Annotated in this window: 96 protein-coding genes and 10 pseudogenes (1 of these 106 running past the window's edge); 51 read left to right on the forward strand and 55 right to left on the reverse strand. The window is 60.9% G+C overall.

Translation table 11 applies throughout. The annotated features are described in order from the left end of the window. On the reverse strand, positions 1-1,035 hold a 1,035-nt coding region (locus GHK62_RS14015), incomplete at its 3' end, for an IS110 family RNA-guided transposase (RefSeq protein WP_153439716.1). A gap of 505 nt (positions 1,036-1,540) precedes the next feature. On the opposite strand from GHK62_RS14015, the gene GHK62_RS14020 reads away from it, so the two are divergent. Both GHK62_RS14020 and GHK62_RS14025 read left to right on the forward strand, forming a co-directional pair. Further along, positions 1,541-2,191 (forward strand): pyridoxamine 5'-phosphate oxidase family protein, encoded by a 651-nt coding sequence (locus GHK62_RS14020; RefSeq protein ID WP_153439780.1) that lies wholly within the window; start codon positions 1,541-1,543, stop codon positions 2,189-2,191. 732 nt (positions 2,192-2,923) lie between these two features. Next, positions 2,924-4,177 carry a hypothetical protein gene (locus tag GHK62_RS14025; RefSeq protein ID WP_210253345.1) on the forward strand — a complete coding sequence of 418 codons (1,254 nt, stop codon included), beginning with the start codon at positions 2,924-2,926 and terminating at the stop codon, positions 4,175-4,177. Between the two features lie 424 nt (positions 4,178-4,601). Here GHK62_RS14025 and GHK62_RS14030 read toward each other — a convergent pair whose 3' ends face one another. After that, a complete protein-coding gene (locus GHK62_RS14030; protein ID WP_153439782.1) occupies positions 4,602-5,444 on the reverse strand; it encodes an SDR family NAD(P)-dependent oxidoreductase in 843 nt (280 codons plus the stop codon). A 327-nt stretch (positions 5,445-5,771) separates the two neighbouring features. Here GHK62_RS14030 and GHK62_RS14035 point away from each other — a divergent pair, with 327 nt between their 5' ends. Together GHK62_RS14035 and GHK62_RS14040 are read left to right on the forward strand one after the other, a co-directional pair. Next, positions 5,772-6,446 carry a DJ-1/PfpI family protein gene (locus GHK62_RS14035; RefSeq protein WP_153439783.1) on the forward strand — a complete coding sequence of 225 codons (675 nt, stop codon included), beginning with the start codon at positions 5,772-5,774 and terminating at the stop codon, positions 6,444-6,446. A gap of 158 nt (positions 6,447-6,604) precedes the next feature. Further along, a pseudogene (locus tag GHK62_RS14040) lies at positions 6,605-6,814 on the forward strand (asparaginase); the annotation flags it as partial. A gap of 241 nt (positions 6,815-7,055) precedes the next feature. Here GHK62_RS14040 and GHK62_RS14045 read toward each other — a convergent pair. Next, complete coding sequence (locus GHK62_RS14045; RefSeq protein ID WP_167528248.1) at positions 7,056-7,850, reverse strand: class I SAM-dependent methyltransferase; 795 nt, start codon at positions 7,848-7,850, stop codon at positions 7,056-7,058. Between the two features lie 435 nt (positions 7,851-8,285). Between GHK62_RS14045 and GHK62_RS14050 the strand changes: the two are divergent. Continuing rightward, positions 8,286-8,865: pseudogene (locus GHK62_RS14050) on the forward strand (tyrosine-type recombinase/integrase). 356 nt (positions 8,866-9,221) lie between these two features. Further along, positions 9,222-11,117, forward strand: a complete 1,896-nt coding sequence (locus GHK62_RS14055; RefSeq protein WP_153439785.1) for a potassium transporter Kup — start codon at positions 9,222-9,224, stop codon at positions 11,115-11,117. Positions 11,118-11,212: 95 nt separating this feature from the next. Here GHK62_RS14055 and GHK62_RS14060 read toward each other — a convergent pair whose 3' ends face one another. The 14 genes and pseudogenes from GHK62_RS14060 to GHK62_RS14125 form a co-directional block, all read right to left on the reverse strand. Beyond that, entirely contained in the window at positions 11,213-11,992 is a 780-nt protein-coding gene (locus tag GHK62_RS14060) for a DUF4118 domain-containing protein (protein ID WP_153439786.1), read from the reverse strand. A 354-nt stretch (positions 11,993-12,346) separates the two neighbouring features. Next, positions 12,347-12,799, reverse strand: a complete 453-nt coding sequence (locus tag GHK62_RS14065) for a PTS sugar transporter subunit IIA (RefSeq protein WP_153439787.1) — start codon at positions 12,797-12,799, stop codon at positions 12,347-12,349. Between the two features lie 38 nt (positions 12,800-12,837). Continuing rightward, positions 12,838-13,536, reverse strand: a complete 699-nt coding sequence (locus tag GHK62_RS14070; protein ID WP_153439788.1) for a response regulator transcription factor — start codon at positions 13,534-13,536, stop codon at positions 12,838-12,840. Beyond that, positions 13,533-16,238, reverse strand: a complete 2,706-nt coding sequence (locus GHK62_RS14075) for a sensor histidine kinase (protein ID WP_153439789.1) — start codon at positions 16,236-16,238, stop codon at positions 13,533-13,535. The genes GHK62_RS14070 and GHK62_RS14075 overlap by 4 nt, the downstream gene beginning before the upstream one ends. A gap of 51 nt (positions 16,239-16,289) precedes the next feature. Further along, on the reverse strand, positions 16,290-16,859 hold the full coding sequence (gene kdpC, locus GHK62_RS14080; protein WP_153439790.1) for a potassium-transporting ATPase subunit KdpC: 570 nt from the start codon (positions 16,857-16,859) through the stop codon (positions 16,290-16,292). An 11-nt stretch (positions 16,860-16,870) separates the two neighbouring features. After that, positions 16,871-18,958, reverse strand: a complete 2,088-nt coding sequence (gene kdpB / locus GHK62_RS14085; protein ID WP_153439791.1) for a potassium-transporting ATPase subunit KdpB — start codon at positions 18,956-18,958, stop codon at positions 16,871-16,873. 40 nt (positions 18,959-18,998) lie between these two features. Continuing rightward, positions 18,999-19,166 carry a hypothetical protein gene (locus tag GHK62_RS14090; RefSeq protein ID WP_153439792.1) on the reverse strand — a complete coding sequence of 56 codons (168 nt, stop codon included), beginning with the start codon at positions 19,164-19,166 and terminating at the stop codon, positions 18,999-19,001. 9 nt (positions 19,167-19,175) lie between these two features. After that, a complete protein-coding gene (gene kdpA, locus GHK62_RS14095) occupies positions 19,176-20,879 on the reverse strand; it encodes a potassium-transporting ATPase subunit KdpA (protein WP_153439793.1) in 1,704 nt (567 codons plus the stop codon). A 32-nt stretch (positions 20,880-20,911) separates the two neighbouring features. Further along, the gene (locus tag GHK62_RS14100; RefSeq protein ID WP_153439794.1) at positions 20,912-21,001 is read right to left on the reverse strand and encodes a K(+)-transporting ATPase subunit F; all 90 of its coding nucleotides are present in this window, start codon (positions 20,999-21,001) and stop codon (positions 20,912-20,914) included. Between the two features lie 427 nt (positions 21,002-21,428). Beyond that, positions 21,429-21,593 carry a hypothetical protein gene (locus GHK62_RS14105; protein WP_153439795.1) on the reverse strand — a complete coding sequence of 55 codons (165 nt, stop codon included), beginning with the start codon at positions 21,591-21,593 and terminating at the stop codon, positions 21,429-21,431. Between the two features lie 1,341 nt (positions 21,594-22,934). Next, a pseudogene (locus tag GHK62_RS34275) lies at positions 22,935-23,063 on the reverse strand (DedA family protein); the annotation flags it as partial. 19 nt (positions 23,064-23,082) lie between these two features. After that, entirely contained in the window at positions 23,083-23,499 is a 417-nt protein-coding gene (locus tag GHK62_RS14115) for an MDR/zinc-dependent alcohol dehydrogenase-like family protein (RefSeq protein ID WP_153439796.1), read from the reverse strand. A 249-nt stretch (positions 23,500-23,748) separates the two neighbouring features. Then, positions 23,749-24,531: an SDR family oxidoreductase gene (locus GHK62_RS14120; protein ID WP_153439797.1), complete on the reverse strand. Its 783-nt coding sequence runs from the start codon at positions 24,529-24,531 to the stop codon at positions 23,749-23,751. Continuing rightward, positions 24,531-24,854, reverse strand: a complete 324-nt coding sequence (locus tag GHK62_RS14125) for a nuclear transport factor 2 family protein (RefSeq protein ID WP_153439798.1) — start codon at positions 24,852-24,854, stop codon at positions 24,531-24,533. Before GHK62_RS14125 ends, GHK62_RS14120 begins: the two co-directional genes overlap by 1 nt. A 97-nt stretch (positions 24,855-24,951) precedes the next feature. On the opposite strand from GHK62_RS14125, the gene GHK62_RS14130 reads away from it, so the two are divergent. Continuing rightward, positions 24,952-25,365, forward strand: coding sequence for a winged helix-turn-helix transcriptional regulator (locus GHK62_RS14130; RefSeq protein WP_234886897.1), 414 nt, complete (start codon positions 24,952-24,954; stop codon positions 25,363-25,365). A 46-nt stretch (positions 25,366-25,411) separates the two neighbouring features. On the opposite strand, the pseudogene GHK62_RS14135 reads toward GHK62_RS14130, so the two are convergent. Next, positions 25,412-26,322, reverse strand: a pseudogene (locus tag GHK62_RS14135) (transposase); the annotation flags it as partial. A gap of 224 nt (positions 26,323-26,546) precedes the next feature. Between GHK62_RS14135 and GHK62_RS35220 the strand changes: the two are divergent. Further along, positions 26,547-26,706 (forward strand): annotated as a pseudogene (locus GHK62_RS35220) (IS66 family transposase); the annotation flags it as partial. On the opposite strand, the gene GHK62_RS14140 reads toward GHK62_RS35220, so the two are convergent. The 8 genes and pseudogenes from GHK62_RS14140 to GHK62_RS34280 all read right to left on the reverse strand — a co-directional run. Further along, positions 26,682-27,800 (reverse strand): ABC transporter ATP-binding protein, encoded by a 1,119-nt coding sequence (locus GHK62_RS14140; protein WP_153439799.1) that lies wholly within the window; start codon positions 27,798-27,800, stop codon positions 26,682-26,684. The pseudogene GHK62_RS35220 and the gene GHK62_RS14140 overlap by 25 nt on opposite strands. Position 27,801: 1 nt before the next feature. Continuing rightward, a complete protein-coding gene (locus tag GHK62_RS14145; protein ID WP_153439800.1) occupies positions 27,802-28,848 on the reverse strand; it encodes an NAD(P)-dependent alcohol dehydrogenase in 1,047 nt (348 codons plus the stop codon). A gap of 14 nt (positions 28,849-28,862) precedes the next feature. After that, entirely contained in the window at positions 28,863-29,684 is an 822-nt protein-coding gene (locus tag GHK62_RS14150) for a carbohydrate ABC transporter permease (protein WP_153439801.1), read from the reverse strand. Further along, complete coding sequence (locus GHK62_RS14155; RefSeq protein ID WP_153439802.1) at positions 29,681-30,544, reverse strand: carbohydrate ABC transporter permease; 864 nt, start codon at positions 30,542-30,544, stop codon at positions 29,681-29,683. Before GHK62_RS14155 ends, GHK62_RS14150 begins: the two co-directional genes overlap by 4 nt. Before the next feature lie 97 nt (positions 30,545-30,641). Next, positions 30,642-31,919, reverse strand: a complete 1,278-nt coding sequence (locus GHK62_RS14160; RefSeq protein WP_153439803.1) for an ABC transporter substrate-binding protein — start codon at positions 31,917-31,919, stop codon at positions 30,642-30,644. 149 nt (positions 31,920-32,068) lie between these two features. After that, positions 32,069-33,040 (reverse strand): AraC family transcriptional regulator, encoded by a 972-nt coding sequence (locus GHK62_RS14165; protein ID WP_234886898.1) that lies wholly within the window; start codon positions 33,038-33,040, stop codon positions 32,069-32,071. Between the two features lie 298 nt (positions 33,041-33,338). Continuing rightward, positions 33,339-34,598 (reverse strand): DUF763 domain-containing protein, encoded by a 1,260-nt coding sequence (locus GHK62_RS14170; protein WP_153439804.1) that lies wholly within the window; start codon positions 34,596-34,598, stop codon positions 33,339-33,341. Positions 34,599-34,745: 147 nt separating this feature from the next. Continuing rightward, positions 34,746-34,934 (reverse strand): annotated as a pseudogene (locus GHK62_RS34280) (hypothetical protein); the annotation flags it as partial. Between GHK62_RS34280 and GHK62_RS14175 the strand changes: the two are divergent. From GHK62_RS14175 to GHK62_RS14215, 10 genes and pseudogenes are all read left to right on the forward strand, one after another. Beyond that, positions 34,935-35,087, forward strand: a pseudogene (locus tag GHK62_RS14175) (VOC family protein); the annotation flags it as partial. A gap of 232 nt (positions 35,088-35,319) precedes the next feature. Then, complete coding sequence (locus GHK62_RS14180) at positions 35,320-37,272, forward strand: AI-2E family transporter (RefSeq protein WP_153439805.1); 1,953 nt, start codon at positions 35,320-35,322, stop codon at positions 37,270-37,272. A 304-nt stretch (positions 37,273-37,576) separates the two neighbouring features. Then, positions 37,577-38,440, forward strand: a complete 864-nt coding sequence (locus tag GHK62_RS34845; RefSeq protein WP_268833776.1) for an amino acid permease — start codon at positions 37,577-37,579, stop codon at positions 38,438-38,440. Beyond that, positions 38,377-38,997 (forward strand): amino acid permease, encoded by a 621-nt coding sequence (locus GHK62_RS34850; protein WP_268833777.1) that lies wholly within the window; start codon positions 38,377-38,379, stop codon positions 38,995-38,997. The genes GHK62_RS34845 and GHK62_RS34850 overlap by 64 nt, the downstream gene beginning before the upstream one ends. Positions 38,998-39,290: 293 nt before the next feature. Beyond that, positions 39,291-40,724 (forward strand): basic amino acid/polyamine antiporter, encoded by a 1,434-nt coding sequence (locus tag GHK62_RS14190; RefSeq protein ID WP_153439806.1) that lies wholly within the window; start codon positions 39,291-39,293, stop codon positions 40,722-40,724. 15 nt (positions 40,725-40,739) lie between these two features. Continuing rightward, entirely contained in the window at positions 40,740-41,999 is a 1,260-nt protein-coding gene (gene arcA / locus GHK62_RS14195; protein ID WP_153439807.1) for an arginine deiminase, read from the forward strand. Between the two features lie 70 nt (positions 42,000-42,069). Beyond that, complete coding sequence (locus tag GHK62_RS14200; protein ID WP_234886899.1) at positions 42,070-42,642, forward strand: HdeD family acid-resistance protein; 573 nt, start codon at positions 42,070-42,072, stop codon at positions 42,640-42,642. A 151-nt stretch (positions 42,643-42,793) separates the two neighbouring features. Next, entirely contained in the window at positions 42,794-43,840 is a 1,047-nt protein-coding gene (locus GHK62_RS14205; RefSeq protein ID WP_234886900.1) for an efflux RND transporter periplasmic adaptor subunit, read from the forward strand. Beyond that, positions 43,837-46,980 (forward strand): efflux RND transporter permease subunit, encoded by a 3,144-nt coding sequence (locus GHK62_RS14210; RefSeq protein WP_153439809.1) that lies wholly within the window; start codon positions 43,837-43,839, stop codon positions 46,978-46,980. The genes GHK62_RS14205 and GHK62_RS14210 overlap by 4 nt, the downstream gene beginning before the upstream one ends. A 68-nt stretch (positions 46,981-47,048) precedes the next feature. Further along, positions 47,049-47,603 (forward strand): HdeD family acid-resistance protein, encoded by a 555-nt coding sequence (locus GHK62_RS14215; RefSeq protein WP_153439810.1) that lies wholly within the window; start codon positions 47,049-47,051, stop codon positions 47,601-47,603. A 34-nt stretch (positions 47,604-47,637) separates the two neighbouring features. Here GHK62_RS14215 and gltS read toward each other — a convergent pair whose 3' ends face one another. Beyond that, on the reverse strand, positions 47,638-48,843 hold the full coding sequence (gltS, locus tag GHK62_RS14220) for a sodium/glutamate symporter (RefSeq protein WP_153439811.1): 1,206 nt from the start codon (positions 48,841-48,843) through the stop codon (positions 47,638-47,640). Positions 48,844-49,298: 455 nt separating this feature from the next. On the opposite strand from gltS, the gene GHK62_RS14225 reads away from it, so the two are divergent. Next, complete coding sequence (locus GHK62_RS14225; protein WP_153439812.1) at positions 49,299-49,589, forward strand: glycine zipper 2TM domain-containing protein; 291 nt, start codon at positions 49,299-49,301, stop codon at positions 49,587-49,589. Between the two features lie 241 nt (positions 49,590-49,830). Then, positions 49,831-50,502, forward strand: coding sequence for an HdeD family acid-resistance protein (locus GHK62_RS14230; RefSeq protein ID WP_380786710.1), 672 nt, complete (start codon positions 49,831-49,833; stop codon positions 50,500-50,502). Between the two features lie 378 nt (positions 50,503-50,880). On the opposite strand, the pseudogene GHK62_RS35225 reads toward GHK62_RS14230, so the two are convergent. Continuing rightward, positions 50,881-51,090, reverse strand: a pseudogene (locus GHK62_RS35225) (GSU2403 family nucleotidyltransferase fold protein); the annotation flags it as partial. 189 nt (positions 51,091-51,279) lie between these two features. On the opposite strand from GHK62_RS35225, the gene GHK62_RS14240 reads away from it, so the two are divergent. From GHK62_RS14240 to GHK62_RS34295, 3 genes and pseudogenes are all read left to right on the forward strand, one after another. Next, positions 51,280-51,528, forward strand: a complete 249-nt coding sequence (locus tag GHK62_RS14240) for a FitA-like ribbon-helix-helix domain-containing protein (RefSeq protein ID WP_081161415.1) — start codon at positions 51,280-51,282, stop codon at positions 51,526-51,528. Then, on the forward strand, positions 51,525-51,953 hold the full coding sequence (locus GHK62_RS14245; protein WP_184108595.1) for a type II toxin-antitoxin system VapC family toxin: 429 nt from the start codon (positions 51,525-51,527) through the stop codon (positions 51,951-51,953). The genes GHK62_RS14240 and GHK62_RS14245 overlap by 4 nt, the downstream gene beginning before the upstream one ends. A 280-nt stretch (positions 51,954-52,233) precedes the next feature. Next, positions 52,234-53,402, forward strand: a pseudogene (locus GHK62_RS34295) (tyrosine-type recombinase/integrase). Positions 53,403-53,882: 480 nt separating this feature from the next. On the opposite strand, the gene GHK62_RS14265 reads toward GHK62_RS34295, so the two are convergent. The 4 genes and pseudogenes from GHK62_RS14265 to GHK62_RS14280 all read right to left on the reverse strand — a co-directional run bounded on the left by GHK62_RS14265 (position 53,883) and on the right by GHK62_RS14280 (position 56,833). Beyond that, on the reverse strand, positions 53,883-54,401 hold the full coding sequence (locus tag GHK62_RS14265) for an RES family NAD+ phosphorylase (RefSeq protein ID WP_153439814.1): 519 nt from the start codon (positions 54,399-54,401) through the stop codon (positions 53,883-53,885). After that, positions 54,398-54,787 carry an antitoxin Xre/MbcA/ParS toxin-binding domain-containing protein gene (locus tag GHK62_RS14270; RefSeq protein WP_153439815.1) on the reverse strand — a complete coding sequence of 130 codons (390 nt, stop codon included), beginning with the start codon at positions 54,785-54,787 and terminating at the stop codon, positions 54,398-54,400. Before GHK62_RS14270 ends, GHK62_RS14265 begins: the two co-directional genes overlap by 4 nt. 168 nt (positions 54,788-54,955) lie before the next feature. Further along, positions 54,956-55,592 (reverse strand): annotated as a pseudogene (locus GHK62_RS14275) (hypothetical protein); the annotation flags it as partial. A 347-nt stretch (positions 55,593-55,939) separates the two neighbouring features. Next, positions 55,940-56,833 (reverse strand): GNAT family N-acetyltransferase, encoded by an 894-nt coding sequence (locus tag GHK62_RS14280; RefSeq protein ID WP_184108596.1) that lies wholly within the window; start codon positions 56,831-56,833, stop codon positions 55,940-55,942. Between the two features lie 329 nt (positions 56,834-57,162). Between GHK62_RS14280 and argE the strand changes: the two genes are divergently transcribed. The 5 genes from argE to GHK62_RS14305 all read left to right on the forward strand — a co-directional run bounded on the left by argE (position 57,163) and on the right by GHK62_RS14305 (position 61,578). Further along, positions 57,163-58,287: an acetylornithine deacetylase gene (argE, locus tag GHK62_RS14285; RefSeq protein WP_153439816.1), complete on the forward strand. Its 1,125-nt coding sequence runs from the start codon at positions 57,163-57,165 to the stop codon at positions 58,285-58,287. 22 nt (positions 58,288-58,309) lie between these two features. After that, a complete protein-coding gene (locus tag GHK62_RS14290; RefSeq protein ID WP_153439817.1) occupies positions 58,310-59,233 on the forward strand; it encodes a 2-hydroxyacid dehydrogenase in 924 nt (307 codons plus the stop codon). A gap of 122 nt (positions 59,234-59,355) precedes the next feature. Continuing rightward, positions 59,356-59,709 (forward strand): cupin domain-containing protein, encoded by a 354-nt coding sequence (locus GHK62_RS14295; protein ID WP_153439818.1) that lies wholly within the window; start codon positions 59,356-59,358, stop codon positions 59,707-59,709. A gap of 76 nt (positions 59,710-59,785) precedes the next feature. Next, entirely contained in the window at positions 59,786-61,285 is a 1,500-nt protein-coding gene (locus tag GHK62_RS35005; protein WP_327791019.1) for a complex I NDUFA9 subunit family protein, read from the forward strand. A 56-nt stretch (positions 61,286-61,341) separates the two neighbouring features. Continuing rightward, positions 61,342-61,578 (forward strand): hypothetical protein, encoded by a 237-nt coding sequence (locus tag GHK62_RS14305; RefSeq protein WP_153439819.1) that lies wholly within the window; start codon positions 61,342-61,344, stop codon positions 61,576-61,578. A gap of 11 nt (positions 61,579-61,589) precedes the next feature. On the opposite strand, the gene GHK62_RS14310 is transcribed toward GHK62_RS14305, so the two are convergent. Beyond that, positions 61,590-62,609 (reverse strand): Gfo/Idh/MocA family protein, encoded by a 1,020-nt coding sequence (locus GHK62_RS14310; protein ID WP_153439820.1) that lies wholly within the window; start codon positions 62,607-62,609, stop codon positions 61,590-61,592. Positions 62,610-63,026: 417 nt separating this feature from the next. On the opposite strand from GHK62_RS14310, the gene GHK62_RS14315 reads away from it, so the two are divergent. From GHK62_RS14315 to cueR, 10 genes are all read left to right on the forward strand, one after another. Further along, positions 63,027-64,004: a TRAP transporter substrate-binding protein gene (locus GHK62_RS14315; RefSeq protein WP_153439821.1), complete on the forward strand. Its 978-nt coding sequence runs from the start codon at positions 63,027-63,029 to the stop codon at positions 64,002-64,004. Between the two features lie 105 nt (positions 64,005-64,109). After that, positions 64,110-64,670, forward strand: a complete 561-nt coding sequence (locus GHK62_RS14320) for a TRAP transporter small permease (protein ID WP_327791020.1) — start codon at positions 64,110-64,112, stop codon at positions 64,668-64,670. Between the two features lie 4 nt (positions 64,671-64,674). Next, entirely contained in the window at positions 64,675-65,958 is a 1,284-nt protein-coding gene (locus GHK62_RS14325) for a TRAP transporter large permease (protein ID WP_153439823.1), read from the forward strand. A gap of 7 nt (positions 65,959-65,965) precedes the next feature. Then, complete coding sequence (locus GHK62_RS14330; RefSeq protein ID WP_167528249.1) at positions 65,966-66,727, forward strand: FadR/GntR family transcriptional regulator; 762 nt, start codon at positions 65,966-65,968, stop codon at positions 66,725-66,727. Positions 66,728-66,759: 32 nt separating this feature from the next. Next, the gene (gene kduI, locus GHK62_RS14335) at positions 66,760-67,608 is read left to right on the forward strand and encodes a 5-dehydro-4-deoxy-D-glucuronate isomerase (RefSeq protein ID WP_153439824.1); all 849 of its coding nucleotides are present in this window, start codon (positions 66,760-66,762) and stop codon (positions 67,606-67,608) included. Then, positions 67,605-68,369, forward strand: coding sequence for a 2-dehydro-3-deoxy-D-gluconate 5-dehydrogenase KduD (gene kduD / locus GHK62_RS14340; protein ID WP_153439825.1), 765 nt, complete (start codon positions 67,605-67,607; stop codon positions 68,367-68,369). The genes kduI and kduD overlap by 4 nt, the downstream gene beginning before the upstream one ends. A gap of 10 nt (positions 68,370-68,379) precedes the next feature. Beyond that, the gene (locus GHK62_RS14345; RefSeq protein WP_153439826.1) at positions 68,380-68,715 is read left to right on the forward strand and encodes a cupin domain-containing protein; all 336 of its coding nucleotides are present in this window, start codon (positions 68,380-68,382) and stop codon (positions 68,713-68,715) included. Positions 68,716-68,946: 231 nt separating this feature from the next. Next, on the forward strand, positions 68,947-69,144 hold the full coding sequence (locus tag GHK62_RS14350) for a heavy-metal-associated domain-containing protein (protein ID WP_153439827.1): 198 nt from the start codon (positions 68,947-68,949) through the stop codon (positions 69,142-69,144). Between the two features lie 196 nt (positions 69,145-69,340). Continuing rightward, positions 69,341-71,761 (forward strand): heavy metal translocating P-type ATPase, encoded by a 2,421-nt coding sequence (locus tag GHK62_RS14355; protein ID WP_234886907.1) that lies wholly within the window; start codon positions 69,341-69,343, stop codon positions 71,759-71,761. A 96-nt stretch (positions 71,762-71,857) separates the two neighbouring features. After that, the gene (cueR, locus tag GHK62_RS14360; protein WP_153439829.1) at positions 71,858-72,325 is read left to right on the forward strand and encodes a Cu(I)-responsive transcriptional regulator; all 468 of its coding nucleotides are present in this window, start codon (positions 71,858-71,860) and stop codon (positions 72,323-72,325) included. A gap of 17 nt (positions 72,326-72,342) precedes the next feature. On the opposite strand, the gene GHK62_RS14365 is transcribed toward cueR, so the two are convergent. The 3 genes from GHK62_RS14365 to GHK62_RS14375 form a co-directional block, all read right to left on the reverse strand. Further along, entirely contained in the window at positions 72,343-73,092 is a 750-nt protein-coding gene (locus GHK62_RS14365) for an FkbM family methyltransferase (RefSeq protein ID WP_153439830.1), read from the reverse strand. Positions 73,093-73,209: 117 nt separating this feature from the next. Further along, positions 73,210-73,674 carry a cyclic nucleotide-binding domain-containing protein gene (locus GHK62_RS14370; protein ID WP_153439831.1) on the reverse strand — a complete coding sequence of 155 codons (465 nt, stop codon included), beginning with the start codon at positions 73,672-73,674 and terminating at the stop codon, positions 73,210-73,212. Between the two features lie 92 nt (positions 73,675-73,766). Beyond that, on the reverse strand, positions 73,767-76,478 hold the full coding sequence (locus tag GHK62_RS14375; RefSeq protein WP_153439832.1) for an ABC transporter transmembrane domain-containing protein: 2,712 nt from the start codon (positions 76,476-76,478) through the stop codon (positions 73,767-73,769). A 312-nt stretch (positions 76,479-76,790) separates the two neighbouring features. On the opposite strand from GHK62_RS14375, the gene GHK62_RS14380 reads away from it, so the two are divergent. Next, entirely contained in the window at positions 76,791-77,459 is a 669-nt protein-coding gene (locus tag GHK62_RS14380; RefSeq protein WP_153439833.1) for a class I SAM-dependent methyltransferase, read from the forward strand. On the opposite strand, the gene GHK62_RS14385 is transcribed toward GHK62_RS14380, so the two are convergent. The 9 genes from GHK62_RS14385 to GHK62_RS14425 all read right to left on the reverse strand — a co-directional run bounded on the left by GHK62_RS14385 (position 77,437) and on the right by GHK62_RS14425 (position 89,677). Beyond that, positions 77,437-78,600: a glycosyltransferase family protein gene (locus GHK62_RS14385; RefSeq protein ID WP_153439834.1), complete on the reverse strand. Its 1,164-nt coding sequence runs from the start codon at positions 78,598-78,600 to the stop codon at positions 77,437-77,439. The two genes, GHK62_RS14380 and GHK62_RS14385, sit on opposite strands and share 23 nt — an antisense overlap. Beyond that, positions 78,597-79,844 carry a glycosyltransferase family 4 protein gene (locus GHK62_RS14390; protein WP_184108598.1) on the reverse strand — a complete coding sequence of 416 codons (1,248 nt, stop codon included), beginning with the start codon at positions 79,842-79,844 and terminating at the stop codon, positions 78,597-78,599. Before GHK62_RS14390 ends, GHK62_RS14385 begins: the two co-directional genes overlap by 4 nt. 4 nt (positions 79,845-79,848) lie before the next feature. Next, complete coding sequence (locus GHK62_RS14395; RefSeq protein ID WP_153439835.1) at positions 79,849-81,063, reverse strand: glycosyltransferase family protein; 1,215 nt, start codon at positions 81,061-81,063, stop codon at positions 79,849-79,851. A gap of 78 nt (positions 81,064-81,141) precedes the next feature. Then, complete coding sequence (locus GHK62_RS14400) at positions 81,142-82,317, reverse strand: ABC transporter permease (RefSeq protein WP_184108599.1); 1,176 nt, start codon at positions 82,315-82,317, stop codon at positions 81,142-81,144. Next, positions 82,314-83,312 (reverse strand): ABC transporter permease, encoded by a 999-nt coding sequence (locus GHK62_RS14405; protein WP_153439836.1) that lies wholly within the window; start codon positions 83,310-83,312, stop codon positions 82,314-82,316. The genes GHK62_RS14400 and GHK62_RS14405 overlap by 4 nt, the downstream gene beginning before the upstream one ends. A 1-nt stretch (position 83,313) precedes the next feature. Next, positions 83,314-85,215 (reverse strand): ABC transporter substrate-binding protein, encoded by a 1,902-nt coding sequence (locus GHK62_RS14410; protein ID WP_153439837.1) that lies wholly within the window; start codon positions 85,213-85,215, stop codon positions 83,314-83,316. Continuing rightward, a complete protein-coding gene (locus GHK62_RS14415; protein ID WP_153439838.1) occupies positions 85,212-87,104 on the reverse strand; it encodes an ABC transporter ATP-binding protein in 1,893 nt (630 codons plus the stop codon). The genes GHK62_RS14410 and GHK62_RS14415 overlap by 4 nt, the downstream gene beginning before the upstream one ends. Positions 87,105-87,328: 224 nt before the next feature. Then, entirely contained in the window at positions 87,329-88,297 is a 969-nt protein-coding gene (locus GHK62_RS14420) for a polysaccharide lyase family 20 protein (protein ID WP_153439839.1), read from the reverse strand. 27 nt (positions 88,298-88,324) lie between these two features. After that, complete coding sequence (locus tag GHK62_RS14425) at positions 88,325-89,677, reverse strand: adenylate/guanylate cyclase domain-containing protein (protein ID WP_153439840.1); 1,353 nt, start codon at positions 89,675-89,677, stop codon at positions 88,325-88,327. On the opposite strand from GHK62_RS14425, the gene GHK62_RS14430 reads away from it, so the two are divergent. Together GHK62_RS14430 and GHK62_RS14435 are read left to right on the forward strand one after the other, a co-directional pair. Then, positions 89,676-89,885, forward strand: a complete 210-nt coding sequence (locus tag GHK62_RS14430) for a hypothetical protein (RefSeq protein ID WP_153439841.1) — start codon at positions 89,676-89,678, stop codon at positions 89,883-89,885. The genes GHK62_RS14425 and GHK62_RS14430 overlap by 2 nt on opposite strands. 182 nt (positions 89,886-90,067) lie before the next feature. Beyond that, a complete protein-coding gene (locus tag GHK62_RS14435) occupies positions 90,068-91,405 on the forward strand; it encodes a nucleotide sugar dehydrogenase (RefSeq protein ID WP_153439842.1) in 1,338 nt (445 codons plus the stop codon). 70 nt (positions 91,406-91,475) lie between these two features. Here the strand turns inward: GHK62_RS14435 and GHK62_RS14440 are convergent, their stop codons facing one another. Then, positions 91,476-92,639, reverse strand: a complete 1,164-nt coding sequence (locus tag GHK62_RS14440; protein ID WP_153439843.1) for a DUF3095 domain-containing protein — start codon at positions 92,637-92,639, stop codon at positions 91,476-91,478. Between the two features lie 255 nt (positions 92,640-92,894). Here GHK62_RS14440 and GHK62_RS14445 point away from each other — a divergent pair, with 255 nt between their 5' ends. Beyond that, the gene (locus GHK62_RS14445) at positions 92,895-93,725 is read left to right on the forward strand and encodes an MBL fold metallo-hydrolase (protein WP_153439844.1); all 831 of its coding nucleotides are present in this window, start codon (positions 92,895-92,897) and stop codon (positions 93,723-93,725) included. Here the strand turns inward: GHK62_RS14445 and GHK62_RS14450 are convergent. The 3 genes from GHK62_RS14450 to GHK62_RS14460 all read right to left on the reverse strand — a co-directional run bounded on the left by GHK62_RS14450 (position 93,712) and on the right by GHK62_RS14460 (position 97,869). Beyond that, positions 93,712-94,524: a polysaccharide deacetylase family protein gene (locus tag GHK62_RS14450; protein ID WP_153439845.1), complete on the reverse strand. Its 813-nt coding sequence runs from the start codon at positions 94,522-94,524 to the stop codon at positions 93,712-93,714. The two genes, GHK62_RS14445 and GHK62_RS14450, sit on opposite strands and share 14 nt — an antisense overlap. Beyond that, positions 94,521-95,618 (reverse strand): glycosyltransferase family 4 protein, encoded by a 1,098-nt coding sequence (locus GHK62_RS14455; RefSeq protein WP_153439846.1) that lies wholly within the window; start codon positions 95,616-95,618, stop codon positions 94,521-94,523. Before GHK62_RS14455 ends, GHK62_RS14450 begins: the two co-directional genes overlap by 4 nt. A 133-nt stretch (positions 95,619-95,751) precedes the next feature. Beyond that, on the reverse strand, positions 95,752-97,869 hold the full coding sequence (locus tag GHK62_RS14460; RefSeq protein WP_153439847.1) for a mechanosensitive ion channel family protein: 2,118 nt from the start codon (positions 97,867-97,869) through the stop codon (positions 95,752-95,754). Positions 97,870-98,266: 397 nt separating this feature from the next. On the opposite strand from GHK62_RS14460, the gene GHK62_RS14465 reads away from it, so the two are divergent. Next, positions 98,267-98,959 carry a hypothetical protein gene (locus GHK62_RS14465; RefSeq protein WP_153439848.1) on the forward strand — a complete coding sequence of 231 codons (693 nt, stop codon included), beginning with the start codon at positions 98,267-98,269 and terminating at the stop codon, positions 98,957-98,959. Positions 98,960-99,128: 169 nt separating this feature from the next. Here the strand turns inward: GHK62_RS14465 and GHK62_RS14470 are convergent, their stop codons facing one another. After that, positions 99,129-100,307 carry a glycosyltransferase family 4 protein gene (locus GHK62_RS14470; RefSeq protein ID WP_153439849.1) on the reverse strand — a complete coding sequence of 393 codons (1,179 nt, stop codon included), beginning with the start codon at positions 100,305-100,307 and terminating at the stop codon, positions 99,129-99,131. Between the two features lie 508 nt (positions 100,308-100,815). Here GHK62_RS14470 and GHK62_RS14475 point away from each other — a divergent pair. Then, positions 100,816-101,658: a sulfotransferase domain-containing protein gene (locus tag GHK62_RS14475; RefSeq protein WP_153439850.1), complete on the forward strand. Its 843-nt coding sequence runs from the start codon at positions 100,816-100,818 to the stop codon at positions 101,656-101,658. 119 nt (positions 101,659-101,777) lie between these two features. Here GHK62_RS14475 and GHK62_RS14480 read toward each other — a convergent pair whose 3' ends face one another. The 4 genes from GHK62_RS14480 to GHK62_RS14495 all read right to left on the reverse strand — a co-directional run bounded on the left by GHK62_RS14480 (position 101,778) and on the right by GHK62_RS14495 (position 105,893). Next, the gene (locus GHK62_RS14480; RefSeq protein ID WP_153439851.1) at positions 101,778-102,971 is read right to left on the reverse strand and encodes a DegT/DnrJ/EryC1/StrS aminotransferase family protein; all 1,194 of its coding nucleotides are present in this window, start codon (positions 102,969-102,971) and stop codon (positions 101,778-101,780) included. A 98-nt stretch (positions 102,972-103,069) separates the two neighbouring features. Next, positions 103,070-103,756 carry a PIG-L deacetylase family protein gene (locus tag GHK62_RS14485; protein WP_153439852.1) on the reverse strand — a complete coding sequence of 229 codons (687 nt, stop codon included), beginning with the start codon at positions 103,754-103,756 and terminating at the stop codon, positions 103,070-103,072. Positions 103,757-103,894: 138 nt separating this feature from the next. Then, complete coding sequence (locus tag GHK62_RS14490) at positions 103,895-104,584, reverse strand: sugar transferase (RefSeq protein WP_153439853.1); 690 nt, start codon at positions 104,582-104,584, stop codon at positions 103,895-103,897. Positions 104,585-104,639: 55 nt separating this feature from the next. After that, positions 104,640-105,893 carry a polysaccharide biosynthesis/export family protein gene (locus GHK62_RS14495; RefSeq protein WP_153439854.1) on the reverse strand — a complete coding sequence of 418 codons (1,254 nt, stop codon included), beginning with the start codon at positions 105,891-105,893 and terminating at the stop codon, positions 104,640-104,642. A 304-nt stretch (positions 105,894-106,197) separates the two neighbouring features. On the opposite strand from GHK62_RS14495, the gene GHK62_RS14500 reads away from it, so the two are divergent. The 5 genes from GHK62_RS14500 (at position 106,198) to GHK62_RS14520 (ending at position 111,281) form a co-directional block, all read left to right on the forward strand. Beyond that, entirely contained in the window at positions 106,198-107,538 is a 1,341-nt protein-coding gene (locus GHK62_RS14500; RefSeq protein ID WP_153440038.1) for a lipopolysaccharide biosynthesis protein, read from the forward strand. A 172-nt stretch (positions 107,539-107,710) separates the two neighbouring features. Continuing rightward, on the forward strand, positions 107,711-107,914 hold the full coding sequence (locus tag GHK62_RS14505) for a hypothetical protein (protein WP_153439855.1): 204 nt from the start codon (positions 107,711-107,713) through the stop codon (positions 107,912-107,914). Positions 107,915-107,997: 83 nt separating this feature from the next. Then, positions 107,998-108,837: a sulfotransferase family protein gene (locus GHK62_RS14510; protein WP_153439856.1), complete on the forward strand. Its 840-nt coding sequence runs from the start codon at positions 107,998-108,000 to the stop codon at positions 108,835-108,837. 459 nt (positions 108,838-109,296) lie between these two features. Beyond that, a complete protein-coding gene (locus GHK62_RS14515) occupies positions 109,297-109,947 on the forward strand; it encodes a response regulator transcription factor (RefSeq protein WP_167528250.1) in 651 nt (216 codons plus the stop codon). A 188-nt stretch (positions 109,948-110,135) separates the two neighbouring features. Next, positions 110,136-111,281, forward strand: coding sequence for a glycosyltransferase family 4 protein (locus GHK62_RS14520; protein WP_167528251.1), 1,146 nt, complete (start codon positions 110,136-110,138; stop codon positions 111,279-111,281). A gap of 242 nt (positions 111,282-111,523) precedes the next feature. Here GHK62_RS14520 and GHK62_RS14525 read toward each other — a convergent pair whose 3' ends face one another. Next, on the reverse strand, positions 111,524-113,155 hold the full coding sequence (locus tag GHK62_RS14525; RefSeq protein WP_153439859.1) for a hypothetical protein: 1,632 nt from the start codon (positions 113,153-113,155) through the stop codon (positions 111,524-111,526). A gap of 563 nt (positions 113,156-113,718) precedes the next feature. Between GHK62_RS14525 and rfbF the strand changes: the two genes are divergently transcribed. Both rfbF and rfbG read left to right on the forward strand, forming a co-directional pair. Further along, entirely contained in the window at positions 113,719-114,540 is an 822-nt protein-coding gene (gene rfbF / locus GHK62_RS14530) for a glucose-1-phosphate cytidylyltransferase (protein WP_153439860.1), read from the forward strand. Between the two features lie 14 nt (positions 114,541-114,554). Beyond that, a protein-coding gene (gene rfbG / locus GHK62_RS14535; RefSeq protein ID WP_184108600.1) for a CDP-glucose 4,6-dehydratase crosses the window boundary here: on the forward strand, positions 114,555-115,343 show its 5' portion. The gene runs 300 nt beyond the window's last position; only the first 789 of its 1,089 coding nucleotides appear in the window; its start codon is at positions 114,555-114,557; the stop codon falls past the right edge of the window.

Here is a 115,343-nt window from a genome sequence, read left to right on the forward strand (position 1 = left end):
AGCCGCCACGGCTGGCGCTCCCTTATGAGCAATGAAGTTGGTTCTGTCCCTGAGCAGGCAATGCAACACCACCGCGAGCTTGCGGGCCAGCGCCACGCGCGCCTTTCTGGGACCGGCCCGTTTGGCGACCGCCAACGCCCAGCGCTTCAGATCGGAACCTTTGACCGGTCGCGTCAGGATGACGTTGGCCGCCTCGTAGAGCGCGGTGCGCACGCTCCCATCGCCGATCTTCGAGATGCGACCGCTATGATCGGTCTCGCCCGATTGATATTTCTTCGGCGTCAATCCGAAGTGCGGCCCCACCGCGCGTGATGAGCGGAAGCGCTCCGGCGCATCGACGGCCGCCACAAACGTCAGCGCCACCAGGACACCAACGCCTGGCGTCGTCATCAACCGCTGTGCGTTGTTATCCTGGCGGGCGATGGCGCGCAGCTGGCGCTCAAGCCCTGCAAACTCATGCACAAGCGCGTCGCGCACCTTCAGCAGCGAAGCGGCGATCGCTTCCAAGGTCGAATGGCCTGCAATCAGCTCGCGGATGCGCCCCGCGTAAGTGCGCCGCGTCGTCGGCCCGACCTTGAGGCCGAAGCCGCGCAGGATGCCCCGGATGCTCATCTCGATGTCGTGAAGCTTGCCTTGAATGAGCTTGCGGGCGGTCAGCAGCGCACGCACCTCCTGGGCCGCAAGAGATTTGCAGTGGACCGGCCTGAACCAGCCAAGCCGCATCAACTGCGCAATGCCCCGAGCGTCCTTCTTGTCGGTCTTTACCGGCATTGTCTTGAAGGCTGCACGCACGTGGCGCGTCTCGATCAGCTCGACCGAGAGACCGGCTTTCACCATCCCGGCATGGAGCCACTGCGACAAGGGCCCGGCCTCCAGACCAATTCGCTCCATCGCAACGCCGTGCGCGCCGAACCAGGCGATCAGCGCAGCGGGCTCGCTGAGGATCTTTGCTTCCCGCACAATGCGGCCATCCGCATCCACCACGCACACACTTGAGTATTCCAGGGATACGTCTATGCCGGCATACTCTTTCATGGTCGTCTCTCCGTGCTGCTATGGAGCAGGCCACTCCTGACTCCGCGACACCATCATTGTGAGGGACGACCACCGGCCCTTCAAACCTGCCGGGCCGGGTCGGCCCGTTACACCATCTTGTTGGCCAGAACGTGAACATCTTCGCAAGAAGCCGTGTACAGGGCTCGAGAGGAACGGCTCCCTTCGACCCACTGCGGAAATTGGCCGCTAGCGCCCAGAACATCCGAATTAGTTGCGCAAAGCAGACCCTTTGTATGGCTGAGTGTTCGGATGCGGGTTTATCCTGGCCTCCTCAAAATCTCGACCGGCCGCACTTTGGTCGTCGTTATAAACCACCGCACCTTATCGCCAAGAAGGCCCACAAACTACATTGATCCTGCAATCAAACTAAGGTACCAAGCTTGATGTACGTACCTCATATTCGCATAGAGGAAGCGGACAGTGAAGGTCTGAGGTGCGCGGATAATGACTAAGATACAAATGGGAGCAGCCTGGGAGGTGGATCATGGCGGCATTTCAGCTCAATCCCGATTTCGCGATCGAGGATGAACGGTCACTTCGGGGGCTGTTCGAACCGACACACTCCCTGGCTATACTGAAGTGTCAGAATTCGCTTGGTGAGCATGCGCGAGAGTTTATCAGGCGCTCGCCATTCTTGTGCATAGGTTCCCAGCATCTGGATGGAAAGGCCGATGTCAGTCCTCGTGGCGATCCTCCTGGCTTCGTGAAGATTCTTGATGAGCTTACCCTCGCGATCCCCGATCGGCCCGGCAATAATCGTCTTGATACCCTAAGCAACATAATCGCCAACCCGAACGTCGGACTGCTGTTCGTAATTCCCGGTTTCGAGGACACATTGCGCGTAAACGGGCGAGCCACTCTGACTCGTGACCCTGAACTCCTGAAGAGCATGGGGGTCGCTGGTCGCATCCCAAACCTTGCTATCATCGTAAGCGTGAGCGAAGTGTTCATGCACTGCGCCAAGGCATTCCGGCGCTCCCGTTTGTGGAGCGCAGATCATTTCCAGGACCGCACCGAGATGCCCTCGCTCATAAAGATGATTCTGGATGAGACTACAGGGGCCCCCACGGACAGGGATGAAATGCGAAAGATGGACGAAGGACTGGAGGAAGACTATCGAAGGACACTCTACTAAGGGCGTTCTGCGGTCAGCCGATAGCTTCTTGTTGGTGGCACGGGAAGCGATCAGTTGTACGGCGATGCCACCTTCACCGGCGGCGCCGACCAGTTCCTGTTCGCGTTGGGCAGCGGGCAAGACAGTAGGGCAACTCTCTCATCGTCGCCGCCATTTCTACGGCACTGGCTGTCACAGCCGGCGCGCTCGCTGCTTACGCACTGTCGCGGATCCAATTTCGACCGCGGCTATTGTTGATTGGCGTCTTTCTCCAAGTGATGTCTGCTGCCATCGTTGCGGTCGCCCATTCCGGCGCCGATTGGCGCATTGCTGCGGTATCGCTCTTCGTGCTTGCAGCGCCCGCGACCCGAAACCATCCATTCTGTTTGATCTCTACGTCCTAACCCGCGTATCAACACCACGGCATGCGCTGGCCGGTTCACGCACGGTAACTCGTTTGGGCGACGCTCCTAATCCTTGACTGCAACCTGTGCAATGAGCACCCTACGGCCTCTCGGTTGTAACACCTAAGGCGTAAACGGCAGTTAGACGATCGAGGGTGCAACGATGAGGTCGTTTCGCGGTGCTGCGTCGTTGATCGCGTTTTTCCTTGCGACTGTGCAGTCCGCACAAGCGCTCGACACGTTTCCGGGCGCTTCGGGCGCCGGCAGGGCCACGAGCGGCGGGCGCGGCGGCGCCGTCTTCATTGTTACGAACACGGCAGACAGCGGGACGGGCAGTCTTCGGGCCTGCATGCAGGCGACCGGGGCCCGCACCTGCGTGTTCAGGGTGAGCGGAACGATCCAGCTTGCGTCTCCGATCGTTGTAAGCAGTGGCGCCCTGACGGTGGCGGGTCAGACAAGCCCGGGCGGCATCCAGATCCGCCTGAAGTCCGGCATCGCTGCGACTGCCGCGAAGACCCCCATTCGCATCCTGGCCAGCAACGTGTTTCTGAGGCACCTGCGCGTGCGCCCGGGGAACGAGGCCGCATGGGCGAGCACACGGGGCAGTCGGAGCGGAATCGGCATCGAGAAGGCAGGCACAGTGGATCCGCAGAACATCTACCTCGACCACATGTCGGTCGGGTACGGTTCCGACCAAGCAATGTACTCGTTTCAGAGCGGTAAGAACATCACGATCGCATACAGCCTGTTCGCCTACCCGCTTTCCCCCTCACATCATGATTATGGTCCCCTCATCTGCTCAGATCAGCACCGGGGAGACTGCGGCAAGACCACTCTCTGGCGCAATATCATCAGCGCGCATCGGTGGCGCAATCCGGCGTTGAAATCGGTGGGATGCGGCACCGCGAACGAACGGGTGCATGACGTCATCAATAACTTGATCTCGAACCCGGGCGAGTTCGGCATCATGGTTGTCGACGATCACCCTGACGCGAACAACGTCGGCACCTGCGCGAATGTCGCAGCCAACATCATGGAGCGCGGTCCGAAATCGACGGGCCCGATCGCGCTCGTCAACCAAAGCAACGAGACGGCTGCCACGAACAGGTGGTATGCGCCGGTTGGGACGGGTACCGGCAACGACAACGTGCTCCTGGGTTCGCCGGCCATCCCCCAGTGCCGACTGACGCAGATCAGCCCGGTGGCGCCGTGCACCGAAACAAGCAGGGCTGCTCCCATCGGAGCGCTGAGTGCCCCGGCCAACAGCACGGCGACGCTCAAGAGTCACCTGACGCAACAAGTCGGGGCCTTTCCCCGCGATAGCCTGGACGCGAGGTGGATCGGCTTTGTCAGCAATGTGTCGACGGCCCCTGCCACCAACCCGATTTATACGACATCGGCCTCTTTCCCCGTGATCACCGGGGGGTCACCGCCGACCGATAGCGACAACGACGGAATGCCGAACAGCTTTGAGCAGGCAAACGGTCTCAGCACGACCAATGCAGCCGATCGAAACAATATCGTCCCATCGGGCACGTATGCCGGCTATACATGGCTTGAGCGATATCTCGACGAACGTCATCAAACGATTACGCCGCCCTGACATCTGCGCAGAGTAGGTGGTGCTGACTTGAACGGGGCAACACGAGGAGCCGCAGGCCCTTCGATTTGGCCGCCCCCTTTGGCACGCTGAGTAGGCACTCCGGACGCCGTTATTTCAGATGTCGATGCGAATGCATCGCCCGCAAGGACCGGGGCTGAAGGCATTCGCCGTCTGCTTCATCCGTCGTCGGACTTCGTCCGGAAACGCCCCCACTTCGGTCATAGAGGCCGGCACGCGCCTGCCTGAAAGCAGACATCGTCTTGCAAGCGGCATCACGTCTCCAAAGAGCGTGGCTCCATGCCACGGCAGACGGAGCCAGGAGAAAATTGACGTGCAAGATCGCCTCGGCGGAGCGCCAAGGTTTTCCACGAACTGTTTGAAAGATCAGCCGACTAACCGGGTCGTTGAAAAGACCGACACGAATTCAGCTTTTCACAAAGTCCGCCGGGCTGAGGGGAACAGGTCTGTAGCCGTCGACGTCGGCAATGTCATACTCCCGAGCCAGCTCTGCCGCGACCAGGACACGCCCGGATTTCGACATCAGCGCAGGGTCCCGCCAAAGTCCGGCGATGACATGGCCGATGAACCTCGGGGATTCGGAGTTGGACAAGTCGAAATATTCGGCGTTCTGCATGACGGCTTCGGTGCGTACCAGCCCGGGATAGAGTGCGACGGCGGCGACTTTATGTGGACGCAGTTCATGTGCGAAGTCCGCGGCCATCTTGTCGGCGGCGGCTTTGGCCATGCCGTAGATCGCGTTGCCGTCGTAGAATTGAGCTGCCCAGAACGAAATATTGACGATCAGACCGCGCTGCGTCGAGATCATCGTCGGCGCCACTGCGCGCGACATCATGAAAGCCGCCCTCAGCGCGGTGCCGATCATTGCGTCCCACCGCCAGACGGGCTGCTCCCAGAAAGGGCGCGGCCAAGTAAAATCGCCATCCTCGACCATGTTTTCATAGCCGGGCCATGCATTGTTCACCAGAATGTCCAGACTGTTGGCGGCCCTGATCTCTTCAGCCACGCGCTCGGTTTCGGCGTCGTTGCTGTGGTCGCAATGATGAACGACCAGTCGTCCGGGTAATGCCGCAGCCTCAAGCGCAAGCCCCTCCAGCGATCCCGCGCGCTTACCTCCCAGGCTTGCTTCCGCATCGGAACGGGACCTGCCGGTAACGTGGACCGTGGCTCCCTCGGCGAGCAGCGACAGCGCAATCCCGCGGCCGACACCGCGGCTTGCGCCCGTAACCAACGCGACGACATCTTTCATACTGGCTAGCCTCCCATACGATGGCTGTTGCAGGCAGGGGACATCGGAATTTTGCTGCAGGCAGAAAACGGATGCTTGCCGCATGAAACCTTGGGGAGCAGTCAAATACAATCTCGCTGCCCGATTAGGGCCGATGGGAGATCTTGGCAGCTTCGCGCCCCGAATCGGACGCAGAAATCAGCTTCGCTGCTGCCTGAATGCAGACCTTCCAGGCGATCACGCAGGAGGTCGTGGTTGCGCCGAAGCAGTCCTTACGATCTGTCTGAGCAGCCACCTGTGTGCTATATTTCCCCTCCCGGACCGCACGGCCGGAACAGGGGGAGCGAAATGACACGACGAGTCGCCGTTCTGTTGTTCGACAACGTAGAAGTGATGGACTTCGCAGGGCCTTTCGAAGTGTTTGGAGTAACGGGGCAACGGGAAGGCAAGCGCCTCTTCGACGTCTACACCGTGGCCCGGGAAAGCAAGCCTGTCCTGGCCCGGAACAACCTCAGCATCAATCCGGACTATAGCTTCCGCGACTGCCCCACCACGGACATCCTTGTGGTTCCAGGAGGTTTCGGAACGCGCCGGGAGAAGCACAATCCTTCAGTTCTGGATTTCGTTCGCCAGCATGCTGGCCAGGCTGAGCGGGTATTGTCGGTATGTTCTGGTGCGCTGCTGCTTGCCAAGGCCGGCTTGTTGGACGGATTGCATGCGACCACGCATCGTGGAGCCCTTGCGGAACTCCAGGTGGATGCTCCGACCGCGAATGTTCTTCCGGACGTGAGGGTTGTCGACAATGGAAAGGTTGTCCTCTCGGCTGGCATTTCCGCCGGGATCGACGCTGCACTCTACCTCGTCGCCGAACTGCATGGGCTTGAACAGGCAACTGAGACAGCAACGTACATGGAGTATGATTGGCGGTATCATCCGAACGCAGCCAACTCGGCCATTCGCATGGTGACGGCATCTTCGGACGACGCCGCACCGTCTCCCGGGTTGAATGTGACGACTCTATAAGTTCAGGCAGAATGTCTGCATTGCGGAAGAGGCGTGCAGTGGCGTCGTGGTGACACACGGCACCGACACAATAGAGGAAAGCGCATACCTGGCCGATCTGGTGGTCACTAACGACAAGCCTGTCGGTTGTTCGGCCCGAAGCGGTGCGAAGGCCGATCGTTCTCGAGGGGTTCGGCCGCGGAAACGCTACGCCAAGCGTCGCGGACGCCGTCGCCGATATAATCTCCGCAGGCTTGCCCATATTTATCGTGTCCCGATGCCAAGGCGGCCGCGTCGCGCCCATCTGCGGCAATGGCGGCGGCAAGGATCTAGAGAAGGCGGGATGCATCTTCGGGGGTGATCTGACCGGCCCGCAGCTTCGCGTCCTTGCTGCTGGGGCTAGGAATGACATCCGCTGAAATGGCGCTTGAAATAGCAGAGCTGGGAAGCTGACCTCGCCCCCGGTCACCCAGATCGGCGCTGACTGGAAGAATCGATCCTTTGCAGCGCTCGGTGACTAGCCATGTGAGTGGCTCGATTGAGCCCGAAGCGGACATCAAAATAAGACAGGCAAGACCGCTACTTTGCGCTCGATCTGGATGCCACGAATTCAGCTGCGCCGAACTACCGCTAAGTTGGAACCTCGCCGCGAACAGCCCAGAACGAGGTGGCAAAGGCGCGTGGACCGTCCACCATGCCACAAAGATAGGCTGTCTTGACGTGGCGCTCCAATTCGCTGCGTTGCGCGCCCTCAAGGTTCGTGACATAGCTGCCGGTCTTTCCCTGCCCCGTGAGAAAGCAGGACCAATAGTCTCCGAACGACTGGTACTCGAAGATCGCGCCGAGCGGTTCTTCCACCACATTCGCGAAACCGACCACACCGAACAGTCTTGCGAGCCCGCCAGGCCAACCCAGCGGCTTGGATACCATTTCATCGCGCATCGCTGCGCCGTCAGGATCGAGCACCGCCGCCGCGTCCCAAACTAAACTGAACGGCGTCCAGCCGCAGCGGAAGTTGTTGACGACTACTGCCACAGTGCCTCCTGGCCGCGTAACCCGACAGAATTCGCGTAGGCCTCGGGCCGCGTCGGGCAGCAAATCAAGAGCGAGCATGGACAGCGCGCGGTCAAAAACGCCATCTGAGTACGGCAGATCAAGGGCATCACCAATGTCAAAAACGACCTTCTCGTCGGCAGTCATACGTCGCGCGAAATCCACATATGACATTGACAGATCGATACCGGTTGCTCGCGCATTCGCTGCCGCGATTGCACGTGTCAAATGCCCCGTGCCACAGCCGACGTCTAGGACTCGCTCGTTGGCTGAAACACCGGCGAAGCGTACGAAGGCCGGGGCGAGACGCTGACTGCCTCGCCCAACATAAGCTTCATAGGCTTCGGGGTTTGTCGCCACGAACGTTGCCATGTCACAGTCCTCATCGGGAACGCACGATAATTTCACCGCCGCCTGCACGCCGTCAAGCAGCATCCAATGCGACAGGGCGAGCCGAAGAGCTTTGTGGTCATTGGCGTCAGTGGCAGGGGATGATCAGGTTCCACCCACTTGTGCCGCTGACGGCGACACCTGGAAGGACCGGATTGGGCTCGTTCGCGACCTCAATCCCAGCAGGTTGAACGTCTGCAATCGCCGTTGTGAACCCGGAAGCTGCCAGTCTGCAAACGGCCCCAAACACGTCATTCGGCAATCGGCTTTGCGATGACCGCTCAGTCCGCATCTCGGCCATTCGGGCTAACCACAGCAGACGACTGGTCACCACCCGAAAAATCCTTCTCGAAGTACGATCCGCCCGCTTGAAGGTTGAGCGCTGCGGTGTGGGGGGTGGCTTTTGGGAGGAAGGCTATGTCTAGCTGGAACTCGGGCCGTATCATCGGTCAGAAGCCCCCATTGAAGCCGAAGGAGGTCTGGGCCATCCCAACCCGCCTCCAGATGTTGGGTGCAGTGCGCGACCTGGCGCTGTTCAATCTCGCGATCGACAGCAAATTGCGCGCTTGTGATCTGGTCGCGATCTCAGTTGCTGATGTCGCGATTTGCGGACGGGTTCGCGACCGGGCAATCATCATTCAGAAGAAGACCGGCCGACCCGTGCAATTCGAATCACCGATCAAACGCGCGAGGCTGTCACTGCGTGGATCGAAAGTCGCAGGCGCGGGGAAAGGGATTACCTGTTTCCGAGCCGCGTGCACGCCAAGCCGCATCTGTCGACGCGGCAATACAGCAGGATCGTCGAAAGATGGGTGTCGAGCATCGGGCTTGATCCCAAGCGCTACGGCACGCATTCGATGAGGCGGACGAAGGCGGCGCACATTTACAAGAAGACCGGCAGCTCTTGCTCGGCCACAAAAAGCTGGAGAGCACCGTGCAGTACCTCGGGATCGAGGTCGACGACGCCCTGGCCATCTCTGAGCAGGTTGAGCTGTAGTACTCAATAGCGGCGCTTCGAACAGAAGCGCCGCTAGCTCGGCGCGCGGAAGGCCAAATTCGACCCGTGGCGGTCACTCGCCGACAACGATGGGAATTTCCGGTGCTGAGTGAAAGTGGACTCCGGAGCGGTGCAGGGAATTTTGCCGGAGACCGATCACTTACAGCACCTGCGAGGAAGCCGCCGAATGCCGCTTCGGATGAAGACAATAGGTGGAAGTTACCGCAGCCGCAGCGACATTGACTGCGGATTTTTCCGCAATATCTTCCCCGACCGGGAACCGGTATCCGTAGAGGCATGAATATCATCCATGCACGACGGGGTCGACATCCCTGGCAGTCCAATCCGAGGTCCTCATGACAGCAACACAAGCCGGCCATCCCGACAAAGCTCACGGCCGCTTCGCCGCGCTCCTGGTGGGCTCGATCGGGGTTGTCTATGGCGATATCGGCACCAGCCCGCTTTACGCCTTTCGCGAGGCGTTGCGGCCGTTCGCGCACGATGGCGTGCACGAAAACGAAGTCATCGGGTTGATTTCGTTGATGATCTGGACGTTGACGGTCATCGTGACGCTGAAATACGTGCTCTTCCTTCTTCGCGCTGACAATGACGGCGAAGGCGGGACTCTCTCTTTGCTCGCTCTCCTGATGAAGAAAGCACAAGGCAGCATCGCGCTGCTGTTTCTGGCGGGCCTGACGGGCGCGGCCCTCTTCATTGGCGATGCGATGATCACGCCGGCACTTTCCGTGCTTTCGGCCGTGGAGGGATTGAAGCTGGTCACGCCCGCTCTTTCGGACTACGTCCTGCCGATCTCCGTGACGATCCTGGCGGCGCTCTTTCTCGTGCAATCAAGGGGTACCGCCGCTGTATCCAAGTTCTTCGGCCCAATCACCCTCGTCTGGTTCGTCGCCATGGCGCTCGGCGGGATCGCCCACATCAGTGACGATTTCTCGATTCTCAATGCATTCAATCCAATCTACGCGCTCGATTTCATTACCCATGCGGGTTTGGTCGGTCTGGTCGTTCTCGGCGCGGTGTTTCTAACCGTCACCGGAGCGGAAGCCCTCTATGCCGACCTCGGCCACTTCGGGCGCACACCCATTCAGACGGCATGGTTTCTGGTGGTATTCCCGGCGCTTGCGCTCAACTATCTCGGACAGGGCGCACTCGTGCTCACCCAGCCGACGGCGATCGAGGACCCTTTCTTTCTGATGTTTCCGGAATGGGCGCTCCTGCCGATCGTGATCCTGGCTACACTTGCGACCATCATCGCCAGTCAGGCGGTCATAACCGGCGCCTTCTCGCTGGCCCGCCAGGCGATCCACCTCGGATTTCTGCCGCGCCTCGAGATACGCTTCACGTCTCAAACGACGACCGGCCAGATCTATGTGCCATCCGTCAACTCGCTGCTTTTCATGGGCGTACTGACGCTCGTCATCATCTTCGGAAGTTCGGAGGCGCTTGCCACCGCCTATGGAATCTCGGTCACAGGGGCGATGGTCGTGACCACGCTCTTGGCATTCCCGTTCCTGACATGGGTGTGGGGGTGGTCGATGATCTTTGCTCTAAGCGTACTCCTGCCCCTGTTCGTTCTCGAGTGCATCTTTCTCGCGGCCAACCTGCTGAAGGTCCACGACGGTGGCTACGTGCCCATCATGATCGCCGGCACGATTATGCTGATGATGTGGACATGGCAGAAGGGCACGCGCTTGGTAAAGGAGAAGATTGGCCGCAACGACATGTCGCTGGAAGCGTTCATACGACTGGTCGAGCGAAAATCTGAACACGCTCCCTCGGACGTCCCAGGGACGGCGGTCTTTTTGGCGAGCGTGCCGGACAAGGCCCCCGCGGTGCTGCTTCATAATCTCAAGCACAATCATGTGCTGCACGCGCAGAATATCGTCCTTCACGTTAGAACCCGTCGCGTTCCGTTCGTGCCTGAGACCGATCGGATCGAGCTAACGAGACTTTCGAATCGGTTCAGCAAGCTCACCATCAACTTTGGCTTCATGGACGAGCAGAACGTCTCACAGGCCTTCGCAATGTGCAGGAAAGCGGGGCTGAAATTCGAGATTATGTCGACGTCCTTCTTTGTTGGACGGCGCAAGCTCGTGTCAGACCCCGATACTGGCCTGCCCGGATGGCAGGACCGGCTGTTCATAGCGATGTCGCATGCGGCGATCGACCCTTCTGATTACTTCAGCCTGCCGCCCAACCGCGTTGTCGAGATCGGCGAGCAGGTGCTTGTCTGACCGACGGATCGATAGGCACGCTGCACGCCAGACACGCTCGGTTCGTTGGTGTTCGCCGCCGACGTCTCGGCCTAACAGTTCACGTGCGCAAGCCCTTAGCTTGCGATTTTTACCGTGACCATTCGCGGCTCAACATGCAGACCGAGCATCACGGCCATTCGGAGTATGCTGACGATCAAGTGCCAAGGCCAGAACACTCCGAACGATGTCGACGGAAGTTTCCGGTTCCGACATCGCTGCGGTTGAACGCCAGTCCAATGGCAGCGCACTGACCCGTCGACGTTTTTTACGGGCCAAAATTCAAATCGTGAGGCCGTAGCTGGGTAGGTTTCGGCACGAATGACAGTGCGCATCTCCAATGAGGAGCGCGCCGCTTCGAATTCGGCCTCCTGAAGCTCAATATCTCCCACTGCGTTGACGGAGACCACTTCACTCCCCGATACGGTCATCACGGCGACAGGAACTTGGAAAAGCGCTGCAAGGGTTTGGACGGTGGTTGAGACGATCGCCTCCATGCTGGCGGCCGCGACGACGGCACGGCCGTAGTCTTGCAACACCGCCGCTTGGGACCTCAACAGTGCCGCATCAGTCGCTCTGCGCCGAGAGGTATAGGCAACGCTACTGACGATAAGCCCAATGACAAAAAGCAGGCCTATTGCCCAGATGTTTGCCGGATCATCGACGAGCAGCGTGTAGCGCGGCTCGGTCAGAAAGAAGTTGTACGCGAGAGCGCCAAGCACGGCTGAGCAGAGCGATGGGCCCAAGCCGAAGCCTACGCCGGCGACGACCACCGGCACCACGAATATGAGAGAAATGTTCGGGATCGCCACGCCGCTGTCGATTCCAACGGCAATCAACGTGGCGATGGCGGTCATTGCTATGGATGCAAGTAACCGACCACCTCCGGAACCTCCAACGGTGCCGAGCTCAAACGCAGATCGGCTGCCACGCGTGGCGTGATGTCCTGTTGTAGCTTCGATTTACCACCGGCCATTGGTGCGATTCCTTCTAAAAAGCACTCGTCGTGCCGCGATATACGTACCAATTATACTCCCATTGCGTGTTCGCGGTCCGCCAGAGATGCGGCTTACAAGGCACTTTGCCTCGTATCGGTTCACACCGTTCGTTTCCGGCACTCACTGTGAAGACAGTGAGTGCATGTTGCCCAAGAGGGTGCAGCGGTCTGCGTCAACGATATGCACAAAACAAAGACCTAAAGCGTTGAAGCGTCAGACACTCTCGTCCAACAGCGACAGGTATACCTCCTCCGGTTCTGAGCCCTCTCGTATCGCGCTCAGGGTCTCCGATGAGCGAAGCTTTCGCGCGAGCAAGGCAAGGACGTTCAAATGGGTGGCACTGCCTTGCATAGGGGTGAGCAGAAGACAGACTATGTCCACGGGGACATCATCGATGGACTCGAAATCAATGGGTTGCTTGAGCCGTACGACGAGAGCAAACGGCGCCTGAAGGCCAGCAATGGGAGTATGCGGAATCGCAATCCCTTGGCCAATTCCCGTGGAACCAAGATTTTCGCGGTTGTTTATTGCGCGAAATATTTCATCCTCGTCGATGCCGACTGCCTGGCTCGCCTTCTCCGCAAGGAAATGGATGAGCATGACCTTTGAAGGAGCATGGACATTGATGACAACATGCTCCGGCTTGAGAATCTCATATATATTCATGTCACAATCCGCTTCCCGAACAATCTCGAACGGGAGCCTCAATTCTGTTCTGCTTCGCGGAGGCGATAACCGACGCCTGTTTCCGTGGTGATATATTGCGGTTGATCCGGGCTGCACTCGATCTTCTGGCGAAGCTGGCGCACGTAGACCCTGAGATATTGAACGTCAGTCGGTCCGCCCCAGATCTGGTTCAGCAGGTGCTGGTGCGTGATGACACGGCCCGCGTACTGCACGAGAATGCGCAGGATGTCGTATTCCTTGGGAGACAGTTTGACCTCCTTGTCGGCCACCTTGACGATCCGCTTCACCAGGTCGACGGAAAGATCGCCCGTCTTGAATATCGGCTTCTCGCCCCGCTGCTGCAGTCTGTGCCGAAGAGCGACGCGAATGCGGGCGGCAAGCTCCTTCATGCCGAAGGGCTTCGTGACGTAGTCGTCGGCACCGCCCTCGAGGGCCCTGACGATGCCCACCTCATCGGTGCGGCTGGAGAGAACGACGATCGGCTGCTCCAGGAAATCGCCGCGCCATTTCGCGAGCAGATCGTGGCCAGCTATGTCTGGCAGACCGAGGTCGAGAAGGATCAGGTCCGGCTGTTCTCTGGCAACAAGGCTCATCGCCTCCTTGGCGTTCATGGCTTCAATTACGGTATAACCCTCACTTGTCAGCCCGACTCGCAGCAGCTTTCGAATCGCAGGCTCGTCGTCGACGACGAGTATTTTCACCGTTAAGACTGTCATGTCAGACCTTCCACATTTCTCGCTTCGGTCGGGATCGGCATGGAAATCGTAAAGATCGCTCCCGACCGATCGGTTCTGTTTCCGGCACAGATTGTTCCGCCCATGGCTTCGACAAAGCCCTTGCAAATTGAAAGTCCGAGTCCGGTGCCCGCGCGCACGTGATCGGTCTTTTGAACACGATAAAAGCTGTCGAATATGCGCTCGAGATCACCGCCTGGGATGCCCGGGCCCTCATCGATGACCTGGAGAGTAACCGCTCCTCCGTCGATCCATGCTCGGATCATCACCGTTGAGCCTTGTGGAGCGTATTTGGCTGCGTTGTCGATGAGATTGAACAGCACTTGCTCGAACAGGACGGGGTCGAGCTTCAACATTGGCAAATCGGCCGGTATGTCGATCGCCGTCTTATGTCGTGCCAGGATCTTGCCCGCTCGGCGCAAGGCCGTGCCGACGATATCATCGATATAATGGAAGGATGCAGTCGGTGCGGTCGCGCCGGATTCGATGCGTGTCATGTCGAGCAGATTGGCGATGAAACGGTTGAGCCTCTCGGACTCATCCACGACTGTGGAGAGCAGGTCGGTGCGGTCGCCTTCAGGCATAGAGCCGGAATAGTCGCGCAACGTGCCGGCGGCTCCCATGATTGCGGCGAGCGGCGTCTTGAGATCATGGGAGATCGACGTCAACAGCGCGGAGCGCAGCCTGTCGGCCTCCGCTGCCAATCTCGCCCGATCGACGTCGGCCACGAGTTGGATCCGCTCGATGGCGAGCGCTGCCTGATCGGCCAGCGCATCGAAGAGCCGCTGCTGCTCGGGCGTCAGCAGCGGTCCCTGCTTGTCATTGTCGAGCCCAACCACGCCGATCGCCGTGCGGCCAGTCTTCAAGGGAAGATAGAGGCGCTTTGCACCCGGCAGCGTGTCGGCCCCGCGCCCGGCGGGCCGGTCATGTTCCCATGCCCAGCGGGCGGCGGCGATATCGGCATCGACCAGTGTGTCGTCCGGCGGATAACCTGCCTTGACCTCGATCGAATTTTCCTCCGGAAGGAGAATGACGACCCGCACCTTCAGCATGGAGGCGATCTGGTAGGCCGTGGCCCACAGCACGTCATCGAGCGTGCCGGTGCTGGCGAGCTTCTTGGAGAAGAGATAGAGGTCTTCAGTCGTTCTGGCGCGCTGGCGAGCCGCGGCGGCCTGACGTTGGACGCGCGCGGTCAGATTGCTTGCCGTCACGGCAACCACGAGAAAGAAGACCAGTGCCAGAACACTTTCCGGATCCTCGATCGTCAGCGTGTAACGCGGATCGAGAAAGAAGAAGTTGAAGGCCAATGCGCTGACGACGCAGGCATAGAGCGCTGGCCACAGTCCCGCGGTCAGCGCCGAAGTCAGCACCGCCATCAGGAAGACGAGCGCTATGTTCTGGACGTCCAGAACCTGGTCCAGCAGCGCGCCGAGCGCGAGTGCGGCGGAGATGTAGAGCGTACTCAACAAATAGGGTCGGAGCTTGACCTGCGCCGGAGGCGGCGCCGTCTTGATGCCGCGCTGCTCGGCTGCCGCTGCCGCCGCTCCCGAAATCACATGCACACTGATGTCGCCCGCCTGCCGGATCAGGTCATGGGAGACCGATCCTTCGACGAGCTCGCGCCAGCGGGACTTGCTGGGCTTGCCGATGATCACTTGGGTGACATTGTTCGCCGCCGCGTGGCGAAGGATTTCGCTTGCCACGTTCTGCCCGGGAATCGTCGTTGCCTCTCCGCCCAGTTGCTCAGCGAGGCGCAGATGCGCGGCAAGCCGGTCCTTATCGGCATCCGAGAGGTTGACCGAGCGCGACGTCTCGACGTGAAGCGCCGCCCAGGGAGCGCGCAAGCGGTCCGCCTGGCGCTTGGCGTAGCGCACGAGCGACGCGCCGCGCGGATGCTCGTCGACGCAGACGAGCACCCGGTCTCCCGCCGCCCAGGGGCCGGGAATGGCGTGCGCCTGCATATGGCTTACAAGCTGCTCGTCCACGCGCTGCGCCGTGCGGCGCAAAGCAAGTTCGCGCAGGGCCGTCAGGTTGCCGGGCGAAAAGTAGTTCTGGATCGCCCGCTTTGCCGTCTTCGGCAAATAGACCTTGCCCTCGTGCAAGCGCTTGATCAGGTCGTCCGGGGTGAGATCAATGATCTCGATGTCATCGGCGCGATCGATGATCGAGTCCGGCACGGTCTCGCGGACCCGGATGCGCGTGATCTGCGCGACGACGTCATTGAGGCTTTCGATGTGCTGGACGTTGAGGGTCGTATAGACGTCGATGCCTCGGGCCAGGATCTCCTCGACGTCGAGGTAGCGTTTCGCATGGCGGCTGCCGTCGACATTGGTGTGGGCAAGCTCGTCGACGAGAACCAGTTCCGGGTGGCGCGCGAGGATGGCGTCGAGGTCCATGTCGTCGAGGAGGTGTCCCTTGTAGTTGACCCTCTTGCGCGGGACCACTTCGAAGCCATCGACAAGCGCCTGGGTTTCCTTGCGACCATGGGTCTCAACGACACCGATGACGACATCGCCGCCTTCGGCCTTGCGCGCCCTTCCCGAAACCAGCATCTCGTAGGTCTTGCCGACGCCGGGCGCGGCACCGAGAAAGATCTTCAGGCGGCCGCGGGCCTCGCGTTGAGCGGCCTCGAGGAGCGCTTCCGGCGAGGGCCTGGTATCGATGTCGCGTCTTTCGTCAGGCATTGTGGCGCATTCCCTCGCGATCAAGGTCGGGGATGACCCCGGCCGCATTCGTCATTGGGCCCCAACACGATCAAGTGCAAGGTTCACGGCGAGAACATTCACCGCCAGTTCGCCCATGAACCCAAGTTCGCGCTGTTCGACATGGTCATCGACCAGCGTCTTGACTGCTGCTTCGTCGAGCCCGCGGGCTTTGGCGACGCGCGGAACCTGGAAGTAGGCGGCTTCCGGCGAAATATGCGGGTCGAGGCCACTGCCCGACGTCGTCGCGAGGTCCATCGGTACCGGCGCCAAGGGGTTTTCCGCCTTCAATGCCTCCGCTTCATTCTTCATTCGATCGATCAGCTTGGCATTGGTGGGACCAAGGTTTGAACCGCTGGAACTCGCGGCATTATACCCGTCGCCAGCAGCAGAGGGACGGCCATGGAAATAGCCCTCACCGCTGAAGGACTGACCGATCAGCTCCGAGCCGATCACCTTGCCGTCCTTTTCGATCAGGCTACCATTGGCCTGATACGGGAAGAGCGCCTGGGCGATCCCGGTCATGCCGAGCGGGTAGGCCAGTCCGGTTATGGCGGTCAATGCGATGATCATGACGATCGCGGGTCTGAGTTGTTTCAACATGGTCATGATCCTTAAACGAGGCAAAGCGCGGTTATGACGACGTCGATTGCCTTGATGCCGACGAAGGGCACAATGATGCCGCCGAGGCCATAAATCAGGAGATTTCGCGACAGCAGCGCACCGGCGCCGATCGGCCGGTATTTCACGCCCTTCAGCGAGAGCGGGATCAACGTGACGATGATCAGCGCGTTGAAGATGATCGCTGACAGGATGGCGCTTTGCGGTGTCGCGAGCCCCATGATGTTGAGCGCACCGAGCTGCGGATAGAACGCCAGGAACATCGCCGGTATAATCGCGAAGTATTTCGCGACGTCATTGGCGATGGAGAAGGTCGTCAAGGCGCCGCGCGTCATCAGCAACTGCTTGCCGATCTCGACGATCTCGATGAGCTTGGTCGGGTCGGAATCGAGATCGACCATGTTGCCGGCTTCGCGCGCCGCCACCGTGCCGGTGTTCATCGCGACGCCGACGTCGGCCTGGGCGAGAGCCGGAGCGTCGTTGGTGCCGTCGCCGCACATCGCCACCAGCTTGCCCTGGGCCTGCTCCTCGCGGATGAGGCTGAGCTTGTTTTCGGGCGTGGCTTGCGCAAGGAAATCGTCGACGCCGGCCTCCGCCGCGATCGCGGCGGCCGTCATCGGGTTGTCGCCGGTGATCATGACGGTGCGAATGCCCATGCGGCGCAGTTCGGCAAAGCGCTCCTTGATGCCGCCCTTGACGATGTCTTTCAGGTGTACGACGCCGAGCAACCGGCCGTCCTTGACGACGGCGAGCGGCGTGCCGCCGGACTTGGCGATCTCGTCGGCGATCGCCTGGAGCTCTCGCGCCGCCTGCGGATCACGCACGACGACGCTTGCCGTGCCGTTGATGTTCGCCACAGTCGTACGATCGGCGTGCTGGAGAACGGCATCGACCGCCCCCTTTCGGATGCTAGAGCCGTCGAAATCGACACCACTCATCCGGCTCTGGGCAGTGAACGGAACGAAGTGCGCATGCAGACTTCCCATGTCGCGGGCACGGATGCCGTATTTTTCCTTGGCAAGCACCACGATGGAGCGGCCCTCCGGCGTCTCGTCGGCCAGCGATGCAAGCTGCGCCGCATCTGCGAGTTCCTGATCGGAGACGCCGCGCACGGGCCTGAATTCGGTGGCCTGGCGGTTGCCAAGCGTGATCGTGCCGGTCTTGTCGAGCAGCAGCGTGTCGACGTCGCCGGCCGCCTCGACCGCACGGCCGGACATGGCAAGGACGTTGAAACGCACCAGGCGATCCATGCCCGCGATGCCGATCGCCGAGAGCAAGGCACCGATCGTCGTCGGGATCAGGGTGACGAAGAGTGCGACGAGAATGAGAACCGGGATATAGCCGCCAGCATAGGTGGCGAAGCTCGGAATCGTCGCCGTCGCTAGAACGAAGATCAGCGTCATGCCGGCAAGCAGGATGTTAAGCGCGATCTCGTTGGGGGTCTTCTGGCGTTCGGCGCCTTCGACGAGCGCGATCATGCGGTCGATGAACGTCGAACCAGCCGCGGCGGTGATCCGCACCCGGATCCAGTCCGACAGGACCTGGGTACCGCCGGTGACGGCGGACCGGTCGCCGCCGGACTCGCGGATGACAGGTGCGGATTCGCCGGTGATCGCTGCCTCGTTGACTGAGGCCACACCTTCGATCACCTCCCCGTCGGAGGGGATGATGTCGCCGGCTTCGACGAGGACGTTGTCGCCGACCTTCAGGCTTGTGCCGGGAACGAGCTTGAAGTTGTTGATATCGTCGCCCTTGAGCAGCTTCGCTTGCGTTTCCGTGCGTGTGCGCCGCAGCGACTCCGCCTGCGCCTTGCCGCGACCCTCAGCCACCGCTTCGGCAAAATTGGCAAACAGAACGGTGAACCAGAGCCAGATCACGATCTGGAAGGAAAAGCCGATGTTATCTCCGCCCGTGATCAGATCACGGACAAGCAAGACAGTGGTCAATGCGGAGACGACGGCGACGACGAACATCACCGGATTCCTGGAAAGTGTCTTCGGATTGAGCTTTCGAAAAGCATCGCCGATGGCGGGTATGAGAATGCGAGCGTCCATGATGCTCGCGGATTTGGACTGGCTCATAGGAGACTCCAGCTTGAAGGTCTAAGATCACCGCGATCCGTCAGACCGCCGTGAACAATGGAATGAGCGCCTCGACAAGGCGCGCGATCAGCACCACGACGCCCGTCATCAGGAGAAGGATGCTCGATACGCGCGGCGGCTCGACCGGTCCCCGCGCCGTGGCGCGGGGATCAAAGTGTTTGCGTGACTGCTGGAATCGCTGTTCCATGGCATCACCTCAGAAGGTCTGTCCGAGAAGCGTGGCGAGATGCTCGACGATCGGCCCGACGGCGAGCGCCGGGAAGAAGGTCAACCCGCCGACGACCAGGATGACGCCACCCAGGAGGCCAACGAACAGCGCGCCATCGGTCGGGAAGGTGCCGGCCGAGGCAGGCACGGTCTTCTTGGTCACGAGCGAGCCAGCGATCGCGAGCGCCGGGATGATCACCAGGAAACGTCCGATCAGCATCGAGAGACCGATGGTGATGTTATACCAGGGCGTATTCCCGGTCAGGCCGCCGAAGGCAGAGCCATTGTTGGCCGTACCCGACGTGTAGGCATAGAGGATCTCCGAAAAGCCGTGCGGGCCTGGATTGGCGATTGACGCTACCGCATTCGGTAAAACCGCTGCGATCGCCGTGAACCCGAGGACCGAAAGCGGGACGCAAAGGATGGCAAGAACCGCCATCTTGACCTCTTTCGCCTCGATTTTCTTGCCAAGGTATTCCGGCGTGCGGCCGACCATCAGCCCGGCGACGAAGATTGCCAGCACGACGAACAGAAGGATGCCGTAGAAGCCCGCGCCAACGCCGCCGATGATGATTTCGCCAAGCTGCATGTTGATCAACGGGATCAGGCCACCGAGCGCGGTGAAGCTGTCATGCATGGCGTTGACAGCCCCGCACGACGCCGCTGTGGTGATGGCGGCGAAGAGTGCCGACAAGGGAATGCCGAAACGCACTTCCTTGCCTTCCATGTTGCCACCCTCCAGGCCAAGCGCATGCACGAGCGGATTGCCTGCAGCCTCCGCCCAATAGCAAACGGCAACGCCCGCGAGGAAGAGAACGCCCATGGTGGCAAGAATGGCCCAGCCCTGCCGCTGGTTGCCGACCATGCGGCCGAAGACATTGGTGAGAGCCGCGCCGATCGCGAAGATCGAGACCATCTGGATCAAGTTCGAGATCGCGTCCGGGTTCTCGAACGGATGCGCCGCATTGGCGTTGAAGAAGCCGCCGCCATTGGTGCCCAGCATCTTGATGGCGATCTGCGAGGCGACAGGGCCGACCGCGATCGTCTGTTGCGCGCCTTCAAGCGTCGTCGCGTTGACGTAGGCGCCGAGGGTCTGAGGCACGCCGAGGTAGACATAGACGAGCGTCAGCAAGACACAGATCGGCAGCAGCACGTAGAGTGTGCTTCGGGTCATATCGACCCAGAAATTGCCGATCGACTTTACCGAAGCCCTGGCAAAGCCGCGGATCAGGGCCACCGCGATGGCAATGCCGGTTGCCGCCGAGACGAAGTTCTGCACCGTCAGTCCGGCCATCTGCACGAGATAGGACATCGTGCTTTCGCCGCCGTAGTTCTGCCAATTGGTGTTCGTCATGAAGCTCGCCGCCGTGTTGAAGGCAAGCTCTGGCGGGACGGCGCTCATGCCGGCCGGATTGAACGGCAAGGCGCCCTGTAGGCGTTGGAGGAAATAAAGAAGCAGGAAGCCGGCGAGATTGAAGAACAACAGCGCCGCAGCGTAGGCGGTCCAATGCTGTTCCTCGCGTTCGCTCGTTCCGGCAATCCGGTAAAGACCGCGCTCGATTGGACCGAAGAGGATCGAAAGAACCGTGCGCTCGCCGTCGAAGACGCGCGTCATGTAACCGCCAAGCGGCTTCACGAGCAAAATGATGATCCCGCAGAAGACGAGGATCTGTATCCATCCGTTGAGAGTCATAGGTATGGCTTTCCGAGCATTAGGCCTGGCGATCAGAACCGCTCCGGGCGAACGACGGCGTGGGTCAGGTAGACGAGAAGAAATACCGTCACCACACCACCGAGAGTGTAATCAATGAGCATCTTTGCGCTCCGCTATTAGAGGTTGCTGCACGCCCTGACGTAGACAAGCGATAGGGCGAAGAACACGATGCCCATGGCGAGAACGACAACGTCCATGTCGATAATTCCTGTGCGCTGTTTCGACTTACTGCGCTCCCCTGGAGGCGGTGAGAACCGATCGGCGGGCAGACGCAATGGCGTGGACATCCCACTCACCGCACGATCGAGGGGTGCGGCGCGCGATGTCAAATTTTGGCGAGAATATGGCTCCGAACCGCATAAAGATTCGAGAGAGGCGGGAAAGGAAAGAAATAGGAAACGTATAGGAATTTGGTGATCGGCTGCCTTGGCTCCCGTATCGCCGAAGAGCTGCATACGCGGTGCGAAGGTAACCCTGCTTGCCCGGCGCCGGCGCGTGCCGGCGACAAGCTGCCTTTCCTGGTCCGACCTATCTCGCCAAGTCCATGACGACGCCAAGGATGACGATAACGGCGAACATCGCGATCGTGACCGGAATGATGCCTTGCAGTTCCGTCGTCAATATCTCGACCGTTGTGGTCGATGGCCTTCGGGTCCGCGCATGCGAGGCCTGTCGGGGGTCTTTGTTCTCCATTTCGCCCGCCCCGCCCGATCAATGCGCGGCCCAGCTTAGAAGCGCTATCGCTATCGAGACAGTACCAATGACGATCCCGAGCCGCAGGAAAATTCACAAATCCTCCGGATAAGGGAGCGCCTCCGCACGCCTCTCATCGGTGACGGCTGGGCGCCGGGTCTGCCGCATATGCGGGGTGAAGTGATCCGTGCCGAGACGGGAATACATTTATCGTCGCTCCATCTGTTTTGCCGGATGCCACCCGATACAATCGAAACCTGATCGACCTCGGGCCATCCATGCCGACACGTTATTGGCGCCCCCATAACTTTTCGATTGCGGGCTCATGGAAAAGAAGTAGGAACTTCATTTGGATAGCCGGCGACTGCATGGGCGTCTTTCATATCGTCCACTCGCCAGATGGGTTGCTACGGGAAAGCCGGTGCAGCACGCGGCGGAGAACTTCGATTCCGGCGACCAATCTGGCGGATAGTCGACAGGCGGAAGATGCGTCGCTGCCGGTCGCGCAGCCCGGCTCAAGAACGCATGCGGGTGCCGTCTGCGCGCCAAGAATGAGTAAGTGGGATTCAACACCGTTAATCAGCAGCAGGTCTTGGATGCACCGCCGCCGGTGTTCAGAAGTTCCAGCGCGAAACGACCATCAGCTAGCTGGAGATATATCTTATAGGATCGGTGTCCCGCGCAGAGTTCCCGAGCGAAAACAACGGCCTCTCGTCGCGACGGATGTGCCACGTCGGAGCGCTCTCCTTCCTTCCGGACGCGCCAGTGTCGGTCGTAGTCCTGAAACACCCACAACACGACCCCAGACTCGGAGCCGTCGTTCGGTTGGCCAATCAGATCCCGAAATTTGAAATTCATCGGCGAAACTCCGGATGGAGAGGAATGATGAACCCGACTGCCATATGAAATCGAGAGGAGACGCCAAGCAACAGCATAAAGATTTCATATGTACGACCTGCTGCCCTCCTAGTGTTGTATCGCTCAGGCCCGGTTGATTGCCTGCACGGACACAACTGGACTACTGCCGGCTCTCAGGAAAGCCGCGATTTTCCCATACGTTCCATCGAAGCACCGGCGCCGACGAAGGCGCAGGTCGCTCGGCCAATTTCGCTTCCTTGAGATCAAAGAAGATTTCGGCTTCTTCACCAACCCCATCCGCCGAATGGAAGCTCACGTCCACCTGCGCCCGTTCAAATAGAGACATCCCGCGCGCAAGGAGATCGAGCAGATGAACGCGATCAAGGCGAGACTGGATGGCTCCTGCTGAATGAAGGCTGGTGCGCTACGACCCTCAAATCTTCTTCGCTCCGTGGTTGCGGACCGGCTGGTGCGAAAAATTCATCAAATGCCGAATGCCGATAGAGTTCCGAACGTCGCGACGGCGAGAACAAGATAGCGTCCCGTCTTCGCGATTGTTACCAGCAGCAGAAAGGACCACCACGGCTCCCGCATGACACCCGCAAACACAGTGGCACCACGTCACCGACACCTATCGAAACAGACGGCCGCCGCAGCGAGTTGGATCAGTGCCGTGGCCATGCCTCCCCGTGCGTCCTGTACCAGCCGGCGTTAGCCCGGCATGCTGCCCGCCCGCACGAAAAGGGCTCGATACGCCATAAGCCAGGCTGTGCAAAGAATGGAAGCGACCTCCATTGACATGCGCATTGCGTCGTGGAATGGCGATGTAATCGGCAAAGGTTCCTGGCAGAAATTCGCTGAAGATGTGCCAGTGGGGGTCCAGCGTCTCGTTGTCTCGCCAATCGTCCCTGCCGACCGTCGGATAGATGGCAACCGGTGTCCCGTCATTCAGCGTGCCGGCGCCGTCATTGCCCAGAATGATCGGGAACCAAAGAGGATCTGGGTGGTGCGTGATCCCCTGGAGGGTAAAGAGATCGTGCCGGTTCAAGCTCGCATGCGAGACTTTGACCTCGTAGCAAGTCATCCGGACCTATGGGGCAGGGCTGCTCGCCAATACAAAGCGCCCTCAGCGGATATTCCCTGCTGGGGTTCTCAACCTAGACGGCAAACATTCGACATGGCCTCTCATTGGAAGCTTGATCGGCTCGACAATAGCTTTGGGCAAGGCGCGTCCAAGTGTCGACGAACACCTACGCGGAATCCCCTGCCGCACTCCTTATTATCTGAACGAGTGGTTTTAAGCGGTAGGTACCATGCCACCGTCGATGACATATTCGGTGCCGGTGATCGCCCCCGCACGCGATGATGCAAGGAACGTTACAAGATCAGCAACCTCTTTCGGTTTCGTCGGCCGCCCGAGCGGTATACCGCCAAGCGCACCCATGATGATCTTTTTGCCACCCTCGTAGTCGGTACCCGCTTCCTTCGCGAGCCGTTCGGCAAGCGCCACGGCCGCATCGGTTTCGATCCAGCCCGGCGACACACGGACCACCCTGATCCCCTTTGGGGTCACTTCCTTTGAGAGGCTTTTGCTGTAGGTCGAGAGTGCGGCCTTGGCCGCGGCGTAGGCGGTCGTCGATTCCGGCAGCGGCAACTCGTGCTGTATCGACGTCACGTGAATGATAACACCAGATCCCCGCGCTATCATTGCCGGCAGAAGTGCCCGGTCGAGCCGAACCGCGGGCATCAGATTGTGGTTCAGTTCCTTCAGCCATTCCTCGTCGCTCAGCGCAGCAAAGCCACCGGCCGGCGCGCTGGACCCGCCAAGCACGTTGACGACGATGTCGATGCCGCCAAAATGGGCCAGCACCTCATCGGCGACCTTCGCACAGCCCTCGGCAGCCATGAGATCGGCAGCTATATAATGGGGACCCTCCGCCTTGGGTTCGGGCACGGTCCTGGCAGTTGTCGCGACCCGCGCGCCCGCGGCCAGCAAAGCCTGAACCACCGCCGCACCCGTACCCTTTGTGCCGCCCGTCACCAATGCACGCTGGCCCTCAAGACCTAGATCGAAGTTCATCAGGCGATCTCCAGGTGCGCGATCGCATCGCCCGCAAGTACGAAGGCGTAACGAAGGTCGACCGGGCTGCCGGGGAAGTTACCAGTCAGGTGCGCGGTGACGATGATCTTTCCCCCCTCCTCCTCGGCGGCAATCGGCTCGCAAGAGTACTCGTACTTGGTGGACGACTCCGCCTTCCATCGAGCAATGGCCTTGCGGCCTGTGTACGTCTGTCTTTCGTCGATCACCACAGCATCAGGGGTGAAGCGGTTGGCAACTGCCGAGCCGTCCTTTGCGTCGGCAGCGAAATAGTCGGCAACAGGTTTGGGAAGTTTAAGAGGCATAATCACTCTCCGGTGTTTACTTGCGTACGTATGGAAATTGCCTTAACTTCCACAAAGTTCAAGAACGCACGAATAAGTCAGGTACTTACGAAAACGTATGCCCCATCAATACACGCGGGAAACAGCGGCCGAAGGAGTTGAGGCCGCTCTGAAGCTGCTCGAAGGCCGCTGGAAGCTGGTGATCCTGTTTCACTTATTCGGTGGACGGGTGTTGCGCTTCTCGGACCTGGAACGTGCCATACCGGCAGTTTCCCAGAAGATGTTGATCCAACAGCTCCGGCAGTTGGAGAATGACGGGATTGTCCGCCGCATTGTTCATCATCAGGTGCCGCCGAAGGTTGAGTATTGCCTGACCGATTGGGGACAAGCGCTTTGCCCGGCTCTCGATGCCCTGCTTACATGGGCCGGCCAGCGTGGGGAGAGTCCGAATCCCGATAATTGTCCGCCAAGCGGGATGCAAATTGGACACCCTGATGACCGTAGCGACGCTGGGCCCCCCGCTGGCAGCTAGGCAATCGTCGTCCCAACAGCTACTCGACATTCTTAGTGTCGCTTCCTCAATTTGTGTGGCGCAGTCGCAGCATTCGTGCCCGCAGTAGTTCGGGACCTGCCCTGCCGTACATTGCGGGCTTGAGGGTTTTGAGGCGATTGATCTGGCCTTCGGCCTGTCCGTTGCTCCAGGGTAGCTCGATGGCGTTGTCGACGGCATCGATGTCTCTGCGCAAAACACATGCGAAAACGCATGATCGGAATGCGTTCTGAGTCGATCGCATCGTCGATCCACACGTCCAGTGCTTCCGATCTTTTGCTGCGAAGGATTCCGGTGAAGCGCGTCGCCAGGCCGCATCTCGGCGAATGCGGTAGATCCCTGCTTCAGGGCATCGACCTTTCTTGCCTGTCGAGGCGTCAAAAGGCCTCGTGGCTGGATGCACAGCGCCGCGGCAACAACTGGCGACATCGCGTGGCCGGTATCCGGATCTCGAACCGATCCCAAGCTGAGCGCGATGGAAGGACACCATCGACGGGCTCTTTTTCGGCACGCCGCCAAGCTCCCAGCAGGCGCTCCAGATTGGAGAAGCTGCCGGTGTAGCCGCGCTGCTTGACGTCATGATACTGATACCGCCCGCAACGGTTCCCTTCCTTCCAGATCGGGCAAGGAACGTTTCAAAGTACCATGGTGATGTCGGGTTCAATGCTGCTCGCCGCCTATCTGGCGGAGCCTTGAACTTGAGCCACTTCGCTACGCTGCGACGCTCATAGCCGGTCCGTCGCGCAATTTCGCTGTAAGACAGACCTGCTGGCGTAAGGCGTGGAGCATCTCGAATATCTCCTCGCGAGCCTGCCTGTGCGCGAGACGGGCTCGCCGGCGATGTGCCGCAGCCTCGACAATGGCGTCCTCGGACAGGATGGCTCTTCCTGAGGCACGGTCGCAAAGGTTCATCTGTTCCTCGATTGCCGTACGGAGATTCTAAATCCGGGACAGCATTTCCGCTAATCCCCGGACAGTCTTTCGGCGACAAAGAGATCGACTTTCGCACGCGCCGTTTTGCCATACTGGACATCGATTTGAACGAGGGGCTGATGAATGGCGAGAGGGAAGCAGGCGAGACTTACTGACGTGAAGGTCATTGTCTGCGACTACCCCGATGGTCGGCTCGAGATCACCCATGAGGCGACCTCCCTGCCCTACAACACAGCCGGTGCAAGTTCCTGGACTGCATGTCGCGGAAAGCTCGACGGTTGCAACGGCAACAGTCGAGCGGATGGCGAGGCTCTGGCAAGTCGAGGAGAGCGTCCGCGGCCAAGGCCTGATCGTCCCGCGACGCGTCAGGAGGCCTCTGCGACGATCGTTACCGGGGTAGGCCGACGCATAGACAAGCCCGTGCTGTCAAAAAGGTGCAGGCTCTCGCTTTTTACAGAGAAAGTTACCTGCATACCCGGAGTTGGCGCTGTTGCTGCAGGGACCAAGGCGCCGATTTCTGTTCCTGCGGCCTGAAAGGAGACCAGTGCATCGTCCCCGTGGAACTCAACGAGATCGATGGAGCCGGATAACAAGTTCTCGGCCCCGGCAACGTGGGGGCAGGAAACAAGTGCCGATGGACGTACACCTAGCGTCAGCTCTTGCCCCTCCCTCAGCTCAAAAACTTGGCGAGACGCGCGGAAACGGAAACCGTCGCCTTCAAGCCTCCACGACTCTCTATCGGAGTGCGCGGTGACATCGAGAAAGTTCATGTTCGGCGTACCTATAAACCCCGCTACGAAAAGCGTACGTGGACGTTCGTAGATTTCGGCGGGCGTGCCGATCTGTTCGATCGCGCCGCCCTTCATGAGGACGATGCGGTCGGCGAGCGTCATCGCCTCCAGTTGGTCATGCGTCACGTAGATCGTCGTCGTCTGCAGTTTCTGGTGCAGGCGGGCGATCTCGATGCGCATGTGGTTGCGCAGCTTGGCGTCGAGGTTCGACAGCGGTTCGTCGAACAGGAACACCTTGGGCGTCTTGATCATGGCGCGGGCGATTGCCACACGCTGCTGCTGGCCGCCGGATAGTTCTGTCGGCTTGCGTTCCAGGTACGGATCTAGGCCGAGCGTCGCCGAAACAGCGCGGATGCGCTGGTCGATCTCGGCCTTCGGCACCTTCATGCGCTTCAAGCCGAAGGCGATATTGTCGTAGATCGTCATGTGCGGGTAGAGCGCGTAATTCTGGAAAACCATGGCAACGCCGCGATCACGCGGTTCCAGCTCGTTGACGCGCGTTCCGCCGATCATGACGTCGCCGCCCGAGATCTCCTCGAGGCCGGCAATCATGCGCAGAAGCGTGGACTTGCCGCAGCCGGACGGTCCGAGGAAGACGATGAACTCGCGGTCGGCGACTTCGAGGTTAAAATCCTTGATGACGTTTATGGCGCCATAGTTCTTGTCGACGTGCGCGCAGACGATGTTCGACATCTCATTTACCTCCGCTTTCCATGAGGATCTGCAGCTTCACATCGGTGGGGATGGCAGAGGCGGCGCGCTCGAAGGCCTGGATGCTGTCTTTGAAGTCATAAGTGTCCGTGATCAGAGGCTTCAGGTCTACCTTGCCGGAGGCTATAAGCTGCAGGGCGCGCTCGAAGATGTTGGCGTAGCGGAACACGGTTTCGAGCCGCACTTCCTTGGCGATGGCGCCGGATACGTCGAAATTCACCTGCTCGACCGGCAGGCCGACCATCACCAAGGTGCCGCCCGGGCGCACGAGGTCGAAGATCCCGCTATAAGCCTTGGCGCTGCCGCTGGCCTCGAACACGAGGTCGGCGCCCCACATGTCGGTTTCTCGGGCGACGACGTCCTTCAGCGATTGCTCGCCGATATTGATTGGCGTGATGCCGGCATAGCCACCAGCGATCGCCAGCTTCTCGGCGCTGAAATCAGAGATGAACACGCGGCTGCAGCCACCGGCGAGCGCGGCCAGCGCCACCATGATGCCGATCGGTCCACAGCCGATGACGACCGCGACATCGCCCGGGGCGATACGCGCGCGCGCGGCCGCCTGCATGCCGATGGCGAAGGGTTCGACCATGGCGCCTTCGGCGAAGCTGACATTGTCGGGTAGCTTGTAGGTGAAGGCGGCGGGGTGAACCGCGTAGGGGGTCAGCACACCATGGATCGGCGGTGTTGCCCAGAAGCGTACGCTCGGATCGACGTTGTAGATGCCGAGCCTGGAGGCCCGCGAAGTGAGGTCGGGAATGCCAGGCTCCATGCAGACGCGGTCGCCCACGGCGAGACCCCGCACATTGCCGCCGACCTCGACGATCGTGCCTGCGGCCTCATGACCGAGCACCATGGGTTCGCGCAGGACGAAGGGACCGATGGCGCCATGCGTGTAATAATGCACGTCGCTGCCGCAAACACCGACGGTGTTGATCCTGATCTTCACGTCATCGGGGCCGAGTTCGACCGGCAAGTCGATGTCGCGCATCGAGAGGACGCCCTTTTGCTCAAGAACCAGAGCTTGCATCGAGAAATTCCTTTTTATGAAGACTTGCGCTTGAAGGCGCTGTTGAGCATTCCGCTGAGGACCCCGATGAAGAGCAGCGGAGGAATGGAGAGCAGCACGACCGAGGCGTTGAGGATGCCCCAGGGCACGTCCCGGCCGAGCTGGGTGAGTTCGGAGGCGACGATCGGCAGCGTTTTGGCGTCGGAGGTCGTCAGCATCAATGCGATCAGGAATTCGTTCCAGACGAGCACGAAGGCAAAGGCGACGGCGCCGATCAGCGAGCGCGAGGCGATCGGCAGTGCGATCAGGAAAAAGATCGCATAGGGGCCGTAGCCATCGACGCGGGCGGCTTCCTCTACCTCCTTCGGCACGCGGGCAAAGGCCGGGACCGAAAGCCAGACAACGGTTGCAAGCGTCAGCAGCGTATAGGTGATGATGAGCGACAGCCTCGTGTCGTAGAGCTCCAGCTGCAGCCAGATTACCATCAGCGGAATGGCGACGGCGACCGGCGGCAGGAAGCGCAGCGACAGCACGAAGAACTGAATGTCCTTCGACCAGCGGTTCGGATGGCGCGCGGTGGCATAGGCCGCAGGCAGACCAAGCACCGCGCCGATTAGCACGGCGGCGCCCGAGGTCACCAACGAATTGAACAGGCCGTCGAAGACGCTGTCGCGACCGAGCACGTAGGCGAAATTGTCGAGCGTCGGGGTGAAGATGAAAAGCGGCGTGGGCGTGACGATGTCCACGCGGTTCTTGAAGGCGTTGAGTGCAGTCCAGAACGCCGGGAACACGGCGGAGAACGCTGCGAGGAGGAGGATGGCGCGGCCAGCGAGGCGGCCGATCGAACGGCCGCTCATATCTTCGCCCTCTTCCAGATGACGGTGAAGGCAAGCGAGGTCGCGATCATCATCAGAACCGCCATGCCGGATGCATAGGAAATGCGGCCTGACTCGATGAATCCTTGCGAGAAGGCGTACATGTCGAGCGTCTCGGTGGAGATGCCGGGGCCGCCCCGGGTCATCACGTAGATCAGGTCGAAGGCGCGCAGCGATTCGATCATCTTGACGAAGGCGAGCGAGATGAGCGGCGCCTTCAGCATCGGCAGCGCCACATAGCCATAGACTTCCCACGTACGCGCATGGTCGAGCCGAGCCGCCTCGAACGGCTGCGGCGGCAGGGTCTCCAAAAGCTTCAGCACGATGACGGAGAAGAACAGGCCCCATTGCCAGACGTCGACGAGGGCGACCGTTCCGAGCGCGGTCAGCGGATTGGACAAGAGATCGAGCGGCTGGCCGGTGATCGCCTTGTAAGGATAGGTGGCGATGCCATAGAGCGGATGGAATGCGAACTTCCAAACGAAGGCGGCCGAGACGCGCGGCAGGATAACCGGCACGATGAACAGCAGCGCCAGAACATTGCGGGTGCGCCGCGAGACGCATTCGAACAGCAGGATGCCGAGGCCGACCGCGATCAGCATGGTGAAGCCAACTGTGATGACCTCCCAGCTCAGCGAAACCGTAATGGCGTTGACGAAGCGCCGGTCCGAAAACAGCGCGAGATAGTTGTCGAAGCCGACGAAATTTCCGTCAGGTCTGCTGAGTTCGCGATCCTCGAAGGATATGACGATCGCGCAGACGGTCGGCACCAGCGCCAAGACGGCGAGCACGACCATGGCAGGCGCAAGGAACACCCAGGGCAATGTATTCTTGTTCTTCATGAGTCCCTCCGACGACGCCGTGCGCGTCGCCTTGGATGGAAAGCCCCGACGCCGCCGAAGCCAGCGCCGGGACGGGAGGATATCTGTTCAGTCTGGATTACTGGCTGCGGCCGACGAGGTCGGTGGCAAAGCCGTTGAGCTCATCCAGGCCTTCCTTGATATCCGTGCGGGTGCCGGTGATCAGTTCTTCCAGGATGATGCCCCACCGGTCGCCCAGGTCCGGCCACGATGCGTTCTGCCAGAAGTTGACCGCCGTGACCTTGCCGGTGTCGGCGAGCGCTTGGCCGAGGTCGGGACCATAGAGTTCGGCGAACTTCGGACTGGTCATGACGCTGGTACGGTTGAGTTCGCTAAATTGGCCTTCTTCGAGACGGCGCTGTTCGTTTTCCTTCGACGTTGCCCAGGCGATGAACAGACCGGCGCACTGCTTGGCCTCTTCCGTCTTGTTCGCCTTGGTGCCGATGGCGAGGCCGTGGCCGTAGCCACCGCCGGTCAGCGGGGTCGGCGGCGGGAGGTAGCCGATCTTGTCGGCGACCTGCGACGACTTCGGATCGAGCGCCATCCCGACCAGCGGCGTGGATTCGATGAGGAGGGCGACCTGGCCGGAGGTGAAGGCGCCGACCGCCTCGTCCCAGCCGCCGGTCTGGCTGCCCGGTGCGGAATACTTGAAGATCTCGAGGTAGGTCTCGGTCGCCTTCAAGGCCGCGTCGCCATCGAAGACCGGCTTGTCCCCCTCGAACCAGTTACCGCCAAAGCCCTTGAAGTAAGGCATCCAGCGCCAGACGTTGGCGCCCGAGCCGCGCTGGCCGCGCAGGGCGGTGCCGTAGATGCCCTTGTCGGGCTGATGCAGGGCCTTCACGGCAGCGATGTATTCGTCGAGCGTGGTCGGCGGCTTGATGCCAGCGGCTTCAAGCAGATCCTTGCGGTAGACCATCAGGTCGCCGCCGCCGGTCAAAGGCGCAAACCAAACCTTGCCGTCATAGGTGGCGACCTTCTGGCGCCCTGGATCGAAATCGGCATAATCGTAATCAGCAGGATAGTAGTCGGTCAGCGGAGCGACCCAGCCGGACTTTGCGAAAAGTGCGACGTTGGCTTCGTCAATATAATACACATTGTACTTACCGATCGTCGACGCATCGGCCTTGGTCTTGGCGCGGCGATCGTTCTCGTTCAGATAGTCGATCTGGAAATCCGCACCGCCCGAGAGCTTGGCGAATTCATCCTTGTAGTTTTCAAGCAGCGTCAGGCCGTCGCGCGGCTGCGCGATAACCCGGATGGTCCCGGTGCATTGTGCAGCCTCAGCAATTGAAGACGCCGAGCTTGCGAGAGCGCAAGCGATAGTGATGCTCGAAACGAGCGCTTTCAGGTCTTTCATGTTTTGAACCTCCCCTAAAGGTCTGCAGAGCAGGCTTCAGAATCTCCCGATTCCGCTCGCCTGCTCCTCCCGTGCGAGCTTGCTCGCTGATGTGATCCTATGAAATACGGCGCGATGAACTAGCGCCCCTCATGCACGTAATCTATACTTTAATGCGCGTTGAAATGCTGCGCATCGATTGTCCGGACCGGTCGCCTCTGTCCTGTCAACCGCCGATAGGCGGAGGGTGTCATCTTGTGATGACGCAGAAATGTGCGGTTGAAATTGGAAATGTTGAGATAGCCTACCTCGAAGCAGATGTCGGTGATCGGCATCTCGCTTTCGGCGAGCAGCTTGCAGGCCTGCCAGATGCGCAGCTTGTTGACGTGATCGGTGAAGCTGTTGCCGGTGTTCTTCTTGAAGAAGCGGGAAAACGCGCTCTCGCTCATGCCGGCTAGCGCCGCCACGTCCGCGAGGTGAATATCGGTCGCGACATGCTCGAAAATATAGATGAGCACGCGCTGCAGCACATCGAGGGTCTCTGCGTCGAGCTTCGGTGCAAATTCCGGCGACGACAGGATTTCATACTCGTGGCTGCCAGACAGGAGATCCAGGAGCTCGGCGAACGCGGCGAAGCGGGAGAAACCGGAGTGGGCGCCCATGCTCTCCATGAGCTCCGCGCCGCGGTGGCGCGTTTCGCCGTGAAAGACGAGGCCTTGTTCGGCGAGCCGGAAGAAGGCGTCGAGCTGGGCAAATTCCGGTGCCAATTTGCTGAGTTCGCCGATCCGCTCCTGGTCGAACTGGATGACGATATCGCGGCCTTCGATGATCTCGCCCGGCTCAGTGGCCGTTACCCAATCATGCGGCAGGTTTCGGCCCACGACGGTGAGATAGCCGGGGCCGAATTCGCCGATGTAGTCGCCTACGAAGGCCATGCCTGCGGCATTGCGGATCAGGTGAATTTCAATCTCGGGATGGAAGTTCCAGACATTGCGCTCCCAGGGATAGTTGTCCTTGCGCCACAGAAAGGTCTCATTCACGCCGGTGACGATGTGCTCGAAGGTCGGCGGGTTGTTGGCCATCGCCGCCGTCTTGACACCAAGAGCCCTCCCGGCCTCCGTCCCTCTCGCATTCCTCAGCATTGTTCCTCGCAGCCTCCTTGCCGAGCGCGGATGTACCGCCATTTCGCAATGTCGATGTTGCGGCCAAAGTACTACGCCGTGCCATTTGACGTGATGAACGCAAGAGTCATAGACATGCAGATCATGGAATTCATGTTTAAAGCTGATTTATTTTGACAATTGGACTTTGCCATTCAGCCGCATCTTCACGCCTGCGTACTCATGTGGGCGAGCAAATCTCACGCACCGCAGCACCCGCCGCCTTCGTGAGAAAAGGCGCGAACGATGTCCTTTGTCTGCCCAACTCCGCCCGCGCTCGCTAGGAGCGTGCTTTCTCGTCGCACTGCTCAGGGTGAGCCTCCCAGCCAAAGATGCTGCGACCGCCCCATTCGGGGGACCGGCGGAACTCCCCGGCGACAATTTCTTTTAGATCCGGGCCGGTAACGTATTTCTCCAGCTGCCTCGCCTGATCGTCCAAACGTCTCAGCGCCTGTAGCTCCTCATCACGACCGAGCCGCGCTTTGGTCACAGCCGATTTCATTACGCGGATCGTCTGATCGTAGACTTGGAGTGGCACGGGAAACGGATGGCGATCCTTGCCGCCGTGCGCAAGCGAGAACCGCGCGGGATCGGCAAAACGGCAGGGCGCGCCATGCACCACTTCTGCCACCATCGCCAGCGCGTTGACCGTCCGCGCACCGACGCCTGGAACGAGCAGGAGTTGTTCGAAATCTTCAGGCCCGCGATCGACGGCCGCAGCAAGCGTTGCGTGCAACCGCCTCATGTTGATGTTTTCTTCTCGCACCTCGTGATGTGCCGGCATTACAAGGTGCGGCAGCAGGGGTTGCACGAGTTCTTTCGTTTGGACCTTCGAATCAATCCGGACTATCTCGCGCACAATTCGGTCCGGCCCGAGAGAGGTTAGAAGGTCAAGCTGACCCTTTCGCGATGCTGCGGCACGCCTATCGGCGAGATTGACGATTTCGCCCTGGCGCTTTCCTTCTATCGCTGCATGGGGGGAATCGACGAAACTGGAAACGCCTTCTGATAGCCAGTGGTAGCGCCTAGCCTGTCGCTTGTCACCATTCATGCCCTGCTGCACGACCACCCATTTGCCGTCGTCGGCCACGATGAAGCCGTGCAGGTAAAGGTCGAATCCATCTTGAACCGCTGCGCTGTCAACCTTTGCGACGAGCCGGCTGGTGGCTGCGAGACGGCCGCCGTCGATGCCGACACGATTCCCGATGTCGATCAATTCGGCTGGCGTCTGCCTCGAATTTCGCCCACGTCCTCCGCAGACATGAACACCTAGTTCCCGCGAAAGGGGTGCGAGGCCGCGCTTCAAAGCGCCAATGACACTTGTTGTGATTCCGGAGGAGTGCCAATCCATACCCATGACGCAGCCAAAGGACTGGAACCAGAAGGGGTGCGCCAAACGCCGGAGAAACTCGTCGCGGCCATATTCAATCACGATTGCTTCGGTGATGACCGCGCCAAGCTTCGTCATGCGTTCGCCCAGCCACCGGGGAACCTTGCCACCATGAAGCGGGAGATCTGCACTGCCTGCTCTTTGAACCATCCGATCCTTATAAACCGGCCGTCGAAGTTATGACAGGGAGAAGTTCCTAAAATGTTCTGTTTTGCGCGTATCCTTTGGGCGCTTGACATCCAAGTACACACCTTGGGCAGAATCAAACGGTGCACCCGATGCTCTGTCGGGGTGTAGTCACAGGCAACCACGCTCAAAAGCGGGTTGGGCTGCCGGCAGGTCCGGCTGCGGCCATTGCTGCAGCGCTCTCCGACCAACGTCGGTCAAGCCACAGACGCCACTCTGGAGGCGCTCAAACCAGCCATAGAGGTGCAAAATGTTCCCGGCATCCGGTATCCTGGATCTGATTTCACGCACGCACATCGGTGGTGCAAGGACAAGTGGGGGATTTCCTCGCAGATCACGCCGCGTGTGCTGACTGATGCGCTGGCCGCCGGCGGCGCTGAGGCAAAGCGCGCGTTCGATGCCATGATGGACATGGGGAGAATCGACGTCGCCGCGATCGAGACGGCGCGGCGGACGCTTCGTCGCGGCTTACAGCCAAGTTGCTCTCGGAGGGTGCTGCGCGCACTTTCGTGCGCCACACACCCTCCGCCCCGACTCCAGTTCGACACGCGTGATCCACCCGCTCATGCGGGTTGCGTGGCCCCTCGGCTTTCCCCTGGGCTTATCGACAAATCGCTCTACCTGCTTAATGAAACAACGCGGACGCCATTTTCATCCAGCTTGCACGGGAGGTCAGCGGAAGGACATGAGCGAGGAAAGCAGCAGGGATTACGGCTCGGGATCGATAGCCACAGCACAGCCGTCCAAGTTTCCAACGCTCGCTGCGATGGCTGCCGCGGTCGCTGTCCTCTATTTCGCCCGAGCAGTATTCCTGCCCCTGGCCGTTGCCATCCTGCTTACGTTTGCGCTGGCACCGGTCGTCGCGAACCTCAGAAAAGTCGGTTTGCCGCGCATGCCTGCCGTCATCGTAAGCGTGGCTGCGGCCTTTCTCTCGCTCTCGATCTTCAGCGCCGTCGTGGCGATGCAGGTCAGCGAGGTTGCGCGGAACCTCCCGACATACCAGTCCAACATCGTTGAAAAGATCAGGGCCCTGAAAGAGGCGGAGTCGGAAAACAGCGTGATCGATCGGCTTGGCCGTCTCGTGGAGAGGATCGGGACCGAACTCAGCCGGTCGGAACCTCAAGCCCAACCATCTTCCGGGGCGCAGCCGCCCAAGCCGCTTCTGGTGGAGATCTTCTCGCCTCAGCGCCCGATCGAAATGCTGAGGAGCATTGTCAATCCTCTCGTTGGTCCATTGGCGACGACCGGACTCATCATCATCGTCGTCATCTTCATGCTTCTGGAGCGGGAGGATCTGAGGGACCGTTTCATCCGCCTCGTGGGCTACGGAGACCTCCACCGCACAACGCAAGCCCTCCAGGATGCTGGCTCGCGTGTCGGCCGATACCTGCTCATGCAGCTGGTGGTGAACATCACCTATGGCATACCGCTGGCAGCCGGTCTCTGGGTGCTGGGCATACCCAATGCGGTCCTCTGGGGCATGCTGGCAATCGTCCTCAGGTTCGTGCCCTATATCGGCCCCATCATCGCCGCGCTCGTTCCCTTGTTCCTGGCTTTTTCGGTGGCGCCGGGCTGGAGCGTGCTGCTCTGGACAGCAGCTCTGTTCGTTCTCCTCGAAGTGCTCAGCAACAATGTCGTGGAGCCCTGGCTCTACGGTTCGCGCACCGGCCTGTCACCGCTTGCGATCATCGTTGCGGCAATCTTCTGGGCCTGGCTCTGGGGACCCGTCGGGCTGGTGCTGTCGACGCCGCTGACGGTCTGTCTCGTCGTTCTCGGCCGCCATGTTCCCCAGTTCGAGTTCTTCGAAATCCTTTTCGGCAACGAGCCGGTCCTCGATCCCAAGGAACGCCTGTACCAGCGCCTGCTCGCGGGCGATCCCGACGAGGCGACCGACAACGCCGAGGAGATGCTCGAGGAGAAGTATCTCGTCGAGTTCTACGACTCCGTCGCCATTCCGGCCCTGCTGCTTGCAGAACGGGATCGCGCTCGAAAGGCGATGACGGATGCGCAACTGGAGCAGGTTGCCGAGAGCGGGCACGTGCTCGTCGCCAATCTTCAAGAAATCGCGAGCGAAGAAGAGGAGGAAGAGGAGGACGATAACGCCGACGGTCCAGACGAAGAAGATGAAGCCGGCGGCTTTGAGTTGCCGGACGGGGACGGGAAATCCGTACTATGCATCGGGGGAAGGGGCGATCTGGACGACGTGGCTGCCTCGATGTTGTCGCAGGTCGTCACGATCCAGGGCGCCGAGGCTGCATTGGCCAGCTACCGGGACCTGAAAGTCGGCAATATAAGGGCTCTGGCGCTGGAGGGCCGTACCACGGTCATCATCGGCTTTCTCAACCAGGATTCCGGGAAACACGCGAAATTCATCGTGCGCAGGCTGAAGCGTTTGACGCCGACGGCGCGCATCGGCATCGTATTCTGGCGGGAGGACCGAGAAGGAGCGTCCCACGCAAAGGCGCAGCTCATCGAAGAGTTGCAGGCGGATTTCGTCGCCTTTTCGATCGTCGATGCGGCCCGCGAAAGCCTTTCCGAAGGAGAAGCGCGACCTTTGAAAGCGGCGCGCATGAGGATTGTTCATCGTTCCACCACCCGCAGGGCGGGCACGCAAAGAAAGGAAAAGGCGCCCGCTTAGAGCATTCCGTTTTGGTTCAGAAACTCCGCCGCACCACGGCTCAAGGCCTTCACCGTCAGCAGGCGTCATCGAAATTGACATTTCTCGCGTAGGACTGTTGCGTACGGTCCCTGCAATGCGGATCACCGCGCATCCAGAGCACTCTCCCTCCGTCTTGATCCGCGCCATCAGCTTGCGGCATGGCACGGTTATGAAAGGATCTCTTCGGCGGTTCGGCGCTCGTCTTTCGTTGGGGCCGTACCGGTACTCGCGGCCATCTGTTTGAGGATGACCGTCAGGCTACCGTGACGCAATCGGAGGCCGCATGACCAGCACTGCTCAGAAACTTTCGCTTGCATACCTGTCCGCGCTCGTCGTCGGCTCCATGGTCGGCGCCGGAATTTTTTCCCTGCCGCGCACCTTCGGCAATGCGACCGGACCGTTCGGCGCGATCGTGGCCTGGTGCATCGCAGGGGCGGGAATGTACACTCTGGCCCACGTGTCCCGGGTGCTTGCGGAATGCAAGCCGGATCTCGACGCGGGCGTCTACGCATATGCGCGGCCGGTTTTGGCGACTATGCCGGCTTCCTTTCGGCCCTCGGCTGGGCTCGTCGGTTGTATTGCGGATGTATTGTACTGGGTGTTGATCAAGGCGATCCTCGGCGCCTTCTTTCCGGTCTTCGGAGACGGCAACACGGTCGCCGCCGTGCTCGTCTCCTCCGTGGCGCTGTGGGGCTTTCACTTCATGATCCTGGGGGGGATCAAAGAGGCAGCAGCCATCAACAGTGTCGTCACCGTGGCAAAGATCGTCCCCATTGTGATCTTCGTCGTCATTCTGCTCGGCGCGTTCGAGGCCGACCTCTTTCGAACCAAGTTCTGGGGCGGCGCGGGCATGCCCGAGGCGAGCCTGTTCGAGCAGGTGCGTGGGACCATGCTGGTCACGGTTTTTGTGTTCATAGGCGTAGAGGGCGCGAGCGTCTATTCGCGCTGCGCCCGCAAACGTTCCGATGTGGGCGTGGCCACTTCACTGGGCTTCGCAGGCGTGCTGGGACTGATGGTGTTGGTAAGCTTCTCCCCTACGCCGCGCTGGAACGACCGGAAATCGCAGGCATGCGGCAACCCTCGATGGCTTCCGTGCTGGAATCCGTCGTTGGGCCTTGGGGCTCCGTTTTTGTCAGTGTCGGTTTGATCGTTTCCGTGCTCGGAGCGTACCTGGCATGGTCGCTGATCTGCGTCGAAGTAATCTTCTACGCCGCCATGAACGGAGACATGCCGCGCGTTCTCGCCAGAGAGAACAGTAACCACGTTCCTGCTGCGGCTCTGTGGCTGACAAACGGAGTGATCCAGCTCTTCCTCGTCAGCACGCTGTTCTCGGAGGACGCGTTCCGGTTGATGGTAAACCTGACGAGCGCGATGGTTCTGGTTCCATACCTGCTGGTCGCGGCCTACGGGTTCCTCGTCGCCCGGCGCAGTGTGACCTATGACAGGCCGGAAGAGCGGCGCCGGGATCTGACCTTCGCAGGTGCCGCCATGGTCTACACAGCGCTCATGATCTATGCAGGAGGTCTGAAGTTCCTGTTGCTTTCCATCATCCTCTACGCACTTGGAACGGTCCTGTTCTTCCACACAAGGCGCGAACAGAAGAAGCCGCTGTTCAACTCTCGGGAATGGCTCGTCTTCATGGCTGCAATGGCCGGATGCTTCTTCGGCATCTACGGTCTCGCGACGGGCTACATCACCCTCTAGATTTCACAGTGCTTTGCGCGTGAACAGGCGCGCGGTGCCGTAGTGCGCACGCGTCTCTTGTGGCGGCATGTCAGCGGACAATCGATTCCCTCTAGGAATTTTGAGGATTACACGCTAACATTGCGCTCGGACAATCCAAGCATGTTATAGAAGTGGTGCCAGGAGCGGGATAACCGCTTCGAGTCATAGGCAAGTTCCACTAGTTCATCCGGCATCACCAGCGGTACCAGATCTGATCGGCGTCCGCACCGGCGCGGACGGCCTCCTACATCGGTCAATCCGGGAGTGGCGCGATGGCGACCAAAGCTGAGCAGAAGCTATCCCTGTTCGCCCTGACCGCGATGGTTGTCGGCTCCATGGTGGGCGCAGGCATCTTCTCGCTTCCGCGGACATTCGGCATCGCGACAGGGCCATTCGGCGCAATCATCGCCTGGTGCATTGCGGGCGGCGGCATGTACATGCTGGCGCGCGTCTTCCAGTCGCTGGCCGAGCGCAAGCCTGATCTTGACGCCGGCGTTTTCGCCTATGCCAAGGAAGGCTTCGGCGATTATCCAGGCTTCCTCTCCGCCTTCGGCTACTGGATCGGTAGCTGCATCGGCAACGTATCATACTGGGTGCTGATCAAGTCCACGCTCGGCAATTTTATTCCCGCCTTCGGCGATGGCAATACTGTGATCGCCATCCTCGTCGCCTCGATCGGAATCTGGCTCTTCCACTTCATGATCCTCAGAGGCATCCAGCAGGCGGCGTTTATCAACATGGTCGTGACCGTCGCAAAGGTCGTTCCGATCATCGCCTTCATCATCATCCTCTTCTTCTTCGTCAAGTTCGACCTCTTCCGGCTCAACTTCTGGGGCGGCGAAGGAATGCCGGAGGCAAACCTCCTCCAGCAGATCCAGGCGACCATGCTGGCGACGGTCTTCGTCTTCATCGGCATCGAAGGCGCGAGCAACTATTCGCGCTATGCTGAGACGCGCTCCGATATCGGTGTGGCCACGATCATGGGCTTCGTCGGGGTCAGCGCCTTGATGGTGCTGGTCACGCTCATGCCCTATGCAGTCCTGCCGCGCGCCGAGATCGCCGCTATGAGCCAGCCTTCAATGGCCGGCGTGCTTGCAGCCGCCGTCGGCCCCTGGGGCGCGGTTTTCATCAGCGCCGGCGTGATCGTCTCGGTGCTTGGAGCCTATCTCGCCTGGTCTCTGGTGTGCGCGGAAGTGCTCTACGTCGCCGCGCGCACGGACGACATGCCCCGGCTTTTCGGCACCGAGAACCAGAACAAGGTCCCGGCAGCGGCGCTCTGGCTCACCAACATCGTCGTCCAGCTTTTCGTCATTAGCACCTACTGGTCGCAAGACGCGTTCGCGCTGATGCTGAATCTGACAAGCGCAATGTCGCTGATCCCCTACATGTTCGTGGCCGCTTTCGGGTTCCTGCTGGCGCGACGCGCCGAGACCTACGAAGTCAGGCCGCATGAACGCAACCGAGACCTGGTCATCGCCAGCATCGCCGCCGTCTACACGTTTTTCATGATTGTCGCGGGCGGCATGAAGTTCGTGCTGCTGTCGGCGCTTCTCTATGCCCCTGGCACGGCCCTTTATTTCTGGGCCAGGCGCGAGCAGGGCAAGCAGATCTTCACCACATCCATTGACTGGCTGATTTTCGCGGCTGCGGTCATCGGCTGCATTGCTGCGGTCATCGGATTGTCCACCGGCTACCTGACGATCTGAAGAAGGAGATGTGCAATGTCTTCTCAAAGCTCGAACCAGCACGCTTTCGGCGTCCACTCCGAGGTTGGCCAGCTGCGCAAGGTGATGGTTTGCGCGCCGGGCCGTGCCCATCAACGGCTGACGCCCAGCAATTGCGACGCCCTCCTGTTCGACGACGTCCTGTGGGTCGACAACGCCAAGCGCGACCATTTCGACTTCATGACCAAGATGCGCGACCGTGGCATCGACGTTGTCGAGATGCACAACCTGCTGACCCAGACCGTTGCGGTCCCCGAAGCCAGGAAGTGGATCCTCGACAACCAGGTCGTTCCGAACCAGGTCGGGCCTGAGCTCGTGGACGAGATCCGCAGCTACCTCGAAGGACTGCCCGACCGCGAGCTCGCGGAGACCCTGATAGGCGGGTTGTCGACCTATGAATTTCCCGAGACGCTTGGCGGCGAGATGCTCGAGCTGATCCGGGACGCTGCTGGCGTCGCGGAGTATCTCCTGCCGCCATTGCCCAACACGCTCTACACGCGCGATACTACCTGCTGGATTTACGGCGGGGTAACGCTCAACCCGCTCTATTGGCCGGCACGCCATGAAGAGACCATCCTCGCCACAGCCATCTACAAGTTCCACCCGGACTTCGCCGGCAAGGTCAATGTCTGGTGGGGCGACCCGACCGGAGACTGGGGTCTCGCCACCCTCGAGGGCGGCGACGTCATGCCGATCGGCAAGGGCAACGTGTTGATCGGCATGAGCGAGCGTACGTCGCGGCAGGCAATCAGCCAGCTCGCGGCGACCCTGTTCGAAAAGGGCGCTGCGCAGCGCGTGATCGTTGCCGCAATGCCCAAGCTGCGTGCGGCCATGCACCTCGACACGGTGTTCACCTTCGCCGACCGCGACTGCGTGCTGATCTATCCGGACATCGTCAACAGCATCGAGGCGTTCTCCTACAGGCCGGGCGACAAGCCGGGCTCCGTCGAGCTGCACAAGGACAGGGGCTCGTTCGTCGAAACGGTGCGGAACGCCCTGGGGCTCAAGGAGATGCGCGTGGTCGAGACCGGCGGCAATGCATATGTGCGCGAACGCACGCAATGGGACAGCGGCGCCAATCTCGTCTGCCTCTCGCCCGGCGTGGTGCTCGCCTACGACCGCAATACCTACACCAATACGCTGCTGCGCAAGGCGGGTATCGAAGTCATCACCATCACCGGGGCCGAGCTCGGCCGTGGACGCGGTGGCGGCCACTGCATGACCTGCCCGATCATCCGCGATGCGGTTGACTACTAAGGCCCGAGTGCACCGCGACGACCTGTGAAAGGCGCCAGCCATGGCGGGAACTCCAATTGGACAAGCGCCGATGAGCGACTCCTCCGGAGAAGGAGTCGATTACGAGCGCCGGGCAAAGTCGCTGCATTCGAGATGGGGGTGGTTTCTCGCCCTGGGTATTGCTCTGGCGTTAGGCGGCGCAGTGGCTGTCGCGCTTCCTGCCGTCTCCGAATTCGCGGCAAGCGTCGTTCTCGGAGCGGTGCTTGTGCTCGCGGGCGTGGCCAAAATGGTCCAGTCCTTGCAGGTCAAGGACTGGAACGGCTTCATCTGGCAGGAATTGACGGGTGCGGTCGAGGTGGTCGGCGGCGTTCTCATCTATTTCAACCCGCTGAAGGGTGCCCTCGCGATCACTCTCCTGATCGCCCTGGTGCTTCTCGTACAGGGTATTCTGCAAATCGCGCTCGCGGCAATCGTGCGGAAGCAGGATGGCTGGCACTGGTTCGCGATTTCGGGCCTGGTTGCGCTGGCAGCCGGCGCGGCACTTGCCTTGAAGCTTCCGCATACCAGCATCTTCCCGTCAGGCACCATTGCCGGCATTTCCCTGCTTGTCGCCGGCGGTGCGTACATTGCCATTGCTCTCACGATACGCAGAGCGCGGCCATGAGGACGTCGCATGACAGCCCTCAGCAATATCGCGCAATCGGAACGGCACGATGATCGGACCTGTTTCTTGCATTCGCCTGATGTTTGCCTGCCTGGCAGGGACCGCGGCCCTCTGCGTCAGTTCGACTTCATTCGCCCAGCAGCAGGGAGCAATGCCGCCCCCGGCCGTCGTCGTCGAGAAGATCGAGGTTCAGCAGGTAAGTAACCCCGCGCGGTTTACGGGCCGTGTCGAGTCGATCGATGCGGTGGATATCCGGGCGCGCGTCACCGGCTTCTTGCGTGCCGTGGCATTCACGGATGGGCAGGCCGTCAAGACCGGAGATACTCTGTTCGAGATCGAGCCGAATCAACTCGACGCCTCGGTCGCTTCGGCACGGGCGCAGCTAGCGCGCGCGGAAGCGACGCGGAAATCCGCTGAGACGACCCTCGCGCGCAATCGCGACCTCTTCGCGCGCAACACCGTATCGCGGGCCGTCCTGGATGATGCCCAGGCCGCATTTGATGTCGCCGCCGCGGACGCGATGGTGGCCGAGGCGGCTTTGAACACTGCTGAACTCAACCTTTCCTATGCCCGCATCACGGCGCCGATCCCCGGCAGTATCGGCCGCGCTATGTTCACGGTCGGCAACCTGGTCGGGCCGGACTCCGGTTCGCTGGCGCGCATCGTCAGCCTCGATCCGATCCGCGTGGCCTTCGCCATGACCGAGGGCCTGCTTGTGACTGCGCGGCAAAAAGAGGCAAGCGGAGGCGGGTGGGATCCGCATGCATTCAAACTCTCGCTCAGTCTCGCGAATGGCACCGAATACGACGAGGCCGGCCGAATCGAGTTCGTCGAGAACGAGGTCGACCCGCAGACCGGAACAGTCACCGCTCGCGCGGTCTTTCCCAATCCTCATCACGTGCTGATCCCGGGGCAGTTCGTCACGCTCTCCATAGAGGAGAAGGAGGTACCCAAGCTGCCGGTGGTGCCGCAGGCGGCGGTGCTGCAGGATCGCGAGGGGCGCTTCGTCTATCTGCTCGGCCAGAACAACACCGTCTCGCAGCGGCGTATCGATACGGGCGCGCGTATCAGCAACGGCTGGGCGGTTACCGCAGGCCTCAACGGCGGCGAGCAGGTCGTCGTGCAGGGAATCCAGCGCCTCGCCGATGGCATGACGGTACAGCCGAGCGAAGGCCAGCCCTTGGGCGGTGGCCCATGATCTCCGATCTGTTCATCACCCGCACCCGGCTGGCGATCGTCATCTCCATCATCATTTCGATCGCCGGTGCGATCAGCATCTTTGCGTTGCCGGTGCAGCAGTATCCCCAGATCACGCCGCCGACCGTGACCGTCTCGACCACCTATCCAGGCGCCAGCGCCGACGTGATCGCCGACGTGGTCGGCGGCCCGTTGGAAACGGCCATAAACGGCGTGGCCGACATGATGTACATGTCGTCGACGAGCTCGAATGCCGGGCAGTATTCGCTGTCCGTGACCTTCGAAGTGGGCGCCGACCCCGACATCGCGCAGGTGAACGTGCAGAATCGGGCGCAACTGGCGATTTCCCAGCTCCCGTCCGCCGTAACCCAGCAAGGCGTATCCGTGCGGTCACGCTCGCCCGATTTCGTGCTCGGCATCGCCTTTTATTCGCCGGGCGACAGGCTCGACGCGCTTGAGATCACCAATTTCGCCGCAACAACGCTCATCGATGCACTCTCGCGCGTCTCAGGCGTTGGCGAGGCCGCCGTCGTCGGCGCGTCGGAATACTCGATGCGCGTGTGGCTCGACCCGACACACATGGATGCGCTCGGCATCACCGCCGGCGACGTGGCAACTGCGATCCAGGGCCAGAATATCCAGGCTTCCCTCGGACAGGCCGGCGCGCCCCCGGCGCAAAAGGGCACGGAGCTGCAATATACTCTGGTCGCTGAGGGGCGTCTTATCAGCGCCGAGCAGTTCGGCGAGATAGTCGTGCGCACGGGTGAGGCGGGCGCGGCGCTGCGGCTCAGAGACATTGCGCGCATCGAACTCGGCGCACGAAGCTATTCATCGAGGGCATATTTCGGCGGGCACGAAGCGGCGATGCTGCAAATCAGCCAGGCACCCGGCGCCAATGCGATCCAGACGGCCAATGCAGTGCTCGCCGAGCTCGAACGCCTTTCGCCGAGATTCCCGGCAGGCCTCGAATACGAAGTCGTCTATGACGCCACCAGGTTCGTCAGGGCAAGCCTGTCGCTTATCGTCGAGATCCTCATCGAGGCTTTTCTGATCGTGCTCTTCGTCACATTCCTGTTCCTGCAGGACTGGCGCGCCACCCTGGTTTCGGCGCTGGCCATCCCTGTTTCGATGCTCGGCGCCATGGCCGTTCTGCTGGTCTTCGGGTACTCGATAAATACGATCTCGCTGCTCGCCCTGGTATTGGCGATCGGACTGGTCGTCGACGACGCGATCCTCGTCGTCGAGAACGTCAAACACGTCATGGACGACGATCCCGATATCGATGCGGCGAGCGCGACCCGCAAGGCGATGCGGCAGATCACAGGCCCGATCATGTCGACGACGCTGGTGCTGCTTGCCGTCGTAACGCCGACCGGATTCCTATCGGGCATAAACGGCCAGCTCTATCGCCAGTTTGCGGTCACATTGTCGGCCGCGCTGGTTCTCTCCTCCATAGTGGCCTTGACGCTCAGTCCGGCACTCAGCGCAATCCTGCTGAGACGCGGACAGGGCGGTTACCGGCGCGGACCGCTCGGCTGGTTTACACGCGGCGTGAACGCTGCGCGCGACGGGTACGGCCGTGCGGTCGCTTTCCTTGTGCGCCTTTGGATCATCCCCCTCGCCGCGCTTGCCGCCTGCTTCCTCGGCGCCTTCCTGCTGTTCACCGCCCTGCCCTCCACCTTTATCCCCGACGAGGATCAGGGCGCACTGTTCATGGACATCCAGCTTCCGGACGCCGCCTCGCTTGATCGAACGCGGGCGATCGTCAATGAGGTCGAGCATGCACTGTCGACCACGGCCGGGGTTCAAAACGTCATCTCCGTCGCCGGCTTCAGCATCTTGCAAGGCACCGCCTCCCCCAGTGGAGCGATGGTGATCGCGGCACTCGGTCCGTGGGATGAGCGCGAGACGCCGGAACTGCAGCTCTCCGCCATCCTTCAAAAGTTGCGGGCGCAATTCTCGATCGTGCCGGGAGCCAACATCGCGGTCTTTGCGCCACCGGCGATCTCCGGGATCGGCGCCGTCGGCGGTCTCGACCTGCGCCTGAAGGCGCTGCAGGGGCAGAGGCCCGAGGAGATCGCCCAGGTGGTGCGCGCATTCGTTTCCGAGATAAACCAGCAGCCGGAAGTCGGCGGTGCGGCGACGACCTTCAGCGCCGACGTACCGCAGATATATGTTGACGTCGACCGGACCCGCGCCGAGGCCCTGGGGGTGAGTGTCGCCGACATCTATTCGACGATCGGCGCGAGCTTCGGTTCTCGCTACGTGAACGATTTCACACTCGAGGGGCGCGTCTTCCAGGTCAATCTCCAGGCCGACGCGAAGCATCGCGCGGATGCGGAGGACATCCTCAATCTCCATGTGCGCAGCCGCACGGGCGCGATGGTGCCGCTCAGAACGGTGGTGTCGACAACGACTGTTCTCGCGCCCTTCGTCATCTCCCGTTACAACCTGTCGGTGGCAGCCCAGATAAACGGGCAGGCCGCGCCCCGCGGCAGCTCGGGAGCAGCCATGGACGCGATCGAACGTGTAGCGGCACAGGAGTTGCCGGCGGGCTACGGGTTCGAGTGGTCCGGCCTGTCGTTTCAGGAACGACGCAGTAGTGGACAGGAGCCGATCATCTTCGGGTTGGCGTTTCTGTTTGCTTACCTGCTGCTGGTCGCGCAATACGAAAGCTGGACGCTGCCGATTGCCGTCATCCTGTCGCTCGGCGCCGCCCTGGTCGGCGCGACCGGTGCGCTCATGCTTTTCGGGCAGCAGAACAGCCTCTATGCGCAGATTGCCATCGTGCTTTTGATCGGTCTCGCATCGAAGAACGCGATCCTGATCGTCGAATTCGCTAAGGAACGCCACGAGGAAGGACAATCTGTCGCCGAAGCCGCACGGCTCGGCGCCGAGCAGCGCTTCCGCGCGGTGATGATGACCGCGGTCTCCTTCATCTTCGGCATCGTGCCGCTCGCGGTCGCGACGGGCGCGGGAGCCGGCGCCGGTCAGTCAGTGGGCGTCACGATCCTGGGCGGCATGGTGGGGGCAACGACGATCGGCCTCTTCATCATCCCGACTTTGTTTGCCGTGATCGAGCGTGTTGCGGAACGGGTTTCCACGCGAACCGTGCGAACGTCGGAACCGCCCGCGACATAGCCGCGCCCTGGAACTGGCGCGGGACCCGCGCCGATGGAAAGAATTGAACCGAACCCGAGGAGGAAGACATGACCACCTACGATTCTGGAACGTCCACGACTCTGTCCGCACCGCCTACCTGGGTTCGTGTCCTGCTCGGGATCGTCCTGGTCCTCGGAGGCATATTCGTGTTGGGCGACGTGGCATTGGCGACGCTGGTCAGTACGCTGCTCATCGGCTTTACGGCGATCGCCGTTGGCGCATTCGAGATTATTCACGCCTTCTGGACGAAGGGTTGGGGCGGGTTCTTATGGCAGATCCTGCTCGGCGTTCTCTACATCATCTTCGGCTGGATGGTGGTGAGCCAACCCATCTCGGGGGCGTTGGTCCTTACCTTGGTCCTCGGGCTAGTGTTCCTGGCTTCGGGCATCGTGCGGGTCATTGTCGCTGTCAGGCATTGGAGCGGTGGTGGCTGGCTGATGCTCGTCTCAGGAATATTCGGCATCCTGTCAGGGCTAGCCATCATAGCGGGCTGGCCGGCGAGCAGTATTTGGGTGCTCGGGCTGCTGCTGGGGATCGACCTTGTTTTCCACGGGCTCGCATGGTTGACCCGCGCGTCGTCACCTTCGACGCAATCCGCATAAAAGAGAGGGCAGCGACCGTCGCCTACAGCGCGGCTTATCTCACCATAAACGTGATGATGCCGGCGTTGGCGATGTCGATGAAGAATGCCGATACCAGCGGCAGAATGATGAAGGCGATTGGCGCAGCGCCGTGCGTCTTCGTCACCGCGGCCATGTTGGCAATCGCGGTTGGGGTCGCACCGAGCGAGATACCGGTGAAGCCCGCCGAAATCACCGCGGCGTTGTAGCTGCGCCCCATGGCCGGGAAAACCACGAACAGAATGTAGGCGACCGCCGTGACCGTCTGCAGTGCCAGCACCACCAGAATCGACAATCCGAGGCCTCTGAGCGTCCAGAGCTGCAGGCTCATGAGCGACATCGCTAGAAAAATGTTCAGCGACAGATCGGATATCAGCGAAAGCGGCCGCGTCCTCGTTGGCCAAGGCAGCCGCGGCGCGACTAGCGGGACCGTGTTGGTCAACAGGATTGCAAAAAACATGCAGATGACAAAAAGCGGGAGCTTTATACCAAGCTCGACGACAAGTTCGTGCAGCAGGAAGCCGCCGATAACCGCGATGTTCATCACAAGCAGCGTTTGCAGCACCGACTGGTAGCTCACCTCGTCAGCGTGCCGATCGGCCTGTTCGTTGGAAACCCCGACGATCAACTCCTCATCCATTTTCCCGTGAAGCGCATTACGGGAGATGAGGTGACGCGCAATCGGCCCGCCCAGAATGCTCGCGATCACGAGCCCGAGTGTCGCACTGGCAATGCCGACTTCCATTGCATTGGCGAGCCCGAAGCGGCTGGAGATCGTGGGTGCCCAGGCAATGGTGGTGCCGTGCCCGCCGACAAGCGAAACCGAGCCGAGCAGGATCGAGAAGCCGGCAGGCAGGCCGAGCAACGCCGTGCCGCCGACAGCGACCACGCTCTGGATGACAAGGAATACGAGCGTCAACGCCAGAAGGACGAGAAACGGCCGCCCGCCGGCAATCAGGTCGGAGACCCGCGCGTTCAAGCCGACGCCGGTGAAAAAGTACAACAGCAGCAGATCACGCGCGCCGAGTGCAAAGCGTATTTCCGTGCCAAAGAATGCGTATGCCATCAATGTCACAAACGCGGAAATCAGCCCTCCGGTCACGGCCTCCGGAATGTTCCAATGGGAAAGGGCCGGAACCGACCTGTTCAGCCGGCTGCCGATGAAGAAAACCAGGATCGATAGGGTGAACGTCAGGAATGCGGGTACCTGCACTACCGGCATATTCTTCCCCCCATGTGGTCGCACTTCAAGGTTGCCTGCGGCGGTCAGATAATCGATTCCCACTAGGAATTTAGAGGAATACACGTTAACATTGCGGCCAGACAGCCTAGGCATGTTACAGAAGTGGTGTCAGAAGCGGATAATCGCTTCAAGTCATAGGCAAGTTCCACAAGTCCATCCGGCATCACGAGCGATACCAGATCTGATCGGTGTCCGAAAACCGGCACGGACGCCCCCTGCATCGGTCAACCCGGGAGTAGCGTGATGGCGACCAAAGCTGAGCAGAAGCTGTTCCTGTTCGCTCTGCCCGCGCCCAAGCTCCGTTCCATGGAGAGTGCAGGCGCCCCCACGCTCCCGCGGACCTTCAGCATCGCGACAGCGCCGTTTGGTGTCATCATCCCCCGACGCATTGCCGGATCTTGCAGAGATTGGCCACCCTCACAAAGGAGCATGCCATGACTCGAAGGATAGTACTCCCGCTCGCACTTGCAACTGTGGCCGCCTTTGCCGCAGGCTGCGCCACTGAACAGAACCAGCGCGGCTTGGGCGGAGCTCTGATCGGCGCTGGAACCGGCGCGGTCGCGGGCCAAGTGATTGGTGGAAACACCACGAGCACGGTCGCCGGTGCGGCCGGCGGAGCTCTTGTGGGGGCTGCGGTCGGGACTGCGACGACCCCGTCCTACAATCGTGGCAACTGCAGATACAGGCAACCGGACGGCACGATCATCATCGCGCGGTGCCGGTAAGACCGTCCTGCCTCGCGCTCGCTGCAATCTCATATCCGGGATGACGGGCGGATTGCCGTTCAGTGCCTCCAGGGACCGACGAGGCGCCCTCTGCATCACCGCGCGTCCAATCCGACGCGCCAAGGTCGCTGTAGCACTTTGAATTGCTGCTTGGCTTTGTCCCGAAATCGCTTCCGATTTAAGCAATAATGCAGTGGCGTATTCGAACACTCTTGCCGTCTCCGCTGATCGGAGCATCACAGTGGGAACGAGCAGCGGGAGCCACGAGGAAGCGATGGCATCTTACGAGACCATGCCGAGCAATGCAGGCGGCGCCCCGGGAAGCCCCCCGACTTCGGTTCGCGTGGTGCTGGGCGGCGTCATGCTGCTGGCGGGATTGGTCGTCCTGGCGGATGCGGCATTTGCGCCGATCGTTACCCCGGCGTTCATCGGAACCGCTGCCATCCTGGTCGGTATATTCGAAATCGTCCACGCCTTCGTGACGAGACAATGGGGTGCCCTGTCGTGGCAGACACTGCTCGGATTTCTTTATATCGCTCTTGGCTTGGCACTTGCCGACGTCGCCGGATCGAGCGTGATACAGGTTCTGGCATCCTTCGTAACCCGGTCTGCACGCACACACGAGCTGTTTCAAACCTACGCGATCGGCCTGCTGTTCATCTTCTCCGGCATCGTCAGAATGCTGCTCAGTATAAGCCACTGGCGTGAGGCAGGATGGACCATGATGCTGTCGGGAGTCTTCGGCGCCGGCGCGGGGTTGGTCATCCTGGCCGGGTTTCCAAAGATGGCTCTTTGGGTCCTTGCGCTCTTGCTCGGGACCGATTTCCTGGCGCATGGCGTGGCGTGGCTGAGATTTGCATATTTCCCTCGGCCGGACAGAGGTGAAGACAACGCGGCACCACCGCCGGCATAACCTGATTGCCGCGATGGTCACTCAGTTGGGTTCTCATAAATGGTGCCTTCGTCAGCTCACAAATCTTCGAACCAGGCGAGCCCCGCCCCTGCTTGCGCAGCTGAGGCACTGACTTTCCGCCGGAGTTCCGTATCCAACCCTCGCCCGAGGGTTATTGCTACTGCCATGGATTCTCAGAACGGCGGGACTGCCTCCTCTCCTATTCCCCGGCTCCCGGCCTCGATACCTTCCGCTCGTCGGATAGACATGCGGCTCCGATCTTGATCGGCTTCCTCGGATGCCCCGCGCTTTTCGTCTGCAGCAGGCCTTCGACAAGGATTTCCGGCCTGCATAATGTCCTTGTCGCGCTTGAGCCACCCTATGCGTACGTACGGGACGCACGATCAGCTTGTGAACAGCGTAGCGCACTGGACGGGGACCAGCACCGTGACAACCGGCTCCATACAGAAATACCGTTCTGACGGACTCACGGATCAGGAAATCCATGAACCGCAGCGGCAGTGCGCTTGCCCCACCAAGGGCGGGCATGTCTGCTGGCTTATCCAGGGACTCGTCCCTGCCGCGATTCGTGGTCAGGAATTCGACGCGGCGCCTTCACCGTTGGGGCTAATGATCCTGAATAAGGTGAGCGCCATCGATAGTGATGGCTTTCGAGTCGCTGAAGGCGGGAAACTGGCGTGAGGACATGGGCATCTGCAACGGCGCTCGTCCGGAGGCACGCATTGCAACAGCTGCAATCAATGATTAAAATGCAATCAATGATTAACGGAGGCTCCCATGGCCAGCATGACGATCCGCAATCTCGACGATAGCCTCAAGCAGCGGCTCAGGCTGCGCGCCGCCGCGCACGGTCGCTCAATGGAGGACGAGGCCCGCGACATCCTGCGCGTTGCGCTGTCGACGAGTGAACGGCAACCGGGTAATCTCGCCGCCGCCATTCGCGCCCGCATCGCGCCGACCGGCGGCATCACGCTCGAAACACCCCCACGCGAGGCGATCCGTGAAGCGCCGGACTTCTCTGCGTGATCATCCTCGACACCAACGTGCTGTCGGAATTGCTGACGCCGTCGCCGTCCGCTGCTGTCGAGGCGTGGCTCGCCGACCAGCCGCCGACGTCGGTGTTCACCACGACCGTCACCGAAGCCGAGATCCTTTGCGGACTGCGGCTTCTATCGGATGGACGCCGCCGGCGCAACCTCGAGGGGGCGATCGTTCCGATCTTTGGCGAGGATCTTGCCGGGCGCATTTTGCCATTCGACAGCGAGGCTGCAGACGCCTATGCCACGCTGGCCGTGGAGCGGCGCACGGCCGGCCGCCCTATCAGCCAGTTCGACGCACAGATTGCCGCGATCGCCCGTTCTCGCGGCGCGGCGTTGGCAACGCGCAATGTCGCGGATTTCGAAGGCACCGGCATTGCCATCATCAATCCCTGGAACCACCAGCTCCCGTGATTTCGGGACGCCGATCGAAGGGAGCACGTTGCCGGTAGGCTCACAGTCGGGAGAAGCCGGACTCAACAGTTCGACGTTGAAATGATCGAGGACCGGCTCCATGTCGGATTTCTCGATCGCAGCGATTTCATCGTCGCTCAATGTCACGGTTGCTTCTACGCAACGGTCACGCTTAGCCTGCCAGCGACGGTCGTTCCACGTCATTGCAATACTCCCTTTCGCGGAATACACGGGATATCCGTAGTTTTCTCAAATCCGCCGGAAAACGTCGGAGTCAATCCTGGGCAATCGTAAGTCACCGGGTGCCAACAGCCAAGCCGTCCTCCGCCGCGCCGACGAACTCGACGCGCTTGACGAGATCCTTCCATTCGACCGGCGCGACCAGCTGGCCGGCCGTCTCACAGATGACGATGTCGAAACCTTGAAACATCTCGCCGCCGAAGGCATGGGAGAGACCACGCTCCGAGCGCTCGCCTCGGATCTCGGATATCTCGAGGCTTGGCGCCGGCTGGCGACGAGAGCCTCCCTCCCCTGGCCGGCGCCGGAATCGCTGCTGCTGAAATTTGTCGCCCATCACCTCTGGGATCCAGTGAAACGCCGCGAGGATCCGGCCCACGGTATGCCGGCGGAGGTCGAGGCCGGATTGGGGGCCGAACGCCTGCTCCGGGTCGACGGCCCGCACGCGCTCGGCACGGTGCGGCGGCGACTGACCACCTGGTCGATCCTCACCCGCTGGCGGGGCTTGCCGGCGCATTCGCCGCGCCATCGCTGAAAAGCGCGCTGAGGCTGGCTGTCAAGGCGAGCAATCGTCCGCGCCAGAGGAAGAGCAGACAAGCGGTGACCAGTGATGTTCTCGTCCAATTGCTCGCCACATGTGCCAGCGAACGGCTGGTCGATCGGCGTGACCGCGCGCTTCTCCTGACCGCCTTCGCCTCCGGCGGCCGTCGCCGCTCCGAAGAGGCGGGATTGCGCGTCGGGGATCTCGTCGACGAAGAACCGGTGCGGGCCGATCCGGCCGACAAGAACTCCCCTTCCCTGCCCTGCCTGTCGATTCGCCTCGGCGCACGAAAACGACGACCAGCGACGACGACGAACATGTGCTTTTGATCGGCCGGCCGGTGACCGTATTGAAGCGCTGGCTGGCCGAAGCTGGGATTAAGGAGGGGCCGGTGTTCCGACGCATCGACCAGTGGGGCAACCTCGATCGTCGGGCGCTGACGCCGCAGTCGGTCAACCTGATCCTAAAAGCCCGCTGCAAACAGGTCGGGCTCGACCCGGCGCTGTTTTCGGCGCATGGATTGAGATCCGGCTATTTTGACCGAGGCGGCAAACCGCGACATTCCGCTGCCGGAGGCGATGCAGCAAGCACTGCACAAGTCGGTGGCGCAGGCGGCGCGCCACTACAACAATGCTGAACGCAAAGGCCGGGCGGCGCGGCTGATCATTTAACCAGCCTATTGGCCCTCAGGCCGTTTGCGCTTGTTGCCGCCCGGCGTTTCGGAAGCGGCCGTCTTTTTCACCGGCTCGTGCTGTCCGATTGTGCTCTTGCCACCAGTTTCGGCGTCATTTTCGCCTTGGGCTTAACGGCTTCAACAGAAACGGCCGGTGCTGTGCCCTCATCCATCTTTGTGGACTGAAAATCTTGCGTAGCCTCAAGCCAATGCTTCAGGCCGTCTCGCTCCGGTCATCCTGCGCTCTCCCCACAGCTCATAGGCGCTTTTTCTGATCAGCTCTTCGTTGTCCGTTTTCATGGCAACCGCTCCTTATCAGCTATGGTGGAAATGATGGTGGGCGGCGGTGAAGCCTGCCTTCGCCTCGAACAAAAACTCCAGGTCCGAGGCTGCATACACGCAACCGACCTCGCTCCTTGCGCGACCGTGAGGACGCACAAACGCTTCAGCCGAATGAGAACCGGTTGCGCCGCGCCAGTTACCTCCAGGAGAGCTGATCTTTGGGCAGCCGGCCGCTAGGGTCGTTCACGATTACCCGATGCGGGAGGTCCGGTCCCCACATCCATAGGACAAGGTTTCGATCGTCCTCCTTAGCGCCCGGCGCAAAGCTAGGCGCCAGAATGCCGACGGTGCCACGCGAGCTCAGCCGATCATAAATCGCCCAGGAGGCGGGCCGCCTCCCTTCCGCAAGAGCTGTGGCCCAGCTGCAAGCCATCTCCTCCATCGAGACGGAAAATGCACTCCTTCCCTCCTCCGTGGTCAGGTCGGCCACATCCTCGCAATCGATATCGTAGGAGCAGAGCACGCAGGGATCGATGCGATGCGCAAAGCCCTGATTGGCTTCCTTGACCGCCGTCATGATGCTGAGCGCGAGGTAGAGCGCCGGCACACCTTTCGGATTGAAGCGTGCGCCCCTGATGGCGGCGCCATCTCCCGAGGTCGGTTTGAATGCCCAGCGTGGATCATGTGCTCGGTAGCAGGTCTCAACGAACCTCAAGCAAAGCCCCCAAGGGCCATATGATCGAGGTAATCTCTGACAGCTGCCGCCTTGCCATCCTTCACCAGCGCCTCTGCCGTGCGGCCGCCAAAAGCCGGGAGTGGCTGGGCGCGATACCATGCCATGGCCTGCTCCTTGCCCCCGGCCCAATCAGTGACCCGGCTGATGATTTCGAGCATCTCGCGAAGACGGTTCTGCGTCCTTGTTCCGCGGCTGCGCTCCAGGCGGTAAAGCGTTTCGCGGGCGAGACCGGCCGTTTCGGCCAGCTGCTTTTTCGACATGCCAAAGCCGTCTGCGACCTGCTGAACAGCAATCTTTCCGCCCTTGTCCATGTAGGACAGGATCAGCGGTCCGCCATCGTTGTGGATCTTTTGAGCCTGAACCATGTTCCGCCATATCCATAAACACATTTATTGTACAAAATATATGGCGAAGCTGCTACCTCGGCAAGCCCTCCGCCATTCGATTACTTCCCGGCAAACTCGCGATTAAACGGTCGAATGAGTTCAGGTCATAGCGGTGGGCTATTGGCCTGGCCTAGCGGACGCTACGTCCGACCAGTCGAGCACGCCCGGCACCTTCCAGATCGTGTCGCCGGTTCCGATGCCGGCGATGCTCATCACGGCCGCTCCCCGATCCCTTCAAACCGGCCGATTCAGTGCCGCAACGCATTCGTCGTGGAAGGGCATGAGGGCGCAACCGGATCTTTATCCCAGATGTGCCCGTATTCGGGTCCGGTCACTGCCCGCAACTCGACGCGGCCGTCATCCATCTCCAGTGTTTTGACCAGTTCGGCATTGTGGTTCAGGAGCCCGTGCTGAAGATTGATCGCGGCCAGCGGTGCCTGCAGTTACCGCATATAGCTCGCAGGCGCACCGGCGAGGCTGCAAAGCTGGCCATAGCTCCAATGCGTCGGTGCCATCGGCTCACGCCCGCAAGGAACGAGCAAGGTAAGGCGCTCGGCATTGTCACGGGTGGCTTCCACGCGGATCTCGGCACTTTCAACGGTTCGAACACGGGCGCGATTTGTTCTGACGCTGACCGCGCGATGAAGATCGGTGAGCGACAGGTAGCGCTCATCGTCGGGGCGCGAGAACCATTCGGACGAGATGTGGCCGATGCGTTCACCGCGGAAATATCGACCTTGAAGCCGGACGACACCGGCCGCGGGCTGGAAATCATGGTGTTGATGCTCAAATCTCCTGAAACGAAGAAGCCCGGCTGATCGCTTGCGCGACAACCGGGCTGGTGGGGTGGAAGATGGCTCGCCGCCGCAGCCTCTGTCCGACGCGGCAAGCACGCGGGACGCTCACGCGCGCCACTCGAGAGTGGCGCGTATTGGCTTCTCAATCGATCACCTGGAACATCTCGGCAGCTTCCGGACGGTCCACCGCTGCCCCGGCGCTGTAGCGAACCTGTGCCGCGTGCTCGAGCCCGCGCGGGCGCTCGACTGACATAACGGGGATATCCGATAGAGGACCAAAGTTGCGGTGAGGCTCCCGCGGGTATGAACTTGCCGTAGTAGAAGCTGTAAAGGCTCAGCCAAGGGCGTGGCTTGCCAGGCCGTAGAGGTTTGACCCTGGCACCACGTCCGCGCGGCCTTTGCCTCGACGGGACATTGCGAGCACCGTGTCGAAGACGGTCAGGCCGGATTGTGAGAGGAACGTGGCGAAAGTGCCGGTCTCGACCGGTGTGTCGAGCCTCAGAAACTGATTTTCGTGGGCGGCGACATGCTGCCGGATAACTGCGATGGCGTCCGCATCAGTTTCTGCCACGACCGGGCCAATGACATGACCCCTTCCAAAAGGACGGCAAAGCGCGAAAGCGTACAGCCGACCGCCCCGAAACAACCCGTAACCTATGGATTGTGCGAAGAGCTTGCCGATCAGCGCCGCCCTCGAAACGCCGAATGCCCCTGCATCCAGCTCGACGACAGCGACAAGGTCCTCTTCTTTCAGTCGCCGAACCACCGGCTGCTCCGATGGCGTGATCACGTCGATCGGGTGGCGGGCGATGCCCTGGCATTGGTATATGGTCCGCACGGGTTGGAAACCGAGCGAATGATAAAGACGGCGGGCGGCCCTCGTCGCATTGAGCCTGAGATCGCGTCCCTGGCAATCCGAAAGCACGTGGTCCATCAGCCATCGCCCGGCGCCGTTTGTCTGCAGCCGCGGTGAAGTAATAACCATGCCTATGGTCGCGAAATCGTCACCGTGCGGGAACCACATGGCCGAACCTGTGAGCCTGCCAATTTCATCACGCGCGACATAGCCGTGGCCGCACTCGCGCAGGAACTGCAAATCCTCGGAACGGAGGGGCCACCCCACGGAAACGGATAAGGCGTGCAACTGTTCGAGATCGGCGCTCTCGATTCCGGCCACGTGCATTTTGAAACTGTCGATCACTTTAGATTCGGCTGCCGGTGCGTTCACTCCGTGCCTCCCGCCATTGTTTTCGTTTTCGTTTCGTCTTGGCCGATGCAGTTCCAGCCAGGCCGCGGCGAAAGCTTTTCTTGTTCACATTAGGACCTGACGCTCGATACGATTCGCTTGAGAGCGCATCGCCCGCGCAACAATCCTCCGAATTCGACGCGCTTTCAGCATGTAAATCGTTCACAGGCTTCTAAGGTACCTATCGAAAGCGTGCCGCCGTTCGCTTGCCTGTGACCTCATGCGGTGACGCATCGAAATCAAACCTTTCGTTGTGAATTCATGGTCGATGGCATCGATCTCGGAAAGCCGGGCATGTTGTGAGGGCACCGATGCAAGCAACGGAAATCCTGGAGAAACTCGTCGGCTTTCGCTCCGTCGTGGGGCTACCCAACGACGACATCGTGGCCTGGATCCGCGGCTATTTGGAAAACCACGGCATCGCAGTGGATGTCCTTCCCGGTCCGGAGGGCGATCGGTCCAACATCTTCGCCACTATCGGGCCAAAAGAGGCGCGTGGCTATATTCTCTCCGGCCATATGGACGTCGTTCCGGCGGCCGAAGCCGGCTGGACGAGCGATCCCTTCTGCCTGCGCGCCGATGCGGGCCGGCTCCATGGGCGCGGCGCCACCGACATGAAGGGCTTCCTCGCCGCCGTTCTCGCCGCCGTTCCCAGGCTCGCCGCCAGGCCGCTTCGCCAGCCGCTGCACCTCGCCTTCTCCTACGATGAGGAGGCGGGCTGCCGCGGCGTACCGCATATGATCGCGCGCTTGCCGGAACTCTGCGCGAGGCCGCTCGGTGCGATCGTCGGCGAGCCGAGCGGCTTGCGCGCGATCCGCGCCCACAAGGGCAAGGCTGCCGCCAGACTGACCGTCAAAGGTCGTTCCGGCCATTCTTCGCGTCCCGACCAGGGGCTGAATGCCGTTCATGCTGTCACCGGTGTCCTTGCCTGCGCGGTCGCAGAAGCCGACCGCTTGGCTCGCGGTCCCTTCGAGCACGTGTTCGAGCCGCCCTACTCTTCCCTGCAGATCGGCACGGTGAAGGGCGGCCAGGCGGTCAACATCATTCCGGAGACTTCCGAGGCCGAGTTCGAGGCACGGGCGATTTCCGGCATCGATCCGGCGGAACTGCTCGCGCCGGTGCGAGAGGCCGCCGAGGCGCTGTCGAAACGAGGCTTCGAAGTGGAATGGCAGGAGCTAAGCTCCTATCCGGCGCTTTCGCTCGGTCCCGATGCACCGCTCGCGCGGCTGCTTGAAGCATTGACGGGCCTCGAGTCTCTCCCGGCCGTCAGCTACGGCACCGAAGCCGGACTTTTCCAACGGGCCGGCATCGACGCGATCATCTGCGGCCCCGGCGAGATCGGCCGCGCCCACAAGCCCGACGAATTCATTCACGTCGATGAGCTCCTGGCCTGTCAGGCGATGATCGAGCGGATCGGCGAAAATTGCCGCGCCTGAGGCTTCGAGAAGGAGACGCGCGATGACCTTCCTCTTCAATTCCGACGCTAAACGTGGCGCAATCTTCGCCAAGGCGTTTTCGCGTGAACTGCCGGACATTCCTTTCGCCACGGATCCGGCGGCGGTCGATCCGGAAGCGGTACGCTACCTGATCACGTGGACAGTTCCCGAAGATCTCTCGCGCTACAGCAATCTTGAAATCCTCTTCTCGATCGGCGCCGGCGTCGACCAGTTCCGCATCGATGCAGTGCCGCCGCATGTGCAGGTGGTGCGCATGGTCGAGGATGGCATCATCCGGATGATGCAGGAATATGTGGCGCTCGCCGTGCTCGCGCTACACCGCAACCTGCCAGCCTATCTCGTGCGGCAGCGAGGCGAGAATTGGCAGGCCATTGCGCCGGTCCAGGCGGCCGAACGCCGCGTCGGCGTGCTCGGCCTCGGCATGCTTGGAACTGCGGTACTCGATCGGCTGATGCCTTTCGGCTTTCCGCTCTCCGGCTGGAGCCGCAGCCCACACGAAATCGAAGGCGTGAGATGCCTGAACGGCCGGAACGGTCTTGATGCGCTTCTGGGCTCGACCGACATTCTCATCTGCCTGCTGCCACTCACCGACGAGACGCGTGGCCTGCTAAATGCCCAACTTTTCGCCAAGCTCCCGGCCGGTGCGGCACTCGTCCATGTCGGGCGCGGACCGCAACTCGACGATCAGGCACTCCTCCAGGCGCTCGACAGCGGCCACCTCTCCGGGGCCGTGATCGATGTCACCGACCCCGAACCGCTGCCGGCGGGTCATCCCTTCTGGGGCCACCCGAAGATCCTGCTGACGCCACACATCGCGAGCATCACCCAGCCGGAAAGTGCCGCGAAGGCCGTGATTGAGAACATCAAACGGCATCGGTCGGGTCTCGAGCCGTTCGGGCTGGTCAACCGCGGTCGCGGCTACTGAAGCGGACCAATCGGAGCCACGCGTTACGCTCCACGTCTTTTTTCATGCATGTCGTTATCCCGAGACCGCAACACACCTTCGGGCGACAAGGCATCAAGTTCTAAACCCAGGAAAGGAAAACCATGTCGCTCTTGAAAACCATCGACACCAACCCCTCCTTCGCGCCGCGCGAGTCCAGCCCGCTCCCCGAACGTCTGATCTCCGGCAATCCTGCCTTCAAGACCTGGGCCCAGGACGTCGCCCGTGGCGAGATGATCCATACAGGCGTCTGGGAAGCGACGCCGGGCGAGACGCGCTCGATCAAGGGCGAGACCTTCGAGTTCTGCCATATCCTTTCCGGCGTCGTCGAACTCACGCCGGAAAACGGGGAGCCGGTCGTCTACAAGAGCGGCGACAGCTTCGTCATGAAGCCGGGCTTCGTCGGCATCTGGAAGACCATCGAGACCGTGCGCAAGATCTACGTGACCGTGATGTGACCAGAAGATACCGTCGTGATCGAAGGCGCCCGTATTGAGATTAGCGTAAGCGGTGTCCTGCGGCAGCGCCCAGACCGTGGTCTTCTCGGCCTTGGGGTCGAAGCGCACGACGGCATTGAGGCCGCTGTCGGTGATCCACGCAGCGCCATCCGGGGCCCTGGATGACAGCATGTGGGCTGGAGCCTTCGCCGAGCGGCACTTGTCGGACCTTACCCGTCTCAGTATCAAGGATGCCAAGCGCCCCCTGCTGCTGGGCTGTGTACCAGACGCTTCCATCCGGCGCGGGTGCGACATCATGGGGGTGCGCGCCCTGCGGCAGGTCGTAGACCTGGCGCTCCTGCGCGAAAGCCGAGATGGCGGCAAGGCCGGCGGCAATAAAGGCGATACGAATGAGGCTGCGCATAACCAACCTCCCTGCAGCTGCGGTCGCAATATTACGTTACCACCGAGTACTTCCGGCAATGCCGGGAATGGGAGCCGATCATTCACGATCGCGCGACTGCTGTGGAGACCGTTCGAAGAGCAGCGTCCCGCGGAACATCGCCTCCTGACCGGTGTTGAGTTGGGAAAAGCATGTCCCCAACGCGCAAAACGCGACCGGCGACGTGTTGCCAAGCCTTGGACAGCGAAGATGATCAACCAACCAGGTCCAAACGATCCAGTCGATGAGAGCCCTGTCACGGTGTTCGGCGGAACGGGCTTCCTTGGACGGCGGATCGTGAGCAGGCTTCTGGAAAAGGCTGTCGTTGTACGCGCCGTCTCGCGTCATCCGCGCAAGAACAAAGTGGATGACGCATCCGGCGAGAGACAATCTCTGCAGGTCGAGGCGGACATATTGGATCCATCCTCGATGGCCTCTGCCGTGGCTGGATCTCGCGCGGTCGTGAATGCGGTCAGCCTTTATGTCGAGCGCGGTGAGCAGACCTTCGAGCGTGTCCATGTAGAAGCCGCGGCCGATTTGGCGGCCGCTTCACGGGATGCAGGCGTCGAGAGGTTCATCCAGATTTCGGGCATTGGAGCGAACGCGACATCCCGTTCGCCCTACATTCGCGCCCGGGGACGCGGCGAGGAGGCGGTAAAGGCGGCGTTTCCAGGCGCGGTGATCGTCCGTCCCGCTGTGATGACCGGACCCGATGACGCGTTCATCACAACGATCGCAAGGTTGGTACGCCTCCTGCCGATCTATCCGTTGTTCGGCGAAGGCAGCACTCGCGTGCAACCGGTTCATGTTGAGGACGTCGCGGAAGCCGTGAGCCGCTTGGCCCTGGGGCGGAATCCCGCGGAGGCTTCGATTTTCGAGTGCGCCGGCCCGCGCATTTATTCGTATCGGGAACTCGTCCGGGAGATCGCGGCGCAACTCAACCTGCGAGTGAGGACGGTGCCTGTGCCGTTCGCCGTCTGGAGCATATTGGCGACGGCCTCGGAATTTCTGCCCGCCGCGCCCGTGACGCGCAATCAGGTCGATCTCATGCGTTTTGACAACGTCGCGACAAGGGACCTGCCGGGCCTCAAAGAACTCGAGATGCAGCCCCGCGGCATCGAGGACGTCATCCGAATGATCGAGCATGCCGCTTGAGCCGGAACCTTACGCTGCCTGCGAGGTTGGTCCGACTGAACAGGAGGACTCCAACCATGGCCAGATGCGACCAGTGCGGCAATGAATATGACAAGACTTTCCAGGTGAAGATGGGGGATGGAACCTACACCTTCGACAGTTTCGAGTGCGCTGTCCAGAAACTTGCTCCGACATGTCCGCATTGCGGCGTGCGGGTCATCGGGCATGGCGTCGAGCAGGGCGACACTATCTACTGCTGTGCGCATTGCGCCGAACAGGAGGGAGCCGACGCCCTCACCGACCGCGCGCCTTGAGGGAAGCCGTTTCAGGGCCGTTGCGGCTGCCCGCCTTCGGCGGCGGCGAGAATTGCGTTGATAAGCCGGTGGACCTTTAGCGCCTCGCGCCCGTTCACCCGGGGCTCTCGTCCAGCCTCGACGGCACCGAGAAAATCGGCGAGCACCGCGCGATGATGGTGGCGCGGGAAGGCCATGGGATCGGCGCCGGCACGACCAGCCATTTCGTCTTCGATCAATAATTCAGTGCCATCGTGGAATAAGGCGGTAAGGCTTCGCCCGCCGAGACGTGCCATGCCGCGCGTGCCGATGATGTCGATCTCGTCCGGATAACCGGGATAGGCGCAGGTGGTGGCACTCACCGCCCCGATCGCCCCATTCGCGAAGCGGATGGCCGCCATTGCCAGATCCTCGGTCTCCATGCGGTGCACCTTGCTGGTTGCCGCATAGGCTGTGACCTCCTCCGGAAGGCCGGCAAGCGAGACCAAAAGATCGAGTGTGTGGATCGCCTGGGTGAGAAGTACGCCGCCGCCGTCGCGAGCCCGCGTGCCGCGTCCCGGCTGGTCGTAATAGTTTTGTGGCCGCCAATTGTGAAGGCGGGCCGAAGCGCTGACGATCTCGCCGAGGCGCCCCTCATTGATCAGCTTTGCCAGCGCCTCGCTGACAGGGCGGAAGCGGTGCTGGAGCACGATGCCGAGCTTTATGCCGGCGCGCTCCGCCGCCTCGACGAGCGCTCCCGCGTTCTCCCACGTGGTCTCAAGTGGTTTTTCGAGAAGCACATGCTTGCCCGCCTTAGCTGCCTTCCGCACCAGCTCGAGATGGGTGTTGGGCGGCGTCAGGATCATGACGGCGGCTATCGACGGGTCACCGAATATCGTTTCGGCCTTGTCACAAACTGCAAAACCGTAGGCATCCGAAAATGCTTTCCGCCTTGCCGCAGTGGGGCTGAAAGCGGCAGCGACCTCGACCCTGTCGTTGAGGTCGAGCAGGCTTTGAGCATGCGGCGCCGACGCCATGCCGAGACCGATCACGCCAATACGCAGCTTTGCCATCTTGCTCTCCCCCTTAGCCGAAGATCCGGAGCATACACACGAATTCCTCCCCGAGCAGTCATCTTCGGCCCCTGGCTACGCTGGGAGACCGCCGGGCGCAAGAAATTCATCATACAACCTGCTCAATTTTGTATGTTGACAATATAATTTACAAGATCTAGCCATAACAAGCCTGATGGAGGAGCGGGCCGGAATGGAAGCGGCGATCGACCCAAGTCTTCTGCTTCCGGGGAGAAGAATGCTGCTTTGCGCAGGCGGGTGACCGGCGCGTCACCACGTTGTGCGCAGTCCGCGCACTTCTGGCGCGCCGCGTTGCGGAACACGGCTTGGGGGAGGACCAGGCTTGCGAATTCGCCTCGCGATGATGGCGTACCGGTTCTGAGACATCAATTGTTCATGCGAAAACGGGAGGAGAGCATGAGAAACCTAGTCAAACTGGCGGCGGGTCTGTTGACTGCCGCTGCATTCATTACCAGTGCGGCCAGTGCCCAGACGGTGCTGCGGTCGTCCGACACGCATCCGGACGGCTATCCAACGGTCGAGGCGGTCAAGTATTTCGGTGAACTGGTCAAGGAGCGCACCGGCGGCCGCTATGCCGTCGAGGTTTACCATTCCGCGCAGTTGGGGGAGGAAAAGGACACCATCGAGCAGGTCCGCTCCGGCGTGATCGAGCTGAACCGCGTTTCGATGGCGCCCTTTAACGGCACGGTGAAGGAATCGATTGTTCCGGCGCTGCCCTACCTTTTCCGTTCGGAAGAGCACATGCACAAGGTCATGGACGGGGCGATCGGGGACCAAATCAAGACGGCCTTCGAAGGCGCCGGGCTGGTCGTGCTTGCCTATTACGACGCCGGCTCGCGCTCCTTCTACAACAAGCAGAAGCCGATCAATTCGGTCGCCGACATGAAGGGGCTCAAGTTCCGCGTCATCCAGTCCGACATCTTCGTGGACATGGTTGCGGCGCTCGGGGCGAACGCCACACCGATGCCCTACGGCGAAGTTTATTCCGCGATCGAAACCGGCGTCATCGACGGCGCGGAGAACAACTTCCCGAGTTATGACACCGCCAAGCATTTCGAGGTAGCCAAGAACTTCTCGCTCGACGAGCACACTATCCTTCCGGAAGTGTTCGTGATGAACAAGGCCGTCTTCGACAAGCTTACTCCGGAAGACCAGGAACTCTTCAAACAGTCTGCCAAGGAGAGCGTCGCCAAGCAGCGCGAGCTCTGGGCGGCCAAGGTGAACGAATCGCGCGCGAAAATCGAGGCGGCCGGCGCGCAGATCACCACCCCCGACAAGCAGGGTTTCATCGACGCCATGAAGCCGGTCTACGAAAAACACGTCACCGACCCTGTCCTGAAGAAGATGGTCGAGGACGTTCAGGCGGTTCAGTAGCGAGACCGACGGGCAGGCATACAGCGCCGCGCGTCTTACCAGACGCGCAGACATCGCTTTAGCACTTCGAAATGCCTGCCTGTCCCCTCGAAGGGAATGACGACCGTGTCTACCACATTGGTGAAAACAGGCCGCGCGCTGTCCTGGCTGAGCACGCTTTCGCTATGGCTCGCGGGCACCGGCCTCGTCGCGATGACGGCCATCGTCGCGTGGCAGGTGTTCTGCCGCTACGTGCTGAATGACTCGCCGAGCTGGACCGAGCCCGGCGCCGTCATGCTGATGAGCTGGTTCATCTTCCTGGGCGCCGCCGTCGGCGTGCGGGAAAACTATCACCTCGGTTTCGACGTGCTTCTCTACGTCGTGCCGAAAAGCGGCAAGAAATGGCTGCGCATGATCTCGGATCTCGTCGCCCTCGCTTTCGGCGTCGGGATGATCTGGTACGGGATCGAGCTCGTCGGCCTCACTTGGGGCACCATTCTGCCCTCGCTCCATATTTCCGGCGGGTGGAACTACGTGCCGCTGGTTGCCGGCGGCGTTCTCATCAGCCTGTTTGCCCTGGAACGTATCGTTCTGCGCCTTGCCGGCGAACCCATCGACGACCTGCTCGACGAAATGCCGCCGGCGGAGGTCGCCGCCGAACTCGACACCGCGAACGTAAAGGCGTGATGCGATGGATATGATAATCCTCTTCGGCGTATTCACGCTGCTGATGCTGATCGGCACGCCGATCGCCTTCTGCCTCGGCGTTGCGTCTTTCGCCACCGTGCTCTATCTGGGGCTGCCGCCGCTGGTGATCTTCCAGCGGCTGAATTCCGGCATGAGCGTGTTTTCGCTGCTCGCCATTCCCTTCTTCATCTACGCCGGCGACCTGATGGTGCGCGGCGGCATCGCCCAGAAGATCGTCGCCTTCGCCGCCTCGCTGGTCGGGCATGTCCGCGGCGGGCTGGGACAGGTCAACATCGTCACGGCGACGCTGTTCGGCGGCATTTCCGGCTCCGCGGTTGCAGAGGCCGCGGCCGTGGGCGGATTGATGATCCCCCAGATGAAGGAGCGCGGTTACGGCGCCGACTACGCGGTCAACGTCACCTCCATGGCGGCGTTGATTGCTCTGATGTTGCCCCCATCGCACAACATGATCATCTATTCGATCTCGGCGGGCGGAAAGATCTCGATCGCGGACCTCTTCACCGCCGGTATTCTTCCCGGACTGCTCTATGCGGCTGCGCTGATGGTGACCGCCTATTTCGTGGCGCGCCGGCGCGGCTATCCGACTGAGGCTTTTCCCGGCTTCGCCCGAGTTGGCCGCTACCTCATGGTGTCGATTCCGGGCCTCATGCTCATCGCCATCATCTTCGGGGGTGTCCGTTCAGGCGTCTTCACGGCAACCGAGAGTTCCTGCATCGCCGTCCTCTACGCGCTCGCGGTAACCGTCCTCGTCTACCGGCAAATGACCTGGCAGGATTTCGTCCACTCCACTTTCGGGGCCGTGCGCACGACGGCCATGGTCTTGCTCATCATCGGCATGGCCGCCGCCTTCTCCTGGCTGATGGCGTTCCTGAGAGTGCCTGTCTCGCTGATCGACTGGATGAACACGATCTCAGACAATCCGATCATCGTGCTCCTGCTGATCAACGTGCTGATGCTGTTCCTCGGCACCTTCATGGACATGGGCCCGACCATCATCATCTGCACCCCCATCTTCCTGCCGGTGGCGATGGCCTATGGCGTCGATCCGGTCCATTTCGGGGTGATCATGATCCTGAACTTCGGCATCGGGCTCAACACGCCACCCGTCGGCGCTGTGCAGTTCGTGGCGTGTGCGGTCGGAAAAATCTCCGTCTGGGAGGCGATGCGCAGCATCTGGCCCTTCTACCTGGCGGGGTTGATTGTGCTTGGGCTCGTCACCTATGTTCCGGCCCTTTCACTCTGGCTTCCGAGCGTGTTCAAAGGGTAATCGCATCATGGGCTCACTGGCCGAATTCAAGATGGAGCGCAAACCGAAGCTTTCGGAGCGCGTCGCGAGCGCGATCCGGCAGCAGGTGCTGAAAGGCGAAATCCCGCCGGGTGAAAAGCTGCCGACGGAGAGCCGAATGCGGGAAGTCTTCGGCGTCAGCCGCACCGTAATCCGCGAGGCGATCGCAACGCTTGCCGCCGACGGCCTCGTCGAGGCGCGGCAGGGTGCCGGCGTCTTCGTCAAGGAACACCCGACCCTTGCCTTCGGCTCGATCGGCCTCGATGCCGGCAACAAGATCTCCCACGCGCTGAACGTGCTCGAAGTGCGGATGGGGCTCGAGATCGAAAGTGCTGGCCTTGCTGCGCTCCGGCGGAATGCTGCCCAGGAGGCGCAGATCCAGGAGGCCTTCTTCGACTTCGACCGAATGCTCGAGCGCGGCGAGCCGACCGGCAAGAGCGATTTCGCCTTCCACCGAGCAATTGCGGTCGCTACCAACAACCCCTACTACGTGGAGGTTCTCGATGCCCTTGGCATGCGAGCGATCCCATGCGACGTCGCCTCGCCCTGGGGTACCGACAGGGTGCTGACGCGTGAATATCAGGAAAGCCTGCAGCGCGAGCATCTGGCGATCCTGAAGGCCATTTCCGCCAGCGACCCCGAAGCTGCCCGCGCCGCCATGCGCGCCCATCTGACCGCCAGCCAGCAGCGATATCGCGCCCGGCTGAGCGGCCAACAGGCAGAATGGGGCACGACCAAGCGCAAGGTTTGATCTCCTTTTCATCAATACAAGGGCAGTGAGCGATGACCGCGAACCATGTCGAATACACCATCCGTCACGCAGTTGACCCGGCAGCCGCAGCGCGCATGGATACCGAAGCGCTGCGCGCGAGCTTTCACATTTCGGGGCTGTTCCGGCCGGGCCGCATCGTCCTCACCTACAGCCACTACGACCGCATGATCGTCGGCGGCGCGATGCCGGTGGATGGGCCTTTGGCGCTCGAGACCATCCGTCCGACCGGCACACCGCGCTTTCTCGACCGGCGCGAGCTCATTGCCGTCAATATCGGCGGCCCGGGCCGCGTCGAAGTGAGCGGCGAAAGCTTCCGATTGGAGCCGCGCGACATGGCCTACGCGGGTTTGGGCGAAGAGGTGACTTTCTCGTCCGAAGACCCTGGCGCCCCTGCCAAGTTTTACCTGCTGAGCGCGCCCGCTCACCAGGCGCTGCCAAGCCGCCACATCCGTATCGGCGATGCCAAACGGCTCGATCTCGGCAGTGCTGCCACCTCGAACGAACGCTCGATCTTCCAGTTCATCCACCCGGAAGGGGTAAAAACCTGCCAGCTCGTCGTCGGCATGACGCAGCTTGCCGCCGGCTCGGTCTGGAACACCATGCCCTGCCACGTGCATGACCGGCGCATGGAAGCCTATCTCTATTTCGACCTGCCCGAGAGCGCGCGCGTCCTGCATCTGATGGGTGAGCCCAGTGAGACACGCCATATTTTGATGGCAAAGGAGGAGGCGGTGCTTTCGCCGCCCTGGTCGATCCATTCCGGCTGCGGAACGTCGAGCTACGCCTTCATCTGGGCGATGGCGGGCGACAATGTCGACTACACCGATGTGGATATGGTGCCGATGGAGGCGCTCCGATGAGCGCGCCGTCTGCCTTCAGCCTTGCCGGACGCCGCATCGTCGTCACCGGTGCCAATACGGGAATCGGGCAGGGAATCGCGGTCGCGATCGCCCGCGCCGGCGGCACCGTGATCGGCGTGGGCCGCTCAGCCATGGACGAAACCGCGGGAAAGGTCACTGACGCCGGCGGAAGCTTCGTTCCCGCCAATGCCGACCTTTCGGACCGGGAGGCGACCCGCTCGCTGATCGATGGACTGTGGAGCGAACATGGTCCGGTGGATGGTCTGGTCAACAATGCCGGGATCATCCGCCGCGCAGACGCGGTGGAATTTACCGAAGCCGACTGGGACGATGTGGTTGATATCAATCTCAGATCGTTGTTCTTCCTGAGCCAATCCTATGGCCGCCGCCTTCTCGCCGAGCAAAGACGAGGCAAGATCGTCAATATTGCTTCACTGCTTTCCTTCCAGGGCGGAATACGGGTCGCTTCCTATACCGCGTCCAAGCATGGCGCGCTCGGCATCACGAGGGTTCTCGCCTGCGAATGGGCTGCCAAGGGCATCAACGTGAATGCGGTGGCGCCCGGCTACATCATCACCAACAACACCGAGGCGCTCCGTGCCGACGGCAAGCGCAGCGCCGCCATTCTGGAGCGCATTCCGGCCGGACGCTGGGGCACCCCGGATGACATCGGCGATGCGACGGTGTTCCTGCTCGCCCCGGCATCGGACTATATGCATGGCGCCGTCATCCCGGTGGACGGCGGCTGGCTCGCGCGATGAGGAGACAGAGATGGATACGAGACTTTTCGCCCGCGGCAATGAAGGTGAATGGATCGATCTTGGACAGGGCAACCGCCGCCGGGTGATCCTCCACACGGACGAGCTGATGATGGTCGAATTCGCCTTCGAAAAGGGCAGCATCGGCGCGCCGCACTCGCACCCGCACGTTCAGGCGAGCTATGTGGCGGAAGGCAGGTTCGAAGTCATCGTCGGCGGACACAGCGCGGTCCTTTCCGCCGGCGACAGCTTCATCGCGCCTTCGGGTGTGGTCCATGGCGTCGTGGCGCTGGAGGCAGGCCGCCTCATTGACAGCTTTACGCCCCATCGCGCCGATTTCCTGAAATAGGACACTGAACGCTGGCGCCGGCTCGCGCTTCGTCGTTCCTACGGCGCCGCGCGTCCTATCATTGAACTGCTGCATGTTTTGTTTTCTTGAATCGCCTACGATTTAAGAAACATGCAATAGCTTTGCCCCATCAAATTTTGGTTCCGTCACCCAGGACATACGATGGGCCCTTGACCTTCCAACGATGGGAAGCCCCATGTTCTTTCCATCACGAAGCCAAAGGAGACGAGCATGCAACGCTACAAGATCGACGAGATGAGCTGCGGCCACTGTGTCGGCACCATCGAAAAGGCGATCCGGGCCATCGATCCGGTGGCCAAGGTCGAAGCGAACCTCGGGACGAAGGAAGTGCGTGTCGAAACGACGGCGGACAGCGATGTCATCGTAGAGGCTTTGAAGACCGCCGGCTACGACAGTCTGCCGCTGTAGCGTTCGGCCGATTGGCCGGCCGCTTAGCGCGCAACCATGGCTGGGTGCTAGCCGACCTCCGATCCTAGGAGGCCTCACCTTCGTTCGCAGTCGCATTGCAAGGAGCGCGATCATGGGATCCGCGACGATCATCCAAACAAGAAATGCTGAACCGATTGCCGGGTCGGGACGAACGGCCAGCATCGCCGTGGAGGGCATGACCTGTGCCTCCTGCGTCGCGAGAGTGGAAAAAGCCATACGCGCGGTGCCGGGCGTCATGTCAGCTTCCGTCAATCTCGCCACGGAGCGGGCGGATGTGCGCTTCGACGCAACGGCGAGCCCCGCCGATATCGTCAAGGCGATCGAGAATACCGGCTATGGCGCCTCCGAAGAGCTGATAGAGCTCGCCATCGACGGCATGACTTGTGCATCCTGCGTCGCCCGCATCGAGAAGGCGCTGAGGACCGTTCCCGGAACCGTGGAGGCGAGTGTCAATCTTGCCAGCGAGAAGGCCACCGTTCGCGTCGTCAAAGGGCTTGCCTCCGTCGATATGCTGGTCGAAGCCGTGCGTAACGCCGGCTACGACGCCCGGCGCATCGCCGGCAAGCAGGATGCTGATCAGGAAACGGAGAAACGCGAACGGGAAAGCCGTCGCCTGAAGCTCTCTCTCACGATCGCCGCCATTCTGACGCTCCCTATTTTCGTGCTCGAGATGGGATCGCATTTCATCCCGGCGATCCACGATTTCGTCATGATCCGCATCGGCATGCAGGAAAGCTGGTATCTGCAGTTCGTGCTCGCGTCGCTTGCTCTCTTCGGTCCGGGCCTCCGCTTTTTCCAGAAGGGCGTGCCGGCGCTCCTTAGAGCGGCGCCGGATATGAACTCGCTGGTCGCGATCGGCGCGTTTGCCGCCTGGATTTACTCCGTGGTTGCAACCTTCGCGCCGGACCTGCTGCCGGCCGACACCGCCAATGTGTACTATGAAGCGGCGGCCGTGATCGTCACGCTGATCCTGCTTGGCCGGTTCCTCGAAGCGCGCGCCAAAGGCCGCACGTCAGAGGCAATCAGGCACCTCATGGGGCTCCAGCCGAAGACGGCCCGCGTCATCCGCAATGGCGAAACGGTGGAGATTGCGATTGCCGATGTGCATGCCGGTGACGTCGTTGTCGTGCGCCCCGGCGAAAGGATCGCCGTCGATGGCGTGGTCGTCGAAGGCAACTCCTATGTCGATGAATCGATGATCACCGGCGAGCCGGTCCCAGTCCAGAAAGCGGACGGAGCCGAAGTCGTCGGCGGTACGATCAACAAGACCGGTGCCTTCAGCTTCCGCGCCACCAAGGTCGGAGCGGATACGGTGCTGGCGCAGATCATCCGCATGGTCGAACAGGCGCAGGGCGCGAAGCTACCGATCCAGTCGCTCGTCGATCGCGTCACCGCCTGGTTCGTGCCCGCGGTCATGGCGATCGCCTTTGCAACGTTCCTCGTCTGGCTCGTCTTCGGCCCAGATCCTGCGCTGACCTTCGCGCTCGTCAACGGCGTTGCCGTCCTCATCATCGCCTGCCCTTGCGCGATGGGGCTCGCAACGCCCACCTCCATCATGGTCGGAACCGGCCGTGCCGCCGAAATGGGCGTGCTCTTCCGCAAGGGCGAAGCCTTGCAGACGTTGCGCAATGCCGAAATCATCGCGGTCGACAAGACCGGTACCTTGACCCGGGGCCGGCCCGAGCTGACCGACCTCGAAGCCGCTGCGGGCTTTGACAGCAATTCCGTCCTTGCGCTCATCGCCAGCGTCGAAGCGCGTTCCGAGCATCCGATCGCGGAGGCTATCGTTTCTGCGGCGAGGAATGCGGATTTGACGATCAGCGAAGCGAAGCATTTCGAGGCGATCCCTGGTTTCGGGACTCGCGCCAATGTTTTCGGACACACGGTCCTGGTCGGGGCCGACCGGCTGATGGCGCGCGAGGGCATCGACATCGCTGTCTTCGCCGATCACGCCCGCCGTCTTGGCGACGAAGGCAAGAGCCCGCTTTATGCGGCGGTCGACGGCAAGCTCGCGGCGATCATCGCCGTCGCCGATCCGATCAAGGAAACGACGCCGCAGGCGATCCGCATGCTGCATCAGCTTGGCCTCAGGATCGCGATGATCACCGGAGACAACCGCCGCACGGCGGAGGCGATCGCGCGCAAGCTCGGAATCGACGAGGTCGTTGCCGAGGTCCTGCCGGACGGAAAGGTCGCCGCCCTGATGCGGCTGAAGGCGGAAGGGCGCAATGTCGCCTTCGTCGGCGACGGCATCAACGATGCGCCGGCGCTCGCCGCAGCCGATGTCGGGCTGGCGATCGGCACCGGGACGGATGTCGCCATCGAGAGCGCCGACGTCGTGCTGATGTCCGGCGATCTCCTCGGCGTGCCGAATGCCATCGCGCTTTCCAAGGCAACGATCCGCAACATCAAGGAGAACCTGTTCTGGGCCTTCGCCTATAATATGGTGCTGATACCGGTCGCCGCCGGCGTGCTTTATCCGGCCTACGGCATGTTGCTTTCGCCCATCTTTGCGGCCGGCGCGATGGCACTTTCCAGCGTCTTTGTGGTCGGCAATGCGCTGCGTCTCAAGCGGTTCAGGAGGCCTTTCGCGTGAGGCTGCCGCCGTTCGATGATGCTGGGCGCCATTGGCGCCTCGCATGCGAAGTTCCTATATCAGCGGCAAGCTTTACCGCTAGAAAATGGTGATGTCATGAATATCGGCGATGTCGCGCGCGCCTCCGGCGTCTCGACGAAAATGATCCGCTACTACGAGACGATCGGCCTTATTCCTCCGGCCAGCCGCAGCGAATCCGGTTACCGCAACTATGGCGACAAGGACGTCCATACGCTGCGCTTCATCCGCCGTGCTCGCGATCTCGGCTTCACGGTCGAGCAAATGGCGGATCTTCTGGCGCTCTGGCGGGACCGCTCGCGCTCCAGCAGCGAGGTCAAGAAGATCGCGCTCGACCAGGTGGAAATCCTGGAACGCAAGGCTGAAGAACTGAAGGCCATGAGCCGGACGCTCAAGCATCTTGCCGCCCATTGCCACGGCGACGAGCGGCCGGATTGTCCGATCCTCGACGACCTTGCCGACGCGAAGGTGAACTCCGTCAAGGTCCAGGAACCGGCCCGCTTCGGCCGAAATGGCATCGACCCCATGCGGGTCAGGTCACGATGATTCTCGGCTGCTGAGGATTATTTCGCCACGAAAAGCAGATCGAAGCCCCTGAACTCGCGCCGGGAGACCGATTTGCGGATCGCCGCCCAGATGGCGGACGGATTTTCGAGCCTGAACCCGCGAAAGCTCCGGATGAGACGCACCGTGGCGGCGATCGTTCGAAGCGCGCGTAAAAAACGCGGACCGGAGAGCGAGGCGGCGAGGATCTGCGGATGCACCGCGATCAGCACACCCGCCGTTCTCTTGCGGTCGATCGCCCGAAACTGGTCGAGGGCCTTGTATTCGTAGCCTTCGATGTCGATCTTGAAGCAGAGCCGCTCCGTCCTCGCCATTTTCTGAAGGTCAGGAATGGTGACGGTTTGCGCCGTGACGGCCAGACCGGTGTCGTCGGCAATCAGCGCCGAGGTTTCGGAGCTGCCGAAGCCGCCGCCGACCGAGTGCAGCACCAGGCATTCATCCTGAGAGAGCGCCGCGTTGATAAGCTTCACTTCGCCCGTATTCTCGCGCTGCATCTCGGAGAGTATCCCGAAGCACACCGGATCGGGCTCGACGGTAATGACATTGTCGGCGATCTGCGCCGCCCAATAGGGTGTCACGCCGATCCAGCCGCCGATATCGATGAAGGTCGTGGTACCGTCGACGAGTCGCTCGATATTGCGGAATGTACCGGGCTCCCATTGCCCGCCTTGCAGCCGGGCAAAGAAGCGCGCCTTCTCCGGCTTGTCGGGGAAATAAACTGTCTTCTGAAAATAGGTTATCGCGCGCATCGCGCCTCTTTAGTGCATTTCGGGGCGACGTGTGAAGCGGTCCCGCTGAGAACGCGGTAAACAAAGAGTCAGAGCGACACCGCCAAGGTGTGCCGTTCAAGAACGACCCAATGGCGCTTACGCCTCTGCCCGCTGGGCGCGGCTGCGCGCTTCAGTGAGTTCGGAGGTAGTCTGGCTGAGACGGTCGGCGAGCACGCGCATGATTTCCACCGCCATCTCCGGGAAGTCCGCCAGCAATTTCAAGAAATCGTCCTTGCGAATGCGCAGCGCCTCGAGGGCCGAGCTGGTCTTGACCGTCGCCGTGCGCGGCGTGTTGCAGAGAATGGCGATTTCACCGACGATCGAATTCTGCTCCACCTCGGCGACCTTCAATTGCCCGGTTGGCGTTGCAACCAAGACATCGGCTCGCCCGGAAAGGATCACATAGGCGGCATCGCCGATATCGCCCTGATGAAAGAGACTTTCTCCCGCGCTGTACATTACCCTGTCGGAGGTGAACGCCAGAAGTTTGAGCTTGGCTGGCGGCAAGCCGGAAAACAGTGTGATCCGGCGCAGCATTTCCACTTCGTCTTTTAGGAGCATGACAGTCCGTTTCTCCGAGTGTGTCGCGAGCATAAGCACCTCCCGCCCCTTGAAATGGGGAAATATGCTTGCTCCCTCACATTAATATTACATCAAGATGCCAGTTCCTTGTAGTCGCTGTCTTTCGCAGATGTTTCCACAGCTTCGTCGCTTATAAGATGGCCGTTTTCGAAGTGGGCCCGGCGATCGAACAACTCCGAAAGAGCCGGGTTGGCGAGTACCCAGACGATCGCCGGCTTGCGGTCTTCCTGCCTCAGGAAGGCAAAGACGTTGCGGGTGATCTGCTCCTGTGCTCGCTGGTCGAGCGCGAGCAGCGGCTGATTGAAGATGTAGAAGTCCGACATGCGGATCAATGCACGCGCAAGGTTGAGCTTCTGCCGCTGGCCCGCCGTCAACCGCTTGCCGCCGGCGCCGACGTCGAAGTCGAGTCCGAAGGCAAGCACGTCATTGTAAAGTCCGAGCGTTTCGAAGAGGTCGCGCACGATCGCGCGGATTCTCTCGGAGCCGTCGGTGTGCCTGTGGCCGATACGGCCGAAAAGCACATTATCGATGATGCTGGACGATGCCATATAACGGTTCGGCTGATAGTGCTCGATGATGCCGACGAGATCCTCGGGCAGACCTTCGCTGAACTCCTGGCGCGCCGCGACGATCTGAGACATCAGTTCTTCGGACAGCAGGCCGAAGCGGTGGCGTGGCTCGATGTAACCGAAGCACAGGCGGATGATCTTGATGGCATCATCCTCGGAGACTTCGTCGATCGCTCGTCCCCTTACTTTCTGGAGAAGCGCTTCGTAGGTCGGGATCTCTTCCGCCGACATGAAGGTGAGCTGCTGGAAGAACGGGTGGTCCGGAGGCAGGTCGCGGAACAGTTCGACGACGTTGCCGGCGATTTCCAGTCCCATTTCGTAGAAGCTCTCGTGCAGACCGGCCCGCTTCAAGACCGTCTTGAAGAACGGGTGGCTTTCAAGTGCGATTTCCCACCGCGCCTGATCGGTCACCGTCCCGAAGAGCAGGTTTTCCCCGATGGTCGCCTCGACATTGTAGGAACCAGGCTCGAAGAACACGACCAGATCACTGAGCTTCTCCGCCTCGAGACGCCTGCGAAGGGCCCCGCGCATCGCCACGATCTCACCCGCAAAGGCTTCGTGCTGCGCGGGATCGATTGTCGAGCGGACGGCAAGCGCCATGATGTCGTTTGTGAGAAGCACCGTGTCGAGCACGGCTCTGACCTTCCCGAAGAGGTCATCCGGGCCGGTTGCACCTGCGGCTTCGTAATCGATCCAGTCGCTGTTGACGTCGAGCGAGGGATTGCCGGCAAGCTTCGCTTCCAGCAATTCCCACCGACGGTGGGCGGCCTTGTCGCCCTCGTAAACCACCTCTGTCAGCGGCGCGTGCTTGAGCCCGTAGAGCAGGTTATCGCCGAGGCTCCCCTGGAAGGTGAATACCTCCGATGAGGCATAGGAAATTCGCCGCCCGACGACCGATTCCGGCAGGTCGTGGATATCGTCGTCGCCGACGACGATCCTGCCGCCTTCGGGCCATATGAGACGTCCGAAGGCTTCGGCGAGTGCCTCTCCCCCGCCGGTAGAGCCGCCCGTAATCGCGATGGCCTCGCCGGGGCGCACCTGCAGCGACACGTGTTCTATGACCTTCGAGCCGCCATCATCGGCAACGGAAAGATTGACGGCTGCAAGGGTCGCCGTGATCGGCGCCACGGAGGTTACCGAGATCGCCTGGACACTCGGATCGATCAGCGGCTCGACGCTGAACTGCTCGACGACCTGGGCGTATTTGACCTGCACGTCCTGGCGCGCCTGATCCCAATCGATGAGTTCTTTCAGCGGTCCCGGCAGGTCTTTGTAGGCACCGATCACCGCAACGAGCTGGCCAATATCGAGCTGGCCGTGCAAGGCGAAGTAGCCGCCGATCGAGTAGAACAGGAATGGGGTGACCTGAGCCAGGAAGTTATTCAGGAATTTGACCAGGAACTTCCACTGATAGAGGTCGTAGCGGATCTTGAATATCCGGCCGAGGCGGGCAGCAATGTCGGCTCTTTCATAATTGGACGTGTCGTGCCCGCGAATGGTCCCTATGCCGTCGACGATCTCGCCGACCCTTCCCGACAATTGGCGCGCCGTCAGCTGGCGCTCGCGTCCGAGCACGATCAGCCGCCGGCGCATGCGTGGAATGATCACTGCCTGTATCGCGACGATGAAGGCGGCAAGGAGACCCAGCCACAGGCTCTGGAGCAGAATGAAAATCAGCGCCGTCAAAGCCTGGCCGCCGAGGAGCGCCGGCTGCACGAAGGCATCGCCGGTGAACCCGCCGAGCGGCTCGACCTCGTCCTTGATCATGGTCGAGATTTCGGCAGGCTTCACGCGCTTGAAGTGACTGGGCGGAAAGCGCAGCACCCGGTCGACGAGCTCGAAGCGGATGCGCCGCAGGAGTCGCTCGCCGAGCCGGCCCTTGTAGGTGTTGATGTAGAACTTGAAGAGCCCGTTGATGATGACGAGCAGCAGGAAGACAAGGCTGAGGGCAAGCAGCATTCCCTCCCGCTCAAGTTGAAAGCCCGAAAACAGGTCGATCTCGCCGAAACCGGGCAGGTTGAAGGAAATCGGCAGGAAGGCCTGGGTCGACGCGGGTCCTTCGAAACCCTCGCCCTGAATCGGTCCGTTGACGATCTGCTTGGGAAGATCGAAGGACAGGAAGTAGGGTATCATCGACAGCGCGACGACCAGCAGGATCCAAAGCTGCTGCTTGCTGGTGTGAGTCCAGATGTAGCGGGAAAGACGTGTTTCCATGTGCTGGCAATACAACCTAACTTAAATACGGGATCGCCGGGCCGATCGGGCCGGCAGCCTTCCGTCGCAAATGGTTCCAGTCCATCAAATCTTCAATGGACTCGCGCTTCATCCACGGAATCGTGACTGCCCGGCATGAGAGCAGAGCCCTGCCCCATGTCAAGCGGACACGAACCACGAGTAACATCCGTCGAACAGATCGCCCCTTCAGCAAAGCCCCGACGGTTCCTTGCAGACGTGGCGGGCATCCGCGGATCGAGGTATACTCGCGCGTGGCTTGCACTCGCCTATTCGCAAGCTTACAACAGCCTTATGATGCATGCCACCCATACTCCACCCGAAGATTGGCACGAGAACGCCTATGATCTCGTGCGCGGGATCGCTGCCTATTCCGGTAGCGCCGTCGTGGAGGGGATAGGCAGGGTAATCGCCCAGCATCGGGATGCGGACATCGCCAACGCGTTCAACTATAAGCAGGTCGGCTGCAAGATCTGGGCACGTGACAAGCTGCTCGAAAGCGTCGGCTCGACCTTCGGCCGGATTGCGGTTTTGGGCGGCTGGTACGGCGTTCTGCCCGCGATTCTTTTCGAAGACACGCGCTTCACCATCCGCGCCATCGACAGTTACGACATCGATCCCGCGGTGGAAGAGGTCGCACGCACGCTCAATTCAGCACATGGTGACCGTTTCCGCGCGATCACCGCCGATATGTACGCTCTCGACTATCGAACAATCGGAGCCGACCTGATCGTCAACACGAGTTGCGAGCACATTGCCGATCTCAAGCTCTGGCTTGAGCTCCTTCCTCCGGGGGCTCGCGTCCTCTTACAGTCGAACGACTACTTCAGCGAACCGACGCATGTAAGCTGCGTAGCCTCGCTCGAGGAATTCCAGACGCGGGCCGGTCTTGCGAAGCTCGATTTCGCAGGCGCGTTGCCGATGAAGAAATACAATCGCTTCATGCTGATCGGGGCGGTCTGACCACCCGCTGCCGCAGTTCTTCCCTCAGGATCGCTGCAGTCCTGGCAGCGCCGGTAAGATCGAGCGGCGGGATCTCCGGCTTCGGCCGCGCAAGCATCGCCTCAATGTCCCGTGCGAGCCGGTCGGACGTGATGCCTTCCTCCGGCAGGACGCCCGCGAGGCCGAGCCTTTCGAGCCGTGCTGCGCGGGTGCTCTGCTCGGTTTCGCCGGCCGCCGTGAAGGGAATGAGCAACGAGCCGCAGCCGGCGCGAAGAATGTCGCACACGGTGTTGTATCCTGCCTGCGAGACGGAGAGCCGCGCGCCCGCGAGCAGGCCCGCAAAATCCTGGCGAAAGCGGAAGAGGCTGACCCCGGCGGGAGCTGCCGCGGCGAGAACGTCGAAGTCGCCTTGCGGCAGGTTCGGGCCGGTGACGATGCACCAGCGAAGCGCCTTTGGCAGCATCGCTGCGGCGCCGAGTGCCGCACTGATCAGGTCCTTGCCGACCGCACCACCACCGGCCGAAACCACGATGTCGAAGTTCTCGTTCGCTTCGGCCGGCGGCGGCGGTGCGACGAGACCCGTGTAGGCTACCTTTTCCGCGATCTCGCCCGCAAGCGGAAAGGTTTCCTCAAGGCGCGCAAAGGCCGGATCGCCGTGGACGAGCACAAGATCGAAATGCGCCTTTACGAGATCCACGGTCTCCTCGGTACGGCCGGGTTTCACCCGTTCCTGCAGGATGTCGCGCAGCGAAGTCGCCACCAACGGCCGCGGCTCCATTGCCGCGATGGCATCGAGCAGCGGCAGCAATTCGAAGCGCATCTGTCTGCGACCGAACGGGAAAGCCTCGATGATGACGACATCGGGCTTTGCGGCATGCAGCGCCTGGATCAACAGGTTCTTGCGGTGCTGCTGGAAAGCATTCGTGACCGGATTGCCGTCGGCATCGCTAAGACCCGAAAAGCCCTTGTCGCCGGCTAATATCGGCGGCAGCGCGATCGTCGCCAGGCCCTCGCCCGGAAACCCGGGAACGGGTGCGCCGCCCGTCACCATCGTGACTTCGAAGCCGTCGGCAGCCAACGCTTTAGCGATACGGCTCGCCCGTGCCAGATGCCCGATGCCGAGCAGATGCTGCACGTAGAAGAAGACGCGACGATTGCTCAAGAGGCTTTGCTCCACTCGCTTTGAAAGAGCCCGATCAATTGGGTGACGCTCGAGTGATGGTCGAACTCGGCGCGAACGCGTTGTTCGGCAGCAGTGCCGAGCCCGCGCCTGAGATCCGGGTCACGAATCAGGCGTTCGATTGCCGCGGCAAGCGCCCGCGGGTCCTCGGGCGGCACGAGGAGACCGTTCTGATAGTCCGTCAGCAATTCCGGAACGCCCGAGACGGATGTCGAGACGCAAGGCAACCGCTGACTTGAGGCTTCCACCAGAACGTTCGGAAGACCGTCGCGATCGCCATTGGCCGCAACCCGGCACGCCAGCGCGAAGATGTCGCTGTCGCGGTAGTGCTGAAGCACGTCGGTCTGGTCGAGCGCACCTTTCCAACTGACCCGATCGCCGAGGCCGAGTTCGGTGGCAAGCTGCTTGAGCTCGCCCGCCAGTTCGCCTGCGCCGATATGGTCAAAGCGCCAGTTGAGATCGGCTGGCAGCAGCGACAGCGCCTTCAGCAGGATGTCGTAGCCCTTCTTGGCGACGGCGCGTCCGACGCTGACGATCCGCACCGGATCGGCCGGGTCGGAGCCATCGCGGCGGGAATGGTCACCGCCATAGACCGGGAAGCGGTCGAGATCGAGGCCGTGATAGCTCAGATGCACCCGGGACTTCTCGGGCGTCAGGCTTTGCAGGTGCTCAAAGCCGCTCCGCGTGCAGGTAACGGTCCAGCGGGCGCGGTCGAGTTTTCCGGAAAGCTCCCAGTTGGCCGACGTCCAGATATCCTTGGCATGGGCGGAGCAGGTCCAAGGGATGCCTGCGATTATGCTGGCATAGTTGGTCACCGAGGCCGGCGTGTGGATGAAATGCGCGTGAAGCCAGGTCGCCGCGCCCGGCCATTCGGCAACCAGCACCAGCGCCTGTCCAAACCGCCGGAAACGGTTGCGCGACGGGTCGCGCACGAGATCCACAAGGAATGGACCAAGCGCGCGCCAGAACCCGGCTTTCGGCATCAATCGGAACACGGCGCGAAGCACGCGCCACGGCTCCTCATGCAGATACTCCGGCAAATAGTGGACGTTCGCCCGGATTTCGTCGTGCACCGGATGGCGCTTGCCATCGGTCGGACGACGGAGCGCGACGAGAACGAGTTCGTGCCCAGCCCTTTCGAGGCCGAGCAGTTCCTGCGCAATAAAGGTTTCCGACAGGCGCGGGTAACCTTTCAGGATGACGGCAATCTTGCGATTTGGCGACACTGGCTCAGCTCGACTGCTTCACGATGCTCAGGTGCTCTTTCGATCTGTGATCGAGCCAGCTGCCGACAAGCTCGGAGATGTGGACAAGGCCTTCCAGCCTCAGGCCATTGGCAGCGCGCGACGGGGGCGCACGCCCAGGCAAAGCCTTCAACGCAGCCGCGAACCGCAGCGGATCCTCGGCTTCGTGCGGAAGCAGCATCTCGACGAGACCAAGTTCGGACGCCCGTCGAGCCCGGATCAACTGCTCCTCCCGCGGCTCTAGACGCGGCACGATCAAGGCCGGCTTGTCGAAGGAGAGGATCTCGCAATAGGTGTTGTAGCCGCCCATCGAGACGACCCCTCTCGCGCCGGCGATCAATTCCTCCATGCGATTGTCGAACTCGATTACCTTGATGAAGGGAATTCGGCCGCCCTTCTTGATCAGCTTGTTGCGCTGCTTGGCCGGCATATAGGGCCCAAGCACCACGAGCGCATTGTGCGTCAGTTCGGGGTCCTGCTGATAGGCGTGGATCACATCATGAATGAGTTCGGCGCCGTCGCCGCCGCCGCCGGTCGTGACGAGGATATAATCGCCCTCCGGCCTGTGATCGGGCAGCCCGTCATGTGGAACGCTTCGCTGCAGAAAACCGACGAAGTTCATGCGGTCGCGGACGGCCGCGGGCACGTCCAGGCCGACTAGCGGATCGTAAAAATCCGGCGGCCCATAGACCCAGATCGTGTCGTAGAACTGCTCGATCTTGCGCATGGTGTCGCGCCGCTTCCATTCGACTTCGAGCAGGTGCGGTGCGTCCATGATCTCGCGAAGCCCAAGCACCAACTTCGTTCCATGGGTCTTCAGATAGGTGAGGGTATCCTCGACCTCGCTGCGCAGGCCCATGGGCTCCTTGTCGACGATGAAGATGTCCGGCTTGAACGTCTCGGCCGTCGAGCGGATGATCGACTGGCGCATCTTCAGCGTCTCGTGCAGTTCGATATGCCGGTCGAGCGAGGTGTACTCACCGTTTCTCAGTTTGATGACGCTCGGAATCTTCACGAAGTCGACGCGTGCACGATAATCGAAAGCGCCGGCGATCGTTGCGCCGGAGATGATCAGCACCTGCAGCCCGCTATAATCTTCCACCAGCGCATGCGCGATCGTTCGGCAACGCCGCAAGTGACCCAGGCCGAAAGTGTCGTGGCTGTACATGAGGATCCGGGCATCCTCGAAACGCCGTACCATGCGAAGAACCTTTCGCTCATTATCAGAAGGGCTACAAGAGGATGCAGCGCCCGCAGGCAGTCAAAGGCAGTGCCGGCCTTATTTGTAGGGATCGGCGGCGTCGCGCAACCCATCTCCCAGGAAGTTGAACGCCAAAATCACAAGAATGACTGGTATAGTCGGAAACAGCAGCCAGGGATAGAAAGCAATCACGCTGACGCTCTTTGCCTCCGTCAGCAGGATGCCCCAGCTCGTTATCGGCGGGCGCAGTCCCAGCCCGAGGAAGCTCAGCGCAGTCTCGCCGAGGATCATGCCGGGAATGGAGATCGTCGCCGTTGCAATAAGATGGGACATGAAGCCCGGGACGAGATGACGCCCGATGATGCGGCTGCTCCTTGCACCCATCAGTTGCGCCGCAAGGACATAGTCCTCCTCGCGCAGCGCAAGCAGCTTCGAGCGGACGGCCCGCGCAAGCCCGGTCCAGTCAAGAAGCCCGAGAATCACGGTGATGCCGAGATAGATGAGGATCGGGCTCCATGTGGCCGGCATGATGGCCGCAAGCGACAGCCACAACGGAATGCTCGGAATCGACTGCAGCACCTCGATCAATCTCTGCACCAGGAGATCGAAAACGCCGCCGTGATAGCCCGCAAGCCCACCGATGACGATGCCGAGCACGAAGCTGACCGTGATGCCGAGGAGACCGATCGTCAGTGAAATCCGCGCGCCATAGATGATACGCGACAGCACGTCGCGTCCGAGCCTGTCGGTTCCAAGCAGGAAGAGCTGACCGCCCTCCGCAGGACAGACGAGATGCAGGTTGCCCTCGAAAAGCCCCCAGAAACGATAACTGTCGCCGCGGCAGAAGAAGCGGATCCGCTGGACGTCCGCGGGGTTGTCGGCGTAGTTCCGCTTCAGCGTTGCCATGTCCAGCGTCATCGTCCGGCCATAGACGAAGGGACCGACAAATGAGCCCTCATGAAAAAGACGGACTGTCTGCGGCGGCGCGTAGATGAAATCGACGTTGCGCGTATGCAGATTGTACGGCGCCAGAAACTCGCAAAAGAGGATCATAAAGTAGAGCGCTGCCAGGAAAATGCCGGAGGCGAGCGCCACTTTGTGCCGCTTGAACTTCCACCACATCAGGCGCAGTTGCGACGCCTGGTTCACGCGCACCTGCTCCTCCGTCATCACCTCGACGGAATAGGGATCGAACGGTGCGGTCGATACGTAATGCGGCAGAGGTTCGCCGGGCGCCGGTATAGGTGACGTCACTTCGTACTCCTGCCTTGCAGACGGATTCTGGGATCGAGAATGGCGAGCGCCAGATCGGATATCAGCACGCCGATGACGGTGAGAAACGCGAGAAACATCAGGAACGAGCCGGCGAGATACATGTCCTGGCTCTGCAGCGCCTTGATCAGCATCGGTCCCGTGGTTTCAAGCGAAAGAACGATCGCCGTGATTTCCGCGCCGGAGATGATCGCCGGCAGGATCGAACCGATGTCGGAGATGAAGAAGTTGAGTGCCATGCGCAACGGATATTTGACCAGCGTCCGTGTGGGCGAGAGCCCCTTTGCCCGGGCGGTGACGACATATTGCTTCTGAAGCTCGTCGAGCAGGTTGGCCCTGAGGCGCCGGATCATGCCCGCCGTTCCCGCCGCGCCGATGATGATCACAGGTATCCACATGTGCTCGAGCATGGACCTTGCCTTCGCCCAGCTCATCGGCTCCGAAAGAAACTTCTGATCCATGAGATGGCCGATCGAGGTGCCGAACCAGATATTGGCGAAATACATGAGAATGAGCGCCAGCATGAAGTTCGGTACGGCAATGCCGATGAGGCCAATCAGCGACAGCCCGTAATCGCCCCAGCTGTATTGGTGGGTCGCGGCATAGATGCCGATTGGAAAGGCAATGATCCAGGTCAGCATGATGGTGAAGAAGGAGACAAGGATCGTCAGCCAGAGCCGGTCGCCGACAACCTCGCTCACCGGCAGTTCATATTCGAACGAATAGCCGAAGTCCCCCTGCAGCATGCCGCCGACCCAGTAGATGTAACGCAGCAGCGGCGGTTGATCGAAGCCGTATTCCTTGCGCAGAGCTTCGATCTGCTCCATGTTGACGCCTTCGCCCTGCGCCCTGATTTCGGCGACGTAGCTCTCGAAATAGTCTCCCGGCGGCAGTTCGATGATGGTGAACACCAGGGCCGAGATGATCAGGAGGGTCGGCACCATCGCCGCAATACGCCAGAGAATGTATCGCAGCATCTCAGGTATCCTGTTCAAGCCAGAAGGTGTCGGGGTTGTACACGCCGAAATAGGCCGTCGGGTCGAAGCCGTAGAGCGCCTCTTCCGGCACGTTGCGAAGCTTCGAGGAGACGACGATTGGCTGCAGCGATGCATTGACGAGGCCGATCGAAAAGACCTGATCGGTGTAGATCGACAACATCGATTTCCAGATTTCCGTCCGTTCCGCGTCGGTGCTCGAATGCCGCCAGCGCTTGAGCAGGTCAAGGAGCTCGACCACAGGCGGCAGCTGTGGCGCCTCGCCCATTTCGCCGTGCGACAGATAATTCAATCCCCAGACGGGCCACTGCAACTGGTCGTCGGCCGTCGGTGCCAGTTGGCCCGGATTCATGTTCGCGGTCGGAACGCCGTTATCGATGCCAAACCACATCGACATGATGATCTCACCGCCGACAGCGCGACTGCGGAACGTGTCGCGCTGGGAGGTCCGGATAAAGAGCGAAATGCCGACCTCGCGCCAATAATCGGTTATAAGCTGCAGAATATCGGTCTCAAGCGTGCTTTCGCCCGCCGTCTCGACGACGATCTGCGCCGCCCGTCCATCGGGCAGGATACGGATCCCATCGCTGCCGCGTTTCGCCAGACCCGCCGCGTCAAGCAAGCTGTTGGCCTGATCCGGATCATATGCCACCCAGGCATTTGCGAATTCGGGCCGGAACAGCGGGCTATCCGGCAGCACCGTATCGGCACTCTCCTTGGTCAGGCCATAGAAGACCGCCATGTTGATTTCGCGCCGGTTAATCGCCAACGACAGAGCTCGCCTGAAACGGACGTCCTGCAGAAGCGGACGCCAGATCGGATCGGAAGCATTGAGATTGGGAAGCAGCGCCAGACGCGACCCTTGCGTCTTCTTCCACAGCTTGACCTTTAACGGATAGCGCTTCTCGGCATCCTTCAGGAAAGTGTAGTCGACAAAATCGATGCCCGCCGCCTGCAGGTCGCTTTCACCCGTGCCGGTTTTCGCCGGAATGAGCGAGGAGGAACTTACGTTCAGCACGAACTTGTCGATATAGGGCAGTTGCAGGCCGTTTTCGTCGACCCGGTGGAAATAGGGATTGCGCTCGAAAACGAACTGCTCGGCCGGAAGCGGTGTGGTGTTCCGCCAGGGGTCAAGCGTCGGCAGATCGGGATTTTCCGGGCGATAGGAGCGTGCCATGCGCATGTGCAGCTGGCTCCACTTCTTGACCCGCTCTTCCTTCATCGTTGCCTTGAGCTTGTCCTCGTCCTGATACTTCTTGTGGAACTGCTTGAGATAGGCGGACGGCATGACGATGATCAGGGGCTGCGGAGCGGCGAGCTTCTGCAGGAAGTCCGGGTTCGGCATCGTCCAGGAATAGCGCACGGTGCGCTCGTCGATGATCTCGAACTTGCCAGCCTCGCCATCCATGACGAGCGCCGTCGGGAGCCCCGCCGGAGAGAGGTCCTCGTTGAGCAGCACGTCCTCCCAGCAGTAGCGGAAGTCTTCCGTCGTGAGCGGCGTACCATCCGACCACTTGTGGCCTTCGCGCAGACGCAAGGTGAAGATGCGGTCCTCGACCGTTTCGTAGCTTTCGAGAACGTCGGCCTGGAGCTTGAGCTCTTCGTCGAAGCCGACCAGCCGGCAATAGCCGTAGACGGTCATCAGGCGGATGTCCTTGGCACTGCCGATGAGGCTTCGGATCTCGCCGCCATACTTGCCGGCCGTACGCCCTCTCGCCGCGACATTGATCACGCGCGGCGTTTTCGGCAGCCGCTCATTCAGCGGAGGAAGCTTGCCTTCCGCCACCAGCGGCGCGAGCGCCTCAGCCTCTGTTCCCGCCGCCAGCAACCGCGGCGGCAGAACGGTGGACGCCAGCATCGCCAGCGCGGTTCTCCGGGTGATCATGGGCGTAACTCCCTTGCATCCACCGACTTTCGGGCAAGGACGAAATGATCGCCGCCGAGATTCGCAGGAAAGAGGGCGTCTTCCTCACCATCGTCCGAGAACTGTGCACCCCAACGCCGCGTGTCCGAGCCTCCGCTTGCCTGGAGGGCGTCGAAATCGAGCTTCCGGTCCAGATCGGGGTAAGGGACGGCCGCCAGCAGCGATTTCGTATAGGGGTGTACGGGATTGCGCATCAGCACTTCACGCGGCGCGAGCTCGACGATCCGGCCCGCGCACATCACCGCGATCCGATCCGCCATGTAGTCCACGACCGCAAGGTTGTGCGAAATGAAGAGCGAAGTCAGCCCCAATTCCTTCTGCAAATCCTTGAGAAGGTTGAGAATCTGGGCCTGCACCGAGACATCGAGCGCTGAAACGGGCTCGTCGCAGATCAGGAGCTCCGGAACGAGCGCGAGCGCGCGGGCAATACCGATGCGTTGCCTCTGTCCGCCGGAGAAACTATGCGGATAGCGATTGATGAAACGCTGGTCGAGGCCAACCGCCTGAAGCAGCGAGCGTACGGTTTCGATCCGCGACTTCGGCGTTCCACGTCCATGGATCTCAAGCGGCTCACTGAGAATGTTCTTGACCGTCATGCGTGGCGACAGCGACGAGACCGGGTCCTGGAAGACCATCTGGATTTTCGAGCGCAGCTCTTTCAGCGCCGAACCCTCGAGTTTCAGGACGTCGACCGGCTTGCCGCCGTCATCGTAGGTTATCGATCCGGCGTCCGGCGTCACCGCGCGCATCAGGATCTTGCTTACCGTCGTCTTGCCGCAGCCGCTTTCGCCGACGAGCCCGAGGCACTCGCCGCGGCGAATGTCGAAGCTGACATTGTCAACGGCGCGGTGCTGGGCGGCAGCTTTGCTGCCGAACCAGCCCGAGCTGCGGGTGGTGAAGGTCTTCGACAGGTTACGGACGGAGATGAGGACATCGGAGTTGGAAGTCTTGCGCGCCGGTCGATTTCCGAGAAGGTTTTCGGCCTTGACCGGCACCTCGCGCAGCGCCTTCAGCCGCTCTCCGGGCTTCATGTCGAAGTGCGGCACAGCGGCCATCAGGCCCTTCAGATAGGGGTGCTGGGGATTGCGGAAGATCGCATCGACCGGCCCCGCCTCGACGATCTCGCCGTGATAGATGACGACGACTTCGTCGGCCATATTGGCAACGACGCCGAGGTCGTGCGTGATCAACAGCATGGCCATGTTGAGCTTGGCCTGAAGCTCGCGCAGGAGTTGGAGAATTTGCGCCTGCACCGTCACATCGAGCGCGGTTGTCGGCTCATCGGCAATCAGGAGCGCCGGGCGACAGATCAGCGCCATCGCGATCATTGCGCGCTGGCGCATCCCGCCGGATAACTCGAACGGGTACATATCGTAAGCGCGCGACGGATTGGAGAATCCAACATAGCCCAGAAGCTGCTCGGTCCTGGCTCTCCGCTCTTCCTTGTCCGCATCGGTGTGTGTCGTCAGCACCTCGGAAATCTGGTTCCCGATCGTGTGGAGCGGCGACAATGAGGTCATCGGCTCCTGGAAGATCTTGCTGATGCGCGCCCCGCGAATGTCCTGGATCTCGCGCCCGTCCCGGTCGAGCGAGAGCAGATCGACAGGCTTGCCCGCGGCGGCCGGGTCATTGAACAAGACTCGTCCGCCAACACTCGCAACGCTCGGCAGAATGCCCATGATGGCCTGGCTGATCGCCGACTTGCCGGATCCCGACTCGCCGACCAGCGCGGTGACCTTCCCCGGCAGAATCCTGAAATTCGCCCCCCTGACGGCTTCGACTTCGCCGCCAAGCACGGAAAATGTGATCCGCAGACCCTCAACCCGTAGCAGGTCCGCCCCTGATGTCATTGCAGCACGCTTCCCTCACTACCCCAGAGCGTCGTACGTTGTCCCGAAACGCACATGGACGCTCTCCTTTTTTGGTTCTACGCATCGTTGCCATCCGAGGCGTTTCCACCCCGTTGGCGATGCCATAGCGTCCGACACCGAAAAAAGACTAGCCTAGCTTAAACGGGCTGTCCAGCACGCCCCCAGAGCCGCCGGGAGGGCTGCAGCTCGACGGCCAATACGGCCTATGAGAACGGGCAAATGCCATTCGTCAGGACGTCCGCACACCGCGAGGATCGGCGGAAATCGTCATAGTAAAGTGTCCAGTTCGTCGTGTCTGCAGCCCGATATGGCCCGAACTTGAAATACTGGTTCCGGCCGAGCCCCTTATCCGCATGGCCGATATGTCCCTTAACGGTAATGACCGGCTGACCATTGGCGAACAGCTCGATGTGTCCGGACCCGTCGGGTCCTGGCTTGGTGAAGACGGCAAAGTCGATCCAGCCGGACTTCGGGTCCGGCAGCGGATTGCCATGATTGGTGACGGTGATCCCCGTTGTGCATGAATTGAAAAGGCGACCGTCTTCGGGCTTCCAGTTCGGATCGGCCGCGACCAGCATGCGCATCTGGTTGAGCTCCGGCCGAAGCCAGACGGGCACCTCCCCCGGCGCGCAGTGCGCCGGCGTGTTCTCCGGCCCGGTGGACACGGGCGGCAGATAATTGGTCTCGACGGTAACGAAGAGCTTACCCAAGCTCATGCGGAACGCCAGAAACGGGCTGAAGTCTCCGTCGGCGCCGTGATCGATTTCTCGTTTCCATTGCGCAATGAGATAGCGATGGTCTCCGCTCGGAACGGGGTCGGCGAACTTGACCGAAAAGCCGTACCAGACGCCCTGGTCGTAAGGCACGCGCAATGCGGTCTTCTCCCAGATTTCCGCCCGCTCGCTGCATCCGTCTTCCGGCTGTGGGCATTTCGGCACGATGGACAGTTGCAGTCCACCATTGCCGGTGCGCTTGACGTCGCTCTGGAAGACATAGGAGCCGGCGCTCTGTTCAAAGTTGTCGCGATAGTAGAGCCCGCCTTCGGGGGCAAAATCCGTACCCTCGAAGCCATCGACGAGCTTCTGATCCGGGTTCAGTTGCGGTTCCGTCGATTGGGCATGCGCAATGCTTGTCGCAGCAAGGGCTGCGGCCAGAAAAACCACGCGGAACATCGAACCTCCCTGAAAGCAAGCATCGATCTATTGCAGCATCTTGTCGATGAGGCCGCGTGGCCCCGGCGACTGCTTCGTATTGCGATAAAGCAACATGACATGCTCTGCCTCGGAAAGTCCATCCTGAGTTGCATCGTCAGGACGCTCCTCGGCAATCGCCGCAAGCGCTGCGTCCTTGGGATAGAGGATGGTGAATTTCTGGCGGACGCCGCGCAGTTTTTCCTGTCCGAGCGTCGCCCAGTCGCCGCCGCAATAGTTGACGAAGGCTTCGCTGGCGACGACGTTGTGGGCGTATTTTTTCGTGAGACTCTGCAGGCGCTGCACCTCGTTCACCGCCGATCCGAAGACGGAAAAGGTCAGCCGGTCACGAAGCCCGACATTGCCGAACATGACGTTGCCGACATGAAGGCCAATTCCATAGCCGATCGGATCGCGCCCCTGTCTCTTCCTTTCCGCGTTCAGCGCGGCCACACGCGCCGTCGCGGCACTCACCGCCGCAAACGCCTCGCGGCTCGCCATTTCCGATGGTTCCTTGTGGCGGCCGCATGGATAGACTGCAATGAACCCGTCTCCAACGAAGCTCAGGATCTGCCCGCCGTTTCGGTTGAACGGCGTCGCGATCGCATCGAAAAAGCCGTTCAGCGTCTCGATATAGGCCTGGCGACCTTCCTTCTCGGCGAGCATGGTCGATCCCCGCATGTCCGCCATCACCAGCACGGCGCGGACCGTCTCGCCGTCGCCGCGTCGCACCTGCCCGCTCATCACGCGACGCCCGGCGTTGGCGCCGAGATAGGTCGTCAGCATGTTGTCGGCGAGCTTGCCGAGGACCGCGACCTTGGCGGCAACCGCCAGATGATTCTGAAGCTTCAGCAACGCCGCGATCACGTCGTCGCTGAAGCCGCCGTGGCGATCCGTCGTCCAGGACCCCACCATGCCATGGTCGGAATCGGTCCCGAGCGGCTGCATGAAGGCCAGATAGTCGGTGGCCCCATGCTCTTTCAGCTCATCGAAGATCGGAAACTCCGACGGCTCCGTCGGATCGATGCGCCGCCTCACGTGATCGAGGTTGTTGTTGAGCAGATAATAATAGGGGCTGCGCAGAAACCGGTCGGGATTGAGCGCCAGCTCCTCATGGCGCAAACCGCTCACCTCGACGCCCTTGCCGCGCCACCAGGTAAAACCGAGCGCGTCGTAAAGCGGATGCAGCATCGAGAAGGAGAGATGCACGCGCATGAGCGGCAGGCCCGCCGCCGCCAGCCGTTCGCAGAAGCCGCGCACGAGCGTTTCGAGCGTCTCGTCGCTCAACGATGCTCGCATGAGCCAGTCTGCGACCTTGTCCAGAAGAATTTCGGAAACAACGCTATTGTTGATCGGGCTCATGGCATTCCTCATCATCGGCATGACGGTCAACACCGACGGCTATCGCGCGGACCTTGCAATCAAGGCCGCGTCCACCTGTGATGCCCGTTGTAACGAACGGCGTCTGCCGCGCCTGGCGGCAGTAGTTGCGGCGATTCTATCGCAGCGTCTTCTTGCTCCGAGATATTCACGGGCGAGCCCGATTTCCAGAGACGTTCGAAATTTTTAATCACACGTCGAATGTACGCCAGGTCGGCCGTTGAATTGCACCCTGCAATTGTTGGGGCGGCATACGACGCGCGGGCCTGCGCTTGACTTGCGACGCCTTTCTCGCCAACAAAACGGCGACATTTTCCGGCAATCGGGATCGTCGCATTCGCCCGCCCTGCCCCTGACAGATGGAACCCTATCTTGACCGCCCTTCATCACGACAGGTTGCTTGAATCGATCTCCGCGCGCCAGGCACGTATTGGTATCATCGGCCTTGGCTATGTCGGTCTGCCGCTTGCCGTCGCGGTGGCACGCTCCGGTTTTCCGGTGACGGGGTTCGACATCGATCCCGCAAAGATCATCGCCCTCGACGACGGCCGCTCCTATATCGAGGCGGTCACGGATGAGGCGCTTGGCCGTGAGATCCGCGCGGGCCGCTTCCGTTCGACGACCGATTTCACTGATCTTGGCCTGTGCGACGTGATCGTCATCTGCGTGCCGACGCCATTGACCAAGCACCGCGACCCCGACCTCTCTTTCGTTGAAGGAACGGCACGCTCGATCGCCGCAACACTGAGGCCGGGCCAGCTCGTGGTTCTCGAGTCGACCACTTATCCCGGCACCACCGACGGCATCGTCCGTTCGATCCTCGAAGAAGCGGGGCTGAAGTCCGGCGAGGACTTCTTCCTCGGTTTCTCGCCGGAGCGCGAAGACCCGGGCAACCGCGCCTTTGAAACCGCGAGCATCCCGAAGATCGTGGCCGGCGACGGTCCGCTGGCGGCGGCGCTGATGCAGCAGTTCTATGGCGCCGTGGTCAAGACCGTCGTACCGGTCTCCTCGAACGCCACGGCCGAAGCGGTGAAGCTTACCGAGAACATCTTCCGCGCTGTCAACATCGCCCTCGTCAACGAGCTCAAGGTCGTCTACGAGGCCATGGGGATCGACATCTGGGAAGTCATCGAAGCGGCCAAGACAAAGCCGTTCGGCTATATGCCTTTCTACCCGGGACCGGGACTCGGCGGACATTGCATCCCGATCGACCCGTTCTACCTCACCTGGAAGTCCCGCGAATACGAACTGCCGACCCGTTTCATCGAACTCGCCGGCGAGATCAATTCGGCGATGCCGCGCCATGTCGTCGGCCGGTTAGCCGAGGCGCTCGACAGGCGGCAGGGCAAGGCGCTCAGCCGCTCCAACGTTCTCGTCGTCGGTCTCGCCTACAAGAAGAACGTACCGGACATTCGCGAAAGCCCCTCGCTCAGGCTGATCGAGATCATCGAGGAGCGCGGCGGCAACGCCGCCTTCTATGATCCGCATGTCGACGAGATCCCTTCGACCCGCGAGCATCTCCCCTTGAAGGGCCGTCGATCGATCCCCTTCGACGAGGAGAGCGTGCGCCGGTTCGATGCCGTGCTTATCGCAACGGACCATGACGGCATCGACTACAAGGCGCTGGCCGATTGGGCACCGCTGATCGTCGATACGCGCAACGTCTTTGCACGTCTCGGCATTGTTGCGGACCACGTGGTTAAGGCCTGACGTTCCTTGCGAGCATTCGCGCCTTTAGATCGCAATGATTTCGGATCGATTCGACCGAAATCATTGCGATCTAGCCGACTGGAGCGAGCGCCGCCTTGAGGTTCTTCGCCGCCATGGCGTAGCCCCCGGCGGCCCCGTCGATGAAATGCACGTGATCGCGGCTCATGGCCGCCGGTACGATACAGGTCATCAGCGCGGAATCCTGTTGATGCAAGCCGTAGCTGGAGACGCCGGCCTCGGCCGCTCTCTTCAGCCTTTCCTCGATCTGGCTGAGCCGCTCGACGCCGATATCGATCGTCATCTTCAGCCCGTCGTCGAACTTTCGGAAGTCGGAGTTTCTGACGAGATCGCGCCTGTATTGCATGGTGTCGAACGTACCGATGTTCCACCCCAACTTGAAGCACACGAAGAGCATCAGGCTCTGCAAGGTGATCCACGACCAGGCTAGAAGACGTCGCCCTTTCCGCGCCACGGCGCGCGACTCGAAAGCGACCCCTTGCATGGAGAGCCGAGGCTCGGGACCGTTCTCCGGCACGGGATGCCCGCCGCGTTCCTCGCCTTCGGCCAATGCCACGATGTCGCCAACAAGTGCCTGGAACTCCGGACCATTGCCGCGCAGACCCGGAATGGCAATGATCGAGACGATTGCCCCATGGCGGGAAACAATCGGATTCCAGCGGCAGGATAGCCCGGTCAGATCCGGTCTGCTTCCGGTCGGCGCGGCCTCGATCTGGTAGCGCCCGGCTTTCATTTCGGCCTCTGCCCAGCTGGCGCCGCCGCCGGAAAACATGGCGTAGGAGACCTCCTCGCTCGCCTTGAAGCGCGCCACCCGCATGTCGCGCCCGCTGGCGCGGATATCGGCAACCGGAACAAGTGCCGCCCGCAGTTCGAGGCCAAGCTCTTCCGCGACCCAGGTCTTCGCAGCGGCCAATGCTGCACGCGCCTTGGGCGCCATTGACGCCGGTATTGCGGCAAGCGCCCCGTCACCTCCGAAGACGAAGGGCAGGTTTCTTTCGTCGAGCGCATTCATCAGCGCCGATATGACGCTTGCGCCCGCCATATTGACGCTCTTGTAACGCCCCTCCCCAATGGCGCCGGTCGAATCGACGATGTCAGCGACCGCCAACATCCATCCATCGGGCAAGGGCCGGTAGTTCGCCTCGTCGGCAACCCCCTCGAATGCCTCGAAAAGAGGAAGGCCTCCGTAGAACTGCATTTCACCTACTTGCGCCATGACTGCGTCCAACCTTTTTCGACTTTAGCCCTATGCGCTCGGGAATCGCTTTATTCTTTTTCGCTTCGCTCTAAATACGTTAGATCGGAAGACAAAGTTTCAAAACAGGCTTTGGAGGAGACGACTTAGAAATAAAGCAACCCCTACAATCTAATTGGACCTTATGCCGTTGCAGGACCCTTATGATCTGTGCTTGTCTAAGGAAGTGCACGCAGGCAAAAGTGCCGAGGCGAGCAGGACGAAGCAAAAACGGGAATGCAGGAAAACACCTTTCGAGTGCGGTTCTGGGGAGTGCGAGGCAGTTTGCCGGTATCCGGCGAACAATTTCTACGCTATGGAGGCAATACACCCTGCATCGAAGTTCGTTGCGGCAGCGAAGTCCTGCTCTTCGACGCCGGCTCGGGGTTGCGTGAAGCCGGGGTGGCGCTCACGTCGGAGGGCATATCGGCGTACGACCTGTTCTTCACGCACAGTCACTACGATCACATCATCGGCCTCCCCTATTTCAAGCCGATCTACAATTGCAGCACCGCCGTGCGTTTCTGGTCCGGCCATCTTTACGGCAGGATGAGCACCAAGCGAATGGTGGGCGAGTTCATGCGGCCGCCATGGTTCCCGGTCGATACCGACATTTGTCAGTCGAGCATGGATTGTGTCGATTTCCGCCCGGGAGACACGCTCGCGCCCCGCAAAGGGGTTACCATCCGCACGATGAGTCTCAATCACCCCGGGGGTTGCGTGGGCTACAGGATCGACTGGGGCGGCCGTGCCGTCGCCTTGATCTACGACACCGAACACGAGGCCGGGATTCTCGATCCGGCAATCCTCGAGTTCATCGCCGGCGCCGACCTCATGGTCTACGACTGCACCTATCTTGAATCGGAGATGTCGGCCTTTCGAGGCTACGGACACTCGACCGGCATGCACGGCGCCAAGCTGGCGCAAGCGGCCGGCGTGCGGCGCCTGGCCATGTTCCACCACGATCCATCACGGACGGATCTTGAGCTCGCGGTGATGGAAGAGGAAGTGCAGGCCTTTTTCGACGGCGCCTTCGCGGCCCGGGACCGCCAGATCATCGAGCTATGAGGTCGCTTACCCGGCGCCAGCGGCAGGCGGGGTGCACGGCGGTCAGCTCGAACAGTCGCGACAGGAATTCCCATACGCTCTCGTCATGGACGAGATGGTGCGTGAGAATACCCACCGCCTCCTCGTCGACGTTCATCTCGTCCAGGCGACGTATAATGTCCTGAATGATTTCCCGGTGATCCCGACAGCCGCGCGTTCCATGCCAATCCATCACATCCACGTGGGTGTTGATGAGGCTCAGGCCATCCCGGGGAAAAGCGGATGCGATCGAACCGCTCTTCATCGTCTTTGCACCATCCGGGTTGCTCCGGCCCTTCCTTTCGGGACCGAAGACCGAAAGGGCCATGAAGCCGATGCCGGGCAGCCCCTCGATAAGCCCTGGATCGATCCGGTTCCATGGCGGAACGAGAAGCGGGACGAAAGAGGACGGATGGAGTGCCTTGAGATGGGAGTACCCCCTGCCCAGCTCGTCGAGAACGATCTCTCGCGGACGGTGGCCGCCAAGCTCCTGCCGCTTTTCCAGCGGCGTCGCATGGTTTTGGTGCGTCCAGCCGTGAACGGCAATGCCGATATCATCATGCCGGGCAAGGTAATGCGAAAGCTCGCCGCCCGTGTGCCCCGGGATGACCGCCAAGGTGATCGGCACGGAAAAACGATCCGCCAAATCGATAAGCCGGTCGAGCGCCGGCGTCGGCTCGACGGCATCGTCGTCGCGCAACCAGAAATCGACGCGCCGTCCGGCCGCCTTCAAGCGATCGAACCTGTCGATCATCGGCTGCCAAATCGACGTCTCCATCATGGCGCCTTCTCCACGAAACCCTTGAAGATCTCGCCGAGGCGCGTTGCCGCGGCCTCCAACGAGCGTTGCTCGACAACGAAGCGGCGCGCGTTGGTCCCGAACTTGGCACGCAGGCTCCTGTCGCTGATCAGCCGCCGGATCGCCGCTGCGAACTGGTCGATATCACCCGCCTCCGTCAACAGTCCCGTCTCTCCGTCCATGACGACTTCCGGAACGCCGGCCGTTCTTTGCGCGACGACCGGCAGGCCGGTCGCCTCGGCCTCCAGATAGGAGAGGCCGTAGGCCTCCCCGCAGCCCGGCCAGACGTAGAGATCGCCGCGCGCAAGAATCCCGGCGATCGCCCCGGGTTCCTGCTCGCCGAGCCAATCCAGCCTCTCGGCCGGAAGCCCGGAGAAAGCCTCGTGCACGTCCGCCCGGGCGGGGCCATCACCAACGATAGACAGTCTCCAGGGCAGATCGATTACGAGTGCCAGAGCCTTTGCGAGCATCCGGTAGCTCTCCATCTTGTCGCCCGGCCGCATCATCGCCACTGCCAGCAGCCGGCAGATATCGACCTCGGATTGTCGTGATTTGCGGAATGGCGCTACGTCTATGAACGGCGCAAGCATGGCATATCGGACACCCGGTATGGCCTCTTCCAAGCCTTCGCGGTCGCGGTGCGTAAAACAGATATTGACGGCGGCTTGCCTGGCGCCGGCCGCAACCTCATCCTGGGCCGGCTTCCTGGCGCCCACGTTGCGGCGGTAGGAGTACGAGCTTTCGGCGGTAATGTAGGGAATGGAGAATTCCGCGGAGATGCGGGGACCGATGAGGTCCGGCGCCTTGTAGTAAGGGTGGTAGCAGAACCACGCGTCGGGTGGTCCTTTGGCATGCCAGAGGCGTCGAAGCCGGTGAAACTCCAGATCGGCTTGCGCCCGGAGCGATGAAAGTACTTCGTCAGATGCCTCGCGCGAAAAGCTGCGCAGTTGCGAGGCGATGCCGATGTCATGGCCGCCCAGCCGCAGCGCCTCGATCAGCAGGCGCGCCATCTGCCTGTCGCCGGAGGGGACGGGATGATCGGGCGATTTCAAAGGCGCGTAAAAAGCGATCTTCATTCGAAGCGAGCTATCCCGCCTTCACGATCGGATGTCAACATGGGCCGGAGCGAGGGCTGCCGGTAGCCGGCATTACCCACGCGCCGGCAGACCCTGACGCGCATGCAGCGGCTCTCGTTGCGCGTTCTCGAGTTCATTCCGCCGCTGCTTCACCGCCCTGCGCCAAGGCAGCGTTCTTCTTGGCGATTGCGTCGCGTGTCGCGGCGGCCGCGGCCGTCGTCGATTGCGCTTCGTCGCCCGCGACCTGCACCGTCGGCGAGGCAAACGAGATGCCGTTCGTCTTGAAGGCTTCCTTGATCAAGGCCTGCGCCCGTCGCCGCACCTGGGTCTGGTTTCCCGGCTTGGTTTTCATCGCAAAGCTGAGCGTCACGCCGTAATCGCCGAACTGCTCCACGCCCTTCATCTTCACCGTCTCAATGATCAGCGGCGCCAGCTCTGGATCCTCGAGCAGCGCGGCCCCGACACCCTTCACCACCTTTTTCACCTTGCCGACATCGGTGTCGTAGGAAACGTTGATCTTGAACTTGTCGATCACCCAGTCGCGGCTCATGTTCTGGACCGCGCCAAGCGAGCCGAACGGTACGGTGAACACCGGTCCGCGGTGGTGGCGCAGCTTGACCGAGCGGATGCTGAAGGATTCGACCGTCCCCATATAGCTGCCGCTCTGGATGTATTCCCCGATCCGGAACGCGTCGTCCATCATGTAGAACACGCCGCTGATGACGTCCTTGACCAGGCTCTGAGAGCCGAAGCCGAGTGCGACCCCGAAGACCCCGGCACCGGCAATCAGCGGCCCGATCGCAACGCCAAGTCCGGAAAGAACCATCAAAACGGCGACCACCGCGATGGAGACTGCGAGGAAATTGCGCAGGATCGGCAGCAACGTGCGCAGACGCGTGTTACGCGCAAGCCGTACCGGGTCCGCGACGTCGACACTTGCCTGGTTGATGCGCAGATTGATGAACTCCTTCGCCAGTTGCCAGATGAGATCTGCCGCGAGCAGGATGACTACCCCGGCAAGGACGCCGCGGAAGATGCGGTTGAAGACATCATCATGCATCATGGCGGCTCCGTTGAAACGGAAGACGACAGCGAGCCAGGCGGCCGCCAGCCCGATGATCACCAGCCGGGCGCCTCGTTCTATCAACACATTGCGCAGCACGCGCATGCCGTCGGTTGCCGAGGCGTCGAGCATCGCCCTCGTCGTCGCGCTGGTAAAGCGCAAGAGCGGCGGCAAGCCGAGAACATAGATACCGATCCAGAACAGGACCTTCATATCGGCGACCCAAAGGAGCCAGAGCAGGACCAGGAAGGCGATAAACATCGCATTGCGGAACATCCGGCGCGCCGCCGTCATGGGCTGAACAGGCCGGCGAAGTGTCGTGTCGATCGCCAAGCCGAGAATGGCAAGTCCGATTATTGCGGCAACAAGTTTGCGGACGTCTTCCGCAACCGAGAGGGCCTGCATCAGGTCGGTAACCGCCCACACAAAGGCAAGTGCGCAGATGAACAGCACCGATCGATTGAACCAGAACCTGGCGGCGCCCGGGGCAAGTGTCGCATCTTGCCCTTCCGCATCCGGCGTCGGGGCGGCCTCGGCCGCCGGCTTGAAAATGGCCGATGCGACGGCAATCAGCAGGCGCGCGCCGATCCAGGCGATGAGCAGCGGCGCGATCGCGGCCTCCAGTCGGGGCGGCCAACCGGAAAGCACGAAAGTAGCGATCGCGGCGATGGCAAAGGCGACGAGAGGTGCGATGCCTATGAAGGCACCAAGGCCACCTCCGTATTGGGCAGCATTGCGCTCAGCATTGCGACGCAGGAAATATCGCAGCAAATATTCGACGCCATAGCCGACGAGCAGCAGCAAGGCGAACCCCCGCAGAATGGGCATCGTTCCCTGGCTCTGCATGTCGCCGGCGATGCGATCCTTCGCGGCCCGCCATTCGGGAGCCATGCGTGGTACCGCGTCCCGCATGCCGCCCAGGTGCTTCCTGATTTCCGCAACCCATTGGGAGGCAAGCCCGGTGGTCGGGGCCAGGGCCGCTGGCTGAGCCATCTGCTTGGACGTCAGCCATTGGCGAACCTCCGGATCGTCGAGCAATTCGATCAGTTGCTGTACCTTGGCCGGCGGCGGCGCGGCCGCCGGTTCTTGCGCGGCCAGAGGGCCGGTGAGCGCAAAAATCAACTGGAAAGACAGGACGAAGAAGGCGAGAACCACGCCGTTCCTGCAATGACGTGAAGCTGCATGCATGAAGACCCGGCCTTTCCCATTGCGACGATAACCAGGAGGCGGTTAGCCTACACCCTATCCTGCATAGCAGATGCCTAATAAAATATCATAACCCGACGCCATTCTGCTCGATCCGGTTTATCATCAATCGAATTCGCGGGACACGCTCGTCTAGCGCATCGGCCCGAAAATCGGACCCGATTTTCGGAAAAGCACGATGCGTGGAATCAAAGAGTACAGCGTCCTTTGTGCGTCCTAAAGGACGCACGGCGCTGTAGGGCCGTTCTGCCCTTCGTTCCCGTGCCATACGGTATCAGTATTTCGTGCAGGCGGTGTGGCCGCTGAGGACTTGAAACCGGCCGTTGCGCGCATAGTTTTTTCGGTGGACGATTTGGTGATCAAGGAGGGGGAAGCCGCGATGCCGAAGAAGATTGCGAAGATAGCCGCCAGTGATGAAGGCCACGTCGTCTCGACGCGGCTGCTGACGGGCGCCCTGGCGACGGCCCTCCTCCTCTCCTCTGCCGGCAGCATGTCGGCCAAGGACAGCAGGCTTTCAGGCTTGCCTTCGATGATCCTTGGTGGCCAGACCGCAGAGGCGCCGACGTATAATTTCGAGCAGCCATTCGTCGAGGAGGTCAAGGCACCGACCATCACCATCGTCCTCGACAAGACGACGCTCGACGACATCAAAGCTGCATTCGGCGGTGAAGTGCGGATCCGCTCGGCCGGGGATGTTGCCGTCGGCTGGCTGTGCTACACGTTTGCCTCACAATCCGCTCAGCGCGATGTCTGGTTCATTGCCAATGACATGCAGGCCGGATCCGGGGCGGGACAAGTCGTCAATATGATTGCGGTCGAGGAGGTGGCCGAGGATCAACCCGATTGCGACAAAGGGCAATTCGATCTTGCCGACTGGACGATTCCGGTACCGACGCTCGGCGATGACAAAGCATCCCTTCACCAACGCTTCGGCAATGCTCCGGAGAGCGGCCTGGTTCGCTACGCTCATGAAGGAGCCAGCGCAGATGCGCAGATATCGCAGTCGCTGGTCTATCGCTTGAAGGACGGCAAGATCGATGCCGTCGCATTCACGCAGATCAAATCGAAATAGTCGCAATCAGCCGCGGCGCGATCACCCTCGCTCGATCGCGTCTCGTAAGGCCGACCGGCCGCCAGCAGGGCCGTTGCTTATTGCGGATGTGTGCCCAGAAGACTTCAGGTATTCGGGCCTCCAGGTTTGCAGACCTGCGCCGCGCAGTAGCCACGACAGGGCACCCCGATCAGACGACGTTATCAGGCACCGGCAGGTGCACCTTCGACGCCCGCTTCAGCGCGCAGGAGACGAGCCCATCCCATTTGGCGAGTATCTGCTCGGGCATGTACTTTTTGGCGCTCGCCTCCGCCCTTGCCCCCAGCCGTTCCCTAAGGTCACGATCCGCCATTACTCTTTCGAGTGACTCCGCAAGGGCTTCGACATCCTCCCTCGGGACCAATATGCCGTCGCTGCCATGCGTTATCATGGCGCGCGGCCCCCAATCGCATTCGTAGGAAACGACGGGCAAGCCCGCAGCCATCGCCTCCAGCAGGACAATCCCCCACCCCTCGTAGCGTGAAGACAGGACAAAGACGTCTGCGTTTTCGATCCAAAGCCCCGGCCGTTTGGTCAACCCCGGCATTTCCACTCGCTCTTGCAGGCCGAGGGCGTCTCGCAATGCCTCCAGGCTGCGCCTTTGATCGCCTTCGCCCCAAATCACCAATTTCCATTCCGGATGGCTGGCAGCAACCTTTGAGAATGCCTCCAACAAAAGGTCGAACCCCTTTTGGCGTGTCAGGCGGCCAACCGCGGTCAGAATGTTTTTTCCACGTCTCTTCTGCCAACCGTTAGGCAAATCGACAAAATTGGCGATCACCCATCCATTGCGGCGTATTCTCGCCGGAAAATGGTCGAGCGCACCCTGGGTCATCGTGACCAGGCCGAATGCTCGCGGATACAGGCATCTTTGGAGCCACCTCCAAAACGGCCCGAGCGGCTGCAGAGTCGGATTGTTGCGCTCGGAAACAATGACCGGAGCCGCAAAGCCGATTGTGGCCAGGAGCGTCAGGACATTCGTTCGCGTCAGAAAACTTATGACGAGGTCCGGCCGCGAGCGACGGATCGCGGCCCGAAGGCGTTGAAATCGCTGAAGCACGAGGAAGCTGGACCGCATCTTCGTAGCTCTGCGAGGAGGCACACCCAGGCGCACAACGGCAATCCTGGGATCGAAGTCGTAATAGGGCCGCGCATCCGGCGGTTCCAGTGTGATAAGCGTCACCTTACAGCCGAGCCCATTCCAGTGGTTACTGACGACGTTCACCACGTGCTCCGTGCCGCCCGCTCCAAGACCTGGAACGACAATCGTTATTCGCGCGCCGGCGAATGCCGCCAATCCAAAGGTCCGGGAATCCGCACTCTCATTCATATCGAAATGCCCTCCCCCGACTGTCCCAAGGATCGGGGCGACCTCGTCGCTTCGTGCAGACTCCATTGACCACAGTCCCCGCAGACAGGTTTTCGGCGTCGGCACGGACTCGCTCCCAGGTGCAAGTGGCGAGTGCGCTATTGGCAGGATGCAAGTTTTTCATTTCAAAATCAACTAACGGAATTGATTTTCAGAACTCTTGCTAATAGGCTCTAACTCGTTTTTGGACAGTATTTAGCGATTTTCGTAGAATCAATTTTATTTTTACCGACGCCTTCCGGCGATGGAAAAGTATCGCCTGCAGCAATGCCATAACGTATCGAATCATGCCGCAAAAGTACGGGACGAATGTTTTTCCTTTTGCGGATTGCTCCGCCCAATCCGGCAATACGCCGCTACACAAAGCTGAAATTCAAGTAAAATAGACTACATAACATTTATGGTCCCGCTTCAATCTTGGAAAGATACTTTCTCTCTTTTGGTTAAAATGCGGACTGTGGAGGACGTGATGGCTAGCATTTTCAGGCGAGTATGGCGTCGGGTGGAGAAGCGGGTACGGCTTACCGCACATGCGGCTCGAGCCGACAGTTTCCTGATTTCCTATCCGAAATCGGGCCGCACGTGGTTCCGCTATGTTCTTTCCCACTATCTCGCTGCGATCGCCGGTATTCCCGAGCCTGTAACCCTTCACAACATGTTTTCGATCGTGCCAAATTTCGACCTCGACCCGGTGCGCGGAATTCCCGGTTACCGTTTCCCTGGGGGAAAGAGCGGGATCCCGACGGTCCTTGTCAGCCATCTCGACTACAGCACAAGCCTCTTCCTCAAACGTCCGGTGATCATGATGGTCCGGGACCCGCGTGACGTGATCGTTTCGGCCTACTTCCACGCGAGCCGCCATAAGCACCGTTTCGCAGGCAGCCTTTCGAATTTCATAGCGGACCGTGACCAGGGGACGCCGGCGATGATCGACTATCTGAACCATTGGGCCGACGGTTTATCCAACCGCGCTCACTTCGTTCTGAGTTACGAGGGTCTCTCTGCCGATACAGAGCGGCAAACCGAAGCGGTCCTTGAATTTCTCGGCTGCCCGATAGATCGAAAGGCGCTAAGAGCATCAGTCGAGGCTGGACGTTTCGAGGCTATGCAGGCTCGGGAACGTGCGGAAGGCATTCCCGCTCATGACTATGACCGAAACGATGTCGAAAGCCTGCGCATGCGGCGCGGCAAGGCAGGCGGGTTCAGAGACTATCTGAACGATGCGCAAGTGGCGGAAATCGAGCGCTTGTGCGCAGCGAATCTAACGGCAGCTGCCAAGCGCCTTGTCGGCCGCACCGGACTGCAGGTCTGATCGCGGCAACAGCTTGCGCATCGCGCCTCGAACCGCTGGAAGCTGCACTCTTCACGAGCCCAGCACTACAGCGCCTCATTTGCGTTCACTTGAACGCGCGGCTGTTGTGGCGCTGCGAGCTACGACGTTCGTGCGGCGTAACGCGCTTCCTTGGCGTGGCTCGCACTCGCAAGCACATCACGCATCACGTGTGCCGCCTCCTCCATCGCGGCCATATCAAGAGACGGGTCGACGAGAAACGCCAAGCTCGTCTCCCCGAGTTCCCGGGCGTTCGGCAGTCGCTCGGCCGAGCCCATGCCGATATCCGTAAATGCCTTCTCCAGATAAATCTCCGAGCAGCTGCCGCTGAAACACACGACCCCCGCCCGGTTGATCTCCGTTACGATCCGGTCCCTGCTCCAGTCCGACTTCAGGAGTTCCGGCCTAAGAAAGGTGTAGAACCGGTACCACGCATGCCGAATGCCCGAGGGCGGCAGAGGCGTACGCAGAGCGTCGATCTCCTCGGCGGCGCTTGCGAGAATGGCTGCATTATGCGCCCTGATGCCGCGCCATTGCTCAAGGCGCTGTAGTTGGCGCGATCCCAATACCGCCTGGATGGACATCATGCGCCAGTTCGTCCCGATGGATTCATGCAGCCAGCGGAAACCCGGTGGATGATGCCTGTTGTAAACGGCATCATAGGACTTGCCGTGGTCCTTGCGGCTCCAGGCCTTCTTCCACAATTCGTCATCGTTCATGGCCACCAGTCCGCCCTCGCCTCCGGTGGTGATGATCTTGTCCTGACAGAAGGAGAAAGCCGCAATATCGGCGAAGCTGCCGACCGGCCGGCCATCGATTTCGGCACCATGTGCCTGCGCGCAGTCTTCGATGACCCACAGTCCCTTCTCGCGGGCGAACGCCATGATCGCCGGCATGTCGCAGGGCCAGCCGGCGAGGTGCACGGCGATGATGCCCTTGGTGCGCGATGTCAGCTTCGCCCTGATGGTTTCGACGGTGATGTTCTGGCTGTCACGATCGACATCCGCGAAGACCGCAACCCCGCCCGCCATCGGCACAGTCGAGGCCGAAGCGATGAAGCTTCGCGGGGTAACGATCACCTCGTCGCCGGGCTGGAGCCCAAGCGCAAAGAGCGCGAGGTCGAGCGCCACCGTTCCGTTCGCAACGGCTACCGCATGCTCGACACCAAGATAGCGCTCATATGCGGCCTCGAAGTCACGGACATGCGGCCCTGTCCAGGCATTCACCTCGCCCGATCTTAGGACGGACACGACATCCTCGATTTGCTCCTCGTCGTAAACCGGCCACCGTCCCATTCATCCCTCCAGCTCTGTATTTAATCGGTCTCCGGCCACATGCCGAAGGAGCATCGGATCGTCGGGCCAGCTATCGCGCCGGCCGGCTCCCACGAAGCTCAAATCACATGCCTAACCAGGACGAACGCTTCGGCCGCCTGGCGCATCACGGTCGCACCGCGCAGTGTGGCGAGCGCGCGCAGTGTCGCTATGGAACGCTCGTGCGGTGCTTCGCGCAGCTGCGATGCGAACATCTGCATTGCCTTCACCTTCACGTCGAGGTGCTCGGTAATGTCGACAAAAACATTTGGAAGAAATCCTGGTGATAGATACGGAGCATTCCAGTTCGTTTCCGAGAGCGTTTCGTAGGCGAGGATCAGCTTCGGATACTCTGTCTGGTGTGGTCGGCAAGCAACCAGCGCTGAAGTGAAGGTCAGCTGATGATCCATGTGCATGTCGCCCACGAACGGCACGAGCACGGTTCGGGGCGACAGGCGGCGAACGACGTCGAGCAGCGTGCTGTTGACGGTCGCGTGCGCCGTCTCCGCAAGCTGGGCGGCAGGCAAACGCAGCCACAGGGTTTCTCGCACGCCCAAAGCCCGGTGCGCCTCCCTCGCCTCGGCCTGCGTCCTGGCGATGGTCGCCGGGTCGAAAGCCGGCGGCTTTCCCTCGGTTACAACCGCTACGAAGACCTCCTCGCCCTCCGAGGCTAGCTTCGCGATCGTCCCGCCGGCGCCGAGAACCTCGTCATCGGGATGTGGAGCGACGACCAAAGTGCGCCCAAAAGAAATATGCGAAACATCCATGGGACCCCCAAAAGACCTTGCCGCCACGTATGCGCTCCCGCCTGGCGAAGAAAACATATGCCCTGGCTTTGTTAGCGGCCCGTTGTGTCCGGGGTGCCTCTGACCCCTCCGGCACCTCACCAGCTGCCGACACGCGCACTATCGCATCATCATTCGCGGCTGCTGCCCGCGAGAATGATGCAAAAGGAATTCCTTGGCAACTTTTAGATGTAAATCGTTAATTCGTTCTCCGAAAACGAGTGTCTTTAGTGTCAACAAAAAAATTCGAGCATCGAGCCAAACGCCAGCGTGTCCAACATACCAAAGATCGAGCGCGATCTTCTCCTCATCCGTAAGCAGCGTATTGCCATTCACCTGCGCCCATCCCGTCATGCCGGGAGCAACCTTCGAGCGTACGCGGCCAAGCTCACCAAAGCCTGCAATAGTCGCCAAAGGAAGCGGGCGCGGCCCCACCATCGACATGTCGCCTGCGAGCACGGCAAGCAGTTGCGGCAACTCATCAAAGCGAAGTCTGCGCAACATCGCGGTCGCAGCGGTCTGTCGCATTTGGTCCGGCAACAGTGCGCCGTCCTGTCCGCGCGCGTCCGTCATCGTGCGAAATTTGGCGACAGTGATGACACGCATGCCCGCGCCGACGCGTGCCTGGGTGAAGAACAACGGCGAACCAAGGCTCGCCCAAACGACGACCGCCGTTACCGCCATCAGCGGCAGGCAGAGGACGAAAAGCATTCCGCCAAGTGCGCAATCAAGCACGCGCTTGAGATAGTATGATCCCGAGGAGGTAGGCAAACTAAAGGCGGAGAAGGCGTGCTCTCGATTTGGCTTCAAGTCTATGTCCCTTTGGCACACGGAGCGGACTTTTCAGTATAACTTGCCGACAATCCTACATGCCCGCGATAGCCACGACGACCACGTCGCCCGGCAGCAATTCTGTCACGAGGGACGCCTGTAAACTGGTCGGTTTGCCGCCAACGGGGCTTCGACGGATCTCATAGGTATATGAAACCTGATTTTTTTTCGTTTCATCTTCGGCCACGGCGGCCATAAGCAGCATTTGCTCTTCAGCGGAGTGTTGGCTCGAAATCAGCTTCTTGATGGCAATTTCACGCTGTTGGAGCTGGGTCAAAATCTCCTTCTTCCTGTCGGCTGCGAGTTTTGCAAGTTGAAGCTTCAACTCGCTCAACTCCTGACGTGTCCGCGCAAGGGTGGCGAAGGTTTGCAGGAGCTGGGCCTTCTCGGCCGACGCGTTGTTCTCCGCGCGAGAGAGCTCGCTTTCAGTGTTCAGCCCGCGTTTTCGAAGCGCACCAACGCGCGCCACATCTTCCACGCTGTTCGCAACCACATCCCGTTGCTGCTGCACAAGCTCGTTCAGGATCTCTATTCCACCCTCGGCTTGCGCAATCCCTTCGGTGAGAATTTGCGTCTGCGATTTGTTGGCGGCGAGATCCTCTTTCAAGATTTTCGTCTCAAGCTCAATGACGCCGTCAAGCGGCACGCCTTCGACATATGTGCGGGCGAACTCCGGAACGTCGCTCAGTTCGATCTTCTCGCTGGATTTCAACTGCGCCGCGAGTCTTGCCGTATAGACGGCTTCATGAACGATTTCGGCTTTTGCGGCGTCTATTTCCGAGCGGAGGCGGGCACGCGCGATAAGCCGGTCGGACGCGTTTACCGCGACGACCTGCATGCCACCTGCCAGGCCGATAGCTTGCTCGACCGTCACGCCATTATAAAAGGGAAACGAACCGGGACTCCTGACCTCGCCTAGTACGAGTATAGGCCGGAAGCTCGAAATGTTGAGGGACAGCTTTGGATCGACGAGGATCTCGTGGCTCCGGTATTCCTGGCGCAGCTTATCCAAGGTCTCCGTTATCGTCAGACCCAGCACCTTAACCCCGCCAATGAGGGGGAACTGTGCTTCGCCGTTGCCGGAAACAGCCACGGTTACGGGCAATTCGGCATCGTCGAGGAAGTCAAACGTCAGTACATCGCCCGTATTGAGCCGGTAATCATCTGCATTCGCACGCGACACCAGCCCTATTGATAGTCCGACTGCCAACAGCACGACCGCAAAAACATATGCCCCCCAGGCCCGCAGAGGCAAGCTCATGGCCGCTAGCGCAGGTAATATCCCCATCGCAACCGCACCCCAAAAAGCATTAAAGAAAAGGCTGTCAAAATATATTGCGCGACTATATTCTCCCTCGCACTGTCACGTCAAAGGATTTTAGCTATTTTTTTGCGCCGGGGCTGTGATCGATAAGGCGACACTCCTCGAGGCTCATACACCAGATTGTGCGTACGGTCGCGGCAGGTGTTCTTGCCCGATGAAACCACCCCGGCAGACCAAAGATTTAACAAGGGCATCAACCACGTGTGCCACGGCCGTAGGGCGGCGTCTCTTTTCTCAGCTGGCCTCGTTGGGGGGCAGGAGGTATCGTTTGGCGATCGGGAAAAAACTGGCTAAAAATTTTAACGGTCTCAACAAGATATTCGCTGGGGAAAAAAGCCTGAGAGGCCGCCTGGGAAATATCGGGCATCTACTCACTGGGAATGCGCTCACTTCGCTATTAGGCCTCGTCGGTTTCGCCTTGACGGCGAGGGCGCTCGGTCCGTCCGATTATGGCGTCCTGGCGCTCTGCTTCACCTATACGAATGCGGTGGAACGTCTCGTAAACTTCCAGTCCTGGCAGCCGCTGATCAAATTCGGTGCGCAATCCGAGAGCACGGAAACGCTCAAATCGTTGCTCAAGTTCGGCCTCCTGCTTGACGTTTCCGCCGCAGCGACCGGATGCGCGATTGCCGTGGCGCTGGTGTGGGTCTTCGGTCCATGGTTCGGGATTTCGCCCGAGATGTCGGGGCTCGTCACCCTCTATTGCGCCATTTTGCCGTTTCAGATCTCCGGCATGCCGATGGCCGTGCTGCGCCTTTCCGGCAAGTTTCGGTCCATCGCCTACGGCCAAGTCGGTTCGAGCATTTTCCGCATAATATTGTGCGCGATTGGCTTTGCCTTCGGCGGCACTTTGCGTGATTTCGTGCTGATATGGATGGCAGCCCAGATCGTCGGCTCGCTGACCCTCGTCGGCCTTGCGCTTGCAGAGCTGCGAAAGCAGGGAATGTTGGGGGGCATGCTTACTGCGTCCGTTCGCGGTATTACCTCCCACTTTCCAGGTCTCTGGAAATTCGCAATTTCGACGAACCTGTCGCTGACGCTACGTTCGAGTGCCAACCAGCTTGACACCCTTCTCGTCGGCTACCTGGCTGACCCGACCGCCGCGGGTCTCTATCACATCGCCAAACGCATCGGCCGCATGGCACTGCAGATCGGTGACCACGTCCAGGCCGTGCTCTACCCGGATTTGGCTCGGGCCTGGGCCTCGAGCGCGTTCAAGGAGTTTCATCGGGCCGTTGTACAAATGCGGACGCTCCTTCTCGGCTTCGGATTATTGCTGATTGGCGGGGTGTATTTGACGATCGATCCGGTGCTGAGACTGGCTGTCGGTTCGGAATTCGAGGCGGCGGCCCCGTTGGTCGTCGTTCAATCCATTGCCGTGAGCATGACGTTGTACGGGACAGTTACCCGCTCGGCGCTTCTGGCCATGGGGCGGGAAGACCGTGTCTTGAAGGGCGTGTTCGTCGCAACGATTGCGTTTCATGCCACGGCGCTGATGCTGATCCCGCGGGTCGGCCCGATGGGCGCCAATATCGCTCATATCGTCATGGCCTTCATCTGGCTCTCGATGATGGCGGTCGCTTATCGCCAGACCTCGGCGATACGGTAGAGCTCTATGATGCGTTGCCGCGCAATTCCTGAGCACTCGCGGTCGACGGCTTGCTCAACTTGCACACGTTTATTATCATGAGCTCACATTCTCTGTAATCCTTGATGCACTTTGTCCATTTCGATCGTGAGAGTTTTTTCCGCACCGCTTTTGAGTAGAAGGACGTACTTAAGTGGCTTACATCATTGATGCTGAGGAAGAAGGTCTTCTTCCTGGTCCCGGAAAAAGTGTCATAACCTTTCCCTTTGCGTGCGATGAACTGCGCGACAGCCGTTTGTTTGCGGCGGGCGTGATGCTCGCCTCTGCTCACGGGCCCACCCGAGCGCGTCGCCAGCTGCGCGCAAGAGAATTGCGAATTTCGAGCCGATCCAAATGAAGAGCGTTCGCGGCGCGTGATCTGTCGCGCTCGGCTGTGGACGCGTATCTTCAGCCCTGCGCGGGCGCTGTGAGGGGGACAACATGAAGTTGCAGGACATCGATTTCCTGATCATTGGCGCGACCAAGAGCGCCACGACATGGCTCCAGCAATCACTGCAGCAGGACCCGAACATATACATGCCGGCTCCGGAATTGCATTATTTCAGTCGTTACTATGATCGTGGAGACGAGTGGTACCTATCAAACTTCGAAGGATCGAAGGATCAACGTCTCGTCGGCGAAAAGTCCAACTCCTATTTGGACACCGAGGGCGCGGCTGAACGGATAAAACAAAAACTTCCGAAGGCGCTGTTGATCGCGCAACTACGCAACCCCATCGAGCGCGCCTACTCTGACTACTGCATGCTGTACCGCAGGGGCGAGGTCGACCGCGACATCGCAAGATATCTTGACCCACGCAGCGGTGCCGGCGGACGCTTCCTCAACGGCGGGCTGTATTTTCAGCAATTGCAGGCCTATCTCGATCGGTTCCCGGCCGAGCAGATTCTCGTCGTTCTTTACGAGGACATGAAGATTGACGCGAGTGCACAGCTCGATCGCGTCCGAAAATTCATGAAGATAGCCAATGACCTGCCGCTTCGGCCCCTGGACAAGAAGGTCAAGGACAAGGCCGAGCCGGTGATCAACCCGACGTTGCGCCGTCTGCTGCGCCCGTTCAAGCCGATGGTGGCCCCTTTCAGGAAAAGCGCGGGCTTCAAAAAGCTGCGGTCGATCGCCGCCGCCGAAGTGCAGTACGCGCCGTTGAGCGGCGAGCTGCGCGCGCGCATGAGCGATTTCTACGCCACGGAGATAGAGAAACTCGGCACGATCGTCGGCAGGGATCTGAATGGATGGCTAAGAAATGGAAGCGTTCAGCAATGACGGATGGCCAATTTTGCTGGGCGTGCATGCGGCCCATCTCTTTCGCGTGACGACTACTGCCGGCGCCTCGTAAAGTTGACGCATCGGAACTATCTGTTATGCTCAAACGTAAAGCACAATGCATGACTTTCATTTATTGTTTTCCCGGTCGCCAGCACCGATGACTGTTAATCAGCGGATTGCTTGGCGGCAAACCTTTGGTTGAACTTATTTTTTATGTCTTGGCGGAGTAACTTTTGTCATGACGAACTCACAAGGCAATTTCCCCTTGGTAAAACATCCGCTGGTGACCGTACGATTGCAGCAAATGCAACGTTGTCTCGTCGCCTTCGCCGACGTGCAAGGATCATGGGTGCAATGGGGAGGCACCCTGATGGTCGACGCTCGAGTCCGGCGACGCAGCCAGCCTACGGTGCCCGTGCAATTCTCCCCGCCTGCGCGGCAGGAAGGAGCGCCAGCATGAAGCCGCCCATCCGCACAGTTATTGTCGATGATCACCCGCTGGTGATTGCGGGTGCGCGAGCCCTGATCGAGAAATCCGGGGACATTCTCTGCGTCGGCGAAGCCAGGACCGGCGCCGAAGCCATGATTCAGATCAGTCAGGCCAAGCCGGATGTCGCAGTACTCGACGTGTCACTGCCGGACATCAGCGGTCTCGAACTGGCCGCAAAGGTCATAGCTAACGGTCACGCCGCTCACGTGGTGATAATGACCCCCTACCATGACCGCTCCTATGTTCAGCAAGCGCTGCAGGTTGGCGCCAAGGGATTTGTCCAGAAATGTTCGGCGGCGGAGAATCTGTTGCTGGCGATACGTTCGGTGATGCTCGGCGGACTCTTCTTCGACTCCCTGACTGCGCGCGAGGTGGCGAATTCACCCGCCGAGCGGAGCCCCGCAGCGATGGGTGCGCTGGGACTAACCGCCCGCGAACAGGCGGTCCTTCGACTGGTCGCGCTCGGGTATTCGAACAAGGAGATCGGCGCCCACGCGAATATCAGCGTCAAGTCGATCGAGACCTACAAGGCGCGCGCCACCGAAAAGCTCAACTTGCGTTCGCGGGCGCAAATCGTGCACTTCGCCTTGACCCACGGCTGGATGAGCGTCAATTGATGCCAGCAAATTCACCGACCGGCAGGATCAAGGGTGTGCCAGAGGTAAACCGGAGTTGGCCGCAATGCGGTTGGCCACTAATCTACAGTAAGTCCACATTGCTCGCTCGGCCAAGCGATCCGACCTGAACTGCCCCCGGCAAAAAGTCCTTTGCGGGAGGGCCGTAGCGCAAAGCATTGGAGGTTGTCGTGCGCATAGCATTCGTCCTCTCGGGGCTCGGCGCGGGCGGCGCGGAGAAAATCGTCAATCTCCTTGCGCACCATCGCCATGCACAAGGCGATACCGTACACGTTCTCGCAGTCAACGCTGATGGCCCGAAATCCTATTTTCCCTACCACAGTGCCGTAAAGATCGAAGCGCTCGGAGTTTCGGCTCGCGCCATCCCACGCATTGCACAGGCAGCACTACGGCTGTCGAGGCTTCGACGTCGGCTGGCGGCGCTCAAGCCGGATCTTGTCATATCCTTCCTGACCAAGGTCAATGTCATGGTCGGCCTGGCTACCCGCGGACTCAATACGCGGATCATCATGTCGGAGCGCAACAACTTCACGTCCCAGGAGACGCATTTCCTGTGGCGGCTCGCTCAGCCGGTTGCTATCAAAAGCGCGGCGCGCTTGGTTATGCAAACTCAGGATGCCTTTCAATCGCTACCGCCGAGCTTGCGCGGGAAAGCGGAGATCATACCCAACCCGGTCACGCTGCCGCCCGATGTTGCACGCGTTCCGAGCCAAGGCACCCGCGTCGTCGCCGTCGGTCGCCTGGAAAGGCAGAAAGGCTTCGATTTGCTCCTCGAAGCGTTCAGCCACGTGGCACGATCCGTTCCGACGGCCCAGTTGACCATATTTGGCGATGGGTCTCAGCGCGGCGCTCTCGAGCACCTCGCCCGAGAACTCGGCATAGGCGACAATGTCAAGATGCCAGGTATTACCAAGTTTCCACTCGAATGGGTTGGAGCGGGCGATATCTTCGTGCTGAGCTCGCGCTTCGAGGGCTTCCCGAACGTGCTTCTGGAGGCGATGACTGCGGGTTTACCGTCAATCGCATTCGATTGTTCGTGGGGACCGTCGGAAATTCTCAGCAGTCCGGATGCCGGTTTGCTTGTCCCCCCGGGCGATGTCGGGCAACTGAGTGAAGCCATTCTCTCTCTCATGGCCGACCCGACCCTCAGAAATAAGCTTTCCACCTACGGGTCGGCAGCCGCTTCGGCGCGGTATGCGACCTCATCTATCCTGCAGCAATGGGATAATGTGATCGCCAGATCCGTTAAGCCGCCGTCGCTTAAATCGACTTATGGCGAAAGCGCTGCTCCCCCTCGTGCGGAACGCCATGCCTAGCCCATCGGCCCGAAAATCGGACCCGATTTTCAGAAAGCACGATGCGTAGACTCAAAGAGTTAGAGCGTCCTTTGTGCGTCCTAAAGGATGCACGGCGCTGTAAGCGCGTTGCGTTCAATCGCACTCATGCGACGACCTTTAAGTCATTGCTCTTATGCATGTCGTTGTCCCAAAACGCTGCACACTTTTGGGCGACATCCATTACAGCGCCGCGCGTCCAATCGGACGCGCGGCGCTGTAGGTCATTGCGGCGACGGCTTCAGATAAAGAACCGGGCTGCCATATCGATCCTTGAAGCCAAGGTCGGTTGAAGGCAGATAGCCATTTCGCCGCGCATAATCGAGCATCGGCCGCTCAAGCACCTCGTCGAACCCCAGCAGCAGCGCGGCCGGCGGGTCAGCCTCGAATATGGCCGTGATGCGGCCCGGCGACGTCATCCTGTACCAGGCTGCAAGCGCCGGTTCGGTGAAATCTGCGGTTCGATAGGCGAAAGGCCCTGTCGCCAGTTCCGGATAGACCTCCAGATGACCCTCAAGCGGATAGATCGGCGACAGCGTGGCCACCTTTCCTTGCGCGCGCGCCACCGCTATCCGCTGCGACATGGCAACACCAGCCTCGTGAACCCGCGTCACCGTCCACCGGTCCGCCCGGACAGCTGTTCCGACATACTGGGCAAGACGCGGCGCCTCTATCGCTAGAACCACCATCGTCGCGGCAACAAACACTGGCTGGAAGCGTGTGCGCGTCTCGGGCTCAAGGCTTCCGAAAAGCAGAGCGAGCCCCAAGGGGAGACAGATCAGCGGCGGCGCGAAATATTGGGGGAAGCTCGGCGTGGGCAAGAGGCTCATGGCGGCGCTGCAAAGGAACGCGCCGGCGACAACGAGAAGCGGCCCGTTTACGATGCGGGAAAGCCGCGCTCGCCCACCGCCATCCGGTGCCTGGAGTGCCGTCAGAAAAAGTGCGACGAGAACGGAAATCACCACGGCGCAGGTCGCGGAGAACCACATGCCCTGCGCGAGCAACAGCTTCGCCACCAGCGATAAAGCCTGCTCTTCCCCAGGTGTATTTGCTGTTCGCCAATACTGCAGATGCGGACCTGTGTGATATTGCACAACATGGGCAAGGAACCTCTGCGGCGCCAGGAGCAAGGGTATGAGAATCGGTATGCCCCCCACCAGCCCTCCTGCAGCAAGCGGCGCAACGACGCGCAGAAGGCGATCCTTGAAGCGGTAAGCGCGCGGCAGCAGGAAAGCTGCGATTGCCACCGGCGGGATAAAGGCCACGGCACTGATCTTGAAGGCAGCGGCAAGTGACAGGCAGAGGCCCGCAATCGCAAACAGGAAAGGCTTGGGATGGCTCTCTCTGACGGCGAGCACGAACAGCCCGAGCCCGATGAACGCGAAAGGCAGCGGTAGAAAATTATTCGTCGCCGCCATGCCTGTCTGCGTCAGGAAGAGATCGTTCGCAACGGTGAGGACGACAACGCACCAGCTGACCAGTCCGGATCGCGTCAGCGCGTAGGTGATGGCTCCGATCGCCGCCAGCAATAACATCCATGCAAGAAACACGGACAGCCGGCCACTGAACAGCAGATGATCCGAGCCGACGATCGCACCGACCCAATGGAAGAACCACGCCGAGCCCGGCGGATGATTGTAGAAGAAGTCCTCATAGAGGCGATGGTGATCGAGCAGCGCGATTGGCGGCACGTACAGCTGCTCGTCCTTACGCATCTCGTAGTTCATCACGCGCAGCAGCAGGGCGAAAAGAAGCAGCGCCGAAAGAATGAAGATTGCCGCCCGATAGAGCAGTGCCCTCAGATCTGCCGAGGGGATTGCGACCTGTGATGGAGTGACCTCTTTAACATCCGTCATTCAGATTCCCCCGACCGCAAAGACAATCCAATACTTGGGATATCGAACACATTTGCCGCCGGCGGCCCGCAGCCACGCCTCGCCTTAAGGAAGCACGGTCAAAGGTCTCGATGTCCCATAACATCCTTTTCTGTATCGAAAGCGATTCCTCGGCACCATCCCGGGTTATTCCCTACAAGGCCATAGGGATTATCCTGACACCGCGCAGCTTGCGGATTTACGGAAGGATGGATAGCATGACCTTAAATAATGTATATTTCGAATAATCTTGGACAAGTGTAGCTTAATTACAGTCGTTTTAGTACTGAAATCTTCGTGCCCGATCGGCTTGTTCGCTTTTTTCATTCACGCCCGGGCGGATGCTTTCACAGGTTCGCTATGCGCACCCGTTTACTTCTATGATTCCTGAGGCTGGCCTTGGTTTAAGGCGAAGCGACGCAGCAAACATAACCTTGCGACCTTGCGCGTCCAAAAGGATGCAAAGGGCGCCGCCGTAGACGCGTGCACGAGACCGATTGGATGATCCGATCGGATATCCGTCGCTAAAATTGTTGGAGGCCGTCATGAAGGTCGTGCTTTTCGCAGGAGGTCTCGGATCCCGCCTCGCCGAGGAGACCGTACGCATTCCGAAGCCCATGGTGGAGGTCGGCGGCAAGCCCATCATTCTCCACGTGATGGACATATACAGCCATTGGGGCTTCAACGACTTCGTCGTCGCCGGCGGCTACAAATGCATGTTCATCAAGAACTTCTTCCACAATTTCCACTTGTCGACTGCGGATTTCACGGTCGCGCTTGGAAACGGTTCCATGGTGCTGCGCCCGGTCCATCCCCTCGACTGGAACGTGTCGGTGGTCGACACCGGCCTTTCGACGATGACTGGTGGCCGATTGCTTCGGCTGCGTGACTGGCTCGACGGCGAGACCTTCATGGCCACCTATTCGGATGGGGTCGGCAACATCGATATCCAGGCGCTGCTCGAGTTCCACCGCTCGCACGGTCGCCTGGCCACTGTCACCGCCGTGCAGCCGCCGGCGCGCTTCGGCAACCTGGAGATCGAGGGCGACAAGGTCGTCGAGTTCACGGAAAAGGTGCGCAAGCACGAGACCTGGATCAATGGCGGCTTCTTCGTCTTTGAACCAGGCGTACTGGATTACATCTCTGGGCCGTCGGATCCGTTGGAGATGGCGCCGCTGACGAATCTCGCTCGGGACGGTGAACTCTTTGCCTACAAGCACAAGGGCTTCTGGCATCCGATGGATACGGTGCGGGACCGTGATTATCTCAACGGCCTTGCGGAAACCGACGATCCGCCGTGGATGCAGTTTGACCCAAGGCCAACATCTCAGTCTGCCGCGGCTGAGTTACCGCTGGCACGATTCTAGGCGGAGCGAGAAACGTGAACGAGACGGATCTCTCGCAGATTCTACGCGGCCGCCGCGTTCTGGTCACCGGCCACACCGGTTTCAAGGGCGGATGGCTTTCGCTTTGGCTTCGCCGTCTTGGCGCGCATGTGGTTGGTATTGCCCTGCCGGCGGTCGCCCCCTCGTTCTGCTCCGCCGTTGACCTCGAGGGCCTCGTCGACGGGCGCGTCGGCGACATTCGCAGCGAGGCAGGCTTCGGGGAGAGCATTGGCGGGCAGGACTTCGACCTCGTCATTCACATGGCGGCGCAGGCCGTGGTGCGCGCCTCCTACGAGATGCCGGTCGACACCTATATGACCAACGTCATCGGAACGGCCGTGGTGCTCGATGCGGCGCGCCGCATGCCGTCGTTGCGTGGCATCGTCGTTGTCACGAGCGACAAATGTTACGAAAACCGGGAATGGGTGTGGGGATACCGAGAGAGCGACCCCATGGGTGGTCGCGACCCGTACAGTTCGTCGAAAGGATGCGCGGAACTGGTTGCCGCGGCCTACCGCTCCTCCTTCTTCAGCGATCCAGGGGGTCCGCAACTTGCCACGGTGCGGGCTGGCAACGTGATCGGAGGCGGCGACTGGGGCGCCGACCGGTTGATTCCGGACCTGGTGCGGGCTGCCGAAACCGGAATACCGGCGCGCCTCAGGAACCCGAAAAACGTAAGACCATGGCAGCATGTTCTTGAGCCGCTTCGCGGCTACCTGATGTTGGCGGCCGGCCTCGTTGATGCCGGCGCGCGCTTCGCGGGGGGCTGGAATTTCGGCCCCGAA

Source organism: Sinorhizobium terangae, from assembly GCF_009601505.1.
GTDB lineage: Bacteria > Pseudomonadota > Alphaproteobacteria > Rhizobiales > Rhizobiaceae > Sinorhizobium > Sinorhizobium terangae.

What these genes read in the sequence shown, in the direction of transcription:
- GHK62_RS14055 (WP_153439785.1), top strand. Translation starts at nt 9,222, where the DNA reads ATGACAGCAACACAAGCCGGCCATCCCGACAAAGCTCACGGCCGCTTC.
- GHK62_RS14070 (WP_153439788.1), bottom strand. Translation starts at nt 13,536, where the DNA reads ATGACAGTCTTAACGGTGAAAATACTCGTCGTCGACGACGAGCCTGCG.
- GHK62_RS14295 (WP_153439818.1), top strand. Translation starts at nt 59,356, where the DNA reads ATGTCGCTCTTGAAAACCATCGACACCAACCCCTCCTTCGCGCCGCGC.
- GHK62_RS14190 (WP_153439806.1), top strand. Translation starts at nt 39,291, where the DNA reads ATGGCGACCAAAGCTGAGCAGAAGCTATCCCTGTTCGCCCTGACCGCG.
- GHK62_RS14060 (WP_153439786.1), bottom strand. Translation starts at nt 11,992, where the DNA reads ATGACCGCCATCGCCACGTTGATTGCCGTTGGAATCGACAGCGGCGTG.
- GHK62_RS14025 (WP_210253345.1), top strand. Translation starts at nt 2,924, where the DNA reads ATGCAGGCGACCGGGGCCCGCACCTGCGTGTTCAGGGTGAGCGGAACG.
- GHK62_RS14310 (WP_153439820.1), bottom strand. Translation starts at nt 62,609, where the DNA reads ATGGCAAAGCTGCGTATTGGCGTGATCGGTCTCGGCATGGCGTCGGCG.
- GHK62_RS14415 (WP_153439838.1), bottom strand. Translation starts at nt 87,104, where the DNA reads ATGACATCAGGGGCGGACCTGCTACGGGTTGAGGGTCTGCGGATCACA.
- GHK62_RS14205 (WP_234886900.1), top strand. Translation starts at nt 42,794, where the DNA reads ATGCCGCCCCCGGCCGTCGTCGTCGAGAAGATCGAGGTTCAGCAGGTA.
- GHK62_RS14450 (WP_153439845.1), bottom strand. Translation starts at nt 94,524, where the DNA reads ATGATGGAGACGTCGATTTGGCAGCCGATGATCGACAGGTTCGATCGC.
- GHK62_RS14105 (WP_153439795.1), bottom strand. Translation starts at nt 21,593, where the DNA reads ATGGAGAACAAAGACCCCCGACAGGCCTCGCATGCGCGGACCCGAAGG.
- GHK62_RS14090 (WP_153439792.1), bottom strand. Translation starts at nt 19,166, where the DNA reads ATGGAACAGCGATTCCAGCAGTCACGCAAACACTTTGATCCCCGCGCC.
- kduI (WP_153439824.1), top strand. Translation starts at nt 66,760, where the DNA reads ATGACCGCGAACCATGTCGAATACACCATCCGTCACGCAGTTGACCCG.
- GHK62_RS14375 (WP_153439832.1), bottom strand. Translation starts at nt 76,478, where the DNA reads ATGGAAACACGTCTTTCCCGCTACATCTGGACTCACACCAGCAAGCAG.
- GHK62_RS14370 (WP_153439831.1), bottom strand. Translation starts at nt 73,674, where the DNA reads ATGCTCCTAAAAGACGAAGTGGAAATGCTGCGCCGGATCACACTGTTT.
- GHK62_RS14290 (WP_153439817.1), top strand. Translation starts at nt 58,310, where the DNA reads ATGACCTTCCTCTTCAATTCCGACGCTAAACGTGGCGCAATCTTCGCC.
- kduD (WP_153439825.1), top strand. Translation starts at nt 67,605, where the DNA reads ATGAGCGCGCCGTCTGCCTTCAGCCTTGCCGGACGCCGCATCGTCGTC.
- GHK62_RS14170 (WP_153439804.1), bottom strand. Translation starts at nt 34,598, where the DNA reads ATGGTTCAAAGAGCAGGCAGTGCAGATCTCCCGCTTCATGGTGGCAAG.
- GHK62_RS14125 (WP_153439798.1), bottom strand. Translation starts at nt 24,854, where the DNA reads ATGCCTCTTAAACTTCCCAAACCTGTTGCCGACTATTTCGCTGCCGAC.
- GHK62_RS14410 (WP_153439837.1), bottom strand. Translation starts at nt 85,215, where the DNA reads ATGATCACCCGGAGAACCGCGCTGGCGATGCTGGCGTCCACCGTTCTG.
- GHK62_RS14365 (WP_153439830.1), bottom strand. Translation starts at nt 73,092, where the DNA reads ATGCGCGCGATAACCTATTTTCAGAAGACAGTTTATTTCCCCGACAAG.
- GHK62_RS14350 (WP_153439827.1), top strand. Translation starts at nt 68,947, where the DNA reads ATGCAACGCTACAAGATCGACGAGATGAGCTGCGGCCACTGTGTCGGC.
- GHK62_RS14210 (WP_153439809.1), top strand. Translation starts at nt 43,837, where the DNA reads ATGATCTCCGATCTGTTCATCACCCGCACCCGGCTGGCGATCGTCATC.
- GHK62_RS14150 (WP_153439801.1), bottom strand. Translation starts at nt 29,684, where the DNA reads ATGAGCGGCCGTTCGATCGGCCGCCTCGCTGGCCGCGCCATCCTCCTC.
- GHK62_RS14020 (WP_153439780.1), top strand. Translation starts at nt 1,541, where the DNA reads ATGGCGGCATTTCAGCTCAATCCCGATTTCGCGATCGAGGATGAACGG.
- GHK62_RS14165 (WP_234886898.1), bottom strand. Translation starts at nt 33,040, where the DNA reads ATGCTGAGGAATGCGAGAGGGACGGAGGCCGGGAGGGCTCTTGGTGTC.
- rfbF (WP_153439860.1), top strand. Translation starts at nt 113,719, where the DNA reads ATGAAGGTCGTGCTTTTCGCAGGAGGTCTCGGATCCCGCCTCGCCGAG.
- GHK62_RS14100 (WP_153439794.1), bottom strand. Translation starts at nt 21,001, where the DNA reads ATGCTCATTGATTACACTCTCGGTGGTGTGGTGACGGTATTTCTTCTC.
- GHK62_RS14475 (WP_153439850.1), top strand. Translation starts at nt 100,816, where the DNA reads ATGGCTAGCATTTTCAGGCGAGTATGGCGTCGGGTGGAGAAGCGGGTA.
- GHK62_RS34845 (WP_268833776.1), top strand. Translation starts at nt 37,577, where the DNA reads ATGACCAGCACTGCTCAGAAACTTTCGCTTGCATACCTGTCCGCGCTC.
- GHK62_RS14315 (WP_153439821.1), top strand. Translation starts at nt 63,027, where the DNA reads ATGAGAAACCTAGTCAAACTGGCGGCGGGTCTGTTGACTGCCGCTGCA.
- GHK62_RS14180 (WP_153439805.1), top strand. Translation starts at nt 35,320, where the DNA reads ATGAGCGAGGAAAGCAGCAGGGATTACGGCTCGGGATCGATAGCCACA.
- GHK62_RS14515 (WP_167528250.1), top strand. Translation starts at nt 109,297, where the DNA reads ATGAAGCCGCCCATCCGCACAGTTATTGTCGATGATCACCCGCTGGTG.
- GHK62_RS14430 (WP_153439841.1), top strand. Translation starts at nt 89,676, where the DNA reads ATGGCATTCCTCATCATCGGCATGACGGTCAACACCGACGGCTATCGC.
- kdpB (WP_153439791.1), bottom strand. Translation starts at nt 18,958, where the DNA reads ATGAGCCAGTCCAAATCCGCGAGCATCATGGACGCTCGCATTCTCATA.
- GHK62_RS14330 (WP_167528249.1), top strand. Translation starts at nt 65,966, where the DNA reads ATGGGCTCACTGGCCGAATTCAAGATGGAGCGCAAACCGAAGCTTTCG.
- arcA (WP_153439807.1), top strand. Translation starts at nt 40,740, where the DNA reads ATGTCTTCTCAAAGCTCGAACCAGCACGCTTTCGGCGTCCACTCCGAG.
- GHK62_RS14455 (WP_153439846.1), bottom strand. Translation starts at nt 95,618, where the DNA reads ATGAAGATCGCTTTTTACGCGCCTTTGAAATCGCCCGATCATCCCGTC.
- GHK62_RS14155 (WP_153439802.1), bottom strand. Translation starts at nt 30,544, where the DNA reads ATGAAGAACAAGAATACATTGCCCTGGGTGTTCCTTGCGCCTGCCATG.
- GHK62_RS14030 (WP_153439782.1), bottom strand. Translation starts at nt 5,444, where the DNA reads ATGAAAGATGTCGTCGCGTTGGTTACGGGCGCAAGCCGCGGTGTCGGC.
- GHK62_RS14200 (WP_234886899.1), top strand. Translation starts at nt 42,070, where the DNA reads ATGAGCGACTCCTCCGGAGAAGGAGTCGATTACGAGCGCCGGGCAAAG.
- GHK62_RS34850 (WP_268833777.1), top strand. Translation starts at nt 38,377, where the DNA reads ATGGCTTCCGTGCTGGAATCCGTCGTTGGGCCTTGGGGCTCCGTTTTT.
- GHK62_RS14445 (WP_153439844.1), top strand. Translation starts at nt 92,895, where the DNA reads ATGCAGGAAAACACCTTTCGAGTGCGGTTCTGGGGAGTGCGAGGCAGT.
- kdpC (WP_153439790.1), bottom strand. Translation starts at nt 16,859, where the DNA reads ATGTTGAAACAACTCAGACCCGCGATCGTCATGATCATCGCATTGACC.
- argE (WP_153439816.1), top strand. Translation starts at nt 57,163, where the DNA reads ATGCAAGCAACGGAAATCCTGGAGAAACTCGTCGGCTTTCGCTCCGTC.
- GHK62_RS14395 (WP_153439835.1), bottom strand. Translation starts at nt 81,063, where the DNA reads ATGGTACGGCGTTTCGAGGATGCCCGGATCCTCATGTACAGCCACGAC.
- GHK62_RS14495 (WP_153439854.1), bottom strand. Translation starts at nt 105,893, where the DNA reads ATGGGGATATTACCTGCGCTAGCGGCCATGAGCTTGCCTCTGCGGGCC.
- GHK62_RS14120 (WP_153439797.1), bottom strand. Translation starts at nt 24,531, where the DNA reads ATGAACTTCGATCTAGGTCTTGAGGGCCAGCGTGCATTGGTGACGGGC.
- GHK62_RS14140 (WP_153439799.1), bottom strand. Translation starts at nt 27,800, where the DNA reads ATGTCGAACATCGTCTGCGCGCACGTCGACAAGAACTATGGCGCCATA.
- GHK62_RS14130 (WP_234886897.1), top strand. Translation starts at nt 24,952, where the DNA reads ATGCCCCATCAATACACGCGGGAAACAGCGGCCGAAGGAGTTGAGGCC.
- GHK62_RS14145 (WP_153439800.1), bottom strand. Translation starts at nt 28,848, where the DNA reads ATGCAAGCTCTGGTTCTTGAGCAAAAGGGCGTCCTCTCGATGCGCGAC.
- GHK62_RS14045 (WP_167528248.1), bottom strand. Translation starts at nt 7,850, where the DNA reads ATGGCAACGTTCGTGGCGACAAACCCCGAAGCCTATGAAGCTTATGTT.
- GHK62_RS14225 (WP_153439812.1), top strand. Translation starts at nt 49,299, where the DNA reads ATGACTCGAAGGATAGTACTCCCGCTCGCACTTGCAACTGTGGCCGCC.
- GHK62_RS14405 (WP_153439836.1), bottom strand. Translation starts at nt 83,312, where the DNA reads ATGCTGCGATACATTCTCTGGCGTATTGCGGCGATGGTGCCGACCCTC.
- GHK62_RS14270 (WP_153439815.1), bottom strand. Translation starts at nt 54,787, where the DNA reads ATGGTTCAGGCTCAAAAGATCCACAACGATGGCGGACCGCTGATCCTG.
- GHK62_RS14420 (WP_153439839.1), bottom strand. Translation starts at nt 88,297, where the DNA reads ATGTTCCGCGTGGTTTTTCTGGCCGCAGCCCTTGCTGCGACAAGCATT.
- GHK62_RS14325 (WP_153439823.1), top strand. Translation starts at nt 64,675, where the DNA reads ATGGATATGATAATCCTCTTCGGCGTATTCACGCTGCTGATGCTGATC.
- GHK62_RS14425 (WP_153439840.1), bottom strand. Translation starts at nt 89,677, where the DNA reads ATGAGCCCGATCAACAATAGCGTTGTTTCCGAAATTCTTCTGGACAAG.
- GHK62_RS14240 (WP_081161415.1), top strand. Translation starts at nt 51,280, where the DNA reads ATGGCCAGCATGACGATCCGCAATCTCGACGATAGCCTCAAGCAGCGG.
- GHK62_RS14465 (WP_153439848.1), top strand. Translation starts at nt 98,267, where the DNA reads ATGCCGAAGAAGATTGCGAAGATAGCCGCCAGTGATGAAGGCCACGTC.
- GHK62_RS14345 (WP_153439826.1), top strand. Translation starts at nt 68,380, where the DNA reads ATGGATACGAGACTTTTCGCCCGCGGCAATGAAGGTGAATGGATCGAT.
- GHK62_RS14510 (WP_153439856.1), top strand. Translation starts at nt 107,998, where the DNA reads ATGAAGTTGCAGGACATCGATTTCCTGATCATTGGCGCGACCAAGAGC.
- GHK62_RS14035 (WP_153439783.1), top strand. Translation starts at nt 5,772, where the DNA reads ATGACACGACGAGTCGCCGTTCTGTTGTTCGACAACGTAGAAGTGATG.
- GHK62_RS14355 (WP_234886907.1), top strand. Translation starts at nt 69,341, where the DNA reads ATGACCTGTGCCTCCTGCGTCGCGAGAGTGGAAAAAGCCATACGCGCG.
- GHK62_RS14480 (WP_153439851.1), bottom strand. Translation starts at nt 102,971, where the DNA reads ATGGGACGGTGGCCGGTTTACGACGAGGAGCAAATCGAGGATGTCGTG.
- GHK62_RS14470 (WP_153439849.1), bottom strand. Translation starts at nt 100,307, where the DNA reads ATGAATGAGAGTGCGGATTCCCGGACCTTTGGATTGGCGGCATTCGCC.
- GHK62_RS14065 (WP_153439787.1), bottom strand. Translation starts at nt 12,799, where the DNA reads ATGAATATATATGAGATTCTCAAGCCGGAGCATGTTGTCATCAATGTC.
- GHK62_RS14440 (WP_153439843.1), bottom strand. Translation starts at nt 92,639, where the DNA reads ATGGCGCAAGTAGGTGAAATGCAGTTCTACGGAGGCCTTCCTCTTTTC.
- GHK62_RS14380 (WP_153439833.1), top strand. Translation starts at nt 76,791, where the DNA reads ATGATGCATGCCACCCATACTCCACCCGAAGATTGGCACGAGAACGCC.
- GHK62_RS14160 (WP_153439803.1), bottom strand. Translation starts at nt 31,919, where the DNA reads ATGAAAGACCTGAAAGCGCTCGTTTCGAGCATCACTATCGCTTGCGCT.
- GHK62_RS14525 (WP_153439859.1), bottom strand. Translation starts at nt 113,155, where the DNA reads ATGACGGATGTTAAAGAGGTCACTCCATCACAGGTCGCAATCCCCTCG.
- cueR (WP_153439829.1), top strand. Translation starts at nt 71,858, where the DNA reads ATGAATATCGGCGATGTCGCGCGCGCCTCCGGCGTCTCGACGAAAATG.
- GHK62_RS14305 (WP_153439819.1), top strand. Translation starts at nt 61,342, where the DNA reads ATGGCCAGATGCGACCAGTGCGGCAATGAATATGACAAGACTTTCCAG.
- kdpA (WP_153439793.1), bottom strand. Translation starts at nt 20,879, where the DNA reads ATGACTCTCAACGGATGGATACAGATCCTCGTCTTCTGCGGGATCATC.
- GHK62_RS14075 (WP_153439789.1), bottom strand. Translation starts at nt 16,238, where the DNA reads ATGCCTGACGAAAGACGCGACATCGATACCAGGCCCTCGCCGGAAGCG.
- gltS (WP_153439811.1), bottom strand. Translation starts at nt 48,843, where the DNA reads ATGCCGGTAGTGCAGGTACCCGCATTCCTGACGTTCACCCTATCGATC.
- GHK62_RS14460 (WP_153439847.1), bottom strand. Translation starts at nt 97,869, where the DNA reads ATGCATGCAGCTTCACGTCATTGCAGGAACGGCGTGGTTCTCGCCTTC.
- GHK62_RS14485 (WP_153439852.1), bottom strand. Translation starts at nt 103,756, where the DNA reads ATGGATGTTTCGCATATTTCTTTTGGGCGCACTTTGGTCGTCGCTCCA.
- GHK62_RS14215 (WP_153439810.1), top strand. Translation starts at nt 47,049, where the DNA reads ATGACCACCTACGATTCTGGAACGTCCACGACTCTGTCCGCACCGCCT.